General features: G+C 42.6%; 72 protein-coding genes, 1 rRNA gene, 1 pseudogene and 1 riboswitch (2 of these 75 running past the window's edge). Of the genes and pseudogenes, 21 read left to right on the top strand and 53 right to left on the bottom strand.

Annotated elements, in window-relative coordinates; translation table 11 throughout:
• Both BN1765_RS04675 and BN1765_RS04670 read right to left on the bottom strand, forming a co-directional pair.
• Positions 1–537 (bottom strand): 16S ribosomal RNA (locus BN1765_RS04675); it reaches 1012 nt to the left of the window's first position.
• 356 nt (positions 538–893) lie between these two features.
• Positions 894–1760 carry a nucleotidyltransferase-like protein gene (locus BN1765_RS04670; RefSeq protein ID WP_050614074.1) on the bottom strand — a complete coding sequence of 289 codons (867 nt, stop codon included), beginning with the start codon at positions 1758–1760 and terminating at the stop codon, positions 894–896.
• Between the two features lie 154 nt (positions 1761–1914).
• Here BN1765_RS04670 and BN1765_RS04665 point away from each other — a divergent pair, with 154 nt between their 5' ends.
• Positions 1915–2265, top strand: a complete 351-nt coding sequence (locus BN1765_RS04665; RefSeq protein ID WP_050614073.1) for a YgzB family protein — start codon at positions 1915–1917, stop codon at positions 2263–2265.
• A gap of 83 nt (positions 2266–2348) precedes the next feature.
• On the opposite strand, the gene perR is transcribed toward BN1765_RS04665, so the two are convergent.
• From perR to BN1765_RS04645, 4 genes are all read right to left on the bottom strand, one after another.
• On the bottom strand, positions 2349–2783 hold the full coding sequence (gene perR / locus BN1765_RS04660) for a peroxide-responsive transcriptional repressor PerR (protein WP_390621165.1): 435 nt from the start codon (positions 2781–2783) through the stop codon (positions 2349–2351).
• A 112-nt stretch (positions 2784–2895) separates the two neighbouring features.
• Positions 2896–3444 (bottom strand): cob(I)yrinic acid a,c-diamide adenosyltransferase, encoded by a 549-nt coding sequence (locus BN1765_RS04655; protein ID WP_050614071.1) that lies wholly within the window; start codon positions 3442–3444, stop codon positions 2896–2898.
• 275 nt (positions 3445–3719) lie between these two features.
• Positions 3720–4196: a thioredoxin-dependent thiol peroxidase gene (gene bcp, locus BN1765_RS04650; protein ID WP_050614070.1), complete on the bottom strand. Its 477-nt coding sequence runs from the start codon at positions 4194–4196 to the stop codon at positions 3720–3722.
• A gap of 66 nt (positions 4197–4262) precedes the next feature.
• The gene (locus BN1765_RS04645) at positions 4263–4685 is read right to left on the bottom strand and encodes an ion channel (RefSeq protein ID WP_230199498.1); all 423 of its coding nucleotides are present in this window, start codon (positions 4683–4685) and stop codon (positions 4263–4265) included.
• A gap of 280 nt (positions 4686–4965) precedes the next feature.
• Between BN1765_RS04645 and BN1765_RS04640 the strand changes: the two genes are divergently transcribed.
• The 3 genes from BN1765_RS04640 (at position 4966) to BN1765_RS04630 (ending at position 12513) form a co-directional block, all read left to right on the top strand.
• On the top strand, positions 4966–6264 hold the full coding sequence (locus BN1765_RS04640) for a glutamate-1-semialdehyde 2,1-aminomutase (protein ID WP_050614069.1): 1299 nt from the start codon (positions 4966–4968) through the stop codon (positions 6262–6264).
• 321 nt (positions 6265–6585) lie between these two features.
• Positions 6586–11058, top strand: coding sequence for a glutamate synthase-related protein (locus BN1765_RS04635; protein ID WP_050614068.1), 4473 nt, complete (start codon positions 6586–6588; stop codon positions 11056–11058).
• Between the two features lie 375 nt (positions 11059–11433).
• Entirely contained in the window at positions 11434–12513 is a 1080-nt protein-coding gene (locus BN1765_RS04630) for an FUSC family protein (protein WP_050614067.1), read from the top strand.
• An 82-nt stretch (positions 12514–12595) separates the two neighbouring features.
• On the opposite strand, the gene nikC is transcribed toward BN1765_RS04630, so the two are convergent.
• From nikC to fabL, 9 genes are all read right to left on the bottom strand, one after another.
• On the bottom strand, positions 12596–13495 hold the full coding sequence (nikC, locus tag BN1765_RS04625; RefSeq protein WP_050614066.1) for a nickel transporter permease: 900 nt from the start codon (positions 13493–13495) through the stop codon (positions 12596–12598).
• Positions 13496–13511: 16 nt separating this feature from the next.
• The gene (locus BN1765_RS04620; protein ID WP_050614065.1) at positions 13512–14516 is read right to left on the bottom strand and encodes an ABC transporter permease; all 1005 of its coding nucleotides are present in this window, start codon (positions 14514–14516) and stop codon (positions 13512–13514) included.
• A gap of 123 nt (positions 14517–14639) precedes the next feature.
• Positions 14640–16241, bottom strand: a complete 1602-nt coding sequence (locus tag BN1765_RS04615) for an ABC transporter substrate-binding protein (protein WP_050614064.1) — start codon at positions 16239–16241, stop codon at positions 14640–14642.
• A 68-nt stretch (positions 16242–16309) separates the two neighbouring features.
• Positions 16310–17281, bottom strand: a complete 972-nt coding sequence (locus BN1765_RS04610) for an ABC transporter ATP-binding protein (protein WP_050614063.1) — start codon at positions 17279–17281, stop codon at positions 16310–16312.
• A complete protein-coding gene (locus tag BN1765_RS04605) occupies positions 17278–18270 on the bottom strand; it encodes an ABC transporter ATP-binding protein (RefSeq protein ID WP_069202995.1) in 993 nt (330 codons plus the stop codon). Before BN1765_RS04605 ends, BN1765_RS04610 begins: the two co-directional genes overlap by 4 nt.
• Positions 18271–18799: 529 nt before the next feature.
• Positions 18800–20545, bottom strand: a complete 1746-nt coding sequence (locus BN1765_RS04600; RefSeq protein WP_050614061.1) for an ABC transporter ATP-binding protein — start codon at positions 20543–20545, stop codon at positions 18800–18802.
• A 157-nt stretch (positions 20546–20702) separates the two neighbouring features.
• Positions 20703–21230, bottom strand: coding sequence for a nucleoside tri-diphosphate phosphatase (ntdP, locus tag BN1765_RS04595; RefSeq protein WP_050614060.1), 528 nt, complete (start codon positions 21228–21230; stop codon positions 20703–20705).
• 590 nt (positions 21231–21820) lie between these two features.
• Positions 21821–22024 (bottom strand): gamma-type small acid-soluble spore protein, encoded by a 204-nt coding sequence (locus tag BN1765_RS04590; protein WP_050614059.1) that lies wholly within the window; start codon positions 22022–22024, stop codon positions 21821–21823.
• 75 nt (positions 22025–22099) lie between these two features.
• On the bottom strand, positions 22100–22849 hold the full coding sequence (fabL, locus tag BN1765_RS04585; protein WP_050614058.1) for an enoyl-[acyl-carrier-protein] reductase FabL: 750 nt from the start codon (positions 22847–22849) through the stop codon (positions 22100–22102).
• An 84-nt stretch (positions 22850–22933) separates the two neighbouring features.
• Between fabL and BN1765_RS04580 the strand changes: the two genes are divergently transcribed.
• Complete coding sequence (locus BN1765_RS04580) at positions 22934–23158, top strand: hypothetical protein (RefSeq protein WP_050614057.1); 225 nt, start codon at positions 22934–22936, stop codon at positions 23156–23158.
• A 15-nt stretch (positions 23159–23173) separates the two neighbouring features.
• Here the strand turns inward: BN1765_RS04580 and mutY are convergent, their stop codons facing one another.
• On the bottom strand, positions 23174–24265 hold the full coding sequence (gene mutY / locus BN1765_RS04575) for an A/G-specific adenine glycosylase (protein ID WP_050616672.1): 1092 nt from the start codon (positions 24263–24265) through the stop codon (positions 23174–23176).
• 321 nt (positions 24266–24586) lie between these two features.
• On the opposite strand from mutY, the gene BN1765_RS04570 reads away from it, so the two are divergent.
• The 3 genes from BN1765_RS04570 to BN1765_RS19265 all read left to right on the top strand — a co-directional run bounded on the left by BN1765_RS04570 (position 24587) and on the right by BN1765_RS19265 (position 26073).
• Entirely contained in the window at positions 24587–25567 is a 981-nt protein-coding gene (locus BN1765_RS04570) for a metal-dependent hydrolase (RefSeq protein ID WP_050614056.1), read from the top strand.
• A 160-nt stretch (positions 25568–25727) separates the two neighbouring features.
• Positions 25728–25892 (top strand): small, acid-soluble spore protein K, encoded by a 165-nt coding sequence (gene sspK, locus BN1765_RS19270; protein WP_069202994.1) that lies wholly within the window; start codon positions 25728–25730, stop codon positions 25890–25892.
• Positions 25893–25914: 22 nt separating this feature from the next.
• Complete coding sequence (locus BN1765_RS19265) at positions 25915–26073, top strand: YpzG family protein (protein ID WP_069202992.1); 159 nt, start codon at positions 25915–25917, stop codon at positions 26071–26073.
• A 59-nt stretch (positions 26074–26132) separates the two neighbouring features.
• Here the strand turns inward: BN1765_RS19265 and BN1765_RS04565 are convergent, their stop codons facing one another.
• Together BN1765_RS04565 and recX are read right to left on the bottom strand one after the other, a co-directional pair.
• Entirely contained in the window at positions 26133–26462 is a 330-nt protein-coding gene (locus BN1765_RS04565; RefSeq protein WP_050614055.1) for a YfhH family protein, read from the bottom strand.
• A gap of 4 nt (positions 26463–26466) precedes the next feature.
• On the bottom strand, positions 26467–27285 hold the full coding sequence (recX, locus tag BN1765_RS04560) for a recombination regulator RecX (RefSeq protein WP_050614054.1): 819 nt from the start codon (positions 27283–27285) through the stop codon (positions 26467–26469).
• A 116-nt stretch (positions 27286–27401) separates the two neighbouring features.
• Here recX and BN1765_RS04555 point away from each other — a divergent pair, with 116 nt between their 5' ends.
• The 7 genes from BN1765_RS04555 (at position 27402) to BN1765_RS04530 (ending at position 33705) form a co-directional block, all read left to right on the top strand.
• On the top strand, positions 27402–28310 hold the full coding sequence (locus BN1765_RS04555) for a TIGR01777 family oxidoreductase (RefSeq protein WP_050614053.1): 909 nt from the start codon (positions 27402–27404) through the stop codon (positions 28308–28310).
• An 87-nt stretch (positions 28311–28397) separates the two neighbouring features.
• On the top strand, positions 28398–28511 hold the full coding sequence (locus tag BN1765_RS19445; protein ID WP_075050778.1) for a YfhE family protein: 114 nt from the start codon (positions 28398–28400) through the stop codon (positions 28509–28511).
• Positions 28512–28627: 116 nt separating this feature from the next.
• Positions 28628–29482, top strand: coding sequence for an arylamine N-acetyltransferase family protein (locus BN1765_RS04550; protein WP_147554149.1), 855 nt, complete (start codon positions 28628–28630; stop codon positions 29480–29482).
• Positions 29483–29905: 423 nt separating this feature from the next.
• Positions 29906–31522, top strand: coding sequence for a M20/M25/M40 family metallo-hydrolase (locus BN1765_RS04545; protein WP_082195410.1), 1617 nt, complete (start codon positions 29906–29908; stop codon positions 31520–31522).
• Between the two features lie 191 nt (positions 31523–31713).
• Positions 31714–32034: a PadR family transcriptional regulator gene (locus tag BN1765_RS04540; protein ID WP_050614051.1), complete on the top strand. Its 321-nt coding sequence runs from the start codon at positions 31714–31716 to the stop codon at positions 32032–32034.
• Positions 32027–32632: a DUF1700 domain-containing protein gene (locus BN1765_RS04535; protein ID WP_050614050.1), complete on the top strand. Its 606-nt coding sequence runs from the start codon at positions 32027–32029 to the stop codon at positions 32630–32632. Before BN1765_RS04540 ends, BN1765_RS04535 begins: the two co-directional genes overlap by 8 nt.
• Positions 32629–33705, top strand: a complete 1077-nt coding sequence (locus BN1765_RS04530; protein ID WP_050614049.1) for a DUF4097 family beta strand repeat-containing protein — start codon at positions 32629–32631, stop codon at positions 33703–33705. The genes BN1765_RS04535 and BN1765_RS04530 overlap by 4 nt, the downstream gene beginning before the upstream one ends.
• Positions 33706–33752: 47 nt before the next feature.
• Here the strand turns inward: BN1765_RS04530 and ade are convergent, their stop codons facing one another.
• The 14 genes from ade to BN1765_RS04455 form a co-directional block, all read right to left on the bottom strand.
• On the bottom strand, positions 33753–35459 hold the full coding sequence (gene ade / locus BN1765_RS04525; RefSeq protein ID WP_050614048.1) for an adenine deaminase: 1707 nt from the start codon (positions 35457–35459) through the stop codon (positions 33753–33755).
• A gap of 117 nt (positions 35460–35576) precedes the next feature.
• Positions 35577–35679: riboswitch (purine riboswitch) on the bottom strand.
• Positions 35680–35778: 99 nt separating this feature from the next.
• Positions 35779–36186, bottom strand: coding sequence for a DUF1259 domain-containing protein (locus BN1765_RS04520; RefSeq protein ID WP_050614047.1), 408 nt, complete (start codon positions 36184–36186; stop codon positions 35779–35781).
• A 422-nt stretch (positions 36187–36608) separates the two neighbouring features.
• Positions 36609–37277, bottom strand: coding sequence for a hypothetical protein (locus BN1765_RS04510; protein ID WP_050614045.1), 669 nt, complete (start codon positions 37275–37277; stop codon positions 36609–36611).
• 88 nt (positions 37278–37365) lie between these two features.
• Complete coding sequence (locus BN1765_RS04505) at positions 37366–37968, bottom strand: hypothetical protein (RefSeq protein ID WP_050614044.1); 603 nt, start codon at positions 37966–37968, stop codon at positions 37366–37368.
• Positions 37969–38298: 330 nt separating this feature from the next.
• Positions 38299–40239, bottom strand: a complete 1941-nt coding sequence (locus tag BN1765_RS04500) for a GTP-binding protein (RefSeq protein ID WP_050614043.1) — start codon at positions 40237–40239, stop codon at positions 38299–38301.
• A gap of 232 nt (positions 40240–40471) precedes the next feature.
• Entirely contained in the window at positions 40472–41599 is a 1128-nt protein-coding gene (gene nspC / locus BN1765_RS04495) for a carboxynorspermidine decarboxylase (RefSeq protein WP_050614042.1), read from the bottom strand.
• Between the two features lie 2 nt (positions 41600–41601).
• Positions 41602–42801, bottom strand: a complete 1200-nt coding sequence (locus tag BN1765_RS04490) for a saccharopine dehydrogenase family protein (RefSeq protein ID WP_050614041.1) — start codon at positions 42799–42801, stop codon at positions 41602–41604.
• 33 nt (positions 42802–42834) lie between these two features.
• Complete coding sequence (speB, locus tag BN1765_RS04485; protein WP_050614040.1) at positions 42835–43692, bottom strand: agmatinase; 858 nt, start codon at positions 43690–43692, stop codon at positions 42835–42837.
• Positions 43682–44533, bottom strand: coding sequence for a polyamine aminopropyltransferase (gene speE, locus BN1765_RS04480; RefSeq protein ID WP_050614039.1), 852 nt, complete (start codon positions 44531–44533; stop codon positions 43682–43684). Before speE ends, speB begins: the two co-directional genes overlap by 11 nt.
• 4 nt (positions 44534–44537) lie before the next feature.
• The gene (locus BN1765_RS04475) at positions 44538–46010 is read right to left on the bottom strand and encodes an aminotransferase class I/II-fold pyridoxal phosphate-dependent enzyme (protein ID WP_050614038.1); all 1473 of its coding nucleotides are present in this window, start codon (positions 46008–46010) and stop codon (positions 44538–44540) included.
• Positions 46011–46902: 892 nt separating this feature from the next.
• Entirely contained in the window at positions 46903–48267 is a 1365-nt protein-coding gene (locus tag BN1765_RS04470; protein ID WP_050614037.1) for a sugar porter family MFS transporter, read from the bottom strand.
• 154 nt (positions 48268–48421) lie between these two features.
• Positions 48422–49846, bottom strand: a complete 1425-nt coding sequence (araA, locus tag BN1765_RS04465) for an L-arabinose isomerase (protein ID WP_050614036.1) — start codon at positions 49844–49846, stop codon at positions 48422–48424.
• A 33-nt stretch (positions 49847–49879) separates the two neighbouring features.
• Complete coding sequence (locus BN1765_RS04460) at positions 49880–50575, bottom strand: L-ribulose-5-phosphate 4-epimerase (protein WP_050614035.1); 696 nt, start codon at positions 50573–50575, stop codon at positions 49880–49882.
• Positions 50569–52203 carry a xylulokinase gene (locus tag BN1765_RS04455; RefSeq protein ID WP_050614034.1) on the bottom strand — a complete coding sequence of 545 codons (1635 nt, stop codon included), beginning with the start codon at positions 52201–52203 and terminating at the stop codon, positions 50569–50571. The genes BN1765_RS04460 and BN1765_RS04455 overlap by 7 nt, the downstream gene beginning before the upstream one ends.
• A gap of 311 nt (positions 52204–52514) precedes the next feature.
• Between BN1765_RS04455 and BN1765_RS04450 the strand changes: the two genes are divergently transcribed.
• Positions 52515–53606, top strand: a complete 1092-nt coding sequence (locus BN1765_RS04450; protein WP_050614033.1) for a GntR family transcriptional regulator — start codon at positions 52515–52517, stop codon at positions 53604–53606.
• Between the two features lie 675 nt (positions 53607–54281).
• On the opposite strand, the gene BN1765_RS04445 is transcribed toward BN1765_RS04450, so the two are convergent.
• From BN1765_RS04445 to BN1765_RS04405, 9 genes are all read right to left on the bottom strand, one after another.
• A complete protein-coding gene (locus tag BN1765_RS04445) occupies positions 54282–55943 on the bottom strand; it encodes a M4 family metallopeptidase (RefSeq protein WP_050614032.1) in 1662 nt (553 codons plus the stop codon).
• A gap of 225 nt (positions 55944–56168) precedes the next feature.
• Positions 56169–57149: a tRNA dihydrouridine synthase gene (locus BN1765_RS04440; RefSeq protein ID WP_050614031.1), complete on the bottom strand. Its 981-nt coding sequence runs from the start codon at positions 57147–57149 to the stop codon at positions 56169–56171.
• Between the two features lie 608 nt (positions 57150–57757).
• Complete coding sequence (locus BN1765_RS04435; RefSeq protein WP_050614030.1) at positions 57758–59167, bottom strand: VWA domain-containing protein; 1410 nt, start codon at positions 59165–59167, stop codon at positions 57758–57760.
• A gap of 531 nt (positions 59168–59698) precedes the next feature.
• Positions 59699–60715: an oxidoreductase gene (locus BN1765_RS04430; protein ID WP_050614029.1), complete on the bottom strand. Its 1017-nt coding sequence runs from the start codon at positions 60713–60715 to the stop codon at positions 59699–59701.
• 228 nt (positions 60716–60943) lie between these two features.
• On the bottom strand, positions 60944–61855 hold the full coding sequence (locus tag BN1765_RS04425; protein WP_050614028.1) for a PTS system mannose/fructose/sorbose family transporter subunit IID: 912 nt from the start codon (positions 61853–61855) through the stop codon (positions 60944–60946).
• Between the two features lie 21 nt (positions 61856–61876).
• A complete protein-coding gene (locus tag BN1765_RS04420) occupies positions 61877–62683 on the bottom strand; it encodes a PTS mannose/fructose/sorbose transporter subunit IIC (protein ID WP_050614027.1) in 807 nt (268 codons plus the stop codon).
• A 31-nt stretch (positions 62684–62714) separates the two neighbouring features.
• Positions 62715–63686, bottom strand: coding sequence for a mannose/fructose/sorbose PTS transporter subunit IIA (locus BN1765_RS04415; RefSeq protein ID WP_050614026.1), 972 nt, complete (start codon positions 63684–63686; stop codon positions 62715–62717).
• Between the two features lie 451 nt (positions 63687–64137).
• The gene (locus BN1765_RS04410) at positions 64138–64509 is read right to left on the bottom strand and encodes a DUF956 family protein (RefSeq protein WP_050614025.1); all 372 of its coding nucleotides are present in this window, start codon (positions 64507–64509) and stop codon (positions 64138–64140) included.
• A 500-nt stretch (positions 64510–65009) separates the two neighbouring features.
• Positions 65010–65876: a hypothetical protein gene (locus tag BN1765_RS04405; RefSeq protein WP_050614024.1), complete on the bottom strand. Its 867-nt coding sequence runs from the start codon at positions 65874–65876 to the stop codon at positions 65010–65012.
• Between the two features lie 709 nt (positions 65877–66585).
• Between BN1765_RS04405 and BN1765_RS19955 the strand changes: the two genes are divergently transcribed.
• Positions 66586–66726, top strand: a complete 141-nt coding sequence (locus tag BN1765_RS19955; protein WP_154666076.1) for a hypothetical protein — start codon at positions 66586–66588, stop codon at positions 66724–66726.
• A gap of 142 nt (positions 66727–66868) precedes the next feature.
• Here the strand turns inward: BN1765_RS19955 and rlmD are convergent, their stop codons facing one another.
• The 6 genes from rlmD to BN1765_RS04375 all read right to left on the bottom strand — a co-directional run bounded on the left by rlmD (position 66869) and on the right by BN1765_RS04375 (position 73317).
• The gene (rlmD, locus tag BN1765_RS04400) at positions 66869–68248 is read right to left on the bottom strand and encodes a 23S rRNA (uracil(1939)-C(5))-methyltransferase RlmD (RefSeq protein WP_050614023.1); all 1380 of its coding nucleotides are present in this window, start codon (positions 68246–68248) and stop codon (positions 66869–66871) included.
• Entirely contained in the window at positions 68245–69132 is an 888-nt protein-coding gene (locus BN1765_RS04395; protein ID WP_050614022.1) for a DNA-3-methyladenine glycosylase family protein, read from the bottom strand. Before BN1765_RS04395 ends, rlmD begins: the two co-directional genes overlap by 4 nt.
• 56 nt (positions 69133–69188) lie before the next feature.
• Positions 69189–70046 carry an alpha/beta fold hydrolase gene (locus BN1765_RS04390; protein ID WP_050614021.1) on the bottom strand — a complete coding sequence of 286 codons (858 nt, stop codon included), beginning with the start codon at positions 70044–70046 and terminating at the stop codon, positions 69189–69191.
• A gap of 84 nt (positions 70047–70130) precedes the next feature.
• Positions 70131–70925 (bottom strand): delta-lactam-biosynthetic de-N-acetylase, encoded by a 795-nt coding sequence (gene pdaA / locus BN1765_RS04385; protein ID WP_050614020.1) that lies wholly within the window; start codon positions 70923–70925, stop codon positions 70131–70133.
• Between the two features lie 455 nt (positions 70926–71380).
• Positions 71381–72925 (bottom strand): fumarate hydratase, encoded by a 1545-nt coding sequence (locus BN1765_RS04380; RefSeq protein WP_050614019.1) that lies wholly within the window; start codon positions 72923–72925, stop codon positions 71381–71383.
• Positions 72926–73137: 212 nt separating this feature from the next.
• Positions 73138–73317 carry an SE1561 family protein gene (locus tag BN1765_RS04375; RefSeq protein ID WP_050614018.1) on the bottom strand — a complete coding sequence of 60 codons (180 nt, stop codon included), beginning with the start codon at positions 73315–73317 and terminating at the stop codon, positions 73138–73140.
• A 157-nt stretch (positions 73318–73474) separates the two neighbouring features.
• Between BN1765_RS04375 and BN1765_RS20360 the strand changes: the two are divergent.
• Positions 73475–73694: pseudogene (locus tag BN1765_RS20360) on the top strand (radical SAM/CxCxxxxC motif protein YfkAB); the annotation flags it as partial.
• Between the two features lie 157 nt (positions 73695–73851).
• On the opposite strand, the gene BN1765_RS04370 reads toward BN1765_RS20360, so the two are convergent.
• Both BN1765_RS04370 and BN1765_RS04365 read right to left on the bottom strand, forming a co-directional pair.
• Positions 73852–74574 carry a YfkD famly protein gene (locus BN1765_RS04370; protein ID WP_230199563.1) on the bottom strand — a complete coding sequence of 241 codons (723 nt, stop codon included), beginning with the start codon at positions 74572–74574 and terminating at the stop codon, positions 73852–73854.
• Between the two features lie 402 nt (positions 74575–74976).
• Positions 74977–75321 carry a hypothetical protein gene (locus tag BN1765_RS04365; protein WP_050614016.1) on the bottom strand — a complete coding sequence of 115 codons (345 nt, stop codon included), beginning with the start codon at positions 75319–75321 and terminating at the stop codon, positions 74977–74979.
• Between the two features lie 36 nt (positions 75322–75357).
• Here BN1765_RS04365 and BN1765_RS04360 point away from each other — a divergent pair, with 36 nt between their 5' ends.
• Entirely contained in the window at positions 75358–76533 is a 1176-nt protein-coding gene (locus BN1765_RS04360; RefSeq protein WP_050614015.1) for an MFS transporter, read from the top strand.
• A 223-nt stretch (positions 76534–76756) separates the two neighbouring features.
• On the top strand, positions 76757–78685 hold the full coding sequence (locus BN1765_RS04355) for a heavy metal translocating P-type ATPase (protein ID WP_050614014.1): 1929 nt from the start codon (positions 76757–76759) through the stop codon (positions 78683–78685).
• A gap of 39 nt (positions 78686–78724) precedes the next feature.
• Here the strand turns inward: BN1765_RS04355 and BN1765_RS04350 are convergent, their stop codons facing one another.
• The 3 genes from BN1765_RS04350 to BN1765_RS04340 form a co-directional block, all read right to left on the bottom strand.
• Entirely contained in the window at positions 78725–79540 is an 816-nt protein-coding gene (locus BN1765_RS04350) for a YihY/virulence factor BrkB family protein (RefSeq protein WP_050614013.1), read from the bottom strand.
• Positions 79541–79571: 31 nt separating this feature from the next.
• Positions 79572–79949, bottom strand: a complete 378-nt coding sequence (locus BN1765_RS04345; protein ID WP_050614012.1) for a YtxH domain-containing protein — start codon at positions 79947–79949, stop codon at positions 79572–79574.
• Between the two features lie 205 nt (positions 79950–80154).
• A complete protein-coding gene (locus BN1765_RS04340) occupies positions 80155–80625 on the bottom strand; it encodes a low molecular weight protein-tyrosine-phosphatase (RefSeq protein ID WP_050614011.1) in 471 nt (156 codons plus the stop codon).
• 248 nt (positions 80626–80873) lie between these two features.
• Between BN1765_RS04340 and BN1765_RS04335 the strand changes: the two genes are divergently transcribed.
• Entirely contained in the window at positions 80874–81098 is a 225-nt protein-coding gene (locus BN1765_RS04335) for a DUF1128 domain-containing protein (protein ID WP_050614010.1), read from the top strand.
• Between the two features lie 66 nt (positions 81099–81164).
• On the opposite strand, the gene BN1765_RS04330 is transcribed toward BN1765_RS04335, so the two are convergent.
• Positions 81165–81987, bottom strand: partial view of an HD-GYP domain-containing protein gene (locus BN1765_RS04330; RefSeq protein ID WP_050614009.1) — the 3' portion only. The gene runs 203 nt beyond the window's last position; the window shows 823 of its 1026 coding nt (coding positions 204–1026); its start codon lies beyond the right edge, outside the window; it ends in the stop codon at positions 81165–81167.

Genomic DNA, 81987 nt, shown 5'->3' with positions numbered 1-81987 from the left:
TACCGCGGCTGCTGGCACGTAGTTAGCCGTGGCTTTCTGGTTAGGTACCGTCAAGGTACCAGCAGTTACTCTGGTACTTGTTCTTCCCTAACAACAGAACTTTACGACCCGAAGGCCTTCTTCGTTCACGCGGCGTTGCTCCGTCAGACTTTCGTCCATTGCGGAAGATTCCCTACTGCTGCCTCCCGTAGGAGTCTGGGCCGTGTCTCAGTCCCAGTGTGGCCGATCACCCTCTCAGGTCGGCTATGCATCGTTGCCTTGGTAAGCCGTTACCTTACCAACTAGCTAATGCACCGCGGGCCCATCTATAAGTGATAGCCGAAACCATCTTTCCTTCTTCCTCCATGTGGAGGAAGAATCTATCCGGTATTAGCCCCGGTTTCCCGGAGTTATCCCAGTCTTATAGGCAGGTTGCCCACGTGTTACTCACCCGTCCGCCGCTGACTTCGGGAGCAAGCTCCCTTCTGTCCGCTCGACTTGCATGTATTAGGCACGCCGCCAGCGTTCGTCCTGAGCCAGGATCAAACTCTCCAATAAGTGTTTGACTTGCTCATAAAATAAAACTTGTGTGTTCCAACTCTATTGGAACTTTTAGTTAGAATTAACGTTGACGTGTTGTCTTGTTTAGTTTTCAAAGAACATTTTCACTCACAAGAAGCTTTTTCATTTTATCACATCTTCTTTAGTGAGTCAACAACTTTTTTCAGTTGTTTTTTCATTCGCTTAGCAGCGACTTTTTTAATATAACATTTGGTTTAAAACCTGTCAACAACTTTTTTAAAATCTTTTTCATTAGCTGTTGTTGTTATATCAGTTGTTTGCGCCATCTCTTAGCGACGATTTATACTTTATCATCAAATATATTATTGGTCAATAACTTTTTTCAAAAAAAGTTATTTAATTTTATATAGACGATGATAAATTTCATTTCCCTTTGTTTCAATCAGCACTTCTTCAATAAGATCCTTCTCGATCATATATTCAATTAAGGGAGCTAGGTCTACGGAATAATATTTTAATTCTTTTTCATTAACCAATTCATTAATCGTCCAAGGCTCTTCCCTGGATGAAAGGATATCCATTAAATGCTGTGTTCCTGTTTCAGTTCTGCTGTAGATTAAAAATTCGCTTGCCAAAAATAACAGTTCAAGTCTTTTATCCAATCCTTCTTCGCTAGTGATTAGTTCTTCGTATAACTTATAAATTTGGGGTTCAATATGCTTTACCTGGTCCCAAACGGTAACTTCAGGATAAAATCCGCTTTCTATGACAGCGAGCCTCGCCAAATGGTGCAAAGAATGAATGATATTATTATAGGCATCCATATAATGCTCTGAATCGAAAAATACCTTGCCATCTGTGTATCTGCGGATCAGTTTAGCAAATTCAAGGCCTTTTTTCAGTTTTCTGCCCTGGAAAGGAAAATCCATAATTTCTTTTTTGAGCTGCGAAATATTCTCATTACGGTCATAGATAATCTTCCCGTTATGGAGCCACTCGATTAAACGGCGGTTGCTGCCAAGCAAAAGCCATTCCTGTACCTGCTTCATTCCCACTACATAAAGGGCAGCCTTTTTATCTTGATACGAATAGTGTTTGATATTTAATTCCGGCTCCTCTTTATTTGTAATGACAATCAACACGTAATCGAACGAATCCGTTATATCTGTCACTATATTTTTCTTTTCAACAAGCAAGATTCCCAAAGTCGAAGCCGAGCTGGCTCTTTCCTGATAGATAGGGCGTAATATATCCTCCATATTGATTCCTCCAAATATTTCACTAAATGATGTTTTCGACGTAACTATTATAATTCCTCCTTAGCGATTCAACAAATTTCGACAACTCCCTTGAAATAACTCGTCCACTCTATTGGTTAAATATGTTATATTTAGTAATTAGAGGAGTGATATAATGGCTAAACGATCGAGCAAAATCAACCGAATCCGCACTTTTGCACTGAGTCTCGTTTTCATCGGCATCATCGTTATGTACGGAGGCATTTTTTTCCGCGGCTCACCGATTGTAATGAGCATCTTTATGATTCTTGGCGTTCTCTTAGTGCTGGCAAGCACAGCCATCTACTTCTGGATTGGGATGATTTCGACCAAGACCGTTCAAGTAACTTGCCCCAATTGCCAAAAGGTAACGAAAATCCTTGGCCGAGTGGATATGTGCATGTATTGCAATGAACCGCTGACATTGGATAAAAATTTGGAGGGCAAAGAGTTCAAGGCCTCTTATAATAGAAAAAGAATTGATTGAAGAAGAAGGCCGCCCAGTGGGCGGCCTTTATTCTACTTGTAAAACGAAAAAAAGAAGCGGGCGTATTCCAGTACGCCGGCTTCTTAATGCGCTTCTTTTGCTAGGCAGTCCGGACATTCGCCGTACACTTCCAAACGATGTTGGTGGACCTTAAATCCTGTAACATGCGCAGCCAATTGTTCCACCTCATCCAATCCTGGATAATGAAAATCGACGATATTGCCGCAATTCATGCAAATGATATGGTAATGGTCGGAAGTAGTGAAATCAAACCGGCTGGAAGAATCTCCATAGGTTAATTCCTTAACTAATCCTACCTCTTTAAAAACCCGAAGATTATTATAAACCGTTGCCACGCTCATGTTCGGGAACTTGCCTTCGAGAGCCTTGTATATTTCATCTGCTGTAGGATGGGACATTGAGTCAATGAGATACTCAAGTATCGCATGACGCTGAGGCGTTATTCGAACACTTGATTTCTTAAGCATTTCCAATGCATCTTCCAACTCATGTGTCATCGTCATGCACCTCCTTTATATTATATAGACTCTTTTATTTTGGACCTATTATTATTTTATAATGTTTATAATCAGTGTAATCCGCGTATGCTGTTTTTGTCAATCAATCTATCTATTGGTGCAATGTCGGTTCTGTACAATGTAATTTATGGTTTACATAACGGGCGGCAATGAACAACAGATCGGATAATCTGTTCAAATACGAAAGCACAAGGGGGTTCACTTCTTCACCGAGCGCCACTGCTTCCCTTTCTGCACGCCGTACAATTGTTCGCGCCACATGAAATGCAGCTCCACTTTGATGCCCTCCCGGAAGAACAAAATTGGTCAGCGGAGGAAGCTCGGCATCCCAACGGTCAATGGTCTCTTCCATATAAGTAACATGTTCTTCCTTTAATTTCCACGGCACTTTTTTCCCCGCAGGCGTTGCTAGCTCTGAACCGACATGGAATAACTCTGTTTGCACTACATGAAAAACCTTCTCTACTTCTTCCTTGGTATCGAATTGCTCATTGCGCAAGTGGCTGATGGCTAAACCAATCATCGAATTCGCTTCATCACATGTCCCATATGCACTTACCCGCAAATCTGTTTTTTTCACACGCTGGCCATAAACCAGAGATGTTTTCCCTTTGTCGCCGCCTCTTGTATACACTTTCACCTTTCATTTCCCCTTTTATATAAGTTATTTCATTGTCCGATGATTATACATGCTCTTTAGATGGCTGGCTTGGACTTATATACCCATCATACCATCCTTCACATGGAAGCGATAATACCAATATAAGCACATTAGCATTATTGCTTCAGGAGAAAAAAAGCAGACCTTTAAGATCCGCTTTGAAAGTAGAAACTTTTATGAGGAGGTGTTTCCTTATACTGCATGATATGCAACTGCTCGTATCAGGAAGTGGACAGCCGCCCCTCTTCTAAAAATTAGGCTTCATTCAATTCTTCCCGTATGAATGCCAGCGCTTCTTCCACATGCCCTTTCACCTTGACCTTCCGCCACTCTTTGGCCACATTGCCATCCACGTCAATGACAAAAGTGGAACGCTCAATGCCCATATATTCTTTGCCGAAATTCTTCTTCAGCTTCCAGACACCGTACGCTTCCGCTACTGCATGGTCTTCATCAGACAGTAAATAAAAAGGCAGTCCGTGTTTTTCTGTAAATGTTGCATGCCTAGCGATTGGATCGGGGCTAATTCCGAGGATCACTGCATTTTCATCCGCAAACTCGGAATGCCGATCGCGAAAATCACATGCTTCCGTTGTGCATCCTGGCGTCATATCCTTTGGATAAAAATATAATACGACGTTTTTTCCTTTATAATCAGACAATGATATCTTCTCTCCCGTAGAAGTTGGCAATGTAAAGTCAGGTGCTTTCATTCCGGCTAAAACAGTCATTTGTTATCCTCCCATTCTCATTTATATCTTCTAGAGTACAAAAAATACGCTCCCGTTTCAATTCAATCAGCGCTTTGAGACATGATCAAATTCAATGACCGTTCTGACAAAAAAAGCTGCCGGCAGTACATATCCAACAAAAGCCTGCACCGTGGCGATCATCCTGCCGATGCCGATTGGCGTTAAATCTCCGTAACCAACTGAAAACATCGTCATTGTACTAAAGTAGATCGATGTTTCAAGCATAAGGAAAAAATCTCCCGTCAACCGTATGCCGTTGTCGAGAATGACGCTCATATCTCTCATTTCCAACAGAAGATACAACAAGGCAAAGCCAATACAGATTGTCCCATATAAAAAAGCCAACCAAATAAAATGACTGAGCGATATTTTTTGCATTCCTTCATCTAAAGGAGAAAATAAGGCTTTGATGCTCATTAACATGCACAGAACAACCGCACTGACCAGCAAATAAAAAACCACAACCATCCCCCGCTTCTCTCTATTAGTACACTTTACTCCCGATAGGCCCTGTTTATGTTCATTACTTTGCGCAGACATAATCACGATTGAAGCCTATTGTTGTTAGAAGAAGAATAGCTATTTGAACAAATTGAAACAGCTCTCCGCTTTCACACGACATCATATTGTCCATCTTACAGTTCCATCAGAAAGCTACAGAAGACAGTCATTTTTCTATCATGTTAATGGTACAATGAGTACGTGAATGCATAGCATTTGTTTTAGTTATGAAGGAGAGGATCAATAAATGAATGTAATCAAATCTGAAGCATTACATAAAGAAGCATTGAAACATATTGTGGGCGGGGTGAACAGCCCTTCCCGTTCATATAAAGCAGTGGGCGGAGGTTCCCCCGTTGCGATGGAGAAAGCAAAAGGAGCCTATTTCTGGGATGTGGACGGCAATAAATACATCGATTATTTGGCTGCCTACGGCCCGATCATCACAGGGCATGCGCATCCACATATTACGGAAGCCATCAAAACAGCAGCAGAAAACGGAGTTCTATACGGCACTCCAACACCTTTCGAAGTCAAATTTGCTGAAATGCTAAAAGAAGCCATCCCAGGCATGGAAAAAGTACGGTTCAATAACTCGGGAACTGAAGCAGTCATGACAACCATCCGGGTGGCACGTGCCTATACAGGGCGCGACAAAATCATCAAATTTGCCGGCTGTTACCACGGCCATTCTGATTTAGTCCTTGTCGCAGCAGGATCAGGCCCTTCCACGCTCGGAACGCCAGATTCAGCAGGAGTACCAAAAAGCATCGCTCAGGAAGTCATCACAGTTCCATTCAATGATATTGATTCCTACAAAGAAGCACTGGACAAATGGGGCGACCAAATAGCTGCTGTCCTGGTTGAACCAATTGTCGGCAACTTTGGAATTGTTGAACCGAAAGAAGGATTCCTAGAGGCAGTCAACGAGCTGACTCATGAAGCAGGTGCACTTGTTATCTATGATGAAGTAATTACGGCCTTCCGTTTCATGTACGGCGGAGCGCAAAACCTATTGGGGGTCACTCCCGATCTGACTGCTTTGGGCAAAATAATCGGCGGCGGCCTTCCAATCGGCGCCTATGGCGGCAAAAAAGAAATCATGGAAAAGGTTGCTCCGTTGGGGCCTGCCTACCAGGCTGGAACCCACGCAGGCAATCCTGCATCCATGTTGTCCGGTATCGCCTGCCTTGAGGTTCTGAAGCAAGAAGGTGTATATGAGGAACTTGACCGTCTCGGCAAAATACTCGAAGATGGAATCCTCGCTGCAGCAGCTACCTACAATATGCCGATTACCATCAATCGATTAAAAGGTGCTCTGACCATCTATTTCACAGAAGAAAAAGTGTATAACTACGAGCAAGCTGAAAATACAGACGGAGAAATGTTCGGGAAATTTTTCAAGTTGATGCTAGAACAAGGCATTAATCTAGCTCCTTCTAAGTATGAAGCCTGGTTCCTGACAACCGCTCATACCGAAGAGGACATCCGTGAGACCATCAAAGCCGTGGAACATGCCTTCAGCGTACTCTCTAGCGGTAAATAATATACATTTTATTCATTTTTTATACACCCCTGAAGTTTAAACGCTTCAGGGTTTTTATTTTCTCTTTTTGAAAACGTTTACAAATAAGGGGTGGAGCTATTTATGCAAATACCCGATATGATTCGCATATCCATCTTCTTGTATATTTAATTGATTTCAGAATATTTTGATGATATTATAAATCTATCATTCTCTAACCCGCTTTAGCGCATTTCTTTTTAATTTCTTTCCTGAAATATGTCTTTTCAACTTCTTACATTTATCATTTTTTAGGAGGTGGACGGTGGATATGGGCTTTTCGCTTATGTTCGCCAACTTATTATGGACCAACAATGGAGCCCACGTTTATTCAGCGATTTCCACAAGCAGGAACACGATGCCTGCGGTATTGTCTCTTGTATTGAAAAAGAGCGCATCCCCACCAGAAATAATATTTTTACCTGTATAGATGCCTTAGTAACAATGAATCATCGAGCCGGTTTTATAAATGGGGAAGGCGATGGAGTTGGAATCCATATCGATATCCCCCGTGCCTTATGGAAGAAAAAATTAGAGCAGCAAGGATTGGACGCTGAACTGGCTGAATCAGAAACATTTATTGTTGGGCATTTCTTTTTGAGCAGACAGTTCGAGACAGCAACATTGCAGCAAGAAATAAAAGAAAAAATGCTTCAGGCCGGCCTTCCTATCCTATTTGAATCAACAGAGGTCCATAATCCGTCAGCACTTGGCCCAATCGCCATTCAAGAGAACCCCGTTTTTTGGCAAATAGCCTGCCACAGCGATACACAGGACCAGAAACAGCTTTCCAAAACCCTCTTTACGCTCATTCAAACAATTGAAGACAACGATTATATTCACGTTGCCTCTCTAAGCCAGTATCACGCGGTTTATAAGGTAATGGGGGCAGGCCATATTCTCCCCCAGTATTACAGTGATCTGGCTGATCCATTGGTGGCTTCCACCATGACGCTCGGCCATAACCGTTATTCCACCAATACACTCTCCAGCTTTTTTAGAGTGCAGCCATTCTCGGTACTTGGCCATAATGGGGAAATCAATACAATCGCCCGTCTTCGCAAAGAAGCTAAAATGGCTGGCGTTCATCTGGTAAAGGACGGAAGCGATTCCCAGGATTTGAGCAGGACCATTGAGACATTCATCTGTGAACACGGCTTCTCATTGTTCGAAGCAATGGATATCGTATTCCCGCCAATCATTAATGAAATGAAAGCCTATGATGACAACCTTCGCAATGCATATACGTATATACGCGAAGCGTGGGGACATTTCGCCCAAGGGCCTGCCGGCATTATTTCCCGTTACGGAGACGAAGCGGTCTTTTCGGTCGATGCACTTGGGCTCAGACCGTTATGGATGCTAGAAACCGAATCTTCCTATTTATTTTCTTCCGAACCGGGAATCATCCTTTCATCCGAATATTGCTGGGAACCTAAACCAATCGGCCCCGGCGAGAAAGTCGGCCTCAGATGGCAGGAAAATACAATAAAAATGTACGACTATCACAGCTATCAAGAAGAAGTTTTTGCCCTGTTCTCAGACAGGTTTTTGATCGACAATGACGGCAACCGGCTAAAAAGCCCGAAATTAAAAACAACCCATTCGCCTGCTGTTCCAAATAAACTGCATAATGGCCATTATGCAGCCATGGGCTGGGAAAAGGACCATGTGCAATACGTTGAACAGCTGGCCGAAAAAGGAGCTGAGCCTATCAGGTCACTTGGGCACGATGCCCCTCTGGCTGCCTTGAACAACGGCAGAAGGAATGTGGCTGACTTTATTAAAGAAAGCGTAGCTGTCGTGACCAATCCCGCCATCGACCGCGACAGGGAAACAGAGCATTTCTCCACGCGGACCGTCCTCGGAAAACGGCCATCGCTGTCAAAGAAACAACGTGCTAAACATGTCTTAGAATTGATTTCGCCTATTTTAGTAGAAGGATCTATCGGCAATGAGTGTTCTAGCTTGATCAATCAACCCAGCTATGACAGCGTAGTATCCTATTTTAAGGATAAAGGCTTGTCCCATACCCTATCGTGCGCTTTCCAGGAATCGAGCACTATTAAAGATGCTTTGGAACGGCTAGGCGAGCAAGCAAAAGCCGCTGTTCTGGACGGCGCCAGCCTGTTAATCTTAGATGATGGTTCAGCCCATCAGGACGGAAACTTATGGATTGATCCACTCTTGGCCACATCTGTTGTCGACAGGGCGCTTTCTGAAGCCAACGTCCGCCGGGATTGTTCCATCCTGCTACGTTCCGGTGCAATTCGGTCTCTCCATGATTTGATGACGGTATATGGACTGGGGGCAGATGCCATCAATCCTTATTACATGTTCCTCACAGTATCAGGCGAGGAAATAAAGCCAGTCGTCAACCTGTTCACCGGACTGAATAAAGGAATCGAAAAAGTGATCTCAACCATCGGAATCCATGAATTGCGGGGATACGGCCGTTTATTCTCAGCCATCGGGTTGAATGAGGAAATCGCTTCTCAGCTAGGCATAGTGAATTTCCTTGGGTCTGATGATCTGGCCTATGATTTTGAACTGCTGAAAAACGATGCCCTGCAAAGAGCGGAAGATTTTCAAAATGAAAAAGCAAAAATGGGCCGGCCATACAGTCTCCTTCCAAGGATTTGGAAGGCAATCGGCGAGGTAGCCGCCACGGGGAAATATGACACTTACCGAGATAAAATCGCCGAACATGAAACCGGTACGCCGACATCGATCCGCCATTTAACCACTTTCAAACAGGGAAACAAGCAGATACAACCTTCCGATGTAAACATCGGAGTTGGCGAGCACAGCTATCCATTCATTATTTCATCCATGTCTTTCGGCTCGCAAAATGAAATCGCCTTCCGTGCTTACGCGGAAGCCGCCGACCGCCTTAATATGATTTCTTTAAATGGTGAAGGCGGCGAAATAAAAGATATGCTCGGCAAATATCCGAAAACACGCGGACAGCAAATTGCATCTGGCAGATTCGGCGTCAATGCAGAACTGCTTAATTCCTCTAACCTGTTGGAAATTAAAATCGGGCAAGGAGCTAAACCCGGGGAAGGCGGCCATCTCCCCGGCTCCAAGGTAACGGCCAAAATTGCCGAATCAAGAAATGCTACAATCGGGTCAGATCTCATTTCACCTTCGAATAATCATGATATCTACTCCATCGAAGACCTTTCACAGATGATCCTTGAATTGAAAACGGCAAACGACCAGGCGAAGGTAGCCGTTAAAGTGCCTGTGGTCCCCAACATCGGCACCATCGCAGTCGGAATCGCCAAGGCTGGAGCTGATATTATTACACTTTCTGGCTTTGATGGAGGCACCGGCGCAGCCAGAATCCATGCCCTTCAGCATGTGGGCCTTCCTGTAGAAATAGGCGTAAAAGCTGCCCATAATGCATTACTTGAGGCCGGTTTAAGAGACCATGTCGAGCTATGGGCAGACGGCGGAATAAAAAGTGCAAATGATGTATTGAAAGTCATGCTTCTCGGCGCCAATCGAGTAGGCTTCGGGACCCTTTCGATGATCGGGGTCGGCTGTACAGCCTGCCGCGGATGCCATCTGGATACATGCCATGTGGGCATTGCCACACAGATTGAAAGTGAAGCTCAGGCAAAAGACCATGGTTTGCGCCGCTTTGTTCCCCGCCAGTTTGATACGGCCGTCATGAATCTTACCAATATGTTTAAAGCTTTTGGAGAAGAACTCCAGCGATTGGCAGCAACGTTGGGCGTTAAGAATTTACAGGATGCAGTCGGCCGTTCTGATCTGCTTGAACAGTCCACCGGCACAGACCTTCTGGATCTAACCTATTTGTTAAAAAACCTGGAAATCAGCCAACTGAACCACCAGGAAGCAGCAGCCTCTTCAGAAGCCCATACGTATCAAATGGCAGTCGGAGCTGAATATCTAGATGGCAGTGAGGAAGCCCTCCACCAATCAAGAGCATTCAGTGAAGTTACGTCCGAGCAGCGGGTCCTTGGTTCCCGGGTATCGTGCCACCGTGTCCGCGGCCGCCTTGATGGCTCATACAAAACACTGCCGCCAGTCTCGCTCTCTTATGCAGACGGCAGCATTCCCGGCAATGGACTAGGGGCCTATAACAGCAGCGGCATCGACATCAGGGTATCCGGCGGAGCCCAAGACGGCATTGGAAAAACGTCCTTTGGCGGTAACATTATGGTCTTCAAGTCAAAAGGCAAAGACGGACATATGTATAATGGCTCTGTCGGCAAAGGATTTGGCTACGGCGCCCAAAAAGGCCTCTTGATTGCCCAAGGAAACGCCGATGCACGCGCTGGAATCCGGCTGTCCGGAGCTGATTTAATCATAGGAGGCCAATTGATAAAACCTATTCCGAAAGAAGAGCATGGTAATATCGGCATCCATTCCAACATTAAAGGATTCGCCTTTGAGTATATGACAAACGGAAGAGGCTTAGTGTTGGGAGACATTGGGCCATGGGCCTGTGCAGGGATGACCGGAGGAGTGGTTTACCAGCGAATCCAACCGGATATGGGATTAACCACAGAAGCCATTATGAGAAGAATATCATTGGGAGCAAAAGTAACGATCGAAGCTCTCACCGATTCAGGCAAAGAGGATATTACGGAACTATTGACACATTATTGCACCGCTTTAAGAGAACAGAAACAAGAGCGGGAAGCTGAACAGGCAGAAGCATTGCTGAGCGCCCCAGAGAAACACTTTGTGCAGATTGTTCCAGTCAAGGAACAAGCAGATCCTTCCGTTTCTACCGAGTAATTGATGTAACTTTTTTAAATATGTCTAAGGCATCCCCTTTTATTTTTCAACGGGATGCCTTTTCTTTGCTTCTTTTTCAAAACTATTAAATAAATATGATTGTTAATTAGGCTAAAAATAGAGTGATTGGGGAAAAACATTCTAACGGTGTTCAGCCGATTTCAATTTTTTTAATTTCTCCACTTCATTCTCTTATAGTCATATGAAACTCGCCAAAAACAGCGTTTATTAACCTAATAAATCCCTTTCCGCACTTGCGCAGAAAGCCAAACTCATGTATATTACAGTATTGTTTGTTTATTAAATGTACATTTGTGTAAAAGAAAAGAATAAAATAAAATTATCTAAACGAATGAGAAAGGAACCTATTTTTATATGAAAATCGGTGCCCGTATAATTAAAACCGGCATTGCGATTGTCCTGGCCCTTCTGCTAGCACGAGTGCTGAAAATTCCTACTCCATCGTTTGCAGGAGTTGCCGCTATTTTCGCAATCCAACCTACCATCTACCGTTCTTATCGGACTGTTATTGAACAAATACAAGGAAACATCATAGGTGCCTTGATTGCAGTTGTTATGGTTCTAATATTCGGAAACAGTGTCTTTTTTGTCGGGCTTGCTGCCGTATTGGTGATTATTTTTAATCTTCGCCTTAAAACGAACAATTCCATCACACTTTCAGTCGTTACAGTGATTGCTATCATGGAAACTCAAAACGGCGCTTTTCTGCAATTCGCTTTTCTGAAATTCACGACAGTACTTTTAGGAATTCTATCAGCCTTTGTCGTTAACTTGCTATTTATTCCGCCAAAATATGAAACCAAGCTGTATTATCAGCTAATAGGCATCTCTGACGAAGTGTTTAAATGGATCCGTATATCGACCCGCCATACATCCGAAAATACACATATCAAAAATGATATTCAAAACTTAAAAGACCAATTGATTAAAGTCGAACAACTTTATCTGATGTATAAGGAAGACCGCGAATGGTTTAAAAGAGCCCAGCATGCCAAAGCGCGCAAATCGGTCGTCTACCGCCAAATGATTGCCTCTACCAAGAAAGTGCTAGAAGTATTGCGGAAACTGAACCGCTATGAGAACCAATTCCACCATATGCCTGAGGAGTTCCAAACAGCCGTACAGGAACAACTCGATTATCTAGTAACACAGCATGAACAGATTCATTTAAAGTATATACGTAAAGTAAAGGCATCCTATACGTATGAATTCAACCCTGTTCAAAGCCCGCGGGACTTGTTGAATTTATTTCTATCGATTGAAAAAGATTCAGATAAAAAAGATGAAAAGGACATCTATCATATGATGGCCCTCACATCATCCATCATGGAATATGAGGAACACCTTCAGCATCTTGACACATTGATCAGCTCATTCCAATCTTTCCATAAAGAAGATGAGGAAATTAAGGTAGAATCTCAAATCCAAGAATAGATACGCATAACAAAAAGCAGCCGTCAAACGATAGCTGCTTTTTTGTTACTGCTTCCTCAATCAATATGTTAGAAAACCGCCTTTAATTTTTCATGCGTGGATCCAACGCATCCCGCAGTCCGTCTCCCATAAGGTTAAAACCAAGCACTGTCAACATGATGGCCACCCCTGGGAAAATCATGGTCCAAGGAGCTGTCGTCAAAAATGGCTTTGCGTCGGAAAGCATTTTACCCCATTCAGGATTAGGAGCTTCTGCCCCCAGCCCTAAGAAGCCCAACGCTGCCGCTTCAATAATGGCTGTTGCAATGGCCAGCGTCCCTTGGACAATGATTGGCGCCATGCTGTTCGGCAACACATGCTGAAACAGGATCCGTCCATTTCCCATGCCAATCGCTTTAGCGGCCACTATGTATTCTTCTTCCTTTACGCTAAGTACCCTCGATCGGATCAACCGTCCGAATGTTGGTATATTTACAATAGCAATGGCAATAAGTGCATTTTGCAGCGAAGGTCCAAGTACAGCAACGATAGCGATGGCTAAAAGAATACTCGGGAATGCCAACATTATATCGAAGATTCGCGATATGATGCCATCCACCCATCTGCCATAATATCCAGCGACTATTCCCAATAAGCACCCTACCGTCAAAGAGCCGATCACCGAAAAGAATCCAACCCATAGGGAAATTCGCGCCCCATATACCACCCGCGAAAAAATATCGCGCCCAAAGTCGTCCGTACCGAACCAATGATCGGAAGATGGCGGCTTTAGTCGGTTGGCAAGCTCCTGCCCTTTAAAATCATAGGGAGCGATTAGAGGAGCCAAAAAGGCCAGCAATAGAAAAAAGATGACAATAATAGTTCCTACAAGCGCTACCTTATTCTTTGAAAAACTTCTCCACGCTTCTAGCCACGGGGAGACTACTTTCTCTTTATTTTCCTGTATCGGAGGCTTCGTATTCTTATTTGCTGCTAATTCCATTTTTTATCCTCCCATCCTACTTATACTTGATTCGTGGATCAACCGCTGCATACAGTAAGTCCACTATCAGGTTGATCAAGATGAACAGCAAGGCGATCACCAGAATGCCCGATTGAATGACCGGATAATCCCTATAGCCGATTGCTTCATATATATAGCGGCCTATGCCCGGCCAACTAAAAATGGTTTCAGTAAGGATTGCTCCGCCCAACAATAGGCCAGTCTGTAACCCAATTACAGTCAATACGGGAATGATAGCGTTTTTAAAAGCATGCTTGTAAACGACCCAGAACATCCGGAGCCCCTTAGCGCGCGCTGTACGGATAAAATCAGAACGCATAACTTCAAGCATTGTGGAACGAGTGATTCTTGCGATAATGGCCATAGGAATGGTAGCAAGTGCTACACTCGGCATGATGAGATGTTTTAGCACATCAATGAATTGATCGGTTCTTCCCTGCAATAGCGTATCAATCATATAGAGATTGGTAATTGCTTCTACCGGGTCCCGGACGTTATCGCGTCCCGATGTTGGAAGCCATTCCAAATTATTTGCAAACACCCATTGCTCCATCAGCCCCAGCCAAAAAATAGGTATGGATACGCCGATTAAAGCTAATATCATAGCCGTATAATCAAACCAAGAATTCTGGAACCAAGCAGAGATAATGCCTGCATTGACACCGATTACGACAGCAATCAGCATAGCGCAAAGCGCCAATTCTAAAGTTGCTGCCAAATAAGGCCAAATTTCCCCGGAAATTGACGAATTAGTTCGAATGGATGTCCCCAGGTCTCCCGACAGCAAGTTGCCTAGATATTTTATATATTGGGAATACCATGGCTGGTCAAGCCCCAACGTCTTTGTCATCTGTGCGATTGATTCTTTAGTGGCAGCTTGTCCAAGGATGACCTGTGCAGGATCCCCAGGAATGGCACGGATAATGAAAAAAACAATCAACGATAGACCCAATAATACCGGAACCAGCAGGAGCAACCTTCTAACCGTATATGATGCCATATGTCTCCCTCCTTTATTTCACCATGCATCTGTTCGGAAATATCTCTGCCCTAAATCGGCAGAAAAAGCCTGTTCGTTCAGAAAGGAAGCCAGGCTTTGGCTTCCTTTCTGACTGTTAAACCATTATTTTTGAATTTCAACTTTTTCAAGGAAATCTGAACCTGTTGGATGGGCAATGAAATTTTTCACTTTCGCACTGCCTGCAAGCAATGGTGTTGAATGCACAAGAGGAATCCAAGGTGCATCTTCTTTGATTAGTACTTGAGCTTCTTTATATAATTGGTCGCGTTCATCGTCATCGATTGTCTTTTGGGCTGCCGTCAACAATTCATGGACTTTCGGATTGGAATAGCGAGCATAGTTGTTTGTACCGATTGTGTCTTGATCCAGCAATACATATAAGAAGTTATCAGCGTCACCGTTGTCCCCAGTCCAGCCCATCAGGAATGCATCTGCATCACCTTTTGCTGCTTTATCCAAGTACGTTGCCCATTCATAGGAAACAATTTTGGCTTTTACGCCTACTTTGGCAAAGTCAGCTTGGATTGCTTCTGCTACTTTTTGTCCATCAGGCATATATGGCCGTGCAACCGGCATTGCCCAAAGCTCAATAGAAAAGCCTTTTTCATATCCTGCTTGCTTCAGAAGTTCTTTTGCTTTTTCAGGATTGTATTCATAATCTTTCACGTCTTTATTATAGCCGGCTACCACTGGAGGCATCGGATTGATGGCTGGTTCGGCAGCTCCAGAATAAAAGGCATCAATCAAGGCGCTCTTATCGACTGCGTAGTTTAAAGCCTGGCGGACCAATTTGTCTTTTAGCGGGCCGCGTGTATTCGTCAACCCGAGATAAGCCGTATTAAATGAAGGACGCTTAAAAATTTGTAAATTGCTGTCGCCTTCGATGGCAGGCATATCGCTGTAATTGACTCCCTCAATAATATCCGCCTCATTATTTTTCAGCGCATTCAAGCGGGCGCTGTTTTCAGGAATCACCTTAAAAATGACACTATCAAGCTTAGGCAGCCCTTTTTTCCAATACGTTTCATTTTTGACAAGTGTGATTTTGTCATTGCGTTTCCATTCTTTAAACTTGAATGGGCCGGTTCCCACTGGATGTTCATTGAGTTTATCCCCGTACTTTTCAATAGCCGCAGGGCTGGCGATGGCGAATGGGGACATAGCAAGGTTTTTAAGAAAAGGAGCAAGAACACCATTCAGTTTGAATTCAACAGTGTTTGGATCGACTACCTTCACTTCTTCAATGCGGTCTCCGAATTGCGATACATAATAATCAAATTTTTTGTCTGCGCCGCCTTCTTTCCAGCGGTCGAAGTTAATTTTAACTGCTTCGGCATTGAAGTCAGTCCCATCCTGGAACTTGACGCCTTCACGCAATTTCAGCGTATACGTAAGGCCGTCTTCAGAACCCTTCCATTCTGTGGCAAGTCCAGGCACAAGCTCCGTGTTATCATCGCCAAAGTCTATTAACGTATCAAAAATATTCTTTGTGACACGGAAAGCTTCCCCTTCCGTAGTTGCTGCAGGATCAAGATTAGTGGAATCTCCGCCCCGGGCAAAGACTAGCGTCCCGCCTGAACTGGATCCAGACCCTTGATTATCTTTACCGTCTGCATCCTTATCCTTGTCGCCGCCGCATCCCGCTAAGAATGCTGCAAGCACTAAAAGCATCGTAAACAATAGTGCAACACTTTTTTTCTTCATACTGTTCCCCCTTTATAGCTTCTCGCCGTTCCGGCATGTTTTATCATACATGCCTCCTTCCGCTTCATTTAAGACTCATATAAGTGGCAGGAGACATAATGACCCTCTTTTATTTCCTTTAATTCAGGCCGCACAGTTTTACATACATCCATACACTCCTTGCAGCGAGTATGGAAAGCGCAACCCTGGGGCGGATTCGCCGGATTCGGGATGTCTCCGGCAAGCAACTCTGTTTGTCTCTTAACAGTAGGGTCAGCAACCGGCACCGCTGAAAGCAATGCCTTGGTATATGGATGAAGAGGATCTTCATACAAAAGCTCCGCATCGCAGATTTCTACCAATCTTCCAAGATACATGACCCCCACCCGGTCGCTTATATGTCTGACAACCCCAAGATCATGGGCTATGAAGATATAAGTCAACCCAAAATCCTTCTGTAAATCTTCCAATAAGTTAAGAACCTGGGACTGGATGGATACGTCCAATGCGGATACCGGTTCGTCAGCAATGATCAATTTCGGCTTTGTCATCAGCGCCCGGGCAATCCCGATACGCTGGCGTTGCCCTCCGCTGAACTGGTGTGGATAACGCTTGGCATGATAGCTACTTAACCCGACCGTCTCCAACATTTCTGTAACCAAACGCTTTCGTTCGGCACGGTCGCCGATTCCATGGACAATCAAAGGCTCTTCCAATATTTTTTCAACCGTATGACGCGGATTCAAGGAAGCAAATGGGTCTTGAAACACCATCTGCAGCTCGCGCCGAGTCTTTCTCATTTCCGTTTGTGTCATCGAAGTCAAGTCCTTGCCATTGAAGATGATTTTTCCTTCAGTCGGTTCGATCAGCCTCATCAGCATTCGCCCTGTAGTGGATTTTCCACAGCCCGATTCACCTACGAGGCCGAGGGTTTCCCCTTTTTTAACAAAGAAACTTACATCGTCTACCGCTTTTACCTGTCCGATCTGGCGGCCCAGAATTCCTCCGGTTATCGGAAAATGCTTCTTGATCTTCTCTACTTGAAGAAGTACATCGGTCATTGTATGCCTCCTCCTTCCTCATGCAGAAAACAACGGACTTGATGGGCCTGGTCCTCCGTTGCATATAAGTCAGGCGTGCTTTCCAGACAACGTTCAAACGCATGCTCGCACCTGGCAGCAAAACGGCAGCCTTGCTTGATGGACCCGGGTTTTGGCACATTGCCGGGAATGGAATACAGCCGCTCTTTCTTTTCCATGATATCGGGCACCGATTTAAGCAATCCTTGCGTATATGGGTGCTTTGGATTTTTAAAAATATCTTCTACGAATCCTTCTTCCACTATTTTGCCGGCATACATTACGATGACTCTTTGGCATACTTCGGCAACTACCCCTAAATCATGAGTGATCATGATGATGCTTGTATCAAGTTTATGATTGAGATCCCTCATCAATGCCAGAATCTGTGCTTGGATCGTTACATCAAGCGCAGTTGTGGGTTCATCGGCAATCAACAGACGGGGATGGCAAGACAACGCCATGGCAATCATGACCCGTTGCCTCATGCCTCCTGACAATTGATGCGGATATTCCTTCATCAATTGCTCAGCTCTCGGCAGGCCGACGAGCTTCATCATGTCCACCGCTTGGCTGTAAGCTTCTTTCTTGGTGGCATTGCTATGTAATCGGATCGCTTCCATCAATTGGTTTCCGATTGTAAAAAGTGGATTTAACGAAGTCATCGGCTCCTGGAAGATCATCGCCACATCATTCCCTCTGATTTGGCGCATTCTCTTTTCCGAAACATCCACTAAGTTCTCGCCGTTTAGACGTATTTCACCGCCAATAATCTTTCCGGGCGGCTGGGGGATTAACCGCATGATGGATAGAGAGGTGACACTTTTGCCGCAGCCTGATTCACCTACAATCCCGATTACTTCTCCCTTTCCAACAGAAAACGTTATATCTTCCACCGCCGGCACTTCTCCCTCACCTGTAAAAAAAGAAGTCCGTAACTGCTTTACTTCTAACACGGGAGTCTGGCTCACACGCCCACTCCTTTCTTCCATTGTTGTTTTGTTTAATGTTTTTTACATTTATGGAAAATTATATTTCCGGTAAACATATTCTATTAAAAAATAAGACAATCGTCTAGTTATTTTTCTAAATTATCAAAAAATATAAAATTTTAAAAATATACTATTTTCCTCCTGTTTAGTCGATTTTGTATGGTAGAGCATGAAAAACTAAAGCCTTTTTAATATATGGCTATTTTGAGATGCTACACAGCAAAAGAGTTTATACTATATTGATATTAAAAATAATGTCCTGATAGACTGCCGTTCATCTCGGTCTTATACTGCTTCACATTCTCGTTTTGAAACGGGACCCTAACGTCAGTTGGAATGGGTAAATCTCATTTCATTCAGTCATATGCAACCTTTAAGCGCATACAAAATATTGAAATATCTTTTTCACTCGGATCAAAGATACGTATCTTTACATAAAAAACGAGTATAAAACCTTTTCGGTTACATACTCGTTTTTCTCTGTTATTCCAAATATATTTACGATTGCCTATTCAAGTTGTTGTACCTGGAATAGATCATAATAATGCCCCTGCTTGGCCATCAGTTCTTCATGCCGTCCCATTTCAACCACTCGGCCATGTTCAATCAATACAATGCGGTCAGCATGGGTGATTGTCGTGAGCCGGTGGGCCACTATGAAAGTAGTACGGTCTTTCGCCAATCGTTCCATTGATTCCTGGATCAAATGTTCACTTTCAAGATCCAAGGCCGAAGTCGCTTCATCAAGGACCAATAACGGCGGATTCTTCAAGAATACACGCGCAATCGCAATCCGCTGCTTTTGTCCTCCTGAAAGCTTGACTCCTCTTTCTCCCACTTTTGTTTGGTAGCCTTCGGGCAAATTCAGGATAAACTCATGGGCATTTGCTGCCTTGGCTGCAGCAATTACTTCTTCTTTGGTGGCAGAAGGCTTGCCGAGCAGGATATTCGTTTCGACTGATTCACTAAACAATATGGAATCCTGCAAAACCATGCCAATCTGATCGCGCAATGAGCGGACCTGGTAATCCCTGATATCAATGCCGTCAAGAAGGATGCGCCCGCTCGTTACATCATAAAAACGCGGCAACAGAGAAACAAGCGAAGATTTTCCGCCGCCGCTCATCCCGACAAGCGCTACAGTCTCACCCGGATTAATATGGAGATTGAGATCTTTCAGCACCATATTCCCTTTTTCTTCATAGGAGAAGTTCACGTGGTCAAATACGATTTCCCCCTTAACATTTTGGCAGGCAATCGCATTCTCTCCATCGACAATGTCATACTTTTCGTCAATAAATTCAAATACACGGTCCATCGAAGCGAATGCTTGCGTCAGAGTGGTGGAAGAATTGACCAGGCGGCGCAATGGGTCATACAAACGGTCAATATATCCAATGAACGCCATCATCGTACCAACCGTCATATTTCCATGGATCACCAAGTATCCGGAATACCCGATTACAAGTAAAGGCGCAACATCGGTAATCGTATTCACAACTGCGAAAGATTTGGCAAACCATCTAGTTTGATTGAGTGCTTTATCAAGGAAATTCCTGTTTTGCTTGTTAAAGTTCTTCTGTTCATGTTCTTCTATGACAAAACTTTTAATGACAGGCATGCCTTGGATTCTTTCATGAAGAAAGCCCTGGACTTCCGCAAGCGCCTGTGAACGTTGTCTCGTCAATCCGCGCAATCGGCTGAAGAAGAACTTAACGGAAAAAGCATAAAACGGCATGAGAAGCAGTGACACAAATGTCAGTTTTACATCCATATTGAACATGATGACAACCGCTATTAAAATAGTGGCCAGATCCAGCCAAACGTTCATCAAGCCCGTCATGACAAAATCCTTCGTTTGCTCTACATCATTGATTACCCTTGAAATAACTTCTCCTGATTTCGTATTGCTGTAATATTTAAAACTCAACTTATTAATATGGGTAAACAATTGGTTTCTAATATCGAATAATATCCGGCTGCTTGTGCCTTGGGCAAAATATTGCCGGTAATATTCAATCGGCGGCCGGGCCACCACGAAAAGCACCAAAGTGCCTCCAAGCAACAGCAGCAGCTGGTTTGTCTTCTCGCCAGCCGTTAGGCCTGTGCCACCTATAATGTCGTCCACTACATATTTAATAATTAAAGGCAACAGCAACGGTATCGCAAATTTTATAATACCAATGACAATCGTCGCCAAAATGGGCCATTTATAAGGCTTGACCCATTGCATATATCGTCGAATACTCCCCATATATTCCATCCTTTTGTGTGTAAATTGTGTAAGCAATCCAGTGATAACCAGCCGATTTTAGTTTGTCGCAAGCGGCTGGAAACTGTATATATCCTACCCGCTATAAGCTGTTAAAAAAACCTGTTGGGTGCATCAACAGGTTTTCTCCGCCGGCTATTCACCGGTACGTTAAATATCGTTCATACCATGAATCAATAAATTCAGCAGAAAAAGGACCTTTACGCTGTCTGATCCAGAATATTAGCTGGTTTACATTCTTCTTCAAGATACCATCGATCACATCCGGGTAGTTCATTTGCCGTCTATGCCTTTCATACTCATCTTCATCCAAAAGCTGAAAAGTCATATCAGGATACACTTTAATATCCAAATCATAATCAATGTACTTCAATGCTTCATCGTCGCAAATAAAAGGTGAACTAATATTGCAGTAATAATAGATGCCGTCCTCCCGAAGCATTCCGATTACATTAAACCACGCTTGTGAATGGAAATAACAAATCGCCGGTTCCCTAGTGATCCAAGAACGTCCGTCCGATTCCGTTACCCGCACCCGGTCATTTGCCACAATGACAAGCTTTTGCGTCGCTTTCAACACTGTTGTGTCTTCCCAAACACGATGCAAATGCCCATCATGCTTGTAGCTATGAATCTGAATATTTTCTCCTTCCATCGGAATTCTCATATTCTTCTCCCTACTTTCTGATCCACACACGTGCGGCCCTGTAATCCCTTTCCTGTTCTTATATACCCTCTTAACCACAACTTTTTATCATATTACTCATTATAGCGATTAACCAACCATTTTAAAACTTTTGAGCATAAATAGAAAAGCGGAAGACCTCCGTTTAGCTCCGTACAAACTGGAGTGTTTCTCCTCAAGATAAAGGAAACACGGCGAGGTACGAGCCGATGTTGACTTATTGAAGAGAGAAACGCGAAGTTTGCTAGGAGCTGGAGGTCTGCAGCTAGATCGAGAAAAGCGGAGAACATCCGTTTAGAGGCGTATGGACTGGAGCATTTTTCTTGAGATAAAGGAATCACAGAGAACGTAGTGATCTGATGATGACTTATCGTAGAGAAAAATGTGAAGTCCACTAGCCTCTGGATGTTCGGAGCTAGACATCGAGAAAAGCGGAGAACATCCGTTTAGCTCCGTACAAACTGGAGTGCCTTTCTTTAACATAAACAAAAAAGGCACAATGCACCTCTTCCTTCCGTATAAGAAAAGAAGAAGACATCATGCCTTTGTTTTCATCCCGCAATAACGCTAGGTTATTGTTGGCTGTTTTGACCCATAGAACCTGAATTTTGCGCTTTTTTAGCTTCAGATTGTTGGTTTTGTTGTCTTACTTGTGCAACATCTGTTTGGCTAGCGAATTCAGTGCCGTATTGGCCTGATGCTGAAGATGCTGAAGAAGCGTTTTGTTGTCTCACTTGTTGAACGTTAGTTCCTGCTTGTGATTTCTTGTTTGCCATTAGTAATCACCTCCACGCTCATTAATGTAACCATGAGCATGGCGTATTATGTCGGCTATCGCTTGGAAATTACTGTTACACCAATAGTGAAATGCCGCCGTCCACGATGATTGTCTGTCCACGAATCATACTAGAATCATCTGACAGCAGATACATAATCGTCTTAACCATATCATCAATCTCGACAATTCGTCCCGCAGGAGTTGATTTCGCCGCCTCCGCCAAGATTTCGTCACGATTTGGAAAATGTTTAAGCGCTTCTGTGTCGACAGCTCCTCCGGATACTGCATTGACAGAAATATTTTTTGGCGCTAGCTCTACGGCCAGATAACGCGTGATGGCTTCCAAGGCCGCCTTTGAGACGCCAACAGCTGTGTAATTCTCCAGATAGCGGATGGATCCAAGAGAACTGATGTTGACAATCTTGCCGCCTCCGTTTTTCTCCATCAATTTAGCAGCTTCCTGTGCGCAGAACAAGGCTGCTTTGCTATTGATATTCATTGTCCAATCCCAGTGGTGCTCCGTCAGTTCCATAGCCGGTTTTTGGACGCCTGAAGCGGCATTATTGACCAAAACATCAAGTCTGCCATATTCTTCTTCAATCTGCTCGAACATGGCCTTAATTTTACTTACATCGCCTACATTCGCTTTCACGAGCAGCGCTTTGCGGCCCATTGCTTCTATTTCTTCGACTACTTCCATCGCCGCTGTCCGGCTGCGGGCATAATTGATTACGAGGTCATACCCTTTTTTAGCCAGTGTGAGAGCTGTTTGTTTTCCGATTCCCCTGCTGCTGCCTGTTACCAATGCTACCTTTTGTGTCATGTTACCCACCCTTTTCAATTCATTATTTTGTGATTTTTACACAAGCTACTTAGAGAAAACCTACTTGTAAAGGAGAAATGCATTATGTACGTCGGAAGAGATATGGCGGAATTATCTATGTTGAAGAAAAGCGACTGGAAGGATCGGGAACTCCAATACTTCCACCACTCCCTTCAACAAATAGTACCTTATTTGAATGCAGAAGGACAATCGATACATCAGGAAATTATTAAAGAAATTGAAAAACGGGGCGGCCTGAAACGAAATGAAGCCGATTATACGCATGGCACCGTCCTTTTTACCGATTAAAGAAAGAAAGCAGGATCATTCAGAATCCTGCTTTCTTTCTTTATATGCTTTGAACATTTTTTGATAGGGTACCGGAAAGGCGAGTTCCTCCATTTCCTCTTCGTTCACCCATTGAAGCCGCTCCTTCTCCATGATCGATAGGCTTATTTCTTCGTCCATAAAGCCTTCATATGCAGTTATATCCCAAGTTAAATGGGAAAACACATGCGATATCCGGGCTATATTAACGGGCTGAACCTGAACGGGAACGAGGTACGTTTCCAGGAAAGACTCCTCAAATGTTTCTTTATGAAGACCCACTTTCTTCTTATAAGACACACTTGGAAATTGCCATAAATTCGCGAGCAATCCTTTTGCAGGGCGTTTTTGTACTAGATACTGCCCCTTTGAATTGCGGATAACGACTGAGATCCAATCGACATGCTTGGTCTTTTTTACTTTCACTTTTACTGGCAGTTCCAACTGTTTTCCTTCCGCAAAAGCCTGGCAATGTTCCATAACCGGGCACAGCAAGCAAGACGGGCTTGTTGGCGTACAAATTAATGCGCCCAGTTCCATTAACGCTTGATTGAAGTATGAAGGATTATCATGAGAAATCAAGGAACGGACAGCCTCTTCAAAAATAACCCTCGTTTTCGGTTTGGCGATATCTTCTTCAATGACTAAAATGCGGGATAATACCCTCATGACGTTTCCGTCAACGGCCGGCTCGGGCTTTCCATAGGCGATGCTTAGGATGGCTCCTGCGGTGTATGGGCCGACTCCTTTTAACGCGATTATTTCTTCATGGGTATCGGGAACTCTGCCGCCATAGGTTTCCTTCACTTCCCGGATGGCGCTTTGCAGGTTCCGGACGCGTGAATAGTACCCCAATCCTTCCCACGCTTTCAGGATACGATCCTCTTCTGCATCCGCGAAACTTTCCAATGTAGGGAACCATTCCATGAAACGGTTGAAATAAGGAATGACCGTATCCACCCTGGTCTGTTGAAGCATGATTTCCGAAACCCATATCCTGTAGGGATCTGTGTTCTCTCTCCAAGGCAGGATGCGTTGTTCCGTTTCAAACCAGTGGATCAGATCCTGTTGAAACTTCTCAATATCCATCTCGTTTAATGCTTTTATCTCTTGCAAGGCTAAACCTCCATGATGTTACAAAGTATGAGAAAAGGGGAATAGGCAAAGACAATTATGAACCAAGTTCTTTCGAATTCCCCTAAAAGTGATACAATTATAGTAGTGGAATATACTAATAAAAATAATGATGCTCTGAAAGCAGGTCTCTTTGGGCCTGTCCCTAGAAAACGGAAGGCCGGACCCTTCCATCCATTCTAATATGCATATGCTTTTTTTAAAACTAAAAGACATATTTACCAACAGAAGGTTTCCCGTGAAACCAATTTACAAATAGCTAGGAGGTGGCGACTATTGGATACCGGAACTCACTTAGTCATGGGAATAGGCTTGGGTGCCCTTGCAACTCTTGATCCAGTTGTCGCAAGCAGTTCCATCACTGCCCAGGCTGTTATGATTGGGACCATTGTCGGCTCGCAAGCGCCTGATATCGATACAATCCTGAAAATGCGCAATAACGCTGTATATATCAGAAATCATAGAGGCATCACTCATTCTATACCGGCAGTCATTCTTTGGCCGCTGCTCATCACCTCCATAATATCGGCGATTATGCCCTTGGCGGATGTATGGCATGTATGGATGTGGACCTTCCTGGCAGTGTTTCTGCATGTATTCGTTGACATTTTTAATGCATACGGGACTCAGGCCTTGAGGCCCCTTACTTCAAAGTGGATTGCACTTGGCGTCATCAACACATTCGATCCCTTTATTTTCGGCCTTCATGTTGCCGGCATTATTCTGTGGGCGTTCGGAGCGGATCCTGGAATCACTTTTGTTGTTGTTTATTGCGTCATAGCCGTTTATTATATCATGCGCTTCAAGGAACAAAGAAATATAAAGGCCACAATCAAGGGAGCCATTCCTAACACGTGGAAAATCATCCTATCGCCCACTGTGCGCTACCATAAATGGAGAGTTGCTGTCATCACTGACCAGAAATATTTGGTGGGCACCTGCATAAATGGGGCTGTGACGATTGTGGATGAATTCAAACGGATTCCTATCCCTGAAAATCCTGTGTTGGAAGCCGCGAAGCATGACGTCAATTTATCTGCCTTTCTTTCCTTCTCTCCCGTCTATCGATTCGAAATATCAGAAGCCGGCGGATTTCATGAAGTGAAGTTTATTGACCTTCGCTATCGCAGCAATGGCTATTATCCTTTTGTGGCAGTCGTCCACCTTGATGAGGAACTGCAAATCATCAATTCCTATACTGGCTGGATTTTTAGTGAGGACAAATTGAAGAAGAAGCTGAATATGATTACCAACTAAGACAAAACAGACTGCCGTCCATTGTTCCGGCAGTCTGTTTTATTTTTGGGCTTTTATCTATCATCTTTCTTAATGCCAATAATTTCAGCTCTTAATTGGTGTGATTGGGAGCCATACTATAAGCACGCGGTAAATCACGCGTAGTAAGGGGCCATGACAGATGCGGAACAAAGCGAAAAACTTCAAGGAAATCAAACGTCTTGAGGGAGAGCCGAGAGCAAAGGCAGCGTATGCTTCTACACGTGCAGACGGATCCATAAACACCCATCCCCAAGAACGGATGTATGATTCTTCTCATCGGATCAAAGATCAACAAACCAACTAACGATTTGTATGGAGGTATTTCCATGGTTAACAAACGATATCGATTTGGTGATCGCCAATATAAAAGTCCATTCGAAACGACATGGACAAGCCAGAAGCATGCAAAAGCCAGAATCAACGGCCAGACGCAGCAAACGCAAAGCTTGATTATTCTTGAGAGACAGACAAGAAAGCAGTCATAACAAGAACAGGGGTACCCCTATCTTCCCCAATACAAAAGAAAGAATAAGCCGCAAATGGCTTATTCTTTCTTTTGTATTTTTTCCAGCATGGAGATTGGCAATGCCTCCTCCGTGCCTTCCCCGCTCAACCGGTAACCCCATGCAAAAACGCCATTCAAGTAATCGACTTTAAAATAGGATCCCGGGTCTCCCAATATCCCATAGATTTCTCCTTTAGGAAAATCCTTTGGGTCAAGCAGATAAGCCCTCGCCATGATTGCTTTTCGTTCCAGCACGGCAAATTCATTGACCATCCCTAATTGTTCTGCTTTTCTTGCCTTTTCCTGCAACAATCCGATTTCCTGTGTTAACTCATAAGTGGACATGGTACTGTAGCGCTGTTCCCCCATTTTCTCATTCTCCCATTCCCTGTGGATTCTCTTCTAGATAACGATCGATCAGCTCTAATGGAAAGCCCTTGCGATAGAGTGCGGACTTTAATCGCTGTTCAAATTCATAGCCCGAATACTTTTGCAATCTCCGTCCGGCTTTTTCAGCATTTTTCACCAACGATTCCCATTCTGCCTTTTCATCCTGATTTAGATCGACTTTATTGGAAGCTTCTTCTATTATATAAGATGGAAAGCCTTTTCTTTGCAAAGTCTGCTCGACTTTTCTCTTTAATTGAATCGTTGATTTGCCGGAAGAGCTTTTCAACAGCTTTCCGATTTGTTTTTGTGCATGCTCAACCTGCATTTCACGGCTGTATATGTGCAAGGCAGCATCAATCGTAGTATCCGCAACTCCTTTAAGCCTCAAATCCTGGGCAATGACAATCGGGCCTTTATCGCCCGCATTCATTTTAGTGCGAACAAAAGCGGAGGCAAACGCTTCATCATCCAAGAAGGACAAATGATATAGACGATGGATCACTTCCTTGATAATATGGCTTTCATATTCTTTATCCCGTAAATGCCTGACGACCTCCGTTTCAGATCTCATTCGATGGGATAAATAATGAAGAGCGGCCGAAAACGCTTTTTGGATTTCTTCCTGGTATATGATCTCCGCCAATTCGAATTCATCAATGGTTTTCCCTTTTTTTAAGTCCATTTTAATTAAGACATCTTCGCTTACACTGAAGCCGAACTCTTCACCCGAACCTTTATCTATAAAAATGTTATATCGATTTTTATTCTTTTTGCCTGCCGAGATTTTCGTAATAATGGTCATTTCGCTCACCTCTTTATAAGAGTAGCATATTTGGCAAGGCAAGTCCTTTCCAGTAAGACTTGATTCATTTCGACCCTATTGCAGCGCATACACTATTTTTGAAGGAGGGATCAATGATGCATATTGCTATCGCTGGAGGAAGCGGATTTGTGGGCAAAGCCCTTACAGAGGAATTGCTGAAGCAAGGGCATGACGTCTACATATTAACAAGAAATCGTTCAAACAAAACCGATAAGCCAGGTCTGGCCTACATTCAATGGTTGAACAAAGGCGACCGGCCTGAGAAGCAACTGCCGCATATAGAGGCTGTGATCAATCTGGCCGGGACTTCTTTAAACAGCGGCAGATGGACGGATAAGCGAAAAAAAGACATAGTAGAAAGCAGAATGACAGCAACCACAGAGGTGCGAAGAATAATGGCTGCACTAGACCGCAAGCCAGATGTGTTCTTGAACGCCAGCGCTATCGGTTATTATGGGACGTCAGAAACAGAAACATATACGGAGGAGGATGTCCTTCCTGCCTCTGATTTTTTATCAGAAACCGTCCATAAATGGGAAGAAAACACCAGCAAGGCGCAAACGTTGGGGATACGGACTGTTTTTATGCGTTTTGGCGTCATACTCGATAAAGAACAAGGTGCTTTGCCCCAGATCTTACTGCCTTTTAAGCTCTTTGCCGGCGGACCGATCGGAAGCGGCAGCCAACTTCTTTCGTGGATCCACATACATGATATTGTCCGGGCAGCCTTATTCTGTTTAGAAAAGAAAGAAATCTCAGGTCCCGTTAATTTTACAGCACCCGCCCCGGCCACTATGTCTGCATTCGGTAAAACGGCGGCAGCAAGCATGCATAGGCCCTATTGGCTGCCTGTCCCATCACCAATGTTAAAGCTGGCATTGGGGGAGAAAAGTATGCTTGTCTTAAAAGGCCAACGTGTCTTGCCCAAGAAGCTTTTGGATAACGGCTTTAAATTTGCCTATCCGGCACTACCCAAAGCGTTGGCCGCTCTCCTCCACGATTAACTAAATCGCCCTTCTTCTATCAAAATGGTATGGCCTAGTCTTGATTAGGAAATGATGGAAGTATAGACGATTAAAGGAGTGATCTACATGGAGAAGAAGCGAAAAGAAAAAACAAAAAGGACCTTAAGCAGCATGCAGGAATTTTTGTACAATAAAGATTTCAAAAAAGCAGACCGCGCCGGTGGATACACAAAGAAGTAAAGTGAAATGTTAATCGGCGATTGAAAGCATTCATTTCCTCAGGCAGAACGGAATACATCACAGGAAGCAACCAGCTCTAATTCGCTGGTTGCTTTTTCTTTGCAGCAGCATCTCATTTGCAGACACTATTCAATCAAGACTATACTTGTTTTAGACTGCCGCTCCAAGCCGCAGCCAAATCGGAAACGGAGGCTATCGCTTTGACGGATTATACAACCCTTTTCTTGCAACGGATCGGCATGGCTGCCGATACACCCGTTACATTTGACACTCTTCCAGACATTCTTGCACATACAGCATACTCCATCCCTTTTGAAAATATCTCTCTCATGGAACATAATCTGCATCCGCTCACAAAAAAAGAGGTTCGCCATAAACTTTTACTCGAGAATAAAGGCGGGCTATGCTATGAAATCAACCCTTCACTGTATTATTTCTTAGCCGAAAACAAAATGGATGTGAAACTGCTCCGGGGAACAATCTACAATCAACAAACCAATGACTGGAGCGATACCGGACAAACACACGTCCTTATAGGACTGAATATACATGGAAAGGAATACGTATTGGATGCAGGTTTTGGAATTAACCTGCCTTTATTGCCAGTTCCCATGAATGGCCAGCCAGTCAACTCCTCGACAGGGACATTCCGTGTCATCAAGGCAGAAGGGGCACTGCACCAGCTACTAATGAAACCGATCAACAGAGCGGATTGGGTAATCGGTTATTCATTCGATCCTTCTATCGTTATTTCAGAAAAAGAATTAAATGCCATTCAGGACATAATCGCCACCCACCCTTTGTCCCCATTCAATAAAAAGAAACTTGTCGCACAGCTGGTTCCGAACGGCAGCATCAAATTGACTGAAAAGAATTTCACTCAGACATTGAATGGTATTCGAAAGCAGGAAGTCATTAACAAATCGCGTTTCGCAGAACTGGCAAGAGAAGTATTCCACCTGCCCTATTAGCAGTTAACGGAGATATTAGTTATCAACAATTACGCCGGAAAGACCTATTAATTGCCTGTGTATAACTGCAGTTTTACACAGAATTATCTGAATTATTGTGAATAGATAGAATAAAACGTGCATAACTCCTTGTCTTAAACGACATATCCATATATGGGCGTGATATTCACTGTGGACAACTATGAAGTGAAGCTTTAATTGGTGGAGTTTTCATTCACCCTCACCGATTATTGAACCAATCGGTTAGAATGGGGCAGAAAGGACAATCGCTTTTTTAGCGTTTGTCCTTTTTAGCTTTATATGCAAACCATGAAGAATACGATTTTAATTAATTGAAATTTCATTTAATTTGATAGAGTTGTACACTATTACTAAAGAGCTATTATCCTTCAGACAAATTATAGAACAAGGAGCTATAAAATCATGAAGACATCTTATTCCATGAAAACACCCCAGCAATTAAAAGCGTTATTAAACGATCTGGTATCTGTTGGAAGTATTACATTGAGCGAACAAGAGAAATTTATGCCGCTGCGAATTCACCAGCATTTGATGGATATTCCTTATTATCAGGAGCATCCTGAACTCCTTCAGAATCATTTAACAACAGATGGCCGTTCCTTTTTGACCGCTTTATATCGGCATCCTCTTGCCAAAAAGACGGTTGTGCTGATTTCACACTTTGATGTTGTAGATGTCGAGGATTTTGGTGACCTGAAGCATCTTGCATTCCGTCCGGACGAACTGACAGCTGAATGGCATCGACGCAAGGAATTGCTTCCCGAAGATGCACGTGCGGATTTAGAAACAGATGAATGGCTATTCGGCCGAGGGACAATGGATATGAAATGCGGCCTTGTACAGCATATGTCGCTGCTCGAAAAAGCAGCTATTGAAGAATGGGAAATTAACTTATTGTTATTGACCGTTCCCGATGAAGAAGTCAATTCCGTCGGCATGCGGGAAGCAATCCCAAAAATAAATGAATTAGCTAAGCAGCACCATTTAGCATATACCCTTTTCCTGAACTCGGAGCCGATGTTCTCTCAAAAACCAGGAGACAATCAGTATTATTTTTACACAGGATCAATCGGCAAAATTATGCCCAGCGCCCTGTGTTTCGGCAAAGAAACCCATGTAGGCGAACCTTTATCCGGCGTAAATGCAGCTTGGATGTCATCGATGCTTTCCCAAGAAGTTGAATGGAATGAAAAACTCTGTGAAACAAGCCGCACCCAAACTTGCCCTCCTCCCACCATCCTGTGGCAAAAAGATCTAAAAGAAGAATATTCAACACAAATTCCACATCGTTCTGTTTCGATGTATAATTTTTTCTTAATGGAAAAGAACCCTGAGGATGTTATGGAGCTTATGAAAGGGGCAGCAGCTGAAGCCGTAAACAAAATGGAGGCGTTTATGGCCGATAAGTATAAAAGATTTGGTGTGGATACTAGAAAGGCGCCTTCGATCCGCGTCCTTTCATATCAAGAGCTTCGCTCGTATGCCTGTCAAAAAGCCGGAACCGACTATATCGCTGGAATTGAACATTTTGTAGCAAAGAAACGTGTAGGAGACAACCGGGCGCAAGCGATTGATGTCGTGGATCAAATATCCATACTATGCCAGGAGTTAGCGCCCATGATTGTCCTTTTCTTTGCACCGCCTTACTATCCTGCTGTTCAGACAGGCAACGACCCATTAATTGAAGAACTTTCCCAGTCGCTCATTACATTCACCAAAGAAACGTATGGGCATACATTGCAATCAATCGATTATTTTAATGGCATTTCAGACCTAAGCTATGCGTTGTTGCAGGCTCCCTTATCCTCCATGGAAGCATTTGACCGAAATATGCCCGGAGAACGGGAGCTGTACCATATCCCATTCGCAGAGATGGCTGCTTTAAAAGCCCCTGTCCTGAACATCGGCCCTATCGGAAAGGATGCCCATAAAAAAACAGAGCGGCTTTACCTCCCGTTTGCCTTTGAAGAACTTCCCGGCATTCTCGAATATGTCATTAAAAAGCATCAAAGCCAATAAGGCAAAATAAAAGCTGATTCGGCATCGGATCAGCTTTTTTGTTTTGCCTTATACATAGATTATATCGCATGAAGCGAATAAAATTCTGAAATTATTTGACACTTTTATCCTATACGCCATATAATATATCACAACACATACTATATGACATATAATATGAGAACCAAAATAATATAAGTGGAGGTGTAAAGATGGGGTTTCAGCTGGGATCAGCACTTCTTGATGCATGCGTATTGGCCATTTTGGCGAAGGAGGATGCTTATGGTTATTCATTGACACAGCAAGTAAGAGAAATAATGGATATCTCTGAGTCTACTCTCTATCCGGTTCTGCGCCGTTTACAGAAAAGTAATTATCTTTCCACGTATGATCAACCATTTCAAGGCCGAAACCGCAGGTATTATCGGATTACGGAGGCCGGCTTAAAGCAATACGAAGAACTGTACAAAGAATGGCTGGATTATAAGCAAAAAATCGATATGGTCATGTCGGGAGGATTAAAAAATGAATAAACACCGGTTTTTAGAGGCGCTGCGAAAAAAATTGCACAAGCTTCCCCAAGAGGAAATCGAGGCAGCCCTCGATTATTACGCTGAATACTTTGATGAGGCTGGCCAAGAAAATGAACAGGCAGTGCTTAAACGGCTAGGATCGCCATCAGCCGTAGCATCTACCATCCTGGCAGATTACGCTGTCAAACATATGGATAATGATCCGGCTTCCGCCAAAAAAGGAATATCTGCTATCTGGTTTATCCTGCTGGCAATACTGGCTTCCCCCATAGCCCTTCCCATTGCAGTGAGTGTGATTGCCCTGCTTTTAGCCGTCCTTGTTTGCGGGGCTGCTTTTATACTGGCTTTTTTCAGTGTCATGATCAGCCTTATTGCCGGCGGTCTCGCCAGCATAGCTGCGGGATTTGGGGTTATTTTCAGCCACGTACCCACGGCGCTTCTTTTCATTGGAACGGGAATGGCGATGGCCGGCATCGGGCTTTTGCTTTTCCATCCTCTTTTAGTTGTAACAAAAGCCATTAGCAGGTCTATTGCCAAGTGGTTTAAAAAACAATTCGATCAATTAACCAACAGACAGAAAGGTGGACGGAAGCCGTGAAAACCAGAACGAAAGTACTTTATCTTATTGCCAGCAGCCTTATTGTCTTTGGTATGATCCTTGCTGCAATCGGTTATTTTAATGGTGCCCACTATAGTCTTACGTTTACAGGCCGATCATTAGAGGTGAATAACAACCGTGAGATGAAAACCAAAACAATACCACTGGATGCATTCAATAAAGTCGATGGACAAATAAATAATGCCAATATTGCATTCGTGCCATCTGATTCATACAAAGTGGAAATAAAGTATCCGTCAAAGCAAAAATGGAGCTGCAAAGTGGAGAACGGCACATTATATATCCAGTACAAACGGCCATCCAAGTATTCATTCGGAATTGGTCTCACCGCTAACGACTCGGCATATATAAAAGTGTATGTGCCAAACAAACAATCGCTTCTGTCCTTCAAGCTTGCCAATCGTTATGGAGACACCCGCATCGAAGGGATTTCAAGTGATTCCATGAACATTAACAGCCATGACGGCGATCTGTCTTTGGCTGATTTAAAAGCCCAAACGCTTGAGATCAATAATCTATACGGAGATACCCGGATGAAGGGTATTTCAAGCGATTCAATCAAACTGAACAGCCACGATGGCGATCTATCTTTAGCTAGTATTAAAGCTGAGGAATTGGTTTTCAAAAATGAATACGGAGATTCTGGCCTGAAACATATCCATTCGAATCATCTGACAGGAACAACAAACGACGGTGATATGAACCTTTCAAATATCAACGTATCGAAAGCCTCTTTTTCAACTAAATATGGCGATACGGCTATCCAAAAAATCACTAGTAACGGGTTGAAAATGAAAAGCAATGATGGGGATATAACAGTGAAAGGCTCCCTTAAAGGAGAAACAGAGATTATATCATCGTATGGAGACGTGTCACTGCAAACAGCAGCTAATCCAAAAGAGCTCTCTTATATGTTAAGCTCAAAAGATGGCGACATTGTAGTCAATAATAAAGCATATGAGGGAAACGTATCTTCCACAACGGACAGCCAAAATAGGTTGCAAGTAAAATCCCATGATGGCGATATTGCTCTCAAGTTTTCAATGGAATAACAAAAAAGCGGCAACTCCCTCGCTTAGGGGCTTTGCCGCTTTTTTCTTTATAAACTCACTTCGACAAATTGGAATGTATCTACATCAAACAAACCTTGATTTGTCAGTTTCAGTGAAGGGATCACAGGCAGCGCTAAGAATGACAGTGTCAATAAAGGCGAAAACTCAGTGGTGATGCCCAGTGTATCAAGGGCTTCCAGTAATTCACTGTAGTTTTCATTCAGCTCTTGCGGTGAAACAGTTGTCATCAATCCTGCCACTGGCAACGATAGCGACGCCAAAATTTCGCCATTGCATGCAATGGTGATGCCTCCCCCGATGGATTCCAATTCACGGATTGCTGCATCCATATCATCATCATTTGTGCCAATGCAAATGATATTATGGGAATCATGGGCGATGGTTGTAGCAATGGCGCCCTTTTTCAACTGGAATCCCTTAACGATTCCGACACCGACTGAGCCTGTCCCTTTGTGGCGTTCCACAACGGCCATTTTAATGCAATCGGTTGCTGGATCGGATACGAATAGCCCGTTTTCCACCTTTACAGTGGTTTGGCTATTCTTTGTTACAATCGAATTGGGCATCACTTCAATGACGCGCGCTTGGTCTCCGGACATTGGCAAAGCCAAAAGCCCTTTGTGATAACTGCCCAATCGTACAGTGTTCTCAAAATGTTCAGTTTCCCTTGTTGCGGCCTCTTCCTCGTATTGCTTCCCTGCGACGAAAACAGACTCCACAGCAAACGTTTCTAAATCATTCAAAAGAATGAAGTCAGCATCATATCCGGGAGCAATCGCCCCTTTCCCTTTTAGGCCATAGCATTGCGCTGCATTCAAGGAAGCCATCCGCATGACAGAATAGATATCGATTCCCTCTTTTAGACATTCACGGACATGATAATCGATACTGCCTTCTTCCAGCAGATCATCGATATGTTTATCATCTGTGCAGAATAACAGGCGATTTGATATTTCCTTGGAATAGCCCTTCAAAAGTTCATGGAGATTGCGGGCGGCCGAACCTTCACGAAGCATGACATACATGCCTCTGCGGACCCGTTCTATCATTTCTTCCGGCTTTACGCATTCATGATCGGTTGTGATGCCTGCTGTCAGATAAACATTGATATCATTGCCGCTCAAACCTGCTCCATGTCCATCGATCGGCACACCATGGGAAATGGCACCGTGCAGTTTCTCCATCATATCGGTACGCGCATTCAGGACTGCCGGAAAATCCATCACTTCCGCAAGACCCAACACCAGCTCGTCCTGATAGAAAGGTTCGAGGTCCTTGGCTGTCAGCGTCGCTCCGTTATCTTCAAAGGAAGTTGCCGGCACACAGGAAGGCAGCTGAAAATGGTAATTCAGCATACAATCTTTACTGTCATCAAGCATCCAACGAATGCCCTCAGTCCCAGTAACATTGGCAATCTCATGGGGATCGGTCACAATGGTTGTAATCCCGCGAGGCAGCACCGCTTTTTGGAATTGTGAAGGCGAAAGCATGCTTGATTCAATATGCACATGGGCATCAATCAAGCCAGGCACCATGGTATATGCCGTACCATCTATTTCTTTTATGCCTTTATAACGGCCAATGCCGACAAAACGCCCATTATGGACAGCAACATCTGCTTGTTCGATTTCATCGCTGAAAACATTGACGAATTTCACATTTTTGATGACAAGCTCCGGCAAAATATCATTGCGGGCTGCCTTAATATTTTCTGTAAGTGTTGGGATATTCATTGTTCTTCCTCCTAGGTGATTAATGGCAAGGAAGAATAGTAATAGGGAGAGGATTCCCTATGTCTAAAAAGTATACGAATGCAGCATCCCTATCCTATGCGTTGCAATGGCAAAGATACTGCATCCTACTATTCTCGTAGCCGAACTATTGCATTGGTAGTTTGTAGAAACTTTTGGACCATATCTCCAAAATTATACGAGTATATCTATTTCATTGTTCATAAGATAGGTATTATTGTGGTTTACCGTTTCAAGCATTGTAACAACGAGAGCCACTTTGAGTCAACGAAAAGATATCCCTTTTAAAAAGTAAGAATAATCACTCAGAAATAAGCGGACTGGACAAGAACCGAAAAGCCTGCGCCATCTTTCTCGCAAATTGAAGGGGAGGCTCAACCGATTGGATATGTAGATACATAATAACTGGATCTGTATAAAGCCAATGATTATGGAGAGCAGAGACGATTAAGCCTTGAGACGAAACCGAATACAAAAAGGATGGCACCTCTTCCTGCAACAAAGCAATCTCTACAAGATTAAGTGCATTCCCCTGCTGATCCAGCGATTCAAACAACACATCGGCCGGCAAAACAGACTGGCTGGGCACTCCTTGGACAGAAGCCTTAAAGTTTCTGCGGAAATGGACGGAACAGGTATCATTCTTCAGCTCACTTTTTCCATTAAGGATGGCGCCGAATTCCTTGCAAATATCTTGTTTACTTCGCATGTTTTATTCTCCTGTCTTTTTTCTATACCATATGTGGATGCATCAAAAAGTATGAGTAATGAAAGTTGGCGCCTGTATCTGTTTGTCCATATCCACATTAAATACAATATCCGTTATTCAAAATAGATTAACAGGTATATTATGTGAATTATTCATGTGGATCTTAGTTGTTTTAACCAAGGTATTTTAGAATGGAGTGATTGTAATCGAAAGGAATTACGAAACCAGACATATTTTGCATTTTTTGCTTGCTCCTTTTGCCATTATGCTAGGGCCTCATATCGTTGTTACCCCTCTTTATTCGCACTCCGGCACGTGGATCATCCAAACCCCAGAAGAAAATGATCTGCTTTTTATCGGTGGATTCTTATTGTGAAATATAAAAAGCCTATCTCGATGAATAGGCTTTTTCACCTTCCAGTCTACTGAATCCCATAAACTGATTTTATATGTGGGAACGTCAAATAGATGGACTTATTTTTGGCAGAAATCACTTCAATGATATTTCCTTCCACTGCATGGATTTTTCCTTTTATATTTCCAGGTTCACCGGTATTGAATACAACTAAAGAATCTTTCATCTTCTCAATTTGCACTTCAAAGGTACGGGCCAATGTCAACTGCGAAGGCTGTACGGTTAGCTCATGATTCTTTAGGCCAAAGGGCTTTTGATAGGTAGAATGGGGAATCAGCCATTTCAGATGGTTCATGGAAATATACATCGTTTTATACAGCGGCGAATAAAAAGAGAAATAGTTATTCATAATGCTAGTAATATAGCCGGTGATTGTTTCTTCACCTGAAACAGATATCTCTACCAATATGCCTTTTGCCATTGTGAGAACCTTTCTGAAGGAAATGTTTTCTTCCCATTGGAACCCCGGTGCATCATTCGGGAAAGGAATGTCAATATCGGATTCTTTTCCAATTGTGATATTTTTTATATGAACCCATGGAAGATACACGTATTCTTTGCCATTAAAAAGGACGATAATATCACTGCCGATATCTATTACTACTCCGATGATCATTTTCTTCCCAGCTAATTCGGTCTGTACAATTTCTCCGATTAACTTTCTTAATATATTCAACTTCATTTCTCTCCTTTCTCATGGAATAAACACTGGGAAGCTTGTACAGGATGAAGCATATATACCTGCGTTTTGCACCCTAAAGGAATTATTTCTTTTTAGAGCTCTTGCCGCTGGATTTTTGGCTTTCGTTTTTGCTTTCATGTTTGCTTTCGTTTTTGTTTTTGCTTTCGTTTTTGCTCTCATTTTTGCTCTCGTTTTTGCTCTCGCCTTTATTGCCTTTATCTTTGCCTTCACCTTTTTGGTCTTGCTCTTCGTTTTTTTCCCTTTTCGGCATGCCGACTGAGATGTTGCGGACATGGAACAAGGATACCTTTAGGATCTCATTGTGGGATGCAATGGTAAGGTAGCCGTTCTTGACTCCCTTTAAGCGACCTTCCACACTTTCTTTTCCTCCCCGATTAATCTTTAACCAGCGATTCTTCAATACGTGCAATAGCTGGTGAAAATTGTCGGGAGCCGTAAATAGCACTTGATCGGCCAAATCTTCATTAAAGCCAAACCCTGATCTGATACTCTTGGTAATACTTTTTATGTGATGAGGCTGATAGAAAATAAGGCCGTCTTCCTTTGTCACCATGGCGAAATAATCATCTCTGACCGCAATGATCTTTCCTGTGCGGGATTCAGGGCCTCCTCTATCGACTTTTACTACTTTTCCTTCTAGACGATTGAACATGACGTTACTCATGTGTTCTTTCCCTCCTATTATATATTCCCTGTATTTATATGTGTCATGGGTCGACAAAGTACTATGTAAACAGCCTGTTTTATACGAAAACAATAAAAATAGGTAAAAAAAGCGGGCTCGTATCCTATTAAACAACCTTATAAAGTGAAGCTTTATAAGGTTTGAGGTTTTCATTCATTAAACGGACCTTCGTTTTTACTAACGCTCAATCTGCCGCTGTGCCTCCTCCCATGGATAAGCGGGAGCCATAGCGGCAGTTCGAACGGAATAAAAAAAGCCCCGAAACGATTATCGCTTCAAGGCTTAATGAATAGGTAGGCTGTTGATCCTTTACTTCGCATGCATTTGTTCATCCGCATGCATCCAATCCACAGAATAGGCCTGCCCTTTGGAACAAAAAATAGAGGATGAGCTATAGTCAGGATCTGCATTTTTATCATAACCAATCCGTTCTTTGACTTCCTCGGGATTATGGCAGGAACCATAGCCGCCCATCTTCATCGAAATAGTGCCTGTTCCCTGTGTGAAGGAAGCCAGTTCCATACTGTAGGCCATGAAAGTCGAAACCGGTGCTTTTCCTGTGATCACCGCTTTTTCCCCTTCGGTAAGCGGTGCATCGAATGTTCCGTGGGCACTTTGAATGTCGGAAAGAACCCTTCCTAATTGATCCAATCCAACCTTTATTTTAAAAGAATAATATGGCTCCAGCAGGATACTTTCCGTTTTTTCCAGTCCCTGTCTAAGCGCTCTGAGAGTTGCTTCCCGGAAGTCTCCTCCGGATGTATGCTTATTATGCGCTTTGCCTGTCAGCAGTGTCACTTTCATGTCCGTAAGAGGCGATCCTGTCAGCAAACCGCTATGTTCTTTTTCAAGAAGATGGTGGCGCACCAGGTTTTGGTTGCCGATACTTAGATCGTTGGCATGGCATTCATTTTCCCAAACGATTCCGCTGCCCCTCTCCCCAGGCTCAAGCCGCAGATGGACTTCCGCATAATGCCCTAAGGGTTCAAAATGGCCATAGCCGAAAGCCGTGCCCGCAATGCTTTCTTTATAGAGGATGGTCGGCTCCTCAAATTCAACCTCAAAGCGGAACCGGTCTTTAATGATCTTCTTCAGAACCTCCAGCTGGATCATTCCCATCACATGAATATGAATCTCCTGATGGCGTTCCTCCCAAATCACATTCAATGATGGATCTTCCTCGCCGAGCATCCTGAAACACTTCAGCGCCTCTCTCGGATGGACAGCCCCGCCAATCTTGACTTTCGATTTTAAGGCTGGGATCATTTCATATCGGGCATTTTCCAACAAGCTGCCGATCCCTTCGCCGACTGAAGCGCTGGTTATGCCGATCACTCCGATGAGATCGCCTGCTTCTGCATGGTTCACTTGTTCATATGTACGCCCATTATACTTCCGCAGTCCAGTGACCTTTTCCATTTTCCCTCTATAATGGATGTCATCGCGTACCTGGATTTTTCCGCTCAACACTTTTAAGAAGGTGGTTCTTACAGCCTGTTCATCATGCCGAATTTTATAGACGATTGCCGAAAAAGGGGAATCCACCGAATACGCTGTCTCCGTCAGCCTGTCCATTTTTTCCAGAAAATCACTGATTCCCTGGTCCATGAGAGCAGAACCGCTGCAGCATGGGAATACCTTCCCTTCTTTCACCAGCCGGACCATCGCATTAAGCCATATATCCGGCTCGTATCCTTTTTCTAAATAGGCATCGAACAGCCCCTCGTCTCTTTCAGCCAGGAACTCAATCAACTCTTCCCGCATTTCTCCTTTATGGAAGGCTGTCGTTACGTCGCATGCATGGGGCGTCAAATCATTTCTGATTTCATCCAGCACTTTCTCCACATCAGCCCCAGTCCGGTCCATCTTATTGATAAAGAAAAAAGTAGGCACCTTATGCTTCCTGAGCAATTGCCAAACCGTTTCTGTATGGCCGCGCACCCCTTCAACAGCTGAAACAATCACAATCGCATAATCCATTACCTGTACGGATCTTTCCATCTCGGGCGAAAAATCGACATGTCCTGGCGTATCGATCAAATAGTAAGTTGAACCGTTATAAGACATGATGCCTTGCTCCGCAAAAACGGTGATGCCTCTCTCCTTTTCAATCTCATGGCAATCAAGAAAAGCATCCCTATGGTCTACACGCCCTCTCTGTTTTATGCTGTTCGTATGATATAAAAGCTGCTCTGCGAACGTCGTCTTGCCCGCATCGACATGCGCCAGAACACCTATCGTCTTTTTCACTCCATCTGCCTCCCATTTTTTGTCTAGTCTACCGAAATTATAGCTTTTCTATTGGATGGGAGCTAGTAGAATCACCCACAAGCTGATAATGTCTCTTAGGTTATTAACAAGGAGAAATTTTAGGATGCTTTTCCTCAATCTGTTTCTTATCAATTGCTTTCTAAAAAAACGTAAACAGCCCCTTGCCGGCATGTACCGTCAAGGGGCTGTTTTATTATGCCTCCGTCTTTCATTAAGAAAGACGCTGCTTAAAATCTGTGTAATCAAAAGCACGCTGAATCCGGCAATTGCCCTCTTTGTCCCGAATAGCAATGGCCGGCAGCGCCATGCCATTGAAGGTATTATTCTTCACCATCGAATAAATAGCCATGTCGCCAAAAACCAAGCGGTCTCCATTCTTAAGGGGACGGTCAAAAGAATAGTCTCCGATAATATCGCCGGTTAAACAAGTGGGGCCTCCCAGACGATACGTATATGGTTTTTCCCCTGCTGCCCCGGAACCGATTAAAGGCGGGGTATAAGGAACTTCCAGCACATCAGGCATATGGCAGGAGGCGGATGTATCGACAATGGCAATATCCATTCCGTTTTTAAGTGTATCCAGCACAGTTGTAACCAAGAAGCCTGCATTCAAGGCAATGGCTTCTCCAGGCTCAAGGTAAACAAGCAAACCGTAGCGGTCCTGCATACGCTTAATGCAATCCTCAAGCAATTCGATATCATAACCTTCTTTGGTGATATGGTGGCCGCCACCGAAATTGATCCATTTCATTTGCGGCAGCCATTCGCCGAATTTTTCTTCGACCGCATCAAGTGTTGCTGCCAAAGCATCTGCTCCCTGCTCGCATAATGTATGGAAATGCAGGCCCGAAACGCCTTCAAGCAATTCAGGCCGAAAATGTTCCAACGTCACACCGAAGCGTGATCCGGGAGAGCAAGGGTCATACATACCGTGGCCTTCTTGCGTGGAGCATTCGGGATTAATCCGCAGCCCCGCCTGTTTGCCAGCTTGGCGGACTTTATCTCCGAACTTTTCAAGTTGTGAAAAGGAATTGAAAATGATATGGTCGCAAAGCGAAATGATTTCATCTATCTCATCTTCCCTATAGGCCGGGGAAAAGACATGATTTTCTTTCCCCATCTCCTCATAGCCAAGCCGGGCCTCGTATAATCCGCTGGCAGCCGTACCGTTCAAATAGCGCGCAATCATCGGATATGTCGCATATAAGGCATATGCTTTTTGGGCTAAAATAATTCGGCATCCTGTGCGTTCTATGACCCCATTCAGGATTTTCAGGTTCTTTTCCAGAAGCGGTTCATCTACTACATAACTGGGAGTCGGTAACTCTTCGAATCTCATCTTTAGTCCACTAGCTCCGGATCAAAGCTTTCTTTCCAAGGCAGACCCCATTTGTTTAAAGCATCCATGAATGGATCTGGATCGAATTCCTCAATATTGTAAACGCCCGCTTTATTCCAAGTGCCGTTCATCAGCAACATGGCCCCGATCATCGCAGGGACACCCGTTGTATAGGCAACAGCCTGAGAACCCACTTCCCGGTAACATGCTTCATGGTCGCACACATTGTAAACATAATAAGTTTTATCTTTGCCGTCTTTCTTGCCGCGGAAAATACAGCCGATGTTTGTTTTCCCTTTTGTACGCGGTCCAAGAGAAGAAGGATCAGGCAGAACAGCCTTTAGGAACTGAAGCGGAATAATTTGTTTTCCTTCGAATTCAATTGGTTCGATGGAAGTCATGCCGACATTTTCTAAACATTTCAAATGCGTCAGATAACTTTGGCCGAATGTCATGAAGAAACGGATCCGTTTAATGCCAGGGATATTCAGCGCAAGCGATTCGATTTCCTCATGGTGCAACAGATACATATCCTTTTCGCCAATCTCCGGGAAGTTATAGACCCGTTTGATTTCCATCGGTTCTGTCTCTACCCATTGGCCGTCCTCCCAGTAGCTGCCGTTTGCGGTTACTTCGCGGATGTTGATTTCCGGGTTGAAGTTAGTCGCAAAAGGATAGCCATGGTCACCCGCATTGCAATCAAGAATATCGATGTATTCGATTTCGTCAAAATGGTGTTTAAGTGCGTGTGCAGAAAATACGCCTGTTACGCCCGGGTCGAATCCGCTTCCCAATAGCGCCGTGATCCCTGCTTCTTCAAAGCGTTCACGGTAATCCCATTGCCATTTGTATTCGAATTTTGCTGTGTCTTCCGGTTCATAGTTCGCTGTATCCATATAATTCGTTTTTGTCGCCAAGCAAGCATCCATGATTGTAAGATCCTGGTACGGCAAAGCTAGATTCATGACAATATCAGGTTTAACTTCTTCAATCAATGCGATTAACTCATCGACATTATTCGCATCCACCTGGGCAGTTGTTATTTTTGTCTGCCCACCATCCAATTTTGCTTTGAGTTCATCACATTTGGACTTCGTCCGGCTTGCAATGCAGATTTCCTCAAAGACCTCGCTGTTTTGGCAACATTTGTGGATGGCCACAGATGCCACTCCCCCACAACCGATAATAAGTGCTTTTCCCATATTTCTATCTCCCATCCCTATCTATTTTTATATTTATTTCTTTAATGCTAATAGCAGTTCACGGACCACCTTGCAGGCAGTCGCCGTCGACACGCCGCTCGGATCGTATGTCGGCGATAATTCATTCACGTCGCAGCCGACAATATTCGAACCGTTGCAAACCATCAGAATGGCGTCCAAAAGCTCAGGGAATGTTACCCCTCCTGCTTCCGGCGTTCCCGTTCCCGGAAAGACCGACGGATCGAGCACATCCAGGTCGACGGTCAGATAAACCGGTTGATCGCCGATTAGAGCGACTGTTTCTTCCAAACCGTTGAAATTGAATTTATTTGTGGACACATGGCCCTCAGCGCTCCATTCAAACTCGCTCCGGTCCCCTGAACGGATACCGAACTGATGGATGCGCCCGTCGCCTAAAATATCATGGCATCTGCGGATGACCGAAGCATGTGAAAGCTTTTCACCCAGATACTCTTCACGTAAATCGGTATGCGCATCAAAGTGGATGATGTGCAGGCCAGGGTGTTTTTTCGCCGCAGCCCGGACGGCTCCCAATGTGACAAGATGTTCACCGCCAATCATAAAAGGCAGCTTCCCGTCCTCCAGTACTTTTGCGGCACGCTCTTCAATATCGGCAAGCACCCGCTCAGCATTGCCAAAGCATAATTCCAAGTCCCCGCTGTCAAAAACGGATAGATCCATTAGGTCCTTATCTTGATAGGGGCTGTATGTTTCTAGCCCGAAGGATTCAGAACGGATCGCCTTGGGACCGAAGCGCGTCCCCGGCCGGAATGACGTAGTCCCATCAAAAGGAACGCCGTACAGGACAATATCAGCTTCTTTATACTCTGCCTCGCAGCCAATGAATGTTTCAATATTTTTATTCAACATCGCTAAGCAACTCCTCTACATAAGTCGGCAGGGCAAACGCGCCGGCATGCAGCCTAGTATTGTAATAACGCGTTTTAATCCCCAATTGCATCCATGCCGCAGTGTTCATATCAGACACAGGATGATATTTTTTCGAAGCAAACCCAAACAACCAATGCCCTGATGGATAGGTCGGAATATGGGCCTGATAGACAGAACTGATTGGAAAGCATTCGGCAATCCGCTGATGCGCTCTCTGCATGGCTGCCACATCATCTGCGTAAAACGGGCTTTCATGCTGATTAACCATGATTCCATCCTCGCGAAGCGCCTTATAGCAGCTTCCGTAAAATTCCTTGGTGAATAAACCTTCCCCCGGGCCGAACGGATCAGTCGAATCGACAATGATCAAATCATACTGGTCTTCACATGAGCGGATAAACTTCAAGCCGTCTTCACAGTGGATATGTACCCTAGGATCATCCAAGCGGCAAGCGGTCTGAGGCAGATACGTTTTGCACACTTCAATAACTCGTTCATCGATTTCCACCAGATCAATCTGTTCGATATTCCGGTATGAACTCAGCTCTCTCACGACTCCGCCATCTCCTGCGCCAATCACCAATACGCGGCGCGGATCAGGATGGACAGCCATCGGTACATGGGTAATCATCTCATGATAGATAAACTCGTCCTTTTCCGTCAGCATCATGTAGCCATCCAAAGTCAAAAAGCGCCCGAATTCTTTGGAATCAAAGACATCGATCCGCTGAAATTCACTTTGTTCACTGTATAAATGCCTATCCACTTTTATAGAAAGCTTCACATTGGGCGTGTGCCGTTCACTGAACCATAAGTCCATGCTGTCACACTCCTTTCAGTACATTCAGACGTTCAATTTGAAGATCCTCAGGACCTGTCATCGAACAGCCTTTTTCTTTTGAGTATTGGATATATTCAATAATTTCATTGGTTATTTTCTCCCCTGGCGCCAAAATCGGTATGCCTGGAGGATAGGCCATCACAAACTCACTGCAGACCCGGCCGGCTGTTTCGCGGATCGGCAAGGATTCCTTTTCTGCATAAAAAGCGTGCTGCGGGGTCGTAACCACTTGGGGATCAATATATTCTTGGGTGAACAAGCCTGTTTTATCCTTGCCATGCAGCCTTCTGATTTCAGAAAGCGCACTAATCAGCCGCTCCACATCCCGTTTTCTGTCGCCCACCGATACATATGCAAGAATATTGCCGATATCTCCAAATTCAATCTGGATATCATATTCATCACGCAGCAGGTCATACACTTCAATTCCGGCAAGTCCAATGTCCAATGTATGGACGGAAAGCTTCGTCACATCAAAATCATAAATGCTGTCACCGTTTATCAACTCTTTCGAAAAAGCATAATAACCGCCAAGCTGATTGATTTCACTGCGAACGTATTCTGCCAGTTCCGTTACCTGCGAGAATATGGCCTTCCCATTCAAAGCAAGATTTCTGCGGGAAATATCCAAGCTCGATAACAACAAATAGGAACCGCTCGTCGTTTGTGTCAAATTGACAATTTGCCGGGCATATCCCGCATTCACGGAAGGGCCCATCAAAAGAAAAGAACTCTGCGTCAGGCTGCCGCCTGATTTATGCATGCTCACCGATGCCATGTCGGCTCCTGCAGCCATGGCGGAGATGGGCAGGTTTTCGCCGAAATACAAATGTGTTCCATGCGCCTCGTCAACCAACACGAGCATATGGTGCTTGTGTGCCAGTTGCACAATGCTGCGAAGGTCCGAACAGATGCCATAATAGGTCGGGTTATTCACCAAGATGGCCTTAGCATCCGGATTTTCCACAATCGCTTTTTCAACTTGGCTGATCGACATTCCGAGAGCGATTCCAAGCCGCGAATCAGTTTCCGGATTGACATATACAGGCTCCGCACCACACAGGACAAGAGCATTGATCACACTTCTGTGCACATTCCGGGGAAGAATAATTTTGTCGCCTTTCTTGCAGGCCGTCAGCACCATGCCCTGTACGGCAGATGTGGTGCCGTTCACCATAAAGAAAGCATTCGCCGCACCAAAAGCCTGTGCTGCCAGCTGTTCAGCCTCCTTGATCACCGACACCGGATGGCATAAATTATCCAGAGGCTTCATCGAATTAACGTCTACACCGACGCATTGTTCACCCAAAAATGCAGTCAATTCGGGATTTCCTCTCCCTCGTTTATGGCCGGGTACATCAAACGGAACAATCCGTTTTTTCTTAAACTCTTCCAATGCTTCGTAAATGGGGGCCCGTTCCTGTGAAAGGCGGTACGATATTTCGTTCATTCTCATTAGACCTTCCTTCCGCTGATGATTTCAAACATTTTACGACGCAGACTAAGAACACTGTTCAACCTGATCTGCAACAGCAGGAAGAACTTCCTTGTTAAACAGATTATTTAAAGTACTATCTTTTCACATGGCTTTTTTTATTCACTGCCGATGCCACGCCGCTATCTTGGATGATTAAATTTTCTTTAATTACGATATTTACAGAATTATTCGCAGATTAAATTATTCTGCGAAAACCCTTTTTGTGGGCCGGCCTCCTATGTGCCATGCCAGTTAGACAAATAAAAAAAGCAAGTAATAGTGCTTAATCGCACATCACTTGCTTTTCAGGAGATATTAATCATATTAAACACATATGTTTTAACAACACACATGTATAGCTTTTATCACAAAAGCCCATAAGGATCATGCAACGAAAGCTTATTAATATTCAAAATATACCATCATAGGATCAGAGTCTATATAGCAAATAAATACTTTTACCACTCTTATTGACCGTTTCACAAGTTTTGTACGTCTATTGCACGCACCGGTTGTAAAGTAACCAACTTATAAAATTTGAGCTTCTAACTCAATCAATAAGGCAACTAAAGTTGCCAATCGGCATTTGACCCGGCTGTCCGTATGGCCTTAACTCCCTGAAGAAGTGGTCAAAAATTATCTGCTTGGAAAGACTCTTATACTTTGAAATCTGCTTTCCAAAAATAACAATGAAATCATAATAACACCTATAAATGGAATTTACAATATTTATTGCCATATTTTTTTTTACAATGGTATGGTTTGTAACTAATAAAAGCCAATTGTAGCAGGGATTTTACGTCTATACATAATCCATCTAAAAAGTTCCTTCACTTTTGAATACTCTATTCAAAAGATCAATTAAATGTCATTAGGCTTCAGCTGTCTCAACTGATTTTTGAGAACGAGCTGCCATTTCTGTTTCGATTTGTTCTAGACTACGCCCTTTGGTTTCTACTACTACAAAACGTACGAAGAATAATCCTAGAATACAAATAATACCGAATGTTGAGAATATGAATCCAAAGCTAAACTTATCAGCAAGAATAGGGAAAATAAGCCCAACGGCAAGCGAACCTGTCCAGTTGAATGCGGATGAAATCCCTGCGCCGATTCCGCGTACAGCAAGCGGGAAAATTTCTCCAACGATAATCCAGGTAAGTGGTGCCCAAGAAAACGCATAGCAAAGGATGAAACAGCAAAGCGAGATTAACGTTACCCAATTGAGTACCCCTTCATCAATATTTAACGCTCCTAGAATTGCTGGCGCAAAGAATGAAAGAGCCATACCTATGCCACCTACAGTAAGGATCGTACGGCGGTTATATTTATCAACAAATTGCAAAAAGATAATGGTTGTCACCACGAAGATCACACCGACAATGACTGTAAATCCAGCAGCTACATGCGGTGATAAACCAACTTTGCGCGCAATACTTGTGGCATAATAAACGATGGAATTTGCACCTTGAATTTGTTGGAAGGTAGCCATCCCAACCCCGATAATTAAAGCCATGCGAAATTTCTTATGGAATAATTGACCAATACCTGATTCTTCACGTGCGGCAACATCTGTAATCTCTGAAATTTCAGCATCTACTTCACCTTTTGAATGGCGAAGAGAAGTTAATACATCACGGGCTTTACCTGCCATACCATTCTTAATCAAATAACGAGGAGATTCAGGAAGCTTTAGCATACCGATGTATAATACGATGGCAAAAATACTAGCACTGCCGAGCATTAATCGCCAGCTATTGGGAATTGGCTCAAAAATGAAAGCCACGATATAACTTAATAACATTCCACTTACGATCATTAATTGATTCAAACCTGACAGTTTCCCGCGAATATTTGCTGGTGCTATTTCTGACATGTATGCAGGAACTAAAGAAGAAGCTGTACCGACTGCTATTCCTAGAAAGACACGAGCAATAGTCAAAGTAATTTTATCCGGTGCAACCGCTGAGCCGAGCGCTCCCAAAAAAAATATAAGAGATGAAATCAAGATTAACTTTCTACGGCCAAACTTATCCCCTAATAGACCACTTAAAATTGACCCAATAATCGCTCCACCCATTAAAGAAGATACAACGATTCCTAACCATAAAGGACTCAAATTAAAGTCGTGCTGGATATGCCCTTCGGCACCAGCAATAATTCCAATATCATAACCAAATAGAATACCAGCAAATGAACCAAAGAAGAAGATAAATTTACTTGATACTTTACTCATGACCATATTTCCCCCTTCACTTTGTCCGAGTTTCCCTATTACTTACATATTTTTAAACGCTTTCATTTTTAGTAGTTATCTTTTCCAAATTCAACTTCTAGATTGCCTATATTGTCTCCGAAGGGAGAAAAGTCCATTCGGAGACTAGAAACAATTACTTAATCACTATATATTCCAAGTCAACAAGCTTCGCATAGGATACAATTTGGTCTGTTGTTATATTCAATGAAACAACTGTATGATGACCGCCACCATTCTCAATCCAAGCTTTAACCCCATCTTGGAAATTCGGCTTAATATTCCAAAGCACTCGGGCCACTGGAAGTTTTGGCGCTGGAGTAGTTGGCTCAAATGCTGAAACTTCATTGATCAATAGTTTATAATGTGTACCAAAGTCAGCCATTGAAACAACTACACCATCTCCTGCTTTACCGTCAAACACTAAACGTGCTGGATCTTCACGATCACCAATACCTAATGGAGAAACAATAATTCTTGGTTTATTCATTGCTAAAGTTGGATCTACTTCGAGCATATGCGATTGAAGGACAGATTCGTGGCCAACAGCTAATTCATATGTGTAATCTTCCATAAAGCCAGTTGCTTGGTTATGGCTCATTACTTTAAGTAAGCGATCAAGCGCTGCAGTCTTCCAATCTCCTTCACCCGCAAAGCCATATCCTTGTGCCATTAAACGTTGAACTGCAAGACCCGGCAGCTGTTTCATACCATATAAATCTTCGAAATTAGTTGTGAAGGCATTGTAACCCCCTTCATCAAGGAAACGTTTAATGGCGATTTCATAGCTTGCTTGCACTCTTACGCTAGCTTCCCAATCTTCCTTACTGTATGTACCATAATCAAAGTCATAAAGTTCCGTATATTCAGTGAATAAATCGTCAATTTCTTCCTCTTTGACAGCATTCACATATCGAACAAGGTCTCCTATGCCAAAATAGTCAACTGTCCATCCAAATTGAATCTGTGCTTCAATCTTATCCCCTTCAGTAACTCCAACATTTCGCATATTGTCACCGAAACGAGCCACTTTAATATTAAAGCTTTCGTTATAAGCAACCGCTACGTCCATCCATTCTGCGATTTGCTGTTGCACTTCAGCACGTTGCCAGTACCCTACTACAACTTTATTCTGTTTGTTCAACCGAGCATTAATGAACCCATATTCACGGTCACCATGAGCTGATTGGTTTAGGTTCATAAAGTCCATATCAATCGTTTCCCAAGGAATACTTTCATTAAATTGTGTTGCTAAATGAAGTAATGGTTTTTGTAGTAACTTTGTTCCGCGGATCCACATTTTCGCAGGCGAGAAAGTGTGCATCCAAGTGATAACACCAGCAACTTCATCACGATAATTGACTTCTTTCATGATACGTGTAATTTTATCTGCACTAACAGCTAAATCTTGCAATACAAGTGGGTATGGCAAGATGCCGCTTTCATTTAATGCATCGGTCATCATTTGTGCATGTGCTTTAACTTCTGCCAATGTTTCTTCTCCATAAAGATGCTGTGAACCTACGACAAACCAAAATTCTTTTGTTCCTGTTGTTGACATAATGATCCTCTTTTCTTAGTTTGATAGTTTCTATTATTTTTGCCCATAATAGGCATGCTCGCCATGTTTTCGTAGATAGTGTTTATCTAAAATACGTTGTGGTAATTCTTCAGCAAAATGATTTAATTCTCGTGTGAATAAATTCATCCTCGAAATTTCTTCTAACACCACACTATTCATTACCGCTGATTTTACATCTTTGCCCCAAGTAAATGGACCGTGGCCATGAAGCAAGACACCAGGAACTGCTAGAACATCTAACCCCCGCTCTTCAAATGTTTCAATGATGACTTTGCCAGTTTCCACTTCGTAACCACGATTGATTTCCTCTTGTGTCAAGAAACGGGCACATGGGATTGAGCCATAGAATGTGTCAGCGTGAGTGGTCCCCATCGCTGGAACATCCAGACCTGCTTGAGCCCAAATTGTTGCCCAAGTTGAATGAGTGTGCACAATTCCACCGATTTCTGGGTAATGGCTATACATTACTGCGTGTGTAGGTGTGTCTGATGAAGGGTTAAACTCTCCTTCAACAACATTGCCCTCTAAATCAACAACCACCATATCACTTGCTTTCATCGTTTTATAATCAACACCGCTAGGTTTGATAACAAAAAGACCACTTTCACGATCAATAGCACTCGCATTGCCCCATGTGTATTTTACGAGGCCCTGTCTAGGCAACTCTAAATTCGCTTGAAATACTTCTTCTTTCAGCTTTTCTAACACGTCAATCCCTCCAATTTCCCACTAACTAAATGATCTACAGCTGCCCTCTCAATTCTTAAACCGTTTTTGTATCTCTCAATAAATTCTTCAAATCCTTTAACATCAAATCTATCCGGGTAAATTTCTTGCCCATCAACCTCTTTAAAGACTTTTTCATCAAGAAATTCTTCCAAGCTTTCTCTGTAATCTTTGTTTATCATGTAAGAAGCAAGAAGCGAAATTCCCCATGCACCGCCTTCCCCAGCTGTTGCCATAACTGAAACCGGAGCATCTATTGCAGCCGCAAGAATTTTTTGACCAACAACAGGAGTTTTAAATAAACCACCGTGAGCTAAAATGCGATCAATTGTGGCATTTTCATTCTTAGTCAAAATATCCATTCCAATTTTCAAAGCACTAAAAGCAGAAAAAAGATGTGCCCGCATAAAGTTTGGTAAATTAAATTTACTATCAGGAAATCGGACAAATAGCGGTCTACCTTTCTCTAATCCTGTGATATTTTCACCAGAGAAATAACCGTAGCTTAGCAAACCACCACCATCTGGTTCAGCTTCCAAAGCTTTATTCAACATCACTTCGAATAATTTGCTCGTTTCAATCTTTTGTCCCACTGCCTCAGAAAATTCACGGAACAAGCCAAGCCAAGCATTTATATCACTTGAACAGTTATTAGCATGGACCATTGCAACTGGACTACCATTTGGTGTAGTTACCAAATCAATTTCTGGATACACTTTCGAAAGTTCTTTCTCTAAAACAATCATGGCAAAAACGGAAGTTCCTACTGAGACGTTTCCAGTACGTTTCCTTACACTATTCGTAGCAACCATTCCTGTTCCAGCATCACCTTCTGGCGGGCAAAATGGAATTCCTGGTTGTAAATTTTGTGATCTATCAAGAATTTTTGCGCCAATAGCGGTTAACTCGCCTGCTTGCTCTCCTGAAATATAGACTTTTGGGAGAATATCTTTTAACTTCCAAGGATAATCTTTGTTTGCAATTAGAGCATCAAACTGCTTGACCATGGATTCATCATAATTTTGCGTTGTTTCATCAATCGGAAACATACCTGAAGCATCTCCAATGCCAATTGCTTTATTACCAGTCAGCAGCCAGTGAATATATCCGGCTAAAGTAGTTATAAAATCGATGCGTCGGACATGTTTCTCTCCGTTTAATATTGCTTGATACAAATGAGCAATACTCCAGCGTTCAGGAATGTTAAATTCTAATTTATCCGTCAATTCTTTTGCTGCTATACTGGTTGTTGCATTACGCCAAGTCCGAAATGGTACAAGTAGCTCACCAGTTTTATCAAAAGCCATATATCCGTGCATCATGGCAGAAAATCCAATAGAACCAATTGTCCGGATGGTGATCCCATAATTTCGTTCAACTTCTTGCTTCATTTCACTATAAGCTGATTGAAGACCAGTGATAATATCCACTAAGTTGTACGTCCAAAATCCATCTTCTAAGCGGTTTTCCCACTCATAACTTCCAGATGCAATTGTTTCAAAACTAGTATCAATTAATACAGCCTTGATACGAGTAGATCCAAATTCAATTCCAAGTGAAGTTTCTCCCTTAGTAATTGCTTCTTTAATATTTAATCCATTCGTTTTCACATAAATCCCCCTTCTGATAGCGTTTTCAACAGTTACAATCAAATGGAGACGCTTTCTTTAATAACAACCCCATTATATTTTTTGTACGTACATTTGTCAAACTTAATAAAATAAGTACTAACAAATCACGAGTTGATTCAATCAATTCAACAAAAATACTTAGGGAAAATAGTCATTATTTGTACTATTTTATGGAATTGAGGTAAACTAGTCTAATCTATATACATTCAAATTAAAATATGTACATACAAATATTCAGAGTAAGTATAATTGAAGAGAAGAACAACTTTGAAGGAAGTGATTAAGCAATAATGAAACCAAAGTATCAGGTCATCATTGATGATATAAAAAGCAAAATTCTTTCAGGAGACTATAGTGTAGGCGAACAAATCCCCACTGAATCCGCTCTGCAAGAAAAGTACAAGGTTAGCAGACAAACTGTTCGAAAGGCCATTTTAGAACTCTCGAATGAAGGGTTCTTAAGAAGTGAAAAAGGATCTGGCACTTATGTCAGCAACCAATATCAATCAAAATCCGGAAATCATTCAAAAAATAGAACAATCGGTGTAATCACAACCTATATTTCTGATTATATTTTCCCGTCCATTATCCGCGGAATTGAAGGAAGATTAAATGAAGATAATTATTCGTTATTATTAGCTAGTACCAATAATGATGTCGAACAAGAAAAAAGAGCTTTAGAAATGATGTTGTCATTTGGCGTAGATGGTTTGATTGTTGAACCTACAAAGAGCAATCTTTACAATCCAAATATTGCTTACTACTTGTCGTTCAAGGAACAGGACGTGCCCTTCATCATGATCAATGCATATTATGAAGAATTAAGCGTCCCCTTCCTTTGTCTCGATGATGTGCGATCTAGCTATCTCGCAACTAAAGAATTGATTTCAAAAGGACACACACAAATTGGACTTATTTCAAAAACGGATGATTTACAAGGAAAGTATCGAATGAAGGGTTATATAAAAGCGCTCGGCGAAGCCAAATTAAGATTTCGTCCAGAGCACGTTCTTTCATTTAACACAGAGACGAAGCAGGACCTATCTACTAATTTAAAGAAGTTCCTAAGTGAAAATATAGACGAATTGACCTCAATTGTTTGCTATAACGACGAAGTAGGTTTCGAAGTAGCCAATGTATGTAGACAACTTGATATTTCCATTCCCGAACAACTATCCATTATCGGCCAGGACAATTCTTATATCGCCCAAAATGCGAATATAAAACTAACAACATTAACACACCCACAAGAACAAATGGGACGTGATGCAGCTGATTGGGTCATAAAGAAATTACAAGGAAAGAAGGATTTACCCAACGAAACCTATTATCAACCCGTTTTAATCGAAGGCGAAACTGTAAAAGAATTAGAAGCAGAATAAAGATTGGTGGAGTCCATTCTTTCAGCTGATTCATCAAGATTAGATAGAAAATCTTTTGAAGAAACTCTATGAGATGAATGCAATTTCATTATTATGCTTGGAATATTGATCCGTAATTCACTATCCTAAAAAATGACTGCTGAGGCCTCAGCAGTCATTTACCCTTTAAACATTTTTCTGATTATGTATTTATCTATTTAATCTCCATCCCGATGTTTTCCAAAGGGCTGTTGTATCAGGAACATTACATATTTGATTTCATTTTCATCCGAAATACCAAACTCTACGTCACCATTGCTCCATCTACCAAGATTAGTTATATCCTTACATATTCCTTGTGGGTCATGTATTTTATCAAAAGCCAGCCATATGAAGGCTTAAACGAAGTCTACTCTTCTGAGGAACAACATCTACAAAATTGGTTGTTGTTTTATATGCAATGTAAAGTTTTTAAATTCTTCTCTTACTGCTGTCAAGATTACAAATTCTTGTTCTTAATTTCTCAAAGAAATCACTGGAAATCAGGTAAATCGAGGACTTTTATTTCCTATTTAATATTCCACACTCCTTTTAAAACCATAAAAAAACCCCTCAAACTCATCGTCTAAGGGATTCCAAAAAGACATTTTATTATTAAAATAACATCAACTCAAAGTTTTTCTCTAGTCCTCTTCATTAATAGATTCCCACCGCATCAAAACCAGAGTGAACGGCCTCTTCTTCTTCGCTGCCTTCACCATAAAGGTCAATTGCAGACTGAACAATCGCGTTTCGCGCATCGCTAAAATCGGAATTCGAAGTTAAATAAACAGTTAAGGCACGATAGTAGATTTTACCTAGTTTTTCTCTTCCAAGTTCTTGTCCGATCAAGTATGCAGCATGGTTTGTAATGGATGAATTAACATGGACTCCGCCCCCATCTACCGAAGTTGGCATATGATAAAACTCGTCCATATGGTCTGGGTAGACACCGCCATTTGTACTATACGCTCTTCTCTGTTCATTGCTGACGACAACACTGTTTGGATTACTCAAGCTGCGCAACACAGTCACACCTTCAGCTTTAGCAGCTGGTGCCATGATATCCTCACCCATTTCCCAGTTACGATCGTCAATAAGTACACCAAATACGTCAGCAAAAGATTCATTTAATGCCCCAGATTGATTTCGGTAAACTAAGTTTGCCGAATGAGTAATGACACCATGCGTCATCTCGTGCGCAGCTACATCAAGGCCAGCTGATAGAGAGATCATAAACTCACCATCCCCATCACCATAGGTCATCCACCGTCCATTCCAAGAAGCATTATTATAGTTGTTGCCATAGTGGACTTTAGAAATGATCGCCATCCCATTGCCATCAAGTGAATTGCGGCCATGTTCCTTTAGAAAATACTCATACACCTTTTCAGAATTATAATGCGCATCGACAGCAGCCCGATCATACTCTTTTATAAAAGCAGCTGAATGCCCAACATAAAGGGTGTCATTGCTGGAAATGTTATCGTTTTTTGCATCATACGTTTCGATCCCGCCAAGATTAGCATGGGAGTAGTCCGCTAACGAAAAATTAGTTCCAGCATTCTTTTCTTTCACTCGGGTAATATGCAATTCCCTCCGTTCCCCATGGACACCAATTCCTGTTCCTTTTTGTGTTTTCATTTCATCGGCATGCATTAAACCATTATACTGATCAATAACCTCACCCGTTTTTGCATCCACAAAGACAAACCAGTTTCCAGGCTCATCTCCCATGAAGTTGACATTTACTTTATAAGCTGTATGATTTTCTCCCGCAAAAGGATAGACAACCAGCTCAGCCGTCGGTTCGTATGTAAGCTCTTCGGGGGCTTTCACAGAAGACAGAGCTGCTTTTAGTGCAGCTTTACTGCTTATAGAGGCTTCTGTGTTCACTTTAGAGTCGGCAAGCGTCTGGTTCAACCTTCCGTTCACGGATACCACTTCATTATCCTTATTGAAGTGGACGATAATGTCGGATCCTTCAACTTCTACTTCGTTTACTGATTGAATGAAACGGACATGGGTCATGCCTAAATCATCTTTTTGCACATCTTTTACCTTCAAGTGTTTCTCTGGATTACTAATTCCCGTTTTCTCCTGGTGATTTTTCAAATACTTGACTGCCTCGGAAGGTGTACTAGAAGCGTATTTCTCAGTGAACCGCTCCTTCACGAACACCGGAACACTCGCTCTCTCATTCCAATTCTTGCTTACTGCACTTGAATGAACTGGCTGTGCAAAAACACTTCCAACCGGAGCAGAACCTACCAACATAGCAGACGAAAGAATAATAGGCACTATTAATTTTTTCTTCAATACTTTCCCTCCCACTAGACTATTTTTATTCATTATAGAATAGAGGGAAGGCAGTAACATGAATAATTAGAATTATTTGAATAATAAAATAATAGATAATTAATCCTAAATAATGGAAAAACCCTTAGATATGCGAAATTTTCGCAAGTTCCAAGGGTTCATTTTAATTTTAGCATTCATTTTGACAGACACTCTACATTTGTTGATTGTGACTAAAGAACACTCCTACTGTTTCTCCATCCCATTAAGAGACTCAAAGTGATCGAGCAATGCACGCACTTCATTTGTTGACTTGGTATTCATCAATTGATTTCTTAATCCACTTGCCCCTCGAAATCCTTTGACATAGATCTTAAAAAAGCGATGAAGAGCTGTAAAAGGACGCGTCTCTAATTCCTTTGAATATTTATCATATAAATCCAAATGCAATCTTAAGAGACCCAGCAGCTCCTTGCTATCATGCTCTTTTGGCTCCTTTTCAAAGGCAAATGGATTATGAAAAATGCCTCGCCCAATCATAATTCCATCAATACCGTATTGGTGAGCGAGCTTCAAGCCAGTTTGATGGTCAGGAATATCCCCATTGATCGTTAAAAGTGTATCCGGCGCCACCTCGTCACGCAGTTTCTTAATCTCGGGAATAAGCTCCCAGTGAGCATCTACCTGGCTCATTTCCTTTCTTGTACGCAAATGAATAGAAAGATTCGCAATGTCTTGTTTCAATATATGTGTAAGCCATTCGCGCCATTCGCCTACCTCCGTGTAACCAAGCCTTGTCTTCACACTTACAGGCAATCCCCCTGCTTTAGCTGCTTGGATTAACTCTGCTGCCACTTCGGGACGAAGGATCAGGCCGCTTCCCTTTCCATCCCCTGCCACATTAGGGACAGGACATCCCATATTAATATCAATCCCTTTAAATCCTTGCTTCGCCATACCAATACTCATTTGCCGGAATTTTTCAGGCTTATCCCCCCATATATGGGCTACTATTGGTTGTTCATCCTCTGTAAAAGTCAAACGTCCACGCACACTTTGCTTCCCCTCAGGATGGCAATAGCTCTCCGAGTTTGTAAACTCTGTGAAAAACACATCAGGTCTGGCCGCTGCACTCACTACATGACGAAAAACAACATCCGTCACTTCTTCCATTGGAGCCAGTATAAAAAAAGGCCGTGGCAAATTGCGCCAAAAATTATCTAACATACACTACTTCAAATCCTCTCATAATGGGATCAGACCAAATCTTATCTTTATTATCCCAACATTATAAAGCATAATGCTCTTTTACACTTATAGCATGCTTGGCCACTTTTTATCAAACTATATAAGTTTTGGTGTGCTCATTACATCCGAGTTTAAGTGTCTCCACCCAATTCTCTCAAAAAAGTATTGCAAGATATTGAATGGTAGTGTTTTGACCAAGAATCCCATAGCCAAAAAGCTTGGCCTTGGCCATATAAGCTAGCATGCCCACCTCTCCATGTAAAGTTGTCGTATTATTTTCTCTTTACCATATACTCCGTGCAAAAACAGCACCCGGCCAAGTAATATTTCCACATTGCCTTAACAGCATGATTTTTGAAAGCCCAAAGCATAACAGCAATTAGCAAACCAATAATTAACCAGTTCAACAAAAGAACTGTAAGAAACATCTTAAGCGATTCAAAGAGACATTTTTGATAAAGATACCTATACCGCACGAAACATAAAAAAGGCAGTGCCCCCTTATCCGAGGGCTGGCTGCCTTATTTCAAAATATGTGTGATGTCATTTTCTAAATATCAGATGTTGTTTTTAAACCAGAACACACATCAACTATTGTTATACTGTTTTTTCTTTTCTTTGCCTTTTTCTTCAATTTCCTTTTTAACGCGTTTACTCTCATCTTCGAGCTGTTCAATCAATCCGCGTACGTCTTCTTTGCTATAATCTTCGAGGATCTCTCTGCGTTGTTTTATCAGACTTCTGACTTCATCACTCGTTTCCGAAGATATTTGTTCATGGTTACGAAGATAGTAGACAGCTTTCGATAATCTGTTCTGTTCCTCATAGAACAAATTTGTAAAATCACTTTTTTGTTTATACAATTCGTTAAGCTTATCGGAAGACTCGCCTGCTACTTGATTATAATTTTCTGCACTCCATCTGCTCCATTCATTGTATAAACGAACTCGTTCTTTTTCCCAAATGTTATTGAATTGTTCAGCTGTGTTGACTGTTTTAAATGAACCGCCGCCCGCCTCGGCAACGGCTAATAGTTGTTTTTGGCCTTTATTGTCTACATCAAAACCAATGATGTTTACAACTGCCTTAATATTGGAATCATGGAGTTCCTTTGCAGCTTTTACCGGATCTCCATCACAGGTTTCGATGCCGTCGCTGACAACATAAATGATGTTCTCTCCACTACCTCCCATTTTCTCAAAATCCTTTTTGGTTTCATTAATGGCTTTGGCAATCGGAGTCCATCCTGTAGGTTTAAATGTATTCAGGCTACCCTTAAAATTAGCTTCATTATACGGCTTTAAGTCATAGATTAGCTCCGTGCTATCACAAGAAAGCTTCTTATCACTGTCATTATTGCTTCCTTTGTGGCCATAAACACGTAAAGACACGTTGATCCCCTCTGGCATGGAAGATAAAAAAGTTTGGATAGCTGCCTTCGCTGTCTCCATTTTTGTCTTGCTGCCTACTTTTGCCGCCATGCTTCCGCTTGCATCCAATAGGATGGCAATATTCTTTTGCCCGCCTTCTGTAGCTGACTGGCCAACTTTCGCTCCTTCTGGTGTTTCTGTCAGTGCTGTTTCAATGGTTGGATTGAATTCCTCAAAAAATCTCACAAATTCTTTGTATGTCGGACCTTCATTTAAGATGCTTAACAAATAGTTATATACTTGGAAACTATCTTTGTCTTGGAAACTTTTCGCATCCAGATTTCGGTTTACAACCGGCTCGTTGTATCGGTTCCCGGCGTATTTGCCCCCTTCTTCTGCGGTAATTTCCTCAATCGTTAAAGCCACCTTCATATCCTCTGCATTTTCTTGTTCATCAGCTTGATGATCCATCTTTTTTGCTTCTGTCTTTGATTCTGTCTTTGATTCTTCTTTGGATTCTGCCTTTCCCGCTGTTTTTTCACCCTTTGATTCTTCAGAACCGCATGCTGCCAATAACAGGCATAACCACATGGCCACAAAAAATAATATGCTTTTTCTTTGAACCATAGCAAACATCCCTTCTATGCCGCAATAAGGCCTAAAATATATAGTGCTTTTATTCTTTATTCTACATTTTATGGAAATTATATCCAACAACAAAGCATTATCCTCTGAAAAACAGTACATTTTCCTTAGTTTTTAGTAAAATTTCTTCAAGACTTTTAATCATACTAAGTCTCTATATTCCTTTAAATGATGCGGAAGTTACATCTTAACGGAGATACATTAATAGAAGGGTTACAACCAAAGGTGGCGAATGCTCTATTGGTTTGAGTGAAAATTGCTTTCACACCGAAGACACATCTAAATGCCTTGTAAGAAATATAAAAAGGCAGCACCCCCTATTATTCAGAGGGCTCTGCCTTATTACAATACAATGTGTGCCACACACTCACCATATGTGGGTGTAATTGACAACATACTGGGTGCTGGTGGGTTCAAGGATTAGTTACAGCTACAATTTGCGGGGACACTTAATATGAGGTAAGCGGCCTTAGCCCCCTAGAATAGAGAGTTATAGCCGCTTAGCGGTTTTTTTCACTTTATATTTTTAATGCCCGTTTCTAATATCTCCATTTGCAGCAATGTCTGTTCATCTGTAATCGTTTTATCTTTGTCATTCATGATGGCTTCATATAAATCATCATATACTCTTCCATAATCGCCATTGACCGATTTCACTTTTTCTTCGTGAATTGTACCTTCCTCATCAATATAGGTCAGAACACCATAATGTTTTAGTGTATCGATTCCAAAGTCTTTATTGCCAGGCATGTAAAATAATTTTAAGTGTTCTTCCTGACGGTCTTTGGTCTCTTTCACAAAGCATCCCTTTTTGCCATGAACCACGAAGCTTGGTCTTTCTTTAAGTCTAAAATAGCTGGATTTTACAGAAACTTTTAATCCACCATAGTATAGATCCAAATCAAAATAATCGTTCATTCTTCCTTGTCCCAATAATTGCCTTACATCATAATGGATATGTTCGGGCTTGCCGAAATAGCTGATCACCTGATCCAATGTATGGCAGCCATGTCCGTATAAAAACGACAAAGCAGGATCAGAAGTATGAATGGACTCGGGTACTTCGGGACGAAAATAATCATAATGCATTTCAACTTCCAGTAAATCCCCTAATTTCCCTTCTTCTATGACCTTTTGAACGGTTAAAAAATCACTATCAAAACGTCTATTTTGGTACGCCTGAACAATTAATCCTTTCTCTTTTGCGATTGCAAATATTTCTTTTGCCTGCTCGGTAGTTTCCATAAAAGGCTTTTCAACCAAACAGTTTTTATTATGTTCTAATACTAATTTAGCGTATTCATAATGACTGTCATGTTTTGTACAAACCACAATGAGTTGTATTTCCTTGTCATTTAAAAGTTCGTCTAAATTGGACGTATAATGGATCCCTGCAATCCGATCCCAACTTTCATGATCAGAATTTCTTTGATAAATTGTCTTTACCTTTATATTCTCTCTTAGCAGTACGAATGGCAAATGATATCTGTTAGTGCTTTTCCCATTTCCAATATAACCAATAGTAAGCATAGCAGCCTCCTAAATCCTATTTACTATTTTCAGTTAAAACGATTGTCTCTTGTAATGGACTTCAAATTCCATCTTACTTATATATAGCGTAACAGGTCTAATGATTAGCTTTGTAACGGCATAAGAAAAGCACCTCCATAAATGATTGGTTCATACCAGGAGGTGCTTTCCCATTTGATTAACAGGCTTACATTTGATCTTTGAACAAAGCCTGATCTAGAGTCTTTATTACATTATGTTCAGTACGTGGAACACAACACCAACCACGAATAATCCAAGAATCATAATGATTGGAGAAACTTTCTTCTTAAGCAGCCACATGCAAAGTAATGTTAACAGCAATGCAGCTAAACCAGGGATTAAACTATCTAAATTATCTTGTAAAGTGGTTACTTTAATATCACTTAACGAAAGACCAGATGCCTGCTGTTCTAACGCCGTTTTTACGCCTTCTGATCCTGAAGGCAATTTATCCCAATCGATATAGGCGCCATCATCAAGTTGGACGGATGATACCGTTGGCGTAAACTTGATGGATACCCAACGGTTAACTAATGCACCAAGGATAAACATACCCAGTATCGAAGCACCTTTGGTAATATCTCGAAGTAATCCGCCAGATAAGTCGTCTGTGATTTTCGATCCAGCTTTGTAACCAAATTCCTGCGTATACCAAGTGAATCCCATACGGATAAGATTCCATAAAACGAAGTAAAGAATCGGTCCAAGAATGTTACCAGTCATAGCAAGCGAAGCTGCTAACGCACCAAGGATTGGCTTAATTGTGAACCAGAAAACTGGGTCGCCGATCCCTGCTAGAGGTCCCATCATTCCGACTTTAACCCCTTGAATAGCTACATCGTCAACTGGCGCACCATTTGCACGGTCTTCTTCAAGCGCTAAAGTTACACCGAGAATAGGTGATGCTACATACGGATGAGTATTAAAGAATTCTAAGTGACGTTTTAGTGCAGCAGAACGGTCTTCTTTTGTTTTATATAATCTTTTGATAGCAGGAATCATTGCATATGCCCAACCACCGTTTTGCATACGTTCATAGTTCCAAGAACCTTGAATGAATGTTGAACGCCACCAAACAGATAAACGATCTTTTTTGGATAATCTCAATTGTTTTTCCATTTTTTGTCCTCCTCCTTCTCCTTAGTAATTATCGATAATAGCGCCTAATGGATCACCGGTGTTACCGTTTCCGCCATTACCTGAACCGCCTTGTTTAGAAAGAGCTAAATAGATGAGGGCAAGAGCCACACCGATAGCACCCAAGCCGATAAGTGTGATTTCTGTAACTGTTGCTAATACGAAACCAATTGCAAAAAATGGCCATACTTCTTTTGTTGCCATCATGTTAATAACCATTGCATAACCAACAGCTACAACCATGCCACCGCCGATTGCCAAACCGTCTGTCAACCACATTGGCATAGATTCAAGCATGTTTCGAACCGGACCAGCACCAATTGCTAAGATCAATGCAGCTGGGATTGCAATACGTAATCCTTGCATGCAGATAGCAGCAACGTGCCAAAATTCCACTACTTTGAAGTTTCCTTCTTGAGCTGCAGCATCCATAAAGTGAACGAATGCTGTCGCAATAGTACGGCAAATAATTGTCAATAATAGCCCTGCAACTGCAAGTGGTACAGCAATCGCGATTGCAGAAGAAATACCATCTTGGCCTTGTCCACTTAAAACTAAAATAATAGCAGATGCAACTGATGCCAACGCAGCATCCGGTGCTACGGCAGCTCCAATGTTTGCCCAACCTAAAGCGATCATTTGAAGCGTTCCGCCTAAGATCAGACAAGGTACGAGTTCTCCTGTAACTAAGCCTATTAACGTACATGCAATGATTGGCTGATGGAAGTGGAATTCATCTAAAATTCCTTCTACACCAGCTAAAAATGCTACGAATACGACTAATATTATTTGAATAATAGTCAAATCCATGATGATTCATCCTCCCTTTTTATACAGCTGATTATTTTTGTTTATTCAACTCTTCTTGAGCCTTCTTAATAATTTCGTCCATGTTTCCTTTTGAATCATTCGGAACTTTACGGACATCGAATTTCAAACCTTGTTCTTTTAATTTTGCAAAAGTTTCAACATCATCTTGGTTGAATGCCAAAACCTTATTTGGTTGAACTTTACCAGGTGAGTGTGCCATAGAACCAACATTGATCGTATCCAATGGAACGCCGCCTTCAACCGCTCTTAGGACATCTTGCGGGTTTTCAAAAAGAAGTAGTGCGCGTTGGCCGCCGAAGTGTTGATCGTCTTTTGCAAGTTCAATCATTTTATGTATAGGAACAACGTGCGCCTTTACTCCTGGTGGTGCAGCCTGTTGAATTAATTTCTTACGAAGATCATCCTTTGCTACTGCATCAGATACAACAATGATACGAGTAGGATGTGTAGCTTTTGTCCAAGCAGTCGCTACTTGACCGTGAAGTAAACGAGAGTCGATGCGCGCTAAAACATATTCAAATTTACCTGGGGCACCTGCTGCTGCTGATTGTTGGCCAGCCGGTGCAGCAGTTTCTGCTGGTTCTAATTCTTCAGGTCTTACTTTGACTCCTTCTTTAGCAGCACCGAGGATTTGTGCAGCAATTTCATGCGCTGTGTTCATTGAAAAACGTGATGCAAAAGCTTCAATCAACATTGGCAAGTTCATGCCAGCAACGATTGCCCACTTGTCCTTGTGTTCTTCAAACAAGCTATTGGCTTGGTTGAAAGGAGTACCACCCCAAAGATCGACTAAGAATAATACTTCATCTTGGTTATCGAAAGATGCGATTGCTTCTTTCATTTTTGCCTTTACATCATCAGGTCCTTCGCTAGGCATTAATGTAACAGCTTTAACATTTTCTTGTGCTCCAAAGATCATCTCTCCAGATTGCAAGATACCATTAGCAAATTCGCCGTGACTAGCAATGATAATCCCTACCATCTTTTTACCTCCTTGAATATTGTTACAATCGAACAAACACGCCTAGTTTAATAGATGTGTTTTCTAACCATCCGTAACCGATTACATAACCGATAAAAAGCATAAATAAAAAGGCGATAAAATGAAGATACAGATATAAATGCCCATTCTTCTCATCAATCCATACTTCTTACTCATGCCTGCTCGAATAAGTAATAGGTAAAAAAATAAAGATGATGGTTAATTAGACCTTCTTTTCTAAAACTTCAACCAATTTTCACAGTGATTATAGCACGCGTATAATCCGCTTTCAAAAACATATATTTCCATATATCACTACTTTTTTCATAATATCATAGAAGTTGTGTGCAAACTTTGTGCATAGTTGAAAGATAACACTTTTAAATTTCACAATTTCAAATTTTTTTCAACAAAAAAAGACAAGTTTCCAACCTGTCTTTTTACGAGCATATCACTTTTTAAATGTACTTTTCACGCCACGTTTGACCACATCTAAGAAACTTAATGACTGAACCATATGATCTGGATCAACGTATTCACGAATGGTTCGCAAAACTTTTTTTGAATCTTTAGAGGAAAATGTATATGTCCCATTTTTCTTAGTTTGAATAGCATAACGTGGAATCCATTTCCCTTTGAACATGATAGAAGCAATCACATAATCAACTTCTTCCCAAGGAATTTGAATAAATTTACGAGGATCGCGATTATTGAAGAATTCAAATCCTTTGTCTCCAATCATGATTTTCCCGTAATCCGTAAGCCCTAAATGCGAGGTTGCATCAATAACTAAATCGACTTTTGTATTGATTGATTGAACCATTTGATGTACTCCATTTCTCTCTTTTAATATTCATTATTATACGCATTTTCTCACTTCAAGTGAATAGAGAGATTAACATGGAAGAACCTTCTTCATAAGCAGTTCGTTCGCTGTTACAAGAAAACCTCCCTAAACTTTTCACTTATTCCTCTTTTTCTCGCTCGTTTTTCACGCTTTTGTCACATTTTTATCAAGTTAAAATAACGATTTCCGAGTTTCAAAAAAAGACAGGGCTATCTCTTATGGGATCGCCCTGTCTTTCTCATGCTTTTTTACGAAATCTTTTTTCTCGCTCGAAGGAGCAATCAGAAATGTTTATTATGAATTAGGTTGGATTTTTTTGTTAGTGGTTAGTTACATTTCAAAACGATCTGCGCCACACATTCCACGTGTATGGACCGTATGCGGCAACACATGGGGTGCTGGTGGGTTCTTATATATGCTCGTTTTGTATTTTAGTGAAATAAATCCTATTTTTCTTATTCGTCTTCAACTAATCATTAGGCTAACGTCTTATTACGTATTATTGCGCCATTAGGCTTTGGCAGCTCTTGATCTGTTATCTGATTCATTTTACAAAAATGTTTGAAAAATTGTTGTGCCAACTCTCGTTCATTTGGATCACTTTTCAACGATATTATAACAAGCAAAATTTGAGCCATCCATGCATTATCAAAATAACGGTATTTACCTGTATTCCATGTCACTTTTTCTGGGGATTTTTTATTTACATAATATTCCCAGAAAACCGACTGATCCGATTCCTTTTCTGAAAGTTGGAGTCTGTATTTTGAATGAGCAGGAATATATCCGTCTTCACAAAGCTTACCGACAAAGTCTTCATTCACCATATACACACCTAAGATACGTCTGTCTTTTTCAGGCACGTTGGAATCGATTGCTGTTAACAGGACAGCGCTATTTTGATGCAAGCGGACCGGCTTGTTCGGCTTCCCCTTGTTAGTACCACTTTTTATTGCACCTGAAAAAACCTTCCACTCTGAAATAGAACTATCTTGTTCTTCTGTGTCACACCAAAAAACCATTTGTGATTCAGGATGAAGTTTATGATTTTTCATAAGTTTTTTGTGTTCTAAGCGAAGATGCTGTTGCTTTCGTTGTAGCTTTTTTTCCTCTTCCTTTTTCAATTCTTCTTCTTTTCGTTCATTTTCCTTTTTTTTTATAATTAGTTCAAGTGACTTAGCATCACTTTTATCATATAGTTTTAGGTATTTTCCAAATACATCAGGAAAAACAAACATTTTATTTTCCGATGCAAAATGTATTTCAATACTTGTATCATTATGCTTAACTATACTACCTATGCCGAAACGCTTGTGTGTAACTTTCTTATTGATTAGATTCATTATTCAAGTCCTCCTTGTAAAATAAAAACTATGTTACCAATAAACAGAATATAGGCAATTATATTCAACCAACTTAAAGCTCACACAACTGTTTGCATTTTTTTCTTCGTTTTAAATAAAGATATAAAAAAAACGTATCCAAATTCGATCTGCAAAAAAGTCCAGCGGAATTTGAAATACGATCAAAAAAACAATTGTAAGATTATCATAACATTTTTTCAATAAATTTACAAATGTATTATTGACAAATCATTTTATTCTGATGTAAAATTAAATTTTATTATATTTATCGCATTAAAATTACTATGAAATAAGGACCTCTAAAAAGTTGCACTTTTTCCCCATATAAATAACCACTTGATTACCGGTGTAAGCATAGAAGGGCTTCTTATATAAAATTAAGATAAGCTAATTCCTTTCCTAGAAAATAAACCGATGAATTCATCTATGTGCTAGTCACATATGCTGAACATGAATTTTTTTCTAATTAAATTCCATATAAAAAGTCCCTAATTTCGCAAGGATATTTGCACAAAAATCAGGGTCAAGATTGAAAAGCTCTATAGACTGAATATTGACAATACTTACGCAAAGTTATGAAAAAGATGCTGTCTCTAGCTAGAGATTTAGACGAGGCTCTTTTTTTATAAAAAGCATCAATCAGCTGCAGAACAAGAAACTTGAATATGTAAATCTCTATACGGAGGATTTGATCACGAAAAAAGATTTAAATGAATTCAAGATGTTGAATGACAGAAAAATCGAAGATGCAAAAGCGAAGCGAATTCAGCTCGATGAAAGCCTGAAGGAATGCACAGAGGATAGTTACTCTATTGATTTGAGCAAATAATTGAAGGATCTTTTAAATCAGAACTTACTCCCCAATTCCTTCACTCACTGGTCGAGATCATCATTTGTAAAAGTGATGGCACATCCGAATTCAATACATGGGAAACATAAAAAGGCAGAGCCCCAAATGAGGGCTAACTGCCTTATTTCAATATAAGTTGTGCAACACACTCAACGTGCGCCGTCTGCGGAAACATATCAACCGGCTGGATATACTCCACCTTATACTGCTTGCCCAGTTGCTGAATGTCCTTCGCCAATGTAGATGGATTGCATGATACATAGACAATGCGCTTTGGTTTGACACGCAAGATGGTCTGCAATAATGCTTGGTCGCAGCCGCTTCTTGGCGGGTCGACGACGATGACGTCTGGCTTCCATCCTTCTTTGACCCAGCTTGGCAATACATTTTCGGCTTTGCCGGCTACGTATTTCACGTTGGTTTTGCCGTGGCGGCTGGCATTTTCCTTTGCATCTCGGATGGATTCCTTAATGACATCCATTCCGCGCACTTCTTTGGCGTCATCGGACAGCCATAAGCCGATTGTCCCCACTCCACAATAAGCATCGACGACGTTTTCTTTTCCTGTCAGTGCGGCTGCTTTTTTCGCTTCGTCGTACAGCTTCACGGTCTGGATTGGATTCAATTGGAAGAATGTTCGGGCCGACAGCTCGTACGATAAATCCCCCAGCGTTTCCTTGATCACATTCGCTCCTGCTAAAGGAAGGGTTTTTTCGCCGAAAATCAGTGACGTATCCGAGTTGTTGATATTCTGGACGAATGATTTCACTTCCGGATGTTTGCTCATCACCATTTCGATCAGCTGCTCTTTTTTCGGCAGTTCTTTCTTGGCTGTTACGATGACAACTTGCGCTTCCCCTGTCGCAAAGCCAGCGCGGACGATGATTGTCCGGACGATGCCTGTTTTCTTTTTCTCGTTGTAAATCGGAATACCGAGCTTTTGCAGTGCTTTTTTGACTGTCTCTGTGATTTCATTGCAAGCGGGATGCTGCACAATGCATTCTGGGATGTCAATGAGGCGGTGCGAGTTAGCCCCGTATAGGCCGGCGATCACTTTGCCTTCTTTGACCCCAACCTGAAATTGGCTTTTATTGCGGTAGTTCCATGGATCTTCCATCCCGATTGTTTCTCTAATGTCCAGTTGATCCGCTGTGTTACGCATATAGCGTTCAAATGCTTGTTTGACGATATCGCGCTTTTCCTTCAGCTGTTGGCTGTAGGCCAAATGCTGGATTTGGCAGCCGCCGCATACGTCGTATACAGGGCAAGGCGGTTTCACTCGGTGCGGAGATGCTTTCCGTATCTTCTTTACTTTCGCTTCAGCAAATTTTGGATGCACCTTAGTTGCTTCTGCGACGATTTCTTCTCCCGGAAGTGCTCCAGGCACAAAGACAACCCCACGCTTGAAATAACCGACACCTTCACCGTTTATGCCTAAGCGTTTTATAGTCAGCGGAAAGGTCTGTCCCAATTTCAGCGCTATTTCTTGTTGCTTGTTCATTTTATTTTTTCACTCCGTTTTTCTATGCTTCTCCATAAATAGAGAGCAGCGTAACTTGAATAAGGCTCATAAGCCTGCATGAAGCCAGCCATTTCTTCCATGGTTGGCTTTTGCTCCAACTGCATGATTTGCTTGAGAGCATTTTGAATGCCGATATCGGCCTTTGGAAATATATTGGAACGGCCAAGGGCAAATAATAGGAAGCTTTCCGCTGTCCATTTGCCGATGCCTCTCACTTTTGTTAAAGCAGCGATTACTTCTTCGTCACTGGCGTCTTTCAAAGGCTCCAATTCCAAGCGGCCTTCCACTATTTCATTGGCAAGGCCGATGATATACTCAGCTTTCCTGCCGCTGAATTGAAGCTCCCGCAATTGCTCGACCGTCAAGGCTGCAACTGTTTCAGGGCGCGGATAAAACCAGGCCCCGTCCTTTTGAAAGCCAAAGCTTTGCACAAAGCGGGTTGTCAATACATAGGCGAACTTGAGGTTCAGCTGCTGATGGATAATGCTCTTCGTTAGATTGCCGAAGTAATCAAAATCTAATACTAACGCTGTTCCATGATGGGCGTCAAATAATGGTTTAAGAGCCGTTTGCCGGAAATGCTCATTGATGCCCTTCAGAGAGGAACGCCAACCGAATATTTCTTCTATCCTTTGTATAGCTTCCAGTCTGCTTTCCTCTTGATTGCCCGAGAGCAGAAAGGATGGGTCTTCAGTGGAACCGCATGCCTGGACGGTAATCACGTGGGGACCTGTGGATAAAAAAAGCGGAACCTTGATTGTTCTCTGGGATAGATCGACTGCCTGAAGCGGGTCCAGCAATAACCGGTCCAAAACTCCTTCAAAATAATACGGTCCTTCCACTATAAGCGTCTCTTTCCACATACATACGTTCCCCCCTCGGAATCTTTTATGTATTATATCACGTTTGAATTCAGCAATCATAGCCGTCTGTGTTCTTCTAGATACGCCCTGATCAAAGCACTGGTTTCCTCAGGATTGGTCAGCATCAATAAATAGTAGCTATTCGGTATTTCTTTTACGTCCATTCTGCTTTCTTTCTTGGCTTCCAGCCGCATGTGTTGAAGCAGAGATGCCGCCCCAGCTGGCGTTTCTTGAAGATCGGCTAACAGCAGCAATGTAGGGATATCGTGATGATGGTGAAATAAAAAGCGGCCGCAGTTGATTTCTTCGCCAAGAGCCGCCATGGCATTCTGATCGGTTTTAGGGATGAATGCATTCTCTTCCGCCAAATAACGGTACAGGTGCATACGTGTTCTGATGATAAAAGCTTTCACCTGTTCAGATACATGTACACCCAGCCGTTCGATACGAGCTGCATATTCCACGGCATTTTGGCGGAGGCTTTGGAGATCAGGAAAAACAGGTGGGGTATGGAATGGGATTTGAAGAAGATGATAGGGACTCGGGTCATAATAACCGCCATCCAATAGAATCAGCCCTGCCACTCTTTCCGGATATTTTGCCGTAAATGTCTGTGCAACCCATGCCGAAAAAGAGCTGGCAACAATCCAAGCCTTATCTACATTCAGATAATCCATAACATCCTTCAGGACTTCCGTGAAGGCGTCAAGCGTCCATCTTTCGGATCTGCCTGATTCGCCATGGCCTGGCCAGTCGAAAGCAATACAACGGCAATCGGTGAAAAACGACAACATTTCTTCATATGATTCTTTCTCTTCTCCCAGAGCGTGCAGAAAAAGAATGCTTTGGGAATTGGGACACTCGTTTTCGACATAAGCAATCTGCATGCTTGGTATCATTTTTGTTTTCTTCATATCCGCACCCCTTTTTCTATATTATGCCATATCCAACACTCCTTTTTGGCACATAAAAAAAGAAAACCTTCCTGAGAAGATTTTCTACATGATGCCGCTTTTCACTTCACGCTTCATCACTAAATAATCGAGGCTTTTGAAGGCATAGCCTTTCTTTTTAAGATCTGTGATGACAGCGTCCAATGCCTCTGCATTGTCTTTGGAAATGGAATGGATCAGCATGATGGCCCCCGGATGGACCTGGCTGGTGATTTGCTGGTAGGCATAGGAAGCGCCCTTCTGGTTTTTGACATCCCAATCTTTATAGGCCAGTGACCAGAAAACATTTATATATCCGGCCTTATTGGTGATGTTCAGTGTCTTTTCACTGAAAATGCCCCGCGGCGGCCGAAGATACATCATTGATTTTTGCCCCGTCAATTCCTGCGTCTTTTTCTGGACAGAGCTTAATTCTTCCAACATCTTCGTTTGAGAGAGAGTCGTCATGTCCGGGTGATGCCAGGAATGGTTGCCGATTAAATGGCCCTCTTCCACCATGCGTTTGGCGAGGTCCGGTGCCGTCTCCAGATAATGACCTGTCACAAAGAAGATAGCGGGTACATTCTGTTTCTTCAGGACATCGAGAATTTTTGCGGTGTAGCCATTTTCATAGCCATTATCGAAAGTTAGATAAAGCACCTTCTCTTTAGCATCTCCCTTATAGAAAGCGCCATGCTTCTGCACGATGCGGTTAAGCTCTTCCCCTGCATCTGCCGGTATGCCATTACGGCTTTTGACAATGCCCCAGCCATAAGGTTTATTAGAAAACTCCGCATAAGCCGTCATGCTAAAGCAAAGACTGCAAAAGAGTGAAAATAGAATCAACACAACTTTTTTCATAACAAATCCCCTTCTTTCATTCATTACTCCTTATTATCCGAAAACAACTCGAAAACATAATAGGTAAATAATGAAAAGCGGAAGTGACCGTTTAGGGACGTACAAACTGGAGCCCTTTTCTTGAGATAAAGGATACACAGCGAACGTAGAGAGCTGATGTTGACTTATCGTAGAGAAAAGGGCGAAGTTTGCTAGTCCCTGGTCACTGCAGCTAGACAATGAAAAGCGGAAGGGCACGTTTAGCGACGTACAAACTGGAGTGTTTCTCTCAAAATGAAGGAAACACGGCGAAGGTACGAGCCGATGTTGACTTATTGAAGAGAGAAACGCGAAGTTTGCTAGTCGCTGTGCCCTGCAGCTGGATCAAGAAAAGCGGAAGGGCACGTTTAGCGACGCAAACTGGTAAAAAAGCAAAAAAAGCTGCACCAGTACGGCGCAGCTTTCAGTGCAACTATTTAAAATACACGTTCTTTAAATGCAGACAATCTTTCCAATGAAGACTGGTCGATGTCTTTATGCAGGCTGTTTCCGTGGGAATCCATCGTTACCACTGCCTTGAATCCTTCCACCTGCAAATGCCACATGGCTTCAGGTATGCCGAAATTCATTAAGTCTACGCCTTCTACTTTCTTGATGCAGTCGGCATAGTATTGGGCTGCTCCGCCAATGGCATTCAGATAGACACCGCCATGCTCTCCAAGGGCTTGCAGGGTTTTGGCGCCCATGCCTCCTTTGCCGATTACAGCGCGGATGCCAAATTTTTTCATGATATCGCCTTGGTATGGCTCTTCGCGGATGCTGGTTGTCGGGCCGGCCGCTTTTACATGCCATTCGCCTTTATCATCTTTCAGCATGACAGGGCCGCAATGGTAGATGATTTGGCCGTTCAAATCGACCGGCGCATCATGGTCGCTTAAATATTTGTGGATGGCATCTCTTCCTGTGTACATCATTCCATCAATTTTTACGACATCTCCCACCTTGAGAGAACGGATTTGTTCTTCTGAGATCGGGGCTTTCAGGATGATTTCTGCTGGTGCCTCTTCCGCCGCAGCAGCCGTTTGCTTTTCTGCTTCCTCAACCAGATTGATTTTTTCCCCTTCCTGGTATAGCCATTCGCTGATTTCGCCTGTTTGTGCATCCATCTTGATTCCAAGACGGCGGAAAGCCCAACAGTTATAGGCAACAGATACGAAGAAGCTGGCCGGAATACGGTGCATAACACCGATTTTACAGCCCAATAATGTCGTCTCTCCACCGAAGCCCATTGTTCCGATACCTAGTTCATTGGCATGCTCCATCACGTATTCTTCTAATTTGCGCAAATCTTCATTTTCATTCACATCTTCGGAGCTGCGGAATAATTGTGCCTTAGCCAGGTCGTAGCCGGATGAGCGGTCTCCGCCTATCCCTACTCCAATGAAGCCGGCACTGCAGCCTTGCCCTTGCGCCTGATAAACGGAGTGCATGATGCATTTGCGGATTCCATCGAGATCCCGTCCTGCTCTGCCAAGGCCTTCAAGCTCGCAAGGCAAGCTGTATTGAATGTTCTTATTTTCACAGCCGCCGCCTTTTAAGATCAAGCGGGCATCGATATAGTCTTTTTCCCATTGTTCGAATTTAATGACAGGCACACCTGCCCCAAGATTGTCGCCGCTATTTTCCCCTGTTAATGAATCAACTGCGTTCGGGCGGAGTTTGCCGTCCTTTGTCGCCTGTACGATCGCTTTATAAATGGCTTCCTTGATCTCCAGCTGGTTCACGCCAATCGGAGTTTTAATTTTAAAAGTCGGAAGTCCCGTATCCTGGCAAATCGGAGAAATGGCTTCATCCGCCATCTGGATATTTTCAGAAATGGTCGCCAAGCTCATTGCTGAACGGGTGCCGGCGATTTCTTTTTGCTTCGCTTTTTGCAGAGCACGCCGCACATCTTTCGGTAAATTGGTGCTTGTTTCTACAATCAGTTGATACATGCTTTCTTGAAGTTTTTCCATGTTCATCCCGTTTCCCCCTCGTGTATGGCCGATCCTCTTCAATCTATTTGGCCTTTACAGCCAAATTGGATTAATCACCCATATATTATACTCCTTGAACATAATTTGGAAAAGTTTAAAAGATAGCGTTTACACGATTAGCAGAGCTCCAGCCGCCTGCAAAAAGCGATTAGCCAAATTGAAAAAACAGGCCCCAACTATTGTGTGGGCCTGCTTCTTTAACGTGTTTTGAATTGCTCGCATTTCAATTCCAATTCATCAAGGATTTCAATCAGACGGTCTACGTCTTCAAGGTTGGCATCCTCTGGATCAATCGTATCTAATACTTCAATGAACATCGTTAATCGTTGTTTCAGAAAGTTCATTTGATCATCTTTATTCATTATTGGTTTTCCCATGAGCTATGCTCCTTTCACTCCTGCGTACCCTACTCGTATTGCAGTATACCCATTCATTCTCTTACAAAAAGAATAGAAATTCAACGGAAATGTGATATTCCATCTATTTAGGACATAAAAAAGATACAGTATCATCCCTTAAATACGCTCCATACAAAAACGGACACTTATTGAATTCACGACCATAACACTTTGCAATAGGCGCCAGTCGGCTATACCTTATCTTCAAAAGATGCTCCCGGCACTGCCGATCGATCGGTTTGATGAAGTCCCTGACTTAAAAGCGCTCAGAATCACAGGCGGCGAGCCGATGCTTATATGTAGTGCCCTTATTGAAGTATACCCCTGACAGAGGGATTCGAACCCAGCTGGACTCAATTTGCATTTGCTGGATATTCGCAATGAAGATATCTGATGCTTTTCGGTATGTTCCCATTCTATCCTTGCAGCCCGAATGTCGTTTTAATGAGAGGGAATCTTAGCAACGCCCTAAAAAAGCGGGTTGATCATCTTAGGATCAACCCGCTTTTTCGTTTATCTCGGACGATTGGTGGCGTAAAAGCCAAATGACAAATGGTCTTGGACAGGAATCCATGCGCCAATTCCTTGCGAAGTCACATTCTTCACCACCAATGACTTTTTGTTTCCTTTCAGAACCAAATACACTTCGCCATAGGTAACCTTCCCCTTCTCATTAATGGCGCTTGCATAGGTATAAAGATAGCCCAGGTTTTTAGGCGGAACATTATAAATGCGTTCATTCTTAGTGCCTGCCCCTATGATTGTATCGAATGAAAGCGGCAGTTTTGTCTTCTTTGCCGCTTTTATAAGCATCATTTTCTGAACATCTTCTGCTTGAGGAACTTTCGCGGTCAGCCCTCCGCGGACCGTTTTTTGTACTTCCTGAACATAATGCATCGGATAGATCGTCTCGGAACCTCTGTTGTCATGGAAATTAGTGTTGATTTTTTGATATTCCCAGTTAGGGGATGTTTCAGCCGATTGATACAACAGCGCCCAGTGGCCAAGGTAAATCGTTGCACGGTATCCCAAGGCAAATGGGGCCTTGCTGATGGATGTCTCATTTAAAATTCTAATAAGCTCCGGATTTTCAATACTTACATTAGAAGAAGAAATCAATGATTTTGCCAGCTCGCTGGGCTGTAAATATGGCAAGTCCTGAGTCGGGTTTGGATATGTGTTTTCTTTTGCGATTTGCAGCACGGTAGTCGGTATCTTTATACTGTCCCGGTTCATTGCCTTTGGATTGCCGGCTGCTGAACTGGATACTGGTACAACACCCAGCCACAGAATCAAACTGAAAGTTGCAAGTATTTTTTTCATGATGGTTGCTCCTTCTATATAAACTTCTTGGAATAACCATAGGTTTCACTTCCATTTTTCTTTCTATGCATATGATCTGTTATCCATGTTTTTCTTAATCTACTGCTTCCGCTAAAATAATGGGGATTTTTGATTTGATCTTAAAAGAGAAAGCAAGGATCCAGAGCGATTTTCACATTCTCCTTTAGTGGGGACCCTTGTAATGTCTATTTAAACAAACAACTTTCCTGTCATTAATTTGTAATATTTTGATTATTTACAATTATCAATCACAGGTTTATAATAACCTTAATCCCATTAAAGGAGGTTAAATGTTCAGGCATCGAAATGCATACTTGCTTTCAAGGAGGAATGCGTATAAGACTTACAGCAGCCCATACTTACTCCATTCGTTTTTAAAAAATCCATATAAGGAAAGCGGTGAATATTCCAACAAGTATTATACGAGCCCAATCGTTCAATCAGGTTGTTTCCCAGAGAGTAGCCAGTACGATCAGTATCAATACTAAATGTCGGATTGCCATATGCTTGATCATGTAAATAAAAACACATAATGAAGATTCTGCAAAGCTTGATATGCGGAATCTTCATTTTATTTTGACTACCATCCGCTTTTTCCCCTCTTCTTCCTTGCAGAATATCCTCACCGCCAGTTAACATAGATAGTAAGACACACTTATAAAGGACAATACATAGATGAAACATTTACAATTACGCTTTTGGATTCTTGTTTGCATTGTCGCCATTTCCGGTTTGTCGCAAGGGATGCTGATGCCGTTGATTGCTATTATTTTCGAAAACGATGGCGTCGATTCATCGTTGAACGGCTTGAATGCTTCAGGCTTGTACATCGGCATCTTGTTGGCATCTCCTCTCATGGAAGCTCCCTTGCGCCGCTTCGGCTACCGGCCCCTGTTAATCGCAGGTGCAGGCACGGTTGTCATTGCATTTGCCCTGTTTCCTGTTTGGAAATCATTTTGGTTCTGGTTCATCTTGCGTTTAATCATAGGCATCGGGGATAATATGCTCCATTTCTCCACGCAGACATGGATCACTTCTTTTTCACCCTTGCATAAACGCGGCCGCAATATCGCCATCTACGGATTGTTTTTCAGCCTTGGATTTGCAGTTGGCCCATTGCTTGCTGGCTTGGTCCAATATAATGAAGCGCTGCCTTTCATTCTTTCTTCAGGCGTGACACTGATTGCCTGGCTGGCCATTTTTCTTTTAAAGAATGAAAAACCGGAACAACTGATCCAAACGACTTCTATAATGGGGACATTCGGCCGCTTCAAACAGGTTTTTGCCTATGCCTGGGTTGCCTTTCTGCCGCCACTCGGCTATGGGTTCCTCGAAGCATCGCTGAACGGAAATTTCCCCGTGTATGCCTTACGAAGAGGATTGGATATTGATGCCGTTTCTTTGCTCTTGCCCGCTTTTGCAATCGGAAGCATTATTTTCCAGATTCCGCTTGGCGTGCTGAGTGACCGTTTCGGCCGGAGAAAATTATTGATGGCTATTATGTTGGGCGGTGCTTTCATTTTCTTTATCGCCGGTAACGTACAGGAATCGATTCTTGGACTTTCACTGTGCTTCCTCACTGCCGGCATGATTGTCGGATCCACCTATTCGCTGGGCATTAGCTATATGGCGGATCTTTTGTCAGCCGATTTACTGCCTGCCGGAAATATAATGTGCAGCGTCTTTTTCAGTTTTGGGAGCATGATTGGCCCGTTCATTGGCGGAAATGTCATCAAGCATTTCTCCGGCGGTTCCTTTTTCTTCATGTTCACCATTATGCTGATCTTTATATGCGGTGCACTGGCTATGTTCCGGCAAAAACAACATCGTTCACAAAAAAGTGCAGCATAGGCTCCTATTTTCATTCATTTTTGCACATAGAAATGATACGATATAATTAGAAATATTTTAATATAACAAATAATCAATATTCAGGATTAACTATGACGCATTCATGCGTTCATTCCATTATTATCAAGGTTTGCTGTCACCAAAGGTGGCAGCTTTCGTGTTTTATCAGGGTATTGATTATGAATATCTTTCTCAATTAGATACTACTAAGGAGGCATAACGAATGAATGCACAACCAAAGCAGCTGACGCAAAAACTGGAAGAGATAGAAGCCCGGCCTTGGATGGAAAAGATAAAACCATTTGTTGAATTGATCGCCGCAGGTATTTGCGGGATTCTGATCGCTCTTGCTTGGCTGGTGTCCAAGTATGACCACCAATCATTATCCATTGCTTTATATATTGCTTCTTTCCTTATCGGCGGTTTTGCAAAGGCCAAACAAGGCATCGAAGATACGATGAAAAATAAGGAATTGAATGTCGAAATGCTGATGGTGCTTGCAGCCATAGGCTCGGCAATCATCGGCTATTGGACGGAAGGTGCCGTACTTATTTTCATTTTTGCTGTAAGCGGTGCGCTTGAAACCTATGCGATGAACAAAAGCCGCAAAGAAATTTCCGCTCTAATGAACCTTCAACCGGAAGAAGCTGTGAAAATCATGCCAAACGGCGAGGAAGTGAAGGTCCATATTTCCGAATTGGCCGTCGGCGACCACATCCTGGTCAAGGCAGGCGAAAGCATCCCTACCGACGGAATCATCATTGATGGCAACACACATATTAACCAAGCGGCCATCACCGGTGAATCCATACCTGTCTCTAAAAAAGTAAACGATGAAGTATTCGCCGGCACCGTCAATCTGCGGGGGACCATCACGCTTGAAATGCTGAAGCCAAGCGATGAAACGTTATTCCAAAAAATCATCACCCTTGTCCAATCGGCACAAAGTGAAAAATCGCCGTCGCAGCAATTCATTGAAAAATTTGAAGGGACTTACGTTAAAGCCGTATTGGCTGCTGTTGCATTGATGATGTTCCTCCCACATTTTCTCTTAGGATGGTCTTGGACAGAAACATTTTACCGTGCGATGATCTTACTGGTTGTCGCCAGCCCGTGTGCATTAGTCGCTTCTATCATGCCGGCCACTCTGGCGGCGATCTCTAATGGCGCACGCCATGGGACGTTATTCAAAGGCGGCGTGCATCTTGAAAATTTAGGGAACCTCCAAGCGATCGCTTTGGATAAAACGGGTACACTGACTAAGGGGAAACCGGAAGTGACACATGTTTACTTCCGTGAAGATTTAACGGAGGAACAATTCCTCCATACTGTCGCTTCCATCGAGAAGTATTCCAATCATCCGCTTGCCCAAGCGATTGTCCGCTACAGCCTGGAGCATATAGCGCTTCCGCTCGTAAAACCAGAAGATACAGAAGATGTAAGCGGATGGGGAGTCCAAGCCACGATTGCTGGCCAACGCTGGAAGGTTGGCAAAGCTAGTTTTGTGGACAAAGAGGATGCCCACCGGTTTATGGATGGGATTGCCCTTACTTTGGCCGGTGAAGGAAATACAGTCACATTTGCACGTGATGAACATGGCATTGCCGGTGTCATTGCGCTGAAAGATGTGGTCCGTGATGAAACCAAACAAGCAATCAGTACACTTAAATCATTAGGAGTCCACACGGTCATGCTGACAGGCGACAGCCTAAAAACAGCATCTGCCATTGCTGAGGAAATCAATATCGATGAGTATGTGGCTGAATGCCTGCCAGAAAAAAAAGTAGAAAAGATAAAAGAATTGAAAGAGCGCTATACAACAGTCGCCATGGTCGGGGATGGCATTAACGATGCGCCGGCACTGGCAACAGCGACGGTAGGCATCGCGATGGGAGAAGGCACAGATGTGGCACTGGAAACGGCAGACGTAGTTCTTATGAAGAACAATCTGCCGCGGATTGCGGAAGCCATAGCCCTGTCCAAGAAAATGAACAGGATCATCAAAGAGAACGTCATTTTTTCCATCGCTGTGATTGCTTGCCTGATCGCATCCAATTTCCTTCAATTTGTCGATTTGCCGCTCGGTGTAATCGGCCATGAAGGAAGCACCATATTGGTTATCCTGAATGGATTGCGGCTACTGAAAAATTGACCAATAAAAGGAGGAAAGCTAATTCAGCTTCCCTCCTTTTTAGCATTCACGTTTCATAGCGTTCAGTTCTGCGCCAAGAACAATGATATACGCCAACAAATAAAACCAGAGCATGAGAACAATAATCCCTCCGATGCTTCCATAGGTAGTCGAGTAATGGGAGAAATTATTCACGTAAAAAGAAAAGCCCAATGATACTACACTCCAACCTACTGTAGCAAAGATAGCTCCCCAGAATACTTCCCTGTCCTTCATCTTAACGACTGGGAATACCCAATACACGATTGAAAATACAAGAAAAAGAATCAGGATGCTGAGCAGCCACCTGATCGCATCCCACATATGTAAGAATTGCTTATCATATCCTAATAGATCGAAGAAAAATAAGCCGATTTGCTTGCCGAAAACCGGAAGCAACAGAGCGACAATAAAAACAAAGAGCATTGCGACTGTGAGGACCAGTGCGATTGCCCTCATAATAATATATGTACGGTTATCATGGATATCATATGCTTTGTTAAATGCCTTCAGCATTCCATTCATCGCATTCGAGGAAGACCAAAGCGTGCCGACTATTCCTAGAGACAATAGCTTGCCGCTGCCCTGCATGAAATTGGTGATAGGGCCTTCAATCAGCTTCAATGAGTCTTCAGGTATATAGGCAGATAAGTAGCTGATGATATCACTTTCAGTAATAGGCAGGTATGGCAGCAGTGTCGCCACTACAATCAACAAAGGAAAAAGTGACAAAAGAAAGAAAAAAGCAAGCGAGGCTGCCATTCCCGAAACATCATGATCTTTCATACGCAATAACATTGCACGGATTACTATTATAATTTGGTTCACGAGTTCCATAGAACAGACAGCACCTCACTTGGAGATTGTATTAGGATACAGGTTCTTTATTTGATTCACTATGATTTTCAACAATTGCATCCTTTGTTTCTTTGACTGCATTCACAACCTGTGGTGTAACCTCTTTGAATTCCTCTACTTTGCCGGAAATGAAAGAGACATCGTCAGAAATGCTTTCGATGGACGAACGGATTTTATTTGATGTTTCCTTTAGGTCTTCCAACAAGCGATCTGGATTTTGAACAAAATCTTTTGTTGTCCGATAGCCATTCTTGCAGCTTTCCATCATTGTTTCCCGTGTATGCTTGTCCAGCATAGTGACAGCAGCTCCAGCCAGCGCGCCAAATAAAATCCCTTTCCATAGTTTACTCTTCTTTCTTTCATTGTATGAATTCCGTAAATCAGTCATGTTAGATTCCCTCTTTCTATTTATTTTTTCTTCTCCTTTTCAAGTTCCACTTTCATCACATTCTGACTCTCGCCAGGGTTCCGGGTTCAAAAAATGCCGTGAAGCCGAAAAGTGTATGTGGTAGATCAATCGACAGGTATGAATTCAGGATGGCATCTACTGATTGGCTAAGGATGACTGGAAACCCGCTGATCAAAGTTGCACTTTATAAGGAATGTTCCATCTTAATCAACTCGAGCAGTGCTTGGCAGCCGGATGCCACTAATTCTGCCACTTCGTCAAAGTTGCCTGTATAATAGGGATCCGGTACGTCTTTGACTAATTGATCGGAAGCAAGGTCAAGCAGCCGAATTACACGCGCTTTTGATTGTTTTGGTTCGATGCTTTGGATATTATTGATATTGCTTGCATCCATTCCGATTATGTAATCGAAATTCTCAAAGTCATCTACCGATAATTGTCTCGCTTGCATCCCTTCATAGCTGATCCCTCTTTGGTCCAAAAGCTGGCGCGTCCCTAAATGCGGCGGATGTCCGACATGCCAATCTCCTGTGCCGGCTGAATCGATGGAAATCTTTCTATCCAACCCTTCCCTTTTCACTAAGTCACGAAACATCGCTTCCGCCATGGGGGACCTGCAGATATTCCCGAGACATACAAACAACACATGCACCATCTTCTACACATCCTTTTTATTCTTTCAATACAATATATACTTTTTTCTCCTTCTATCTTAGTATATTTCTTTTTCTTTTACCCACTTTTTTTTGTGTCCACTCTTATTCCTTATCTGCTGGTGCGCTTTTTTCCCGCTTCTGCCTTGATAAGAGTCCGGGACATGTTTTGTGATACAGCAACAGATATTGACAGGAAGATTCAAGTATGGAAACATGGGAAAGAAACCAGGGAGAAAGGGAGTAAACAATGGATCTCACACAAAATAAACCAGAGCATGTCGAATATATGGTGGAAAAAATCAAAGAAAAATTGCGCATGATGAACATCGGTGCCATTAAATCGGACCACTTCGACCATAATATGTACGAAGAACTTTTTGAGCTTTATGAAATGGTCATGAAAAAACCTACATTCAGCCCGAGTGAAATGGAAGCTATCGCGGCAGAATTGGGGAGCCTAAAGAAAGCTTAAAGATCAATAGAGAATTGCTTGATATACAGAAGGACGCCTGCCTTTATGCTAAAGCAGGCGTCCTTTTTATTCATGTCCAAGTTCCTTCAAATACGTATTGAGAATCTTCTCCTGCTCCACCATGACCTTGCTTATAATGATAGAGGGATTATTGACTAATGCGAGTTCCATATTGTTATGAATGAGGCGCACATAGGGCCTCTGCATATTTTTGTGGATTTTCGTCACAATCGCTTCTTCTTTTGTATTCAGCTTCACTTTAGTGCCCGGCGGATAGAACGGCACCTCCTGGACGAATAGCTTTACCAGCTCTGTCGAAAACCAACTGCCGGCTTTTGTCATAATGAACTCAAGCGCTATATGGGGTGGGTAATAATTCTCCGAAATCAAATGGTCATAGAGATTAGCAATCCCGCATATCTGTGCAAATTCATGAATAAAAGGGCCCTTCACTCCCCGCGGGTAACCGCTCCCATCTTCGTGCTCATGGTGCTGGAAAGCCATATGTGCAGTCATGAGGCTAATTTCCTTAATGCCCCGCAAATAGTGAAATCCCGCTTCCGGGTGTTCATCAGGCGTTTTAGAAAGAACTTTCCCCAGATCATGAACTAAGGCGCCCAACGCTAAATCCCCGGCCTTTACGCGATTATAATTCTTCTTCTTTCCCAATTGAATAGATAGCAGTGCCACATTGACACTATGGGCATAGACATGCAGTTCCTCCGCTAAAAACGTGACGGGAATCAGCACAATCGCCCCGCGGCTATATACTTCATCAACCAATTGATTGGCTGTTTGCAGGAGCTGTCTCAGCGGCAATTCTCCCTCCCGTCCCACTTTTTCGAATGCATCCTGGACCTGTGTAATGCAATCGATCCATGTAGGCATG

The organism is Bacillus testis (assembly GCF_001243895.1).
GTDB classification, from domain to species: Bacteria; Bacillota; Bacilli; order Bacillales; family DSM-1321; genus Bacillus_AD; species Bacillus_AD testis.
This window is presented reverse-complemented; position numbering and strand designations above follow the sequence as displayed.

Bases quoted from the DNA above. Each gene is read 5' to 3' on its own strand.
- BN1765_RS04555 (WP_050614053.1), top strand. From the start codon at position 27,402: ATGCATATTGCTATCGCTGGAGGAAGCGGATTTGTGGGCAAAGCCCTT.
- BN1765_RS04475 (WP_050614038.1), bottom strand. From the start codon at position 46,010: ATGAGAATGAACGAAATATCGTACCGCCTTTCACAGGAACGGGCCCCC.
- ntdP (WP_050614060.1), bottom strand. From the start codon at position 21,230: ATGAGAATTCCGATGGAAGGAGAAAATATTCAGATTCATAGCTACAAG.
- BN1765_RS04425 (WP_050614028.1), bottom strand. From the start codon at position 61,855: ATGGAAAAACAATTGAGATTATCCAAAAAAGATCGTTTATCTGTTTGG.
- BN1765_RS04670 (WP_050614074.1), bottom strand. From the start codon at position 1,760: ATGGAGGATATATTACGCCCTATCTATCAGGAAAGAGCCAGCTCGGCT.
- BN1765_RS04390 (WP_050614021.1), bottom strand. From the start codon at position 70,046: ATGAAGAAAACAAAAATGATACCAAGCATGCAGATTGCTTATGTCGAA.
- BN1765_RS19265 (WP_069202992.1), top strand. From the start codon at position 25,915: ATGGTTAACAAACGATATCGATTTGGTGATCGCCAATATAAAAGTCCA.
- BN1765_RS04380 (WP_050614019.1), bottom strand. From the start codon at position 72,925: ATGAACATGGAAAAACTTCAAGAAAGCATGTATCAACTGATTGTAGAA.
- BN1765_RS04375 (WP_050614018.1), bottom strand. From the start codon at position 73,317: ATGGGAAAACCAATAATGAATAAAGATGATCAAATGAACTTTCTGAAA.
- BN1765_RS04535 (WP_050614050.1), top strand. From the start codon at position 32,027: ATGAATAAACACCGGTTTTTAGAGGCGCTGCGAAAAAAATTGCACAAG.
- speE (WP_050614039.1), bottom strand. From the start codon at position 44,533: ATGGACTTATGGTTCAGTGAACGGCACACGCCCAATGTGAAGCTTTCT.
- BN1765_RS04405 (WP_050614024.1), bottom strand. From the start codon at position 65,876: ATGAATCTAATCAATAAGAAAGTTACACACAAGCGTTTCGGCATAGGT.
- BN1765_RS04505 (WP_050614044.1), bottom strand. From the start codon at position 37,968: ATGAGTAACGTCATGTTCAATCGTCTAGAAGGAAAAGTAGTAAAAGTC.
- BN1765_RS04355 (WP_050614014.1), top strand. From the start codon at position 76,757: ATGAATGCACAACCAAAGCAGCTGACGCAAAAACTGGAAGAGATAGAA.
- BN1765_RS04360 (WP_050614015.1), top strand. From the start codon at position 75,358: ATGAAACATTTACAATTACGCTTTTGGATTCTTGTTTGCATTGTCGCC.
- BN1765_RS04610 (WP_050614063.1), bottom strand. From the start codon at position 17,281: ATGACCGATGTACTTCTTCAAGTAGAGAAGATCAAGAAGCATTTTCCG.
- sspK (WP_069202994.1), top strand. From the start codon at position 25,728: ATGCGGAACAAAGCGAAAAACTTCAAGGAAATCAAACGTCTTGAGGGA.
- BN1765_RS04640 (WP_050614069.1), top strand. From the start codon at position 4,966: ATGAATGTAATCAAATCTGAAGCATTACATAAAGAAGCATTGAAACAT.
- araA (WP_050614036.1), bottom strand. From the start codon at position 49,846: ATGTCAACAACAGGAACAAAAGAATTTTGGTTTGTCGTAGGTTCACAG.
- BN1765_RS04440 (WP_050614031.1), bottom strand. From the start codon at position 57,149: ATGTTAGATAATTTTTGGCGCAATTTGCCACGGCCTTTTTTTATACTG.
- BN1765_RS04435 (WP_050614030.1), bottom strand. From the start codon at position 59,167: ATGGTTCAAAGAAAAAGCATATTATTTTTTGTGGCCATGTGGTTATGC.
- BN1765_RS04350 (WP_050614013.1), bottom strand. From the start codon at position 79,540: ATGGAACTCGTGAACCAAATTATAATAGTAATCCGTGCAATGTTATTG.
- fabL (WP_050614058.1), bottom strand. From the start codon at position 22,849: ATGACACAAAAGGTAGCATTGGTAACAGGCAGCAGCAGGGGAATCGGA.
- BN1765_RS04490 (WP_050614041.1), bottom strand. From the start codon at position 42,801: ATGGGAAAAGCACTTATTATCGGTTGTGGGGGAGTGGCATCTGTGGCC.
- ade (WP_050614048.1), bottom strand. From the start codon at position 35,459: ATGAATATCCCAACACTTACAGAAAATATTAAGGCAGCCCGCAATGAT.
- BN1765_RS04430 (WP_050614029.1), bottom strand. From the start codon at position 60,715: ATGCTTACTATTGGTTATATTGGAAATGGGAAAAGCACTAACAGATAT.
- BN1765_RS04540 (WP_050614051.1), top strand. From the start codon at position 31,714: ATGGGGTTTCAGCTGGGATCAGCACTTCTTGATGCATGCGTATTGGCC.
- BN1765_RS04590 (WP_050614059.1), bottom strand. From the start codon at position 22,024: ATGGCAAACAAGAAATCACAAGCAGGAACTAACGTTCAACAAGTGAGA.
- perR (WP_390621165.1), bottom strand. From the start codon at position 2,783: ATGACACATGAGTTGGAAGATGCATTGGAAATGCTTAAGAAATCAAGT.
- BN1765_RS04335 (WP_050614010.1), top strand. From the start codon at position 80,874: ATGGATCTCACACAAAATAAACCAGAGCATGTCGAATATATGGTGGAA.
- nspC (WP_050614042.1), bottom strand. From the start codon at position 41,599: ATGAGATTCGAAGAGTTACCGACTCCCAGTTATGTAGTAGATGAACCG.
- BN1765_RS04615 (WP_050614064.1), bottom strand. From the start codon at position 16,241: ATGAAGAAAAAAAGTGTTGCACTATTGTTTACGATGCTTTTAGTGCTT.
- BN1765_RS04645 (WP_230199498.1), bottom strand. From the start codon at position 4,685: ATGGTTGTGGTTTTTTATTTGCTGGTCAGTGCGGTTGTTCTGTGCATG.
- BN1765_RS04365 (WP_050614016.1), bottom strand. From the start codon at position 75,321: ATGTTAACTGGCGGTGAGGATATTCTGCAAGGAAGAAGAGGGGAAAAA.
- BN1765_RS04635 (WP_050614068.1), top strand. From the start codon at position 6,586: ATGGACCAACAATGGAGCCCACGTTTATTCAGCGATTTCCACAAGCAG.
- recX (WP_050614054.1), bottom strand. From the start codon at position 27,285: ATGACCATTATTACGAAAATCTCGGCAGGCAAAAAGAATAAAAATCGA.
- BN1765_RS04600 (WP_050614061.1), bottom strand. From the start codon at position 20,545: ATGGGGAGTATTCGACGATATATGCAATGGGTCAAGCCTTATAAATGG.
- rlmD (WP_050614023.1), bottom strand. From the start codon at position 68,248: ATGAACAAGCAACAAGAAATAGCGCTGAAATTGGGACAGACCTTTCCG.
- BN1765_RS04450 (WP_050614033.1), top strand. From the start codon at position 52,515: ATGAAACCAAAGTATCAGGTCATCATTGATGATATAAAAAGCAAAATT.
- nikC (WP_050614066.1), bottom strand. From the start codon at position 13,495: ATGGAATTAGCAGCAAATAAGAATACGAAGCCTCCGATACAGGAAAAT.
- BN1765_RS04395 (WP_050614022.1), bottom strand. From the start codon at position 69,132: ATGTGGAAAGAGACGCTTATAGTGGAAGGACCGTATTATTTTGAAGGA.
- BN1765_RS04545 (WP_082195410.1), top strand. From the start codon at position 29,906: ATGAAGACATCTTATTCCATGAAAACACCCCAGCAATTAAAAGCGTTA.
- BN1765_RS04370 (WP_230199563.1), bottom strand. From the start codon at position 74,574: ATGAACCGGGACAGTATAAAGATACCGACTACCGTGCTGCAAATCGCA.
- BN1765_RS19445 (WP_075050778.1), top strand. From the start codon at position 28,398: ATGGAGAAGAAGCGAAAAGAAAAAACAAAAAGGACCTTAAGCAGCATG.
- BN1765_RS04420 (WP_050614027.1), bottom strand. From the start codon at position 62,683: ATGGATTTGACTATTATTCAAATAATATTAGTCGTATTCGTAGCATTT.
- BN1765_RS04565 (WP_050614055.1), bottom strand. From the start codon at position 26,462: ATGGGGGAACAGCGCTACAGTACCATGTCCACTTATGAGTTAACACAG.
- BN1765_RS04415 (WP_050614026.1), bottom strand. From the start codon at position 63,686: ATGGTAGGGATTATCATTGCTAGTCACGGCGAATTTGCTAATGGTATC.
- BN1765_RS04620 (WP_050614065.1), bottom strand. From the start codon at position 14,516: ATGGCATCATATACGGTTAGAAGGTTGCTCCTGCTGGTTCCGGTATTA.
- BN1765_RS04345 (WP_050614012.1), bottom strand. From the start codon at position 79,949: ATGACTGATTTACGGAATTCATACAATGAAAGAAAGAAGAGTAAACTA.
- BN1765_RS04410 (WP_050614025.1), bottom strand. From the start codon at position 64,509: ATGGTTCAATCAATCAATACAAAAGTCGATTTAGTTATTGATGCAACC.
- BN1765_RS04665 (WP_050614073.1), top strand. From the start codon at position 1,915: ATGGCTAAACGATCGAGCAAAATCAACCGAATCCGCACTTTTGCACTG.
- BN1765_RS04580 (WP_050614057.1), top strand. From the start codon at position 22,934: ATGTACGTCGGAAGAGATATGGCGGAATTATCTATGTTGAAGAAAAGC.
- BN1765_RS04630 (WP_050614067.1), top strand. From the start codon at position 11,434: ATGAAAATCGGTGCCCGTATAATTAAAACCGGCATTGCGATTGTCCTG.
- mutY (WP_050616672.1), bottom strand. From the start codon at position 24,265: ATGGATATTGAGAAGTTTCAACAGGATCTGATCCACTGGTTTGAAACG.
- BN1765_RS04470 (WP_050614037.1), bottom strand. From the start codon at position 48,267: ATGAGTAAAGTATCAAGTAAATTTATCTTCTTCTTTGGTTCATTTGCT.
- speB (WP_050614040.1), bottom strand. From the start codon at position 43,692: ATGTTGAATAAAAATATTGAAACATTCATTGGCTGCGAGGCAGAGTAT.
- pdaA (WP_050614020.1), bottom strand. From the start codon at position 70,925: ATGAAAAAAGTTGTGTTGATTCTATTTTCACTCTTTTGCAGTCTTTGC.
- BN1765_RS04340 (WP_050614011.1), bottom strand. From the start codon at position 80,625: ATGGTGCATGTGTTGTTTGTATGTCTCGGGAATATCTGCAGGTCCCCC.
- bcp (WP_050614070.1), bottom strand. From the start codon at position 4,196: ATGACTGTTTTAGCCGGAATGAAAGCACCTGACTTTACATTGCCAACT.
- BN1765_RS04520 (WP_050614047.1), bottom strand. From the start codon at position 36,186: ATGCGAAGTAAACAAGATATTTGCAAGGAATTCGGCGCCATCCTTAAT.